102 protein-coding genes (2 of these 102 only partly in view) are annotated in these 114,484 nt (G+C 65.4%); 51 read left to right on the forward strand and 51 right to left on the reverse strand.

Annotated elements, in window-relative coordinates; all coding sequences use genetic code 11:
• Positions 1–1,268, forward strand: the 3' portion of a protein-coding gene (gene dinG, locus B5X73_RS03700; protein ID WP_079520620.1) for an ATP-dependent DNA helicase DinG. Its footprint begins 829 nt before the window's first position; the window shows 1,268 of its 2,097 coding nt (coding positions 830–2,097); its start codon lies off the left edge, out of view; its stop codon occupies positions 1,266–1,268.
• Positions 1,265–1,801, forward strand: coding sequence for a HutD/Ves family protein (locus B5X73_RS03705; RefSeq protein ID WP_079520621.1), 537 nt, complete (start codon positions 1,265–1,267; stop codon positions 1,799–1,801). The genes dinG and B5X73_RS03705 overlap by 4 nt, the downstream gene beginning before the upstream one ends.
• 14 nt (positions 1,802–1,815) lie before the next feature.
• Here the strand turns inward: B5X73_RS03705 and B5X73_RS03710 are convergent, their stop codons facing one another.
• On the reverse strand, positions 1,816–2,193 hold the full coding sequence (locus B5X73_RS03710) for a hypothetical protein (protein ID WP_043692006.1): 378 nt from the start codon (positions 2,191–2,193) through the stop codon (positions 1,816–1,818).
• 168 nt (positions 2,194–2,361) lie between these two features.
• On the opposite strand from B5X73_RS03710, the gene B5X73_RS03715 reads away from it, so the two are divergent.
• The 3 genes from B5X73_RS03715 to B5X73_RS03725 are packed head-to-tail and all read left to right on the forward strand — an operon-like array spanning position 2,362 to position 3,577.
• Positions 2,362–2,865, forward strand: a complete 504-nt coding sequence (locus tag B5X73_RS03715; RefSeq protein WP_254857225.1) for a lipocalin family protein — start codon at positions 2,362–2,364, stop codon at positions 2,863–2,865.
• A 5-nt stretch (positions 2,866–2,870) separates the two neighbouring features.
• Positions 2,871–3,269 (forward strand): YchJ family protein, encoded by a 399-nt coding sequence (locus B5X73_RS03720; RefSeq protein ID WP_079520623.1) that lies wholly within the window; start codon positions 2,871–2,873, stop codon positions 3,267–3,269.
• Positions 3,266–3,577, forward strand: a complete 312-nt coding sequence (locus B5X73_RS03725) for a WYL domain-containing protein (protein ID WP_079520624.1) — start codon at positions 3,266–3,268, stop codon at positions 3,575–3,577. The genes B5X73_RS03720 and B5X73_RS03725 overlap by 4 nt, the downstream gene beginning before the upstream one ends.
• Positions 3,578–3,674: 97 nt before the next feature.
• Here the strand turns inward: B5X73_RS03725 and B5X73_RS03730 are convergent, their stop codons facing one another.
• The 4 genes from B5X73_RS03730 to gltB all read right to left on the reverse strand — a co-directional run bounded on the left by B5X73_RS03730 (position 3,675) and on the right by gltB (position 11,582).
• Positions 3,675–4,469 carry an SDR family NAD(P)-dependent oxidoreductase gene (locus B5X73_RS03730; protein ID WP_079520625.1) on the reverse strand — a complete coding sequence of 265 codons (795 nt, stop codon included), beginning with the start codon at positions 4,467–4,469 and terminating at the stop codon, positions 3,675–3,677.
• A gap of 202 nt (positions 4,470–4,671) precedes the next feature.
• Entirely contained in the window at positions 4,672–5,523 is an 852-nt protein-coding gene (locus B5X73_RS03735; protein ID WP_079520626.1) for an NRDE family protein, read from the reverse strand.
• A 156-nt stretch (positions 5,524–5,679) separates the two neighbouring features.
• A complete protein-coding gene (locus B5X73_RS03740) occupies positions 5,680–7,116 on the reverse strand; it encodes a glutamate synthase subunit beta (protein WP_079520627.1) in 1,437 nt (478 codons plus the stop codon).
• Positions 7,113–11,582 carry a glutamate synthase large subunit gene (gltB, locus tag B5X73_RS03745; RefSeq protein ID WP_079520628.1) on the reverse strand — a complete coding sequence of 1,490 codons (4,470 nt, stop codon included), beginning with the start codon at positions 11,580–11,582 and terminating at the stop codon, positions 7,113–7,115. The genes B5X73_RS03740 and gltB overlap by 4 nt, the downstream gene beginning before the upstream one ends.
• A gap of 290 nt (positions 11,583–11,872) precedes the next feature.
• Between gltB and B5X73_RS03750 the strand changes: the two genes are divergently transcribed.
• Together B5X73_RS03750 and B5X73_RS03755 are read left to right on the forward strand one after the other, a co-directional pair.
• Positions 11,873–13,063 (forward strand): murein hydrolase activator EnvC family protein, encoded by a 1,191-nt coding sequence (locus B5X73_RS03750; protein ID WP_036116306.1) that lies wholly within the window; start codon positions 11,873–11,875, stop codon positions 13,061–13,063.
• Positions 13,064–13,077: 14 nt separating this feature from the next.
• Positions 13,078–14,436 carry a S41 family peptidase gene (locus B5X73_RS03755; protein ID WP_079520629.1) on the forward strand — a complete coding sequence of 453 codons (1,359 nt, stop codon included), beginning with the start codon at positions 13,078–13,080 and terminating at the stop codon, positions 14,434–14,436.
• Positions 14,437–14,448: 12 nt separating this feature from the next.
• On the opposite strand, the gene B5X73_RS03760 is transcribed toward B5X73_RS03755, so the two are convergent.
• From B5X73_RS03760 to B5X73_RS03780, 5 genes are all read right to left on the reverse strand, one after another.
• Entirely contained in the window at positions 14,449–15,081 is a 633-nt protein-coding gene (locus B5X73_RS03760) for a hypothetical protein (protein ID WP_079520630.1), read from the reverse strand.
• A gap of 4 nt (positions 15,082–15,085) precedes the next feature.
• Complete coding sequence (tatC, locus tag B5X73_RS03765; protein WP_079520631.1) at positions 15,086–15,847, reverse strand: twin-arginine translocase subunit TatC; 762 nt, start codon at positions 15,845–15,847, stop codon at positions 15,086–15,088.
• Complete coding sequence (gene tatB / locus B5X73_RS03770; protein WP_079520632.1) at positions 15,834–16,280, reverse strand: Sec-independent protein translocase protein TatB; 447 nt, start codon at positions 16,278–16,280, stop codon at positions 15,834–15,836. The genes tatC and tatB overlap by 14 nt, the downstream gene beginning before the upstream one ends.
• 13 nt (positions 16,281–16,293) lie before the next feature.
• A complete protein-coding gene (tatA, locus tag B5X73_RS03775) occupies positions 16,294–16,539 on the reverse strand; it encodes a twin-arginine translocase TatA/TatE family subunit (protein ID WP_036116312.1) in 246 nt (81 codons plus the stop codon).
• Positions 16,540–16,615: 76 nt separating this feature from the next.
• On the reverse strand, positions 16,616–17,305 hold the full coding sequence (locus tag B5X73_RS03780; RefSeq protein WP_036116315.1) for a lipid-binding SYLF domain-containing protein: 690 nt from the start codon (positions 17,303–17,305) through the stop codon (positions 16,616–16,618).
• 110 nt (positions 17,306–17,415) lie between these two features.
• Between B5X73_RS03780 and hemH the strand changes: the two genes are divergently transcribed.
• Both hemH and B5X73_RS03790 read left to right on the forward strand, forming a co-directional pair.
• Positions 17,416–18,537, forward strand: coding sequence for a ferrochelatase (gene hemH, locus B5X73_RS03785; RefSeq protein WP_079520633.1), 1,122 nt, complete (start codon positions 17,416–17,418; stop codon positions 18,535–18,537).
• Complete coding sequence (locus B5X73_RS03790; protein ID WP_079520634.1) at positions 18,530–19,366, forward strand: alpha/beta fold hydrolase; 837 nt, start codon at positions 18,530–18,532, stop codon at positions 19,364–19,366. The genes hemH and B5X73_RS03790 overlap by 8 nt, the downstream gene beginning before the upstream one ends.
• A gap of 63 nt (positions 19,367–19,429) precedes the next feature.
• Here B5X73_RS03790 and cyoE read toward each other — a convergent pair whose 3' ends face one another.
• The 4 genes from cyoE to B5X73_RS03810 are packed head-to-tail and all read right to left on the reverse strand — an operon-like array spanning position 19,430 to position 22,789.
• A complete protein-coding gene (gene cyoE, locus B5X73_RS03795; protein ID WP_079520635.1) occupies positions 19,430–20,347 on the reverse strand; it encodes a heme o synthase in 918 nt (305 codons plus the stop codon).
• Positions 20,344–21,495: a COX15/CtaA family protein gene (locus B5X73_RS03800; RefSeq protein WP_079520636.1), complete on the reverse strand. Its 1,152-nt coding sequence runs from the start codon at positions 21,493–21,495 to the stop codon at positions 20,344–20,346. The genes cyoE and B5X73_RS03800 overlap by 4 nt, the downstream gene beginning before the upstream one ends.
• Positions 21,495–22,061: a hypothetical protein gene (locus B5X73_RS03805; protein ID WP_079520637.1), complete on the reverse strand. Its 567-nt coding sequence runs from the start codon at positions 22,059–22,061 to the stop codon at positions 21,495–21,497. Before B5X73_RS03805 ends, B5X73_RS03800 begins: the two co-directional genes overlap by 1 nt.
• A complete protein-coding gene (locus B5X73_RS03810; protein WP_036116334.1) occupies positions 22,058–22,789 on the reverse strand; it encodes an SURF1 family protein in 732 nt (243 codons plus the stop codon). The genes B5X73_RS03805 and B5X73_RS03810 overlap by 4 nt, the downstream gene beginning before the upstream one ends.
• 41 nt (positions 22,790–22,830) lie before the next feature.
• Here B5X73_RS03810 and B5X73_RS03815 point away from each other — a divergent pair, with 41 nt between their 5' ends.
• Together B5X73_RS03815 and B5X73_RS03820 are read left to right on the forward strand one after the other, a co-directional pair.
• A complete protein-coding gene (locus B5X73_RS03815) occupies positions 22,831–23,067 on the forward strand; it encodes a twin transmembrane helix small protein (protein WP_036116337.1) in 237 nt (78 codons plus the stop codon).
• A gap of 72 nt (positions 23,068–23,139) precedes the next feature.
• Positions 23,140–23,532: a hypothetical protein gene (locus B5X73_RS03820; RefSeq protein ID WP_079520638.1), complete on the forward strand. Its 393-nt coding sequence runs from the start codon at positions 23,140–23,142 to the stop codon at positions 23,530–23,532.
• Positions 23,533–23,543: 11 nt separating this feature from the next.
• On the opposite strand, the gene B5X73_RS03825 is transcribed toward B5X73_RS03820, so the two are convergent.
• A complete protein-coding gene (locus tag B5X73_RS03825) occupies positions 23,544–23,828 on the reverse strand; it encodes a helix-turn-helix domain-containing protein (protein ID WP_079520639.1) in 285 nt (94 codons plus the stop codon).
• Positions 23,812–24,165: a type II toxin-antitoxin system RelE/ParE family toxin gene (locus B5X73_RS03830; RefSeq protein WP_254857215.1), complete on the reverse strand. Its 354-nt coding sequence runs from the start codon at positions 24,163–24,165 to the stop codon at positions 23,812–23,814. The genes B5X73_RS03825 and B5X73_RS03830 overlap by 17 nt, the downstream gene beginning before the upstream one ends.
• A 375-nt stretch (positions 24,166–24,540) precedes the next feature.
• On the opposite strand from B5X73_RS03830, the gene ilvA reads away from it, so the two are divergent.
• Complete coding sequence (ilvA, locus tag B5X73_RS03835; protein ID WP_079520640.1) at positions 24,541–26,124, forward strand: threonine ammonia-lyase, biosynthetic; 1,584 nt, start codon at positions 24,541–24,543, stop codon at positions 26,122–26,124.
• Between the two features lie 53 nt (positions 26,125–26,177).
• On the opposite strand, the gene B5X73_RS03840 is transcribed toward ilvA, so the two are convergent.
• The 7 genes from B5X73_RS03840 to B5X73_RS03865 form a co-directional block, all read right to left on the reverse strand.
• The gene (locus B5X73_RS03840; RefSeq protein WP_079520641.1) at positions 26,178–27,662 is read right to left on the reverse strand and encodes a trypsin-like peptidase domain-containing protein; all 1,485 of its coding nucleotides are present in this window, start codon (positions 27,660–27,662) and stop codon (positions 26,178–26,180) included.
• 125 nt (positions 27,663–27,787) lie between these two features.
• Positions 27,788–28,282 carry a DUF4760 domain-containing protein gene (locus B5X73_RS03845; protein WP_176167710.1) on the reverse strand — a complete coding sequence of 165 codons (495 nt, stop codon included), beginning with the start codon at positions 28,280–28,282 and terminating at the stop codon, positions 27,788–27,790.
• A 184-nt stretch (positions 28,283–28,466) separates the two neighbouring features.
• On the reverse strand, positions 28,467–29,360 hold the full coding sequence (locus tag B5X73_RS03850) for a cytochrome c oxidase subunit 3 (protein ID WP_036116344.1): 894 nt from the start codon (positions 29,358–29,360) through the stop codon (positions 28,467–28,469).
• 34 nt (positions 29,361–29,394) lie between these two features.
• Entirely contained in the window at positions 29,395–29,520 is a 126-nt protein-coding gene (locus tag B5X73_RS21485) for a hypothetical protein (protein ID WP_255349729.1), read from the reverse strand.
• A gap of 3 nt (positions 29,521–29,523) precedes the next feature.
• The gene (ctaD, locus tag B5X73_RS03855) at positions 29,524–31,137 is read right to left on the reverse strand and encodes a cytochrome c oxidase subunit I (RefSeq protein ID WP_036116347.1); all 1,614 of its coding nucleotides are present in this window, start codon (positions 31,135–31,137) and stop codon (positions 29,524–29,526) included.
• A gap of 32 nt (positions 31,138–31,169) precedes the next feature.
• Positions 31,170–32,069 (reverse strand): cytochrome c oxidase subunit II, encoded by a 900-nt coding sequence (coxB, locus tag B5X73_RS03860; RefSeq protein WP_079520643.1) that lies wholly within the window; start codon positions 32,067–32,069, stop codon positions 31,170–31,172.
• A gap of 20 nt (positions 32,070–32,089) precedes the next feature.
• Entirely contained in the window at positions 32,090–32,572 is a 483-nt protein-coding gene (locus tag B5X73_RS03865; RefSeq protein ID WP_176167711.1) for a DUF2244 domain-containing protein, read from the reverse strand.
• A 133-nt stretch (positions 32,573–32,705) separates the two neighbouring features.
• Between B5X73_RS03865 and putA the strand changes: the two genes are divergently transcribed.
• The 4 genes from putA (at position 32,706) to B5X73_RS03885 (ending at position 37,722) form a co-directional block, all read left to right on the forward strand.
• Positions 32,706–35,891, forward strand: a complete 3,186-nt coding sequence (gene putA, locus B5X73_RS03870; RefSeq protein ID WP_079520644.1) for a bifunctional proline dehydrogenase/L-glutamate gamma-semialdehyde dehydrogenase PutA — start codon at positions 32,706–32,708, stop codon at positions 35,889–35,891.
• Positions 35,892–36,106: 215 nt separating this feature from the next.
• Positions 36,107–36,529, forward strand: coding sequence for a DUF2599 domain-containing protein (locus B5X73_RS03875; RefSeq protein WP_079520645.1), 423 nt, complete (start codon positions 36,107–36,109; stop codon positions 36,527–36,529).
• Positions 36,530–36,535: 6 nt separating this feature from the next.
• Positions 36,536–37,009 (forward strand): DUF2599 domain-containing protein, encoded by a 474-nt coding sequence (locus B5X73_RS03880; protein ID WP_079520646.1) that lies wholly within the window; start codon positions 36,536–36,538, stop codon positions 37,007–37,009.
• A 113-nt stretch (positions 37,010–37,122) separates the two neighbouring features.
• Positions 37,123–37,722, forward strand: coding sequence for a hypothetical protein (locus B5X73_RS03885; protein WP_079520647.1), 600 nt, complete (start codon positions 37,123–37,125; stop codon positions 37,720–37,722).
• 59 nt (positions 37,723–37,781) lie between these two features.
• Here the strand turns inward: B5X73_RS03885 and dcp are convergent, their stop codons facing one another.
• From dcp to bioD, 3 genes are all read right to left on the reverse strand, one after another.
• Positions 37,782–39,968, reverse strand: a complete 2,187-nt coding sequence (gene dcp, locus B5X73_RS03890) for a peptidyl-dipeptidase Dcp (protein ID WP_079520648.1) — start codon at positions 39,966–39,968, stop codon at positions 37,782–37,784.
• A gap of 90 nt (positions 39,969–40,058) precedes the next feature.
• Positions 40,059–40,394, reverse strand: coding sequence for a hypothetical protein (locus B5X73_RS03895; RefSeq protein ID WP_036116358.1), 336 nt, complete (start codon positions 40,392–40,394; stop codon positions 40,059–40,061).
• Positions 40,395–40,430: 36 nt separating this feature from the next.
• The gene (gene bioD / locus B5X73_RS03900) at positions 40,431–41,102 is read right to left on the reverse strand and encodes a dethiobiotin synthase (protein WP_079520649.1); all 672 of its coding nucleotides are present in this window, start codon (positions 41,100–41,102) and stop codon (positions 40,431–40,433) included.
• A 79-nt stretch (positions 41,103–41,181) separates the two neighbouring features.
• Here bioD and B5X73_RS03905 point away from each other — a divergent pair, with 79 nt between their 5' ends.
• Entirely contained in the window at positions 41,182–41,670 is a 489-nt protein-coding gene (locus tag B5X73_RS03905; protein ID WP_043691946.1) for a GAF domain-containing protein, read from the forward strand.
• 61 nt (positions 41,671–41,731) lie between these two features.
• Here the strand turns inward: B5X73_RS03905 and yihA are convergent, their stop codons facing one another.
• A complete protein-coding gene (gene yihA, locus B5X73_RS03910) occupies positions 41,732–42,376 on the reverse strand; it encodes a ribosome biogenesis GTP-binding protein YihA/YsxC (protein WP_036116362.1) in 645 nt (214 codons plus the stop codon).
• A gap of 330 nt (positions 42,377–42,706) precedes the next feature.
• Here yihA and B5X73_RS03915 point away from each other — a divergent pair, with 330 nt between their 5' ends.
• The 5 genes from B5X73_RS03915 to B5X73_RS03935 all read left to right on the forward strand — a co-directional run bounded on the left by B5X73_RS03915 (position 42,707) and on the right by B5X73_RS03935 (position 46,257).
• Positions 42,707–43,348: a c-type cytochrome gene (locus B5X73_RS03915; RefSeq protein WP_254857226.1), complete on the forward strand. Its 642-nt coding sequence runs from the start codon at positions 42,707–42,709 to the stop codon at positions 43,346–43,348.
• Between the two features lie 81 nt (positions 43,349–43,429).
• A complete protein-coding gene (locus B5X73_RS03920) occupies positions 43,430–44,293 on the forward strand; it encodes a thiol:disulfide interchange protein DsbA/DsbL (RefSeq protein WP_254857216.1) in 864 nt (287 codons plus the stop codon).
• A gap of 30 nt (positions 44,294–44,323) precedes the next feature.
• Positions 44,324–44,971 carry a thiol:disulfide interchange protein DsbA/DsbL gene (locus tag B5X73_RS03925; protein ID WP_036116366.1) on the forward strand — a complete coding sequence of 216 codons (648 nt, stop codon included), beginning with the start codon at positions 44,324–44,326 and terminating at the stop codon, positions 44,969–44,971.
• A gap of 86 nt (positions 44,972–45,057) precedes the next feature.
• A complete protein-coding gene (locus tag B5X73_RS03930) occupies positions 45,058–45,867 on the forward strand; it encodes an endonuclease/exonuclease/phosphatase family protein (RefSeq protein WP_079520652.1) in 810 nt (269 codons plus the stop codon).
• A gap of 12 nt (positions 45,868–45,879) precedes the next feature.
• A complete protein-coding gene (locus B5X73_RS03935; RefSeq protein WP_079520653.1) occupies positions 45,880–46,257 on the forward strand; it encodes a hypothetical protein in 378 nt (125 codons plus the stop codon).
• Here the strand turns inward: B5X73_RS03935 and B5X73_RS03940 are convergent, their stop codons facing one another.
• Positions 46,258–47,892 carry a glycoside hydrolase family 17 protein gene (locus B5X73_RS03940; RefSeq protein ID WP_079520654.1) on the reverse strand — a complete coding sequence of 545 codons (1,635 nt, stop codon included), beginning with the start codon at positions 47,890–47,892 and terminating at the stop codon, positions 46,258–46,260. It abuts the gene before it with no gap.
• Between the two features lie 152 nt (positions 47,893–48,044).
• Here B5X73_RS03940 and B5X73_RS03945 point away from each other — a divergent pair, with 152 nt between their 5' ends.
• From B5X73_RS03945 to B5X73_RS03955, 3 genes are read left to right on the forward strand one after another with little or no spacing between them, the layout of a single operon-like run.
• Entirely contained in the window at positions 48,045–50,147 is a 2,103-nt protein-coding gene (locus tag B5X73_RS03945; protein ID WP_079520655.1) for a transglycosylase SLT domain-containing protein, read from the forward strand.
• Positions 50,148–50,187: 40 nt separating this feature from the next.
• Positions 50,188–51,129 (forward strand): complex I NDUFA9 subunit family protein, encoded by a 942-nt coding sequence (locus B5X73_RS03950; protein WP_043691935.1) that lies wholly within the window; start codon positions 50,188–50,190, stop codon positions 51,127–51,129.
• Positions 51,130–51,137: 8 nt separating this feature from the next.
• Positions 51,138–52,361 (forward strand): multifunctional CCA addition/repair protein, encoded by a 1,224-nt coding sequence (locus B5X73_RS03955; protein ID WP_079520656.1) that lies wholly within the window; start codon positions 51,138–51,140, stop codon positions 52,359–52,361.
• Here the strand turns inward: B5X73_RS03955 and B5X73_RS03960 are convergent.
• Together B5X73_RS03960 and B5X73_RS03965 are read right to left on the reverse strand one after the other, a co-directional pair.
• Positions 52,358–53,551: a class I SAM-dependent methyltransferase gene (locus B5X73_RS03960; protein ID WP_079520657.1), complete on the reverse strand. Its 1,194-nt coding sequence runs from the start codon at positions 53,549–53,551 to the stop codon at positions 52,358–52,360. The two genes, B5X73_RS03955 and B5X73_RS03960, sit on opposite strands and share 4 nt — an antisense overlap.
• A gap of 81 nt (positions 53,552–53,632) precedes the next feature.
• Positions 53,633–55,744 (reverse strand): TonB-dependent receptor, encoded by a 2,112-nt coding sequence (locus B5X73_RS03965; protein ID WP_079520658.1) that lies wholly within the window; start codon positions 55,742–55,744, stop codon positions 53,633–53,635.
• A gap of 292 nt (positions 55,745–56,036) precedes the next feature.
• On the opposite strand from B5X73_RS03965, the gene B5X73_RS21250 reads away from it, so the two are divergent.
• Positions 56,037–57,044 carry a hypothetical protein gene (locus B5X73_RS21250; protein ID WP_254857217.1) on the forward strand — a complete coding sequence of 336 codons (1,008 nt, stop codon included), beginning with the start codon at positions 56,037–56,039 and terminating at the stop codon, positions 57,042–57,044.
• A gap of 52 nt (positions 57,045–57,096) precedes the next feature.
• The gene (locus B5X73_RS03975) at positions 57,097–57,834 is read left to right on the forward strand and encodes a pteridine reductase (protein ID WP_079520659.1); all 738 of its coding nucleotides are present in this window, start codon (positions 57,097–57,099) and stop codon (positions 57,832–57,834) included.
• 133 nt (positions 57,835–57,967) lie between these two features.
• Here B5X73_RS03975 and B5X73_RS03980 read toward each other — a convergent pair whose 3' ends face one another.
• The 5 genes from B5X73_RS03980 to tsaD all read right to left on the reverse strand — a co-directional run bounded on the left by B5X73_RS03980 (position 57,968) and on the right by tsaD (position 62,201).
• The gene (locus B5X73_RS03980) at positions 57,968–58,822 is read right to left on the reverse strand and encodes a DUF6159 family protein (protein WP_079520660.1); all 855 of its coding nucleotides are present in this window, start codon (positions 58,820–58,822) and stop codon (positions 57,968–57,970) included.
• A gap of 107 nt (positions 58,823–58,929) precedes the next feature.
• Positions 58,930–59,430 (reverse strand): 2-amino-4-hydroxy-6-hydroxymethyldihydropteridine diphosphokinase, encoded by a 501-nt coding sequence (folK, locus tag B5X73_RS03985; protein ID WP_079520661.1) that lies wholly within the window; start codon positions 59,428–59,430, stop codon positions 58,930–58,932.
• Between the two features lies 1 nt (position 59,431).
• Complete coding sequence (locus B5X73_RS03990) at positions 59,432–60,685, reverse strand: mechanosensitive ion channel family protein (protein WP_156108808.1); 1,254 nt, start codon at positions 60,683–60,685, stop codon at positions 59,432–59,434.
• A 26-nt stretch (positions 60,686–60,711) separates the two neighbouring features.
• Complete coding sequence (gene folB / locus B5X73_RS03995) at positions 60,712–61,071, reverse strand: dihydroneopterin aldolase (RefSeq protein ID WP_036116385.1); 360 nt, start codon at positions 61,069–61,071, stop codon at positions 60,712–60,714.
• A 107-nt stretch (positions 61,072–61,178) separates the two neighbouring features.
• Complete coding sequence (gene tsaD / locus B5X73_RS04000) at positions 61,179–62,201, reverse strand: tRNA (adenosine(37)-N6)-threonylcarbamoyltransferase complex transferase subunit TsaD (RefSeq protein WP_079520740.1); 1,023 nt, start codon at positions 62,199–62,201, stop codon at positions 61,179–61,181.
• An 83-nt stretch (positions 62,202–62,284) separates the two neighbouring features.
• Between tsaD and rpsU the strand changes: the two genes are divergently transcribed.
• The 6 genes from rpsU to B5X73_RS04030 all read left to right on the forward strand — a co-directional run bounded on the left by rpsU (position 62,285) and on the right by B5X73_RS04030 (position 73,689).
• Positions 62,285–62,500, forward strand: a complete 216-nt coding sequence (gene rpsU, locus B5X73_RS04005; RefSeq protein WP_029213735.1) for a 30S ribosomal protein S21 — start codon at positions 62,285–62,287, stop codon at positions 62,498–62,500.
• Between the two features lie 135 nt (positions 62,501–62,635).
• Positions 62,636–63,079 (forward strand): GatB/YqeY domain-containing protein, encoded by a 444-nt coding sequence (locus B5X73_RS04010; RefSeq protein ID WP_079520662.1) that lies wholly within the window; start codon positions 62,636–62,638, stop codon positions 63,077–63,079.
• 174 nt (positions 63,080–63,253) lie between these two features.
• A complete protein-coding gene (locus B5X73_RS04015) occupies positions 63,254–63,427 on the forward strand; it encodes a DUF1328 domain-containing protein (protein ID WP_036116391.1) in 174 nt (57 codons plus the stop codon).
• 61 nt (positions 63,428–63,488) lie between these two features.
• Positions 63,489–65,231: a DNA primase gene (gene dnaG / locus B5X73_RS04020; RefSeq protein WP_079520663.1), complete on the forward strand. Its 1,743-nt coding sequence runs from the start codon at positions 63,489–63,491 to the stop codon at positions 65,229–65,231.
• A gap of 91 nt (positions 65,232–65,322) precedes the next feature.
• Positions 65,323–65,937: a DedA family protein gene (locus B5X73_RS04025; RefSeq protein WP_079520664.1), complete on the forward strand. Its 615-nt coding sequence runs from the start codon at positions 65,323–65,325 to the stop codon at positions 65,935–65,937.
• A gap of 120 nt (positions 65,938–66,057) precedes the next feature.
• Positions 66,058–73,689, forward strand: a complete 7,632-nt coding sequence (locus tag B5X73_RS04030) for a Tc toxin subunit A-related protein (protein ID WP_079520665.1) — start codon at positions 66,058–66,060, stop codon at positions 73,687–73,689.
• Positions 73,690–73,741: 52 nt separating this feature from the next.
• Here B5X73_RS04030 and B5X73_RS04035 read toward each other — a convergent pair whose 3' ends face one another.
• Complete coding sequence (locus B5X73_RS04035) at positions 73,742–74,617, reverse strand: LysR substrate-binding domain-containing protein (protein ID WP_176167703.1); 876 nt, start codon at positions 74,615–74,617, stop codon at positions 73,742–73,744.
• 105 nt (positions 74,618–74,722) lie between these two features.
• On the opposite strand from B5X73_RS04035, the gene B5X73_RS04040 reads away from it, so the two are divergent.
• From B5X73_RS04040 to B5X73_RS04080, 9 genes are all read left to right on the forward strand, one after another.
• Positions 74,723–75,727 (forward strand): 2-dehydro-3-deoxygalactonokinase, encoded by a 1,005-nt coding sequence (locus tag B5X73_RS04040; protein WP_079520666.1) that lies wholly within the window; start codon positions 74,723–74,725, stop codon positions 75,725–75,727.
• A gap of 16 nt (positions 75,728–75,743) precedes the next feature.
• Positions 75,744–76,736, forward strand: coding sequence for an arabinose ABC transporter substrate-binding protein (locus tag B5X73_RS04045; RefSeq protein WP_079520667.1), 993 nt, complete (start codon positions 75,744–75,746; stop codon positions 76,734–76,736).
• A gap of 2 nt (positions 76,737–76,738) precedes the next feature.
• A complete protein-coding gene (araG, locus tag B5X73_RS04050) occupies positions 76,739–78,271 on the forward strand; it encodes an L-arabinose ABC transporter ATP-binding protein AraG (protein ID WP_079520741.1) in 1,533 nt (510 codons plus the stop codon).
• Positions 78,268–79,269 carry an L-arabinose ABC transporter permease AraH gene (araH, locus tag B5X73_RS04055; protein ID WP_079520668.1) on the forward strand — a complete coding sequence of 334 codons (1,002 nt, stop codon included), beginning with the start codon at positions 78,268–78,270 and terminating at the stop codon, positions 79,267–79,269. Before araG ends, araH begins: the two co-directional genes overlap by 4 nt.
• Positions 79,269–80,162 (forward strand): SMP-30/gluconolactonase/LRE family protein, encoded by an 894-nt coding sequence (locus tag B5X73_RS04060; RefSeq protein WP_079520669.1) that lies wholly within the window; start codon positions 79,269–79,271, stop codon positions 80,160–80,162. Before araH ends, B5X73_RS04060 begins: the two co-directional genes overlap by 1 nt.
• Positions 80,159–80,968, forward strand: coding sequence for an SDR family oxidoreductase (locus B5X73_RS04065; RefSeq protein ID WP_254857218.1), 810 nt, complete (start codon positions 80,159–80,161; stop codon positions 80,966–80,968). Before B5X73_RS04060 ends, B5X73_RS04065 begins: the two co-directional genes overlap by 4 nt.
• A gap of 5 nt (positions 80,969–80,973) precedes the next feature.
• Complete coding sequence (locus B5X73_RS04070; RefSeq protein WP_079520671.1) at positions 80,974–81,585, forward strand: 2-dehydro-3-deoxy-6-phosphogalactonate aldolase; 612 nt, start codon at positions 80,974–80,976, stop codon at positions 81,583–81,585.
• Between the two features lie 2 nt (positions 81,586–81,587).
• Positions 81,588–82,739 (forward strand): galactonate dehydratase, encoded by a 1,152-nt coding sequence (gene dgoD, locus B5X73_RS04075; RefSeq protein WP_036116413.1) that lies wholly within the window; start codon positions 81,588–81,590, stop codon positions 82,737–82,739.
• 71 nt (positions 82,740–82,810) lie between these two features.
• Positions 82,811–83,917 (forward strand): ATP-binding protein, encoded by a 1,107-nt coding sequence (locus B5X73_RS04080; protein ID WP_079520672.1) that lies wholly within the window; start codon positions 82,811–82,813, stop codon positions 83,915–83,917.
• Positions 83,918–83,953: 36 nt separating this feature from the next.
• Here B5X73_RS04080 and B5X73_RS04085 read toward each other — a convergent pair whose 3' ends face one another.
• Complete coding sequence (locus tag B5X73_RS04085; protein WP_079520673.1) at positions 83,954–84,502, reverse strand: rRNA large subunit pseudouridine synthase E; 549 nt, start codon at positions 84,500–84,502, stop codon at positions 83,954–83,956.
• Position 84,503: 1 nt separating this feature from the next.
• Positions 84,504–85,352, reverse strand: a complete 849-nt coding sequence (locus B5X73_RS04090) for a class I SAM-dependent methyltransferase (RefSeq protein ID WP_079520674.1) — start codon at positions 85,350–85,352, stop codon at positions 84,504–84,506.
• A gap of 172 nt (positions 85,353–85,524) precedes the next feature.
• On the opposite strand from B5X73_RS04090, the gene B5X73_RS04095 reads away from it, so the two are divergent.
• A complete protein-coding gene (locus tag B5X73_RS04095; RefSeq protein WP_079520675.1) occupies positions 85,525–87,636 on the forward strand; it encodes a TonB-dependent receptor family protein in 2,112 nt (703 codons plus the stop codon).
• Between the two features lie 12 nt (positions 87,637–87,648).
• Here B5X73_RS04095 and B5X73_RS04100 read toward each other — a convergent pair whose 3' ends face one another.
• From B5X73_RS04100 to B5X73_RS04120, 5 genes are read right to left on the reverse strand one after another with little or no spacing between them, the layout of a single operon-like run.
• A complete protein-coding gene (locus tag B5X73_RS04100) occupies positions 87,649–88,824 on the reverse strand; it encodes an ABC transporter permease (protein WP_036116420.1) in 1,176 nt (391 codons plus the stop codon).
• Positions 88,821–89,555, reverse strand: a complete 735-nt coding sequence (locus B5X73_RS04105; RefSeq protein WP_079520676.1) for an ABC transporter ATP-binding protein — start codon at positions 89,553–89,555, stop codon at positions 88,821–88,823. The genes B5X73_RS04100 and B5X73_RS04105 overlap by 4 nt, the downstream gene beginning before the upstream one ends.
• Positions 89,552–91,111, reverse strand: a complete 1,560-nt coding sequence (locus B5X73_RS04110) for an alpha/beta hydrolase (protein WP_079520677.1) — start codon at positions 91,109–91,111, stop codon at positions 89,552–89,554. The genes B5X73_RS04105 and B5X73_RS04110 overlap by 4 nt, the downstream gene beginning before the upstream one ends.
• A gap of 4 nt (positions 91,112–91,115) precedes the next feature.
• A complete protein-coding gene (locus tag B5X73_RS04115) occupies positions 91,116–91,310 on the reverse strand; it encodes a helix-turn-helix transcriptional regulator (RefSeq protein WP_036116425.1) in 195 nt (64 codons plus the stop codon).
• Positions 91,307–91,711, reverse strand: coding sequence for a hypothetical protein (locus B5X73_RS04120; protein ID WP_079520742.1), 405 nt, complete (start codon positions 91,709–91,711; stop codon positions 91,307–91,309). The genes B5X73_RS04115 and B5X73_RS04120 overlap by 4 nt, the downstream gene beginning before the upstream one ends.
• A gap of 299 nt (positions 91,712–92,010) precedes the next feature.
• On the opposite strand from B5X73_RS04120, the gene B5X73_RS04125 reads away from it, so the two are divergent.
• From B5X73_RS04125 to B5X73_RS04140, 4 genes are read left to right on the forward strand one after another with little or no spacing between them, the layout of a single operon-like run.
• Positions 92,011–92,517 (forward strand): Csu type fimbrial protein, encoded by a 507-nt coding sequence (locus tag B5X73_RS04125; protein WP_079520678.1) that lies wholly within the window; start codon positions 92,011–92,013, stop codon positions 92,515–92,517.
• Positions 92,518–92,519: 2 nt separating this feature from the next.
• Positions 92,520–93,248 (forward strand): fimbrial biogenesis chaperone, encoded by a 729-nt coding sequence (locus B5X73_RS04130; RefSeq protein ID WP_079520679.1) that lies wholly within the window; start codon positions 92,520–92,522, stop codon positions 93,246–93,248.
• A gap of 1 nt (position 93,249) precedes the next feature.
• Entirely contained in the window at positions 93,250–95,559 is a 2,310-nt protein-coding gene (locus B5X73_RS04135) for a fimbria/pilus outer membrane usher protein (RefSeq protein ID WP_079520680.1), read from the forward strand.
• Positions 95,556–96,575, forward strand: a complete 1,020-nt coding sequence (locus B5X73_RS04140) for a Csu type fimbrial protein (RefSeq protein ID WP_079520681.1) — start codon at positions 95,556–95,558, stop codon at positions 96,573–96,575. The genes B5X73_RS04135 and B5X73_RS04140 overlap by 4 nt, the downstream gene beginning before the upstream one ends.
• 12 nt (positions 96,576–96,587) lie before the next feature.
• Here B5X73_RS04140 and B5X73_RS04145 read toward each other — a convergent pair whose 3' ends face one another.
• Both B5X73_RS04145 and rsgA read right to left on the reverse strand, forming a co-directional pair.
• Positions 96,588–99,110: an autotransporter outer membrane beta-barrel domain-containing protein gene (locus B5X73_RS04145; protein WP_079520682.1), complete on the reverse strand. Its 2,523-nt coding sequence runs from the start codon at positions 99,108–99,110 to the stop codon at positions 96,588–96,590.
• An 89-nt stretch (positions 99,111–99,199) separates the two neighbouring features.
• On the reverse strand, positions 99,200–100,255 hold the full coding sequence (rsgA, locus tag B5X73_RS04150) for a ribosome small subunit-dependent GTPase A (RefSeq protein ID WP_079520683.1): 1,056 nt from the start codon (positions 100,253–100,255) through the stop codon (positions 99,200–99,202).
• A gap of 118 nt (positions 100,256–100,373) precedes the next feature.
• Between rsgA and B5X73_RS04155 the strand changes: the two genes are divergently transcribed.
• From B5X73_RS04155 to grxD, 4 genes are all read left to right on the forward strand, one after another.
• On the forward strand, positions 100,374–101,618 hold the full coding sequence (locus B5X73_RS04155; protein ID WP_079520684.1) for an aminotransferase class I/II-fold pyridoxal phosphate-dependent enzyme: 1,245 nt from the start codon (positions 100,374–100,376) through the stop codon (positions 101,616–101,618).
• A gap of 3 nt (positions 101,619–101,621) precedes the next feature.
• Positions 101,622–102,236 carry an SGNH/GDSL hydrolase family protein gene (locus tag B5X73_RS04160; protein WP_079520685.1) on the forward strand — a complete coding sequence of 205 codons (615 nt, stop codon included), beginning with the start codon at positions 101,622–101,624 and terminating at the stop codon, positions 102,234–102,236.
• Positions 102,237–102,403: 167 nt separating this feature from the next.
• Positions 102,404–103,273, forward strand: a complete 870-nt coding sequence (locus B5X73_RS04165; RefSeq protein ID WP_079520686.1) for a UDP-2,3-diacylglucosamine diphosphatase — start codon at positions 102,404–102,406, stop codon at positions 103,271–103,273.
• A gap of 70 nt (positions 103,274–103,343) precedes the next feature.
• Positions 103,344–104,267 (forward strand): Grx4 family monothiol glutaredoxin, encoded by a 924-nt coding sequence (gene grxD / locus B5X73_RS04170; RefSeq protein WP_079520687.1) that lies wholly within the window; start codon positions 103,344–103,346, stop codon positions 104,265–104,267.
• Positions 104,268–104,389: 122 nt separating this feature from the next.
• Here grxD and B5X73_RS04175 read toward each other — a convergent pair whose 3' ends face one another.
• The 6 genes from B5X73_RS04175 to B5X73_RS04200 form a co-directional block, all read right to left on the reverse strand.
• Complete coding sequence (locus tag B5X73_RS04175; protein WP_176167713.1) at positions 104,390–110,032, reverse strand: autotransporter-associated beta strand repeat-containing protein; 5,643 nt, start codon at positions 110,030–110,032, stop codon at positions 104,390–104,392.
• Positions 110,033–110,428: 396 nt separating this feature from the next.
• Positions 110,429–111,145: an adenosylcobinamide-GDP ribazoletransferase gene (locus B5X73_RS04180; protein ID WP_176167714.1), complete on the reverse strand. Its 717-nt coding sequence runs from the start codon at positions 111,143–111,145 to the stop codon at positions 110,429–110,431.
• Positions 111,145–111,684, reverse strand: a complete 540-nt coding sequence (locus B5X73_RS04185) for a histidine phosphatase family protein (protein ID WP_079520689.1) — start codon at positions 111,682–111,684, stop codon at positions 111,145–111,147. The genes B5X73_RS04180 and B5X73_RS04185 overlap by 1 nt, the downstream gene beginning before the upstream one ends.
• The gene (gene cobT, locus B5X73_RS04190; protein ID WP_079520690.1) at positions 111,681–112,724 is read right to left on the reverse strand and encodes a nicotinate-nucleotide--dimethylbenzimidazole phosphoribosyltransferase; all 1,044 of its coding nucleotides are present in this window, start codon (positions 112,722–112,724) and stop codon (positions 111,681–111,683) included. Before cobT ends, B5X73_RS04185 begins: the two co-directional genes overlap by 4 nt.
• Complete coding sequence (gene cobU / locus B5X73_RS04195; protein WP_079520691.1) at positions 112,721–113,242, reverse strand: bifunctional adenosylcobinamide kinase/adenosylcobinamide-phosphate guanylyltransferase; 522 nt, start codon at positions 113,240–113,242, stop codon at positions 112,721–112,723. The genes cobT and cobU overlap by 4 nt, the downstream gene beginning before the upstream one ends.
• Positions 113,230–114,484, reverse strand: the 3' portion of a protein-coding gene (locus B5X73_RS04200; RefSeq protein WP_079520692.1) for a cobyric acid synthase. It continues 218 nt past the right edge of the window; only the last 1,255 of its 1,473 coding nucleotides appear in the window; its start codon lies beyond the right edge, outside the window; its stop codon occupies positions 113,230–113,232. Before B5X73_RS04200 ends, cobU begins: the two co-directional genes overlap by 13 nt.

Raw genomic sequence — 114,484 nt, forward strand, 5'->3', positions numbered from 1 at the left:
CCACGGCCGTGCGTCGCATCGGTCGTCTGCAGAACCAGATTCACGGCGCCTATTCGCTCACCGACAAGGAGAGCATCGGCAACCTCACGCTGGAAGCCGGCGACGAGAAGATGGTGGCCATGTCCAACGCACTCGAAGAAATCGAGCGCGAGATCCGCATGACGTGGACGCCGTCGTCCAACGAAACCGAGCCCGTCTTCCGCGCGTCGCTGGGCCAGCTTCCGGAAAACTGGAAGATGCATGCCGAGCATCTGCACCTGATCACGCGGGACATCCAGCGCTGGCTGCGCACCGTGCGCCGCACCGTCGTCGAGATGGAAGCGGGCGGCCCCACGCAGGAAGCGCTGTCGCGCGAGCTGGGCATCGCGCTCGAACGCCTCGAGCGCCAGGTGAAGACCTGGTATGCCTGGTCGACCGAGGATCGCGAGAACGGTCCGCCGCTGGCGCGCTGGGTCACGATGACGCCGGAGCAGCAGCTGGTCTGTCATGCATCCGCGGTTTCCGCGGGTGGCCTGTTGCGTAACGTGCTGTGGGACAACGCGTCGGCGGTGGTCATGACCTCGGCGACGTTGAGCGCGGGCGGAAATTTCCGGGGGTTTGCGGACTCCGTCGGACTGCCCAATGAGGCCGTCACGCTGAGCCTTCCATCGCCATTCGATCTCGAGAATCAGGCGACGTTGAGTGTGCCGAGCATGCGCACCTTGCCGGACGACCGCGAAGGCCACGCTCGGGAAATCTCCGAGTGGCTGGCGAAAAACCTGGACTGGGACGCGGGCAACCTCGTGCTGTTCACCTCGCGAGCCAAGCTCGACCGTGTGCTGCAGACCCTGCCGATCGAGTTCGTGCGCAAGGTGCGCGCGCAGGGTTCGTTGTCCAAGCAGCAGCTCATTACCGAACATCGCGAAGACATCGAAGCCGGCAAGGGCAGCACGCTGTTCGGCCTCGCCTCGTTCGGCGAGGGCCTCGATCTGCCCGGCAAGCTGTGCGAGACCGTGGTCGTGACGCAGCTTCCGTTTGCCGTGCCGACCGATCCGGTAGGCGCGACCTATGCGGAGTGGCTGGAGTCGCGCGGACGCAATCCGTTTATCGAGGTGAGCGTGCCGGACGCGACGCGTATTCTCACGCAGTACTGCGGCCGGCTGATTCGTACCGAAACGGATACGGGGCGCATCGTGCTGCTCGACCGTCGCGTGATCACCAAGCGCTACGGCACCGGCATGTTGCGCGCGCTGCCGCCATTCGCACGCGATATCGAGCGCGTGGCATGAGCATCGTCCGCTTCGACGCATTGAAAGCCGTGCCGTGGAAGAACGGCCTCGGCATCACGCGTGAGATCGTGGTCGAGCCGCCGGGCGCGACGATGGATGATTTTCTGTGGCGTGTGAGCATCGCCGACGTGGATACGGCCTCGCCGTTCTCGGTGTTCGCAGGCATCGATCGCACGATCGTTCTCCTCGAAGGCGATGGATTCACGATGACCCTCGACTGTGAGCGTCAGCATGCGTTGACGACGGCCTGCGAGCCGTTTGCGTTTGCGGGTGAGGCACGGGTGGACGTGCGGCTTGCCGGCGGCGCGACGCGTGATTTCAATCTCATGGTGCGGCGCGGCCAAGCCTCGGGACGGATCGATGTCGTGCGCGGGCCCGTTACGATGGACGGCTCGAACATCGCGTTGCTGCATGTCGCGCGCGGCGAGGCAACCATCGACGGCGAAGCCTGCGCTCAGGGCGACACCGCTATCGCTCCGCGGTCGGTGACGCTGCGCGATAACGCGACCGCCCTTCTGATCCGAATCGCCTGACCCGACCGGTTCGATCAGGCGACGTGGTCGACCGCCGGATCTTCCGGCGCCTGGGGCTCTTCCCGCTTCCACAGGTCGACGGACGTGAGCTGAAAGGCCACCGGAGGCACGGCGGCCTGCCAGTCCCCGATGCCGGGGAACGCCTTCCCGAGGTCGCGGACCAGTTCGGTGAATCCCCGGTCGTTCTCGGACACGGCCAGTGGCGAAACGCCTTCCGCGTGGAAATACAGGAAAACCGTTTCGAACGAGCCGTCGTCGCGATTGCCCGCCTCGACGCGCGTCACCTGCTCCAGTGCCAGTTCCGTGGCGTGGAAACGCGCCGGGCAATGCACGATGACCTGCGCCTCGCGGTCCAGGTGCACCGTGCCGCGCGCGCCGAATCGGTCGCGCAAGCGCCGGAGCAGGGGCCTTCGGGCAGGGGGTGATCGGTGATCCATGGCGCGACGTTACCCAGCGTCGATCGCAAATTCAAACGGGGTTCACCCCCGATACGCATCGTAGGGGGTCGCCCCAACGGAATCTCCGCCATGCGCTCTGCCCTCACGGCCCTTCTCCTGTCCATGGCCTCGACCGGTGCCCTCGCAAGCACGCCGGTCACGGCCGTCTCCGATCTCGACCTGCAGCGCTATGCCGGAACGTGGCACGAGATCGCCCGCCTGCCCATGTGGTTCCAACGGAAGTGCGAGAAGGACGTTACCGCGCATTACACCCCGAACCCCGACGGCACGGTCGCCGTGCGCAACTCCTGCGTCACGGCGGAGGGGAAGACCATCGCCAGCGACGGCGTGGCCCGTCGTCCGGAACCTTACGCACGGGGCAAACTGCAGGTGCGCTTCGCGCCAGCCTGGCTGTCGTGGGTGCCCCTGGTCTGGGCGGATTACTGGGTGATCGCGCTGGACGATGATTATCGCTGGGCGATGGTGGGGCAGCCGGGGCGCAAGTACCTGTGGATTCTGTCCCGGGAGCCTACGCTGGACCGGAAAACGTTCGAGGCCCTGAAGGCGCAGGCGGTGGCGATGGGCTACGATCTCGCGCCTCTGATCATGTCCGGAAAGGTCGAGTAACCCGAATGAGCAGCGCAAGCCCCGCTACCTGCCCCTGCGGGCTCGATACGCCCTACGTCGCATGCTGCGGCCGATGGCATGGCGGTGTGCCCGCGCCTACGGCCGAAGCGCTGATGCGCTCGCGCTATACGGCTTACGTCTTCGGACTCGAGGACTACCTGCTCGCGACCTGGCATGTATCGACGCGTCCTGCGGCACTTGGACTCGCGAGCCAGTCTCCCAGGCCCACGTGGCTGGGTCTGACTGTGAAGCGGCACGAGAATCCCTCGCCCGATACGGCGATCGTCGCCTTCGTCGCACGCCTGCGCATGGGCGGTGGCAGTGCGGAACGGATGCACGAGACGAGCCGTTTCGTACGCGAAGACGGGCACTGGTTTTACGTGGACGGCGATCTGGGCGCATGACGTCCGATTCCGGCGCGATCGTTTGTCGTGCCATTCGTGAGCGGCGCTTGCTCGTGGTCGGATACGGCGGTGCGCAGCGTGTCGTGCAGCCCCATGTGTATGGCGACGACCATTCCGGTGACCGGCTGCTCAGCGCTTATCAGGTCAGCGGCGGCAGCGCTTCCGGTGCATCGCAGGGGTGGAAGACGCTCCGGATGGACCGGGTGGAATCGATCGCTTTATCCGACGAGCGGTTTCACGGTGCGCGGTCGGATTTTCAGCGCGATGATGGGGCGTTTCTGAGAATCGTCTGTCAGCTGACCGACTGAGGCGGCGTGTTCTCACCAGTGGGCTGGCTCCGACCAGGTGCCGGTTTCGGTGGGAGCCAACCCTGTCGGCGATGGGCTGCGACAGCAGCCCGCCCGATCAGATGATGGACCGCGTCACGCCACCATCGACACGAATCGCAGCACCGGTCGTACCCGACGCCTGCTCGGACGCGAGGTAAACCGACGCGTTGGCGACTTCCTCAACGCTCAGCAGGCGCTTGATCAGCGACGTCGGACGATGCGTCTGGATGAAGTCCTTCTCGACCGCCTCCATCGTCGTCCCCTGATCCTTCGCGATCTTACCGAAGAACTCGCTCACACCTTCGGACAAGGTCGGACCCGGGAGGATCGCGTTGACGGTGACGCCCGTGCCCGAGAGCACTTCAGCCAGACCACGCGACACGCCGAGCTGCGCCGTCTTGGTCACGCCGTAATGGACCATCTCAGCCGGTACCTGGACGCCCGACTCACTGGAGATGAACTGCACGCGACCCCAGCCGCGCTCGGCCATCCCCCTGGCGTAGTGACGCGACAGACGCACGCCGGAGTTCACGTTCACTTCGAAGAAGCGGCTCCACTCGGCGTCGTCGATGGCGAAGAAGTCCTTCGGCTCGAAGATGCCGAGGTTGTTCACCAGGATGTCGGTCTCGGGGACGGCCTTGATCAGGGCGGCGGCATCTTCGGCCGTGCCGAGGTCGGCGGCTACGCCCGTGACGGTCGCATTCGGCGCGGCCTTCTTTACGGCGGCGATCGCTTCGTCGACGCGACCCTGGGTGCGGCCGGTGATGACAACGCTGGCGCCGGCGACGGCGAGGCCGGTCGCGATGGCCAGGCCGATGCCCGCGGTGGAACCGGTGACGATGGCGCTGCGCTTGCTGAGGTCGATGTTCATGGGGCGGCTCCGGATGGATGAGGGGTAGACCTCCATCATCGTCGGGGCGGTGTGGGACGGGATCAATCGCTGACCGGAGGAAAGACTTTCGCGCTGGGGCCAAGAAAGGGGCGTGATGGGGTGCCCGCTGGCGCGGGAATCGCCAGCAGGGCTGGCTCCTACAGGGGCATCGCAAGACTCGGCGTTTGGACCGGCGTCCGGGTTAAACGGCCGGATCGGCGGTGAGGCGGGTTTCGCCCTGGGGGACGCCGTTGGGGCCGAAGCGGCGTTCGGCGATCGTGGTGCGGCCGTCGTGATCGACCAGGATGACCGTGCTGGCACGGGTGCCGTAGGTTTCGCCGACGATGAAGGCGCTGGAGAGAAAGCGCTCCCGTTCGATACCGATGCCGGTGTCGGGGAGCACGTCATCGGGCCAGCGACCCTGATCGGAGAGCATGGCGAAGAGCGACTCCAGTGTGCCTTCCGCAGTCGCAGTGGCGCCAACGACCTTGGCTGCACGGCGGGTGTTGGCTTCAGCGTTTGCGTTGGGCGCGAGGTCGTGGCCAGCGCCATGGTTCAGCCAATCGGAAAGGCGACCCACAAGTGCACGTGTCTTCGGCCAGGGCGCATTGAAGTCCGCGTTACTCAGACCGTGCACGCCGCCTTCGACCGGCTGCGCGCGGGCAACGGGATGATTGCCCAGGTAATACGCGTCGTCGCGATCGAAGGTCAGCAGATTGAAGGGCCGGTAGTCCCGCGCGCTGGCCATGAGTTCGATCGCGTGCGTCCGCGCCGGCAACGTGGAGCCGAGGTAGTCCGCGACCAGCAGGCCACGGGAGAGGCCGCTGTGGTCGGCGGTCATGTCCCGGACGTTGGTGATGACGCTGACCCTGCCATCGGGAGCGACGCCGGCCCAGGTTCCCCCGGCTTCGAGATCACGACCGGCGAGGATCTGCGGTGCCTCATCCCACGCGGCGAGCGGCGCGGTGGGACGGGCGTGAAATTCATCGCGGTTGGCGACGAGCACGAGGCGCCAGCGCGGATGGGCGCGCCAGGCGAAGGCGATCAGGCACATGAGGGGGTCGGAGCCTGGGGAAGCATTGCGGCTATTGTGCGCCCTCGAGCCGTCCTGTGGACACCGGCCTGGCGGGAGCCGACGCCCCGCTGGGAGCAACCGGGCTGGCTCCCGCCAGAACACGGTGGCACCGGTTCACCGGTGCCACCGGCACGCTTACGCCGCGACGGTGACCTCGGCTTTCTTCGCGGCGAGCATGCGTGCGATGGAGGCGGCGGCTTCGCGACCGTCGTAGACGGCACGCACCACAAGATCCGCACCGCGCACGTTGTCGCCGCCGGCGAAGACGCGCGGGTTGCTGGTCTGCAGCGGCAGGCGGCCTTCGCCACCGGCCACGATGCGACCGCTGCGATCGCGCTCGATGCCGAACGTGTCGCACCAGTCGGGCGGACTCGCCTGAAAGCCGAAGGCCTGGATGACGACGTCGGCGCGCAGATCGGTTTCGCTGCCCGGTACGTTCTGCGGACGCGGACGGCCGTCGTCGCCTTCGACCAGCTGGGTCTCGACGACACGAACGGCTTTCACACGGCCATCTTCACCGACCAGGGCCGTCGGCTGACGCTGAAACAGGAAGCGGACGCCCTCTTCGCGGGAGTAACCGACTTCGCGACGCGAGCCCGGCATGCTGGGCTCGTCGCGACGATAGACGCAGGTGACCGACGCGGCACCGAGACGAATCGCCGTGCGGTTGCAGTCCATGCCGGTGTCACCGCCGCCGAGCACGACGACGTGCTTGCCGGCGAGATCGTATTCGGCGGCCGGCTCTTCTTCGCGCAAGAGACGGTCGGTGTTGGCGATGAGGAACGGGAGCGCGTCGTGCACACCCACCAGATCGCGACCGTCGAGCCGGCCGTCGACATAGGTGTATGCGCCGGTACCGACAAACACGGCGTCGTAATCCGCCAGCAACTCGTCGAACGCGATGTCGCGACCGATCTCGATGCCGAGGCGGAAGGTCACGCCCATGCCTTCGAGCACCATGCGGCGCGTGCGCACGACGGACTTGTCGAGCTTGAACGGCGGAATGCCGAAGGTCAGCAGACCACCGATCTCCTGATACTTGTCGAACACATCGGCGGCGATACCCGCGCGACGCAGGCGATCCGCGCAGGCCAGACCAGCGGGACCCGCGCCGACGATGGCGACGCGCGCACCGGTTTCCTTCACACGCGACAGATCGGGGCGCCAGCCCTGACGAATCGCTTCGTCCGTCGCCCAGCGTTCGACGCTGCCGATGGTGACGGCACCGAAGTCACCCTGCTCGAGGGTGCATGCACCTTCGCAGAGACGATCCTGCGGACAGACGCGACCGCAGATCTCCGGCAAGGGGTTGGTCTCGTGCATCAGCGTCGCCGCTTCGAACAGCCGGCCATCCTGGACCAGCTTCAGCCAGTTCGGGATGTAGTTGTGCACCGGGCAGGCGTGCTCGCAATACGGGTTACCGCAGTCGATACAACGCTCCGACTGCGACGCGGCTTCCGACGACGCGAAGTCGCCGGAAATCTCGCCGTAGCCGAGCACGCGCACCGCCACCGGCACCGTGCGCGGCGTCTGGCGGGGGATTTCGAGAAAGCGGAAGTCCTTCGAACTCATGCCGCGCTCCGCAGTTCTTCGGCCAGCGCGTCGAGACTCGCGGCCTTGGGTTTCACCAGCCAGAAGCGCTGCAGCAGGCCACGGAAATCGCCGAGTACCTTGCGACCCCAGGCGGAGTCGGTGAGTTCGGCGTGGCGGGCGATCAGCTGGCGCAGATGCTGCATGTAATGTTCCATGCCTTCGTGAGAGATGCGCACGATGTCGACGAGTTCGTGGTTGTAGCAATCGACGAAATTGCGCTCCATGTCCAGCACGTAGGCGAAACCGCCGGTCATGCCGGCGCCGAAGTTCAGTCCGGTGCGTCCCAGCACGGCGACGACGCCACCGGTCATGTACTCGCAGCAATGGTCGCCCGCGCCTTCGACGACGGCCAATGCGCCGGAATTGCGCACCGCGAAGCGTTCGCCGGCCTGACCCGCGGCGAACAGTTCGCCACCGGTCGCGCCGTACAGACAGGTATTGCCGATGATCGAGGCGTCCTGGCTGGCGAACGGCGAATCGGCCGGCGGACGAATGACCAGACGGCCACCTGCCATCCCCTTACCGACGCCGTCGTTGGCCTCGCCGATCAGATCGATGTTGACGCCGGCGGCGTTCCACGCACCGAGACTCTGCCCTGCCGCGCCGAGCAGATGCAGGTTCACCGGTTTGCCGGCCATGCCCATATCGCCCCAGCGACGGGCGACGTCACCGGACAGCCGCGCACCGATGGCGCGATCCGTGTTGGCGATCGGGTAGGTAAACGTGCCGCCCAGGCCATCCTTCACCGCTTCTCGCGTTTCCGCCGCGATGCGACTGGCGAGCGCCGCGGGGTCGCGCATCGGGTTACGCGCGAAGGTGCAGGCGAAGTCGACCTTCTCACCCATGCCGTCTTCGCTGATGAGCGGCGACAGATCGAGGCGTTCCTGCACCGGCGTCACGCCGTCACGCTGCTCGAGGCGACCGCTCTGGCCGATGAGTTCGGCGATGGAGCGGACACCCAGTTGCGCGAGATGCTGGCGCACGTCCTCCGCGATGAAGCGGAAGTAGTTCATCACCATGTCGGGCAGCCCGAGGAAGTGCTTCTGCCGCAGGATCGGGTGCTGCGTGGCGACGCCCGTCGCGCAATTGTTCAGATGGCAGATACGCAGGTACTTGCAGCCGAGCGCGACCATCGGACCGGTGCCGAAGCCGAAGCTTTCGGCGCCAAGCATCGCCGCCTTGATGACATCGAGACCGGTCTTCAGACCACCGTCGGTCTGCAGGCGCACGCGACCGCGCAGGTCGTTGAGGCGAAGCGTCTGCTGCGTCTCCGCCAGACCCAGCTCCCACGGGGTACCCGCGTACTTGATCGAGGTGAGCGGACTGGCACCGGTACCGCCGTCGTGGCCGGAAACCGTGATCAGATCCGCGCCCGCCTTGACCACACCGGCGGCCACAGTGCCGACGCCCGCGTGCGAGACGAGCTTCACCGAGATCAGCGCCTGCGGATTCACTTCCTTGAGGTCGTGGATCAGCTGGGCGAGGTCTTCGATGGAATAGATGTCGTGATGGGGCGGCGGCGAGATCAGACCGATACCCGGCTTCGCGTAACGAAGACGAGCGATGGTCGCGTCGACCTTGTGACCCGGCAGCTGACCGCCCTCACCCGGCTTGGCGCCTTGGGCGATCTTGATCTGCAGCACTTCGGCGTTGACCAGATACGTCGGTGTGACGCCGAAACGACCCGAGGCCACCTGCTTGATCTTGGACGCACGGTCGGTGCCGTAGCGCGCGGGATCTTCACCGCCCTCACCCGAGTTGCTGCGGGCGCCGAGTCGGTTCATCGCGATAGCGAGCGCCTCGTGCGCTTCGGGCGACAGCGCACCGAGCGACATGCCGGCGGAGTCGAAACGCTTGAGGATGTCCTCGACCGGTTCGACGTCGTCCAGCGGAATGGGCGTGGTCGCGCGTGGCACGAGCAGATCGCGCAGTGCGGACGGCGGACGCGTGTCGACGTAACGCGCGTATTTGGCGTAGTCGGCGTAGTCGCCCGTACGTACCGCCACCTGGAGGCTGGCGATGACGTCCGGGTTGTACATGTGGAACTCGCCACCGTGCACGTACTTGAACAGGCCACCGGCACGCAGCGCGTGCGCTTCGTCCCAGGCTTCGGCAGCGAGCAGACGCTGCTCCTGCTCGAGGTCGGCGAAGGTGGACCCGCCGATACGCGACGGCGTGCCCGGGAAACAGGCGGCGACGACTTCCGGCGCCAGACCGACGATCTCGAACAGCTGCGCACCGCGATAACCCGCCACCGTGGAGATACCCATCTTCGACAGGATCTTCAGCAGGCCCTTGCGGATGCCGCGACGGTAGTTGCGGCCGATCTCGCGCGGAGCGCCTTCGCCGTTGCGGATGTGCCCGCTGCGGCCCATGTCGAACAGACTCTGGTAGGCCAGCCACGGGTAGATCGCGGTGGCGCCGAAACCGAGCAGACACGCGAAGTGATGCGGATCGCGCGGCGTCGCCGTCTCGACCATGATGTTGCACTGACAGCGCAGGCCCTTGTCGACCAGACGCGCATGCACGGCACCGGTGGCCAGCAGCGAATGAATCGGCAACAGATCGCGGCGCGGATAGCGGTCGCTGAGGAACACGATACGCACGCCCGCGCGCACGGCTTTCTCGACGTCGTCGCAGATACGCAGGAGCGCCTGCTCGAGCGTTTCGTCCGCGCCGTACATGAGGTCGAAACGTGGCGTGTCCGCATAGTCCTCATTCGCCAGGATCTGACGCAGCTTGCGCTGCGAAAGGATCGGCGAGTTGAGCAGGATCTGCTTCGCGTTCTCCGGGCCGAGATCGAAGATGTTGCGTTCCTGGCCTATCTGGGTAACCAGCGACATCACCAGGCGCTCGCGCAGCGGATCGATCGGCGGATTCGTCACCTGGGCGAAGCCCTGGCGGAAGCGATCGAACAGCGGACGGATCTGTCGCGACAGCACGGCCATCGGCGTGTCGTCACCCATCGAGCCCGTGGCTTCCGCCTCGGTTTCGGCCAGCACCTTCAGCACCGACTCGCACTCTTCGCGCGACAGGCCGTAGAGCTTCTGGTAGCGGCGCAGTTCGTCGGCGGGCAGCGGTTCCGCCGCCAGGCTCGGATCGATCAGGTCGGACTCGAGATAGGTCACGCCGTCGCGCAGCCAGTCACGGAACGGTGCCCGCTGGCGGTTGATCGCGTCGATGTCGGCGTCACGCAGCAGACGGTGCTCGCGAAAGTCCACGGCGATCATCTCGCCGGGCGCAAGACGACCCTTGGCGACTATACGCGACGACGGGACGTCCCACAGACCGGCCTCGGACGCCACGATCAGATGATTGTCGTCGGACAACGCCCAGCGCGCGGGACGCAGGCCGTTACGGTCCAGGGTGCAGGCGGCGTAACGGCCGTCGCACATCACCAAACCGGCGGGGCCATCCCACGGCTCGCTATGCAGCGCGTAATACTCGTAGAACGCGGCGAGATCTTCGTCGATGTCTTCGCGCGCGGCGTAAGCCGGCGGCACGAGCACGCGCATGGCGGTGAGCAGATCCATGCCGCCCATGAGCAGCACTTCGAGCGCGTTGTCGAGACTTTCCGAATCCGAGCCGCTCTGGCGCACCAGCGGACCGATGTCGGAGAGATCGACGAGCTCGGAACGCATGACGGCCGTGCGGGCCTGCATCCAGCGACGGTTGGCACGAATGGTGTTGATCTCGCCGTTGTGCGCGAGCAGGCGGAACGGCTGGGCGAGGCGCCACTGCGGCGACGTGTTGGTCGAGAAACGCTGGTGGAAGACCACCGCGTCGGCGACCAGCGCCGGGTGCGCGAGGTCCGGATAGACCTGACGAAGACGACCGGGGGCCGCCATCGCCTTGTAGCCCACGACCTCGCCCGAGAGCGAGACCACATAGAACTGCTTGTCGTCGACCAGCTGCAGCTCGGTGCGGCGACGCGCACGGAACAGTGCGGCTTCGAATTTCGCCGGCGAAAGGTCGCCCGGCGCGTCGACGAAGATCTGTCGCACGCGTGGCATCGAAGACGACGCCAGCGGACCGCAGGCATCCGTGTCGACAGCGACGTCGCGCCAGCCGGCGACGGAAAGATTCACGGCGGCCAGCTCGGCCTCGAGCACACGAGCGCCGGTGTCGTCGCCGTTCGGGTCGAGGAAGACCACGCCTGCGGCAAAGTGGGTGGCGAGCGTTACGCCCGCTTCGCCGGCGAGCGCGCGCAGCCATTCGACAGGACGGCGAATGAGCACACCGCAGCCGTCGCCGCTTATACCGTCGGCGTTGACGCCACCACGGTGGGAAAGTTTCGCGAGCGCGTCGAATGCGGTGTCGACCAGCTTCGCGCTGGCGTGACCGTCGATCTGCGCGACGATACCGAAGCCGCAGCTGTCGTGTTCGAACGCCTCGTCATAGAGGCGCGGAATGCCTTGCTTCACCATCCGCCTCCTGGTGGCCATTGGTTTTGCTGGGGTGACGCAGACGTGGCCCCGCGACCTGGAACGGCCGACTCTTCACGTATACGCAGGAAACTAGCGGCCCACTTTAGTCACATTTGTCGCGGCGCGTCAAAGCGTTCGGACGTCCAAACGGAAAGCCAACGGAAATCTTACGGAAGGGAACGAAAGACCAGTCGGGGAAAATGAGGCATGGGGCGGGTTGCGGGGCATACCAGGCCGTACGGCGAGGCGACCCCGAATCGCCGGCAGGGCTGACTCCTACCGGGCCCGGATAGGTAATAATCGACCCTATGCGCCCAACTTTCCGTCTGCCACTCGCCCTGACCCTCGCCATCGCCACGCTTACGCCCCTCCTGCCCGCCCACGCGGCGCAGGATGGCAAGACGCGGTCCCAGCAGGACGAGGCACGGCAAAAGCTCGAAGGTGTCCGCAAGGACATCGACAACCTGACGAAAGAGCAGCGCGAGACCGCCAACGCCCGTGACAGCGCCAACGCCGCGCTGGCGAAACAGGCCGAGCAGGTATCCGCCGCCGCTAGGGCGGTGCGCGAGACGGATGGCGACCTCCAGCAGCGCCAGCACGACCTGGAGCAGCTGAACGCGCAGCGGGCACAGATGGAAGCGGGCCTCTCGAAGCAGAAGGACGCCCTCGGCGACCTGCTCCGCGCGACTTATACGCTCGGACGCGGCTCGGATCTGCAGCTCCTGCTCGGCGACGAAGACGTCAACCGGATCTCGCGCGCCCTGGCCTACTCGAAATATTTTCAGGACAACCGGGTCGAGAAGATCCGCGGCCTGCTTGCGGATCTTTCCCGCCTGCAGGAGGTCGAAGCCGCCATCACCGCTGAACAGCAGAAGCTCGAGGCGACGCGGGCGGAGCGCGAGTCGCGCGCCGCGGAACTGGAAAAGCAGCGCGCCAGCCAGGCGAAACTGGTGGCCGAGGCGGACTCGAAATACAAGGACCAGGCCCAGCGTATGGCCGCGCTGAAACAGAACGAGCAGGACATGAACTCACTGGTCGGCCGCCTGCAGAAGGTGATCGACGACGCGGCGAAGGCCGAGGCGGCCCGGGCGGCCGTCGAGGCGGCGCCTGCGCCCAAGGGCACGCCCGCAGCGGCACCGGTGGGCAACATGCGCGGCAACCTGCCCTGGCCGGCCAACGGTCCGGTGCACGCGTTCGGCAGCGGCGTCATCATCGTCGCGCCGCGCGGCAGCGAGGTGAAAGCGGTCGCGCGCGGCCGCGTGGTCTTCGCCAACTTCCTGCGTGGCTACGGCATGATGATCATCGTGAACCACGGCAACGGATTCATGAGCATGTACGGCAATAATGAGACGCTGCTGCACGGCGTGGGCGACACGGTGGAGGCCGGCCAGGCGGTCGGCACCGCCGCCGCACCCGCCGGCGACAACGGCGCGTACTTCGAGCTGCGCCAGGGTGGCAAACCCATCGACGCGCGTGGCTGGTTGAGCAAGAAGCATTGACCCCGGAGACAGGCATGCGTCAGCACCCCCTTCGCCTCGCCCTCGCACTGGCTCTCGCCGGTGCGATCGCGGTTCCCACCGTCCAGGCGCAACAGGCGAAGCCCGCGCTGAAGCAGCCCGACGCCCCCGCCGCATCGTCGACCACGGCGGCGAAGGTCGCCACTCAGGCCGACGACGCCGTCGATCTGGACGACATTCGCAATTTCACGCGGGTGTACCAGATCGTTCGGCAGGCCTACGTCGAGAAGCTCGACAACAAGACGATCATGAAAGCCGCCATCAGCGGCATGCTCCAGAACCTCGATCCGCACAGCGAATACCTCGACAAGGAAGGCCTCGACGAACTCGATGAGGACACCACGGGCCAGTACGGCGGTCTGGGCATCGAAGTCCTGCAGGTCGAAGGCGCACTGAAGATCGTGTCGCCCATCGACGACACCCCCGCGTCGCGTGCTGGCATCAAGCCGGGCGACACCATCCTCAAGGTCGACGGCATGGTCGTCGACAGCCAGAACATCGACGACGCGTTCAAGAAACTGCGAGGCGATCCCGGCAGCAAGGTCACGCTCACCATCCTGCACGAGAAATCCGACAAGCCGATCGACATGCCGCTGGTGCGCGAGCGCATCGCAGTCACCAGCGTCAAGCTGCGTCAGCTCGACCCCGGCTACGTCTACATCCGTCTCAGCCAGTTCCAGGAAGACACGTCGACCGACCTCGACAAGAAGCTCTCGGACTGGATCACGAAGAACGGCGCGCCCCGGGGCGCCGTGCTCGACCTGCGCTCCAATCCGGGCGGTCTGCTGACCACGGCCGTCGGCGTCGCCGACACCTTCCTGGACTCGGGCACCATCGTCACGACCAAGGGCCGGTTGCCGGACGCCAACCTGCACTTCGATGCCCACCCGGGCGATCTGCTCAAGGGCGCACCGATGGTCATCCTCACGGACAACGGCACGGCTTCCGCCGCCGAGATCGTGTCCGGTGCACTGAAGGACAACCACCGCGCACTCATCATGGGTCGTCGCACCTTCGGCAAGGGCGTGGTGCAGACCGTGTTGCCGCTGGATCAGGACCACGCGGTGAAGATCACCACCGCACGCTACTACACCCCCAACGGCACCTCGATCCAGGCCGAAGGCATCAAGCCGGACATCGCGCTGGCCGACCTCTCCGTGAACAAGAGCGACACGCCGCCCGCGCTTATCGGCTCGGAAGCCGACCTGCCCAATCATCTGGTGAACGAGAAAGCGTCGTCGGACGACAAGAACGCCAACGACGACGACGGCAAGCTCGCGATCGAAGACTATCCGCTGTCGCAGGCGCTCAACGTGCTGAAGGGTTTATCGCTGGGCCGTAACGTATCGAAGTAAGCGCCCCGACGCTTACCAGAACTTCCACCACGGACGCGCGGCGCGGGCCTTGACCATCTCACGCCGCAGCTTCCGTGGGAGCTGCGGAGTGGCGCCCGGCGCCAGGGTTTCTTTCGCCGTCCAGCCGGTGAACACCAGCTTGCCGTAAGCGCTGGCGGGAAGGTCCACGTCGAAGGTGGTCACGCTCTGCGCCAGCTCGGGCGGCAGCGAATAAAAATGGTCGACATCGTCGCCTTCGGCATCGGAGGCATCCTGCAATGCTTCGATACGGGCGTGGATGGCATCGAACGCCGGCGGTGGTTCGCCATGCGAGACGATGTGACGGACGTCGTCGCCCTCCCCGTCGTGCTCGACATGCCATGTGCGCAGGCCATCGACGTAGCACGTGGCGGCGCTGACCATCACGTGCTCCTCCTGTTCGCAGGTGATCACCGTGCAGCCACGCGAAAGCGGGCGCAGCGATTCCTCCGCGATCAGGGGCGAGGCGAACCGCGTGACGACGACAAACCAGCCGGACGGCAGTTCGATGGCGTAGCCTCGACGCGGCTCGGTCGTGGTCTGCTCATTGCGGACCAGGTCGAGAGCGGCGAGGACGGCATCGCCATCCTTGCCTTTGACCGCCAGCCAACCGACCGAAACGCCCATCGGCTCACGCCTGCTCGGGCGGTGGTTTCAGAAGAAACTTCACGGCCAGCAAACCGAGCTCGTACAGGATGCACATCGGCACGGCCAGCATCACCATCGAGAGCAGATCCGGCGGCGTGATGAAGGCGGCGATGGCGAACGCGCCCACGACGGCGTAACCGCGCCCCTTGCTGAGCTTTTCGGCGTCGACGATGCCGACGGCGGCAAGGATCACGACCGCGACCGGCACTTCGAAGCACAGGCCGAAGGCGAAGAACATCAGCATGACGAAGTCGAGGTAATGCGTGATGTCCGTCATCATCGCCACGCCGTCGGGCGTCACGGCATTGAGAAACTTGAACGCCGCCGGCAGCACGATGAAATAGGCGAAGGCGCAGCCCGAATAGAACAGCACCAGCGATGCCACCAGCAACGGGCGCGCCAGGCGCTTCTCGTGCTTGTAGAGGCCCGGGCTGACGAAGGCCCAGAGCTGGTACAGGATCATCGGCATGCTGATGAACAGCGCGCAGAAGAAGGCCAGCTTCAACGGAGTGACGAACGGGCTGGCGACTTCCGTGGCGATCAGATGCGCGCCCTGCGGCATGCGCTCGACCAGCGGTTTGGCCAGTTCCGCATACAGGTGGTTGGCGACGGGCATCAGCGCCAGCAACACCACGAGCAACACCACGATGGCGCGGAGCAGGCGGGAACGGAGTTCGATCAGGTGGGAAAACAGACCCTCTTCGACCACGTCGTCGCCGGACGGATCGGAGTCAGCTGCGCTCATGCGGTTCGTTCCTGGGCGGCGGGGTGTCGCCGTGGGCCAGCGGCAGCATGTCGCGCGCCGGGTCGGGCTCACGACCCTCGACACGAGCTACCGGGGTATCGGAAAAGGTGTCGCGCACACGGTCGCCGGTCTGGCGGGCATCGTCCGCGGCGGCACGGAAGTCTTCACGGACGCTGCTGCCAGCGGCGCGGATGTCGTCACGCACGCTGTCATGCGTGGCACGCGCGTTTTCGGCGGTCTCGCGCAGCGTGCGCTTGATCTCTTCGGCCTGAATCTCGCGCTCCACCTCGGACTTGACGCTGTCCCAGCCGTTGCGCATGCGCCGCAACAGGGCGCCTGCCGTGCGCGCGGCGTGCGGAAGGCGCTCGGGGCCGAGCACGATGAGCGCCACCACCGCGAGCAGCAGCAATTTACCGAAGCTGATCTCGATCATGGCGCCGCCGGGATCACGGAGCGCGGTCGCGCGGCTCGGTGGTTTCGCTGTGAACCGGCGGGACCTGCGTGCTCACGGGCGGATCGGCACGCAGTTTCTCTTCACGCTCGCGCGCCGCGCGGGCCTCTTCGTCGCCGTCCAGACCCTTCTTGAAGTCGCGCATGGCGCCGCCCAGGTCCGAGCCGATGTTGCGCAGCTTCTTCGTACCGAAGATCAGCACGACGACGAGCAGCAGGAGGACGATATGGGTAATGCTCATGAAAAACCTCGCGGGCCCGTTCGGTCCGGGCCGTGGGACGGTCCGGCGCCCCTTGGGGCACCGGGTGGGACGACACTCAGCGGTTAGTGTACTCCTCAAGTTTATCCCTGAATTCCACTACCTCGCTTGGAACATTCGTCACACCGCCTTCAAAAATGCGACGGGCCGTGATTCCGGGGCCGTAAATCTGCTCGTTGGAGTCGTCGTCGATGCTGAAATGGGTGCCATCGAGCGCGATGCCGGCAAACAGGCCCTTGGCGCGCGAGTAGGTGTAGATCTCGGCTTTCATCTGGCCATCGGTGGCGGCCGTGGCGGAGCGGCCGACCGGGCCGGCCGCCGCGGAGGCGTTGGCGCCCATGGTGAACTTGCCGTCGATGATGCTCTGTACGCCACGATCGGTGCGGAACACGAGGATCACGTCGGCGGACTGGATGCCGACCTGGAAGCCGACGCCCGCACCGGCCATCGAGATGAAGTTGGGGTTCGACCAGGTGCCGTCACGCGTCTTGATCGAGATCAGGCCTTCGCCCTTGGAGCCGGAGAAGACGAAGCCACCCTTGACCATGGCCGGCAGCACCGCGATGGCCTTGGCGTTCTTGAGCAGGTCGGCCGGCAGCGATTTGTCGGGCGCGTCGTCGATCATCTCGGACAACACACGGACCGCGTTCCGGGCCTGTTCTCTCGGCGGGTCGGCGGCCTGGACGGCCAGCGAGGGCAGCAGGGCGAGAAGGCCGAGGGCGAGCAGGCGAAGCGGGCGTGGGGACATCGGGTGGCTCCTATCGATACGCGGGGTGGCAGCGGCTGCGGCATTGAGAGCGAGCCTCGTCGCGCCGCCCTATGGCAGACTGCAACGATTCCCGCGAGCGCCGGACTCCGATGCCAGGTACGCCAAACTATACCGGCCTTGCCGGTCATTCCCACGACACCCTGCCCCAGGCGGGTGTGCTGCTGGTTAATCTCGGTACACCTGAGGCGCCCACCGCGGCCGCCGTACGGCCGTACCTCGCCGAGTTCCTGGGTGACCCGCGCGTCATCGAGTACCCGCGCCTGCTGTGGAAAGCCATTCTCCACGGCGTCATTCTCCGCGTCCGTCCCAAGCGCTCCGCCCACGCGTATGCCCGTATCTGGACCGCGGAAGGCTCGCCCCTGCGAACAGGCAGCGAGGCGCTGGCCGCGTCCCTGCAGGCCGAACTCGGGCGCCGTCGCAACGGACCGATCCGCGTCGCCTTGGCCATGCGCTACGGGCGGCCCAGCGTGGCGGCGACGGTTGCCCAGTTGCAGCGTGAAGGGGTGCGGCGGTTGCTCGTTCTGCCGCTCTACCCCCAGTACTCGGCCACCTCGACCGGCAGCGTGTTCGACGCGGTGGCCGACACGGTGAAGGGTCTGCGCTGGCCACCGGAACTGCGCCAGATCAACGACTACCACGACGATCCCGCCTATATCGCCGCGCTCGCCGCCAGCGTGCGCGACCACTGGGGGCGCAACGGCCGGGGCGAAAAGCTGCTGATGAGTTTTCACGGCATTCCCGAGCGCTACGTGCGCAACGGCGATCCGTACTTCTGCCAGTGCCACGCCACCGCTCGCCTGCTCCGCGAAGCGCTGGGCGTCACCGCGGACGAGGCGCCGATGAGCTTTCAGTCACGCGTGGGCCGTGAACGCTGGTTGCACCCGTACACCGACGAGATGGTCAGGCAGTTCGGCGCACAGGGCGTCAAGCGCATCGACACGATCAGTCCGGGCTTTGCCGTCGATTGCCTCGAAACCCTCGAAGAGATCGCCATGCAGAACGCGGAATTCTTCCGCGAGGCCGGCGGCGAGACGCTCAGCTACATCCCCTGTCTCAACGCCCGTCCGGACCACGTGGGCGCCATCGCGGACCTGGTGCTGCGCCACACTCAGGGATGGCCCGAGTTCGCGGCAGATTACGACCCGGCCGCGGCGGCCATGCGCCTCGCCGCCGCGCGCGAACGTGCGCGTAAGGCACGCGCCGATGCGTGAGTTGCGCATCGCCATACCAGGCATGGAGCTCGCCGGACTGAGCTGGGGCGAACCCGACGCCGCGCCGCTGGTGCTGATCCATGGCTGGCTCGACAACGCCGCGAGCTTCGCTCTGCTCGCACCCCGGCTTGCCGACCGGTTCCACGTGATCGCGCTGGACCTTCCTGGCCACGGTCACTCGGACCATCTGCCCGAGAGCACGATCTACACGCATCAGGATTACACGCGGGCCGTGCTCGCCGCCGTCGACTCGCTCGCGCTGCCGCGCTTTCATCTGCTGGGTCATTCTCTGGGTGCCGGTGTGGCGACGATGGTGGCCATCGCGGCGCCGGAGCGCATTCGCGCACTGTCTCTGATCGAAGGCCTGGGGCCGCTCGGAGACGACGGATCGCGCACGCTGGACCGGTTTCGCGAAGCGATGGTGTCGACGGCTGGCGGCGCCCGGCCCTTGCGCGTCTTTCCGTCGATCGACGATGCGGCTCGTGCCCGCGCACTGGCCAGCGGCCTCGATGCGACGCTGGCACGACACATCGTGGAACGCGGCCTGCGCGAAGTCGACGGTGGATACAGCTGGCGCAGCGATGCGCGCCTGTCGCGGCCCACGGCCCTCCGCCTCGCGGAGACGCAGATCATGTCGTTGCTGCTGGGGCTCGCTGCACCGACGTCGTTGTTGCTCGCCAGGCCGTCGCCGCCTTATCTCGAGCCCGAGGCATTGCAGGTACGGATCGATTGCGTCGACGATATCCGGGTGAAGCACATGGATGGAGGGCATCATCTGCACCTCGAACACCCGAAGGCCGTGGCTGACTGGGTGCATGGCGCGCTGTAAGCAGGCAGGGAAAGTCACATACCCGCCAACGTGTGACGGCCCGACGGCGCCACGCGACCCGGTTTAAACCACCGGTTCCATCCGGAAGCCCGGCTGCACGACCGGGTCGACCAGCCAGTGATCCGCGAGCAAGAAGGCGAACAACACCATCAGGTACACGATGGAGTAGTTGAACATCTTCATCGCGAACATCTCGTCCGGCGGATTGAACATGCGTGCGGCGTACCAGAGGAAACCGAGCCCGAGGACCACCGCGCCGAACAGGTAGATCAGTCCGCTCATCCCCGTGAAGAACGGCAGCATGGTCACGACGAACAGCAGGATCGTGTAGAACAGGATGTGCCAGCGCGTGAACACCACGCCGTGCGTCACCGGCAACATGGGCACCTGGGCCCGCGAGTAATCGTCGACGCGGAAGATCGCCAGCGCCCAGAAATGCGGCGGCGTCCACACGAAGATGATCAGCAAAAGCTGCAGCGCGAACGGATGCAGCTCGCCGGTCACCGCGGTCCAGCCGAGCATCGGCGGCGCGGCGCCGGCAAGGCCGCCGATGACGATATTCTGCGGCGTCGCACGCTTCAGGTAGGCGGTATAGATCACCGCATAACCGATCAGCGAGAAGAACGTCAGCACCGCGGTCAGCCTGTTGACCAGGAAGACCAGCACCAGCATCGAGACGATGCCCAGCGTCATCGCGAAGACGAACACCTGCATCGGCGTCAGCTGGCCGGTCGCCAGCGGACGATGCGAGGTACGCGCCATGATCTTGTCGATGCGCTGGTCGATCAGGTGATTGAACGCCGCGGCGGAAGCCGAGGCCAGCCAGATGCCGAGCGTGCCGAAGATCGCCGCATGCCACGTCGGCAGTACACGCTGACCGTCGGCGTCGACGGCGAGGAACATGCCGATGACCGCGCAGAACACCAGCATCGCGACGACGCGTGGCTTGGTCAGCTCGAAATATTGACCGATGATGCTCACGGGGACTCCGTCGTGGCGGGCAGCCGCTGCGTGCCCGCCAGGGCGGCAAGCAGCGTGAACAGGAGCAGCGCGGCGACACCATTGTGCGCCGTGGCGACGGGCAACGGCAGGCCGAGGTGCACATTGCCGATGCCGAGCAGCACCTGCGCGATCAGCACCACCGCCACGGCGATACCGATCCTGCGCAGGCCGGCGCGCGCCAGCTTGTGCGACAACCAGCCCAGGTAGACGAAGGTCACCAGCGCACCGATGCGGTGGGCGATCTGGATCGCGCTACGTGCGGCCATGTCCAGCACGCCGCCCTCGTAGTTGACGCCGATGCCGCGCCAGAGCACGAAAGCCTGCGGGAAGTCCGTCTGCGGCCACCACTGCCCGAGGCACTGCGGAAAATCCGTGCCACAAGCGAGCGCCGCGTAATTGGAACTGGTCCAGCCGCCGAGCGCGATCTGGCAGACGAGCACGACGATGCCGATGGCGACCGGCGCGCGAAGTGCCGCGAACCGGTCGTCCGGTGTGCCGACACGCCACCAGCGCAGGGCTGCCCATGCGAGAAGGGCGAATGTCGCCAGTCCGCCGAGCAGATGCCCCATCACGACGATGGGCTTGAGCAGCAAGGTCACCGTCCACATGCCGAGCATGGCCTGGAAGATGATCACGGCAAGCGCGGCCACGCCGACGCGCCAGGCACCGGCTCGGTCGAGCATCGCCGCGGCGATCAGCGGCAGCGCGATGGCCAGCGCGGACAGGAACGACGACACCACGTATTCGCCGCGCATGTACATCACGACACCCACCGTCGCGAACACCGCCGCCACGAGCACCGCGGCCACCGCCATGCGTCGGCGCCAGGCCGACATCAGGGCGATGGCGAGGACCATCACACCGAGGCTGCCGGCGAGGAAGCGGTGTACCTGCTCACGCCACGCCTTGTGCGTTTCGTACGGACGATCGGGGAAGGCTTCGTTCGCGCGGGCGATGTCCTGAGCGTGGCCCGGCCACGTGGCCTTGCCATAGCAGGTCGGCCAGTCGGGACACGACAGCCCCGCGTTGGACAGACGCACGAAGGCACCGAACATCACGATGCAGAAAGCGAACAGCGCAGCCAGCAAGGCCAGCGTGCGCAGGGTTTTGAGAGCTCGGGGCGACATCAGCGGATCACCTTCTGCAGATCCTTGCGCAGGCCGCTCGGGTCGAAACCGGCGGGATACCAGGACAACGCGGTGGCATTGGATTCAACCAGCACGGCGGCGACCGTGTCGGGCTGGGTGGGACGGAATTCTTCGAAGGCCTTCGCCGCGTCGGTACCGACCTTCCAGTCGGGCATGACGGCGTCCGCGCCCTGCGCGGTCGGCGGCGTGCCGATATAAAGAAGGCGCAGGCGATCGGCGTTGCGGTTGAGCACGATGCGCGCGTTACGCATGAGCGCCAGCGTCTCGAGGCAGTGTGCGGCGCAATCCGGCCCCGGCAACGCGACCAGGGTCAGACGCGGCTCGCTGTCACGCCATGCCCAGGCCGTGCCGGCGACGTCCACGCGGACATCGGCCATGCTGCGCTGCGGCACGATGGGACGACCGTTGCCTTTGCCTTCCGGCTGCCAGCCACTCAGCGTCAGCAGGCCCGCCGCGATAATGGGCGCGAGGAAGACCAGCATGATCAAGACGAGCTTGAACCGGCCACTGCCGGGTTTACGTGGGGGGACGTTCGGATCGGTCATGAATGCTCGGGCCGTTTCGGGCGTCGCTTGCGATGCAGGAGGACGAAGATCACCACAGCCGCCAGGGCGAAGGTGAACCATTGGAAGGCGTAGGCGCGATGGCGCGCCGGCGGCATGAAGCCGGGCGTCCATTCACGGATGTAGATGCTGGCCGGGTCGGGATCCAGAAGGAGTACGCGAGGATACAGGGAGCGCCCGATGTCGTTACCGATCTCCCTGAGATCGACGTAGACCATGGTCTTCTCCGCGCCGTGCTGCTCCGGGAGACGGTCGCCACCCAGGCGCACACCGACACCCGGCGCCGGTACGTAGAGCCCCCGCACGGTGGTGACGCCCACCGGAAGCGGCGGCAGCCGGGGGTTGGCGCCCGCTTCCTTCGGCAGGAAACCGAGGTCGACGAGGAGGTACGGATCGCGCCCATGCGGCGAAAACGGCGCATAGACGTGCACGCCGACCTGACCGGAGTGGGTCTGGTCGTCGAGCAGGTAGTAGTGGTCGGGCAGGTAAACGCCACGTACCGAAAGCCTCGGGTATCGATCGAGGGGAGGATTATCGGCGATGGAACCGAACTCCTCGACGCTTGCTGCGGCCGATGCGGCGTACCGCCGCAGCAATTCATCCTTCTCGTCCGCGCGATCCAGCTGCCATATGCCCAGGCGTACGAAAGCCAGCACGCCCACCAGCGTGAGTGCGACAGCGAACCACGTCGGACGGCGCAGGAAAGTCATGCAAGACGCCCCGTGCCCAACGCTATACTCGGATTGTCGATATGGCGCGGAGCCGTCACGTGGAAACCATCTACAAATATGCGCTGGTGATTTTGCTGCTCGTGGTGTTGTTCAACCTCGGGCAGGCGCTGTTCTTCATGATGACCGACAAGGGCCAGAGCAAGCGCACCGTCTGGGCACTCACCCGCCGTATCGGACTCTCACTGCTGCTCATCGCCATGGTGGCGCTGGGCATCTTCATGGGCTGGCTGCACCCCCACGGGGTCGGTCAATTCTAACGCTTGGGGCCGGGGGGCCAAGGCGCGGTGCGGCAATCGGTGCCGTGAAGGACTGACTGGGGCGGAAAGGACGTGGAACAAGAGAATCGGACGCCGTTACCGGCGGGGCTCTATCTGGCGCTGATCGCCGTCATCTGGCTGGCGGTCACCGTACTCGGCACGTCGTTGATAGCACTGGTCGGGGCGCCGCCCCAGGCTGCGGCCTTGCGCGCCCTTCTTGCCCAGGCACCTCCAGCGCTCATCGCGATCTGGGCTTCCACTCTCATTCTGGCAACCGGCGCCCTCTGGGCACGCGGACGACATCCCCGTATGTGCGCCGCTCTTGCGGCACTGTTTCTCGCGGCATACGCGATCCTTGCGCCGATGATCTACCAGGCGCGGCCACTGGGCTTCTGGGTCGCCTGTGGAGCCCTGGCGCTTATCGCCGTGGGTGCGCTTCAACTGGCGCGAGTCGTAAAGCGCTGACCAGAGCCACCTCAGGCCAACGCGGCGAGGACATGGCGGGGATCCTTGCGAATGGCCCGAAGGAGGGCCCGGGCGGGGCCGGTAGGGGCACGTCTTCCCTGCTCCCAATTACGCAGCGTACCCACGTCGACATCGAGAAGCAGCGCGAACTTTGACTGCGATAAGCCCGTCGTTTCACGTAGCGCTTTAATCGCGCCGGGATCGACTTCAAACACGCGTGAAGCCTGCTTCTCGCCACGAACAATGCCATCCATTTCCTGGACGCTTTCCAGGAGGTCTTCAAAGAACTTGGTCATAACTCCGCTTCCAGTTATCCATGATGGTGGCAAGAACCTTTCGCTGATCGGACGTCAGGTTTTGCTGCTCGTTCTTCGAAAATATCAACAACATCGCGATCTGTGATTGCGCTACGAAGTAATAATAAATAACTCGGGCTCCGGCACTCTTTCCCCGGCAGCCCATGGCGACACGTATCTTTCTGAGACCACCCGTGCCTTCCATCACATCGCCCGCTTCCGGGTAAGCCGCGAGATACACCTGTAGACGTCCGTAGTTCGCGTCGTCGAGCAATTCCGTAACACGCCTCGTGAAGGCCCGCGTCTCCACGAAGATCACTTCGTGATAGTGCGCCATTGACTCACATACGTCAATGGCGCACCCCTCGATATTTGCTTTCTCATCAGAACACCTCCCTGACGCGGTGGATTCGCCGCATCTGAGAGGGTCGCGTGATGCACAAACCATGTTCAGTGGCCCTCGCCCAAACGATGCGGAGAGCCAGTGCCGCCCGACGTGCCGTCTCCGGCTGGCATGCGCTGGTTGACACCCCGCTCGTTCAGTAAGAGGATCGGACCATGAACCGCCTCGCCGCCCTCATTACGCTGATTAGCATCGCCGTCTCATCGATGGTGGGTTGAATCACGCGCGACAGGTGACCGACAACCCGCCCTCCGAGGCGGGTTTTTCGTATCCGCCTCCGGGAAAACGAACGCACCGGAGACGCACGCCATGTCCCTCCCCGCTTCACGTCACGCCACTCGGGACGAACCCGTACGCGATGCCGCCGACTACCTGAGGCGCATCCTCAACGCCCGCGTGTACGACGTGGCCCAGCGGACGGAACTGCAGCATGCGACGGTGCTGTCCGAGCAACTGGGGCATCACGTCCTGCTGAAGCGTGAAGACACTCAACCCGTCTCGTCGTTCAAGCTCCGTGGCGCCTACAACCGGATCCGCAACCTGTCCGCCGACGTACTGGCACGCGGCATCATCACGGCGTCAGCGGGAAACCACGCGCAAGGTGTCGCCTGGTCCGCCGCGAAACTTGGTATCCCGGCGGTCATCGTCGTACCTGAAACCGCACCCCTCGTTAAGGTCAATGCGACACGGCGATTCGGTGGGCCCACGGTGGAAGTCATCAAGGCGGGCGATTCGTATAACGATGCGTTCGCCCACGCGATGGCGCTGCAGCGAGAACGCGGCATGACGTTCATCCCAGCCTTCGACGACCCCGACGTTATCGCAGGACAAGGCACCGTAGCGATGGAGATACTGAGCCAGCACCACGGGCATATCGACGCCATCTTCGTGCCCATCGGAGGGGGCAGTCTCGCTGCAGGAGTCGCGACCTATGTAAAAGCACTCCGCCCGGATATCCGCGTGATCGGCGTGCAGACGCGTGACTCGTGCGCCATGGCGCAATCGATCCAGGCAGGGCGACGGATCGAACTCACCGAGGTCGGGCTTTTTTCCGACGGCACGGCGGTGAAGCTGGTGGGGCAGGAAACGTTCCGACTGTGCAGCCAGTACCTCGACGAGGTGATGCTGGTCGACACCGACGAGGTATGCCTTGCGATCAAGGATATCTATCAGGACACGCGACGTTTCGTTGAGCCGGCGGGAGCGCTCGCCGTCGCGGCTGCGCGTCGCTACGCGACCCAGGCCACCAACTCGGGAGCGGTCGACCACCCGCTCACCCTTTGTGCCATCGTCTCCGGCGCCAATCTCAATATCGACCGCATTCGCTTCATCGCCGAGCGCGCCGCGGTTGGCGAATCGCGCGAAGCCTTGTTCGCGGTGAGCATTCCCGAGGAGCGCGGCAGCTTCCTGCACTTCTGCGAGCTCGTAGGCGAGCGCAACGTGACGGAATTCAACTACCGTCTCGGCACCGATGAAAACGCAAGGATCTTCGTCGGCCTCCAGGTAGACGACCCGGTAGACGAAGCGTCGCTTACAACCGTCTTCGAGGCAGCGGGATTCGCCGTCGTCAATCTTGGCAACGATGAGCTATCGACGCAGCACATCAGGCATATGGTGGGCGGACGCTCGACAGCCGCACAGGGCGAACGATTGTTTCGCTTCGAGTTCCCCGAACGACCGGGCGCGTTGATGCGCTTCCTCCGTTCGATGTCGCCGAGCTGGAATATCAGCCTGTTCCATTACCGCAACCAGGGTGCCGATTACAGCTCGACGCTGGTCGGCATCCAGGCGGAAGCGACGGACGAGGACGCGCTCACGCGGTTCCTCAACCGGCTGGGCTATCCGTATCGCGAAGAGACCAGCAATCCCGCCTACCGACTGTTTCTGAGATAAACGAGGGAAGCAGGAGCGCGCGAGCGCTCCTGTGAAACAACGGCACGTGCGGATCAATGAGCCTTTGACACGACCAGGTCGATCGATCCCATCGGCGAGAGGTTCCCCGCTTCGTCCGAGCCTTTCGCACACACGCGTAACGGGCCTTTGGCCTTGGGCAGACTGATGAACGACGAAGACAGCGTGCGGTACTTCGCATCGTCAGCGCATTCGGTGGAGTCGAGGCGCCCCACCTTCACGATCGGCGGCGCGACGTAAGGGCTACGGATCTCCACAATCCATGCAGCATCCGTTTCATCGCGAACGGCGGGTACCGGTACCGCGGTAGGCGCCGTATCGTCGATCACCCGAAGCATGACGCTCGCATGCTCCGGCGCCTGCCAGTCGTTATCGATGCCCAGCTGTCCGATGACGCACATGGCGTACACGCCTTCGGACGGTCCGACCGGCAGACGGTCCAGCGGCTGCTCGCGGGCATACATCGGAGCGCTGTAACCCTCGGGGCTGGCGCAATCGACCGTCGCGGCATCACCGTGCTTGTAGCGGACCCAACGGGTATCGTCATTCACCAGCACGCCCCACCGCGCGGGTACGAGATCCCCCTCTTCGTCGATCTGGCTGCGCGTGTACTCACCGACGGTGCGATCGAGCTTCACACCGTTACCCGCGTCGAGGGCACTGGCGTCCCAGCCGCCATCGGCACGAAGTGCCGAGAGCAGCGGCGCCGCAATGCTCTGGTAGCTCGCGCCGACGCGCGACACCGGCTGCCGCCCGGTGAGTTCGCACGGGCGGTCGAAACCGCATCCGTCAAAGCGCGGATCGACCTTCGTACCGAGCACGCCGACAATATCCGACGTGCCGTGGCGCAGCACCGGGGAGCCCGACGAACCACCCGATACACCGGCGCAATCGGTCGCCGATTCACGCAGGAAGAAGCGTTCGCCCTCGAAGAGGCGGACAGGCTCACTGGCCTGACAGGTTGCGAGGCGAAGGAAGCGGTCATCTTCCGGCACGCCAGTCACAGGTACCTGAACCAGGTCCACGGGGAGCGCCCCGACAATCGCTGGCGCAGTCGGGATCAACGGAGCGACACCGAGTGCCGACAGATCGGCATATGAGACGTCCAGGCGGAGCACGGCGATGTCCATGCCCTTGGTGGTCGCGTAAAGAATTCGCTCGACTCCAATCGGTCGATGGACCGGCTGGGCATCCTGAAAATAAGCGGGCGTAAAGCGGTAACCCGATGGCACCACCTCGTCGATCATGACCTGATTGGGAATGAGTTCAGGGCCGAGCACGCAGTGCCCGGACGTCAGCAGCAGCGCGGGTCGATGACCGTCCGGGCTGGCGGACCCCGCGACGAGCGAGCCGGTACAGGTTCTTCCGTCGAGCAGATCGAGCTGACCGACAGCGCGGAAGCGCGGTTCGCTGGACGAAGGAAGCAGGTTTGCGTCGCTTGCTAATGCACCGACGGCGTAGCCCATCGACAGGAGCAAGAGCGATGCACGCGACAAACGAGCGGATACTCTCCGATTCATAAGCACTCTCCATGTGTTTGCGTTTTTCAACGGCCTTCACTGCGAAGGCCGATGCCGACTTTAGCAACGCCGTTGGAGAGGAAACATGTCAGAAAGCCCGGTAGATCTGTAGGCGTAAGCCGAAGTCAGCCCCGTTCCGACAACGGCGACTTCTTCCAGCGTCCGTGGAGCCACTCGTACTCTTGCAGCACCGTCGGGGAAAACCGCTCGCGGAGTTTATTGACGAGCGGTTTAGCCCGCTCCCAGGACGTAACAACAGCCGAGTACCAAGTCTTCTTCAGCATCTCTTCGTCGTAAATTCCGGCCTGAATGCCGATACTCACCGCCTCGAAATGATTGAGGAAGTACCGAATGCATACAGCTTCTTCCGACTCGATATTTTCCGGCGAGGCGAGGCAAGCCACATTTCTGTCGTTCGCGTCGACGAAATACTCCAGCTTCCTGGCGCCATTCTGGAGGATGACATCGTTCCGACTCGCAAATAGAAGATCCGCGCTTTGCTTTTTCCGCGCGATGCTGCGCGCGGTGAGAACCGACGCAACGGCAACACCGACGCCGCTGGCAACCAGAAGATTCCTAAAGAGGCCAGAATCGACGGTATCGAAAATCCACTGAAACACTAAGCTTTCCTTCGCATTTCTTGTCCCTGAAAACAAACTACCCGCCAAGGGGCGGGTAGTTCGGTGTGGCTCACAGGCCGCCAGCGGTGTCATTCATGACTGTCTCCTTTGATGGCAAGACCAGTCTAGCTTGTGCTCAGATCATCCGTCCGTAGGAAAAATCTGAATTTCAAACAGAAAAAACTCAAAGCACGTAAACAAACAAGAACAGCGCCAGCCACACCACGTCGACGAAATGCCAGTACCAGGCCACCGCTTCAAACCCGAAGTGATCGTCCTTCGTGAAGTGTCCCTTCGCGCAGCGCAGCCAGATGATGGCCAGCATGATCGTGCCCAGCGTCACGTGCATGCCGTGGAATCCGGTGAGCATGAAGAACGTCGCGCCGTACACGCCGCTGCCCAGCGTCAGGTTGAAGTGCTCGTACGCCTCGGCGTACTCGTGCGCCTGGAACCAGAGGAACAGGCAACCCAGCAGCACGGTGGCGCCGAGGCCGATCAGCAGCGCCGTGCGATGACCCGCCTTGAGCGCGTGGTGCGCAATGGTGATGGTCACGCCGGACGACAGCAGGATCAGCGTATTGAGCAGCGGCAGGCCCCACGCGGCGATGGTCTGGAACGAGCCACCGATCTTCTGCGGACCGCCGCCGCCGTTGGCGCCCCACGAGGCTTCATAGCCCTGCCAGACGAACTGGTGGGTGAGCACGCCGTGGCCTTCGCCGCCCAGCCAGGGCACCGAGAAGATACGGGCGTAGAACAGCGCACCGAAGAAGGCGCCGAAGAACATCACCTCGGAAAAGATGAACCACATCATCCCCATGCGGAACGAGCGATCCACCTGGCCGTTGTAGCTGCCTGCCATGGACTCGCGGATGACCGAGCGGAACCAGCCGAAGAACATGCCCAGGATCATCACGATCCCGATCCAGAACAGCGGTTTGCCGAACGTGCTGCCCTCACCCGGTTGCGAGTTCAGCCAGTGCGCGGCACCGAACACCGTGACGAACATCGAGACCGCGGCCACGATCGGCCAGTAGCTCTTGCTCGGTACATAGTAGACGTCGTGTTGCTGGTGACCCATGGTGGTTTCCCGTGGATATCGCGTGTTTGGCCGGTCAGACCCGGAGCATCTGAACGATCGAGAGCAGGAACACCGCGACCGCGAAACCGCCCGCGATCATGGCCGTCCTGCGGGCGCGTTTGCGACGCGCCTCCGTCCCGGTGTCCGTCATGCCCTGCATCGATCAGTGATCCGTGTTGCCGTGGGCGAGCTCGTCGTCATGGATGACCGGCGGCACGTCGAACGTATGGAACGGCGCGGGTGAAGGCACCGTCCACTCCAGACCCTTGGCGCCTTCCCAGGAACGGTCGGCGGCTTTCTTCTTCGAGAAGAACACGCAATGCACGACCACGCCGAGGAAGATCAGCTGCGACGCGCCGAACCAGAAGCCGCCGATCGAGCTGATCATGTTGAAGTTCGCGAAGGCCACGTTGTAGTCGGGGATACGGCGCGGCATGCCGGCCAGACCGAGGAAGTGCTGCGGGAAGAACAGCACGTTGACCGAGATGACGCTGGACCAGAAATGGATCTTGCCCCAGGTCTCGCTGTACATGTTGCCCGACCACTTCGGCATCCAGTAATAAGCCGCGGCCATGATCGAGAACGCCGCGCCGGTCACCAGCACGTAGTGGAAATGGGCGACCACGAAGTACGTGTCGTGGTACTGGAAGTCGGCCGGGGCCAGCGCGAGCATCAGGCCCGAAAAGCCGCCGATGGTGAACAGGATGACGAAGGCGATCGAGAACAGCATCGGCGTCTCGAAGGTCATCGAACCGCCCCACATCGTCGAGACCCAGTTGAAGACCTTCACGCCCGTGGGCACCGCGATCAGCATGGTCGCGTACATGAAGAAGATCTCCGCGCCCATCGGCAGGCCCACGGCGAACATGTGGTGCGCCCAGACGATGAACGAGAGGAAGGCGATGGAAGCGATGGCGAACACCATCGCGCGGTAGCCGAAGATCGGCTTGCGGGCGAAGGTGGGGATGATCTCCGAGATGATCCCGAACGCCGGCAGGATCATGATGTAGACCTCGGGATGCCCAAAGAACCAGAAGATGTGCTGGAAGAGCACCGGGTCGCCGCCGCCGGCGGCATTGAAGAAGTTGGTATGGAAGTACTTGTCGGTCAGCAGCATGGTGACCGCGCCGGCCAGTACCGGCATCACCGCGATCAGCAGGAATGCCGTGATCAGCCAGCTCCACACGAACACCGGCATTTTCAGCAGGTCCATGCCCGGCGCGCGCATGTTGAGGATGGTGGCGATGATGTTGATCGCGCCCATGATCGAACTGATGCCCATCAGGTGGACCGCGAAGATGGTGTACGCGATGGACTCGCCCTGCAGCGACAGCGGCGGGTACATGGTCCAGCCGCCGGCCGGGCCACCGCCCGGCATGAACAGCGTCGACAGCAGCAGGATGAAGGCGAACGGCATGATCCAGAACGACAGGTTGTTCATGCGCGGCAAGGCCATGTCCGGCGCGCCGACCATGAGCGGAATCATCCAGTTGGCCAGGCCGACGAACGACGGCATGATGGCGCCGAAGATCATCACCAGCGCGTGCATCGTCGTCATTTCATTGAAGAAATACGGCTGCACCAGCTGCATGCCCGGCTTGAACAACTCCGCGCGGATGACCATCGCGAAGGCGCCGCCGATGAAGAACATCGTCAGCGAGAAGATCAGGTAAAGCGTGCCGATGTCCTTGTGGTTCGTGGACATCACCCAGCGCTGGAAGAACCCCTTCGGGGCCCCGTGGTGATCGTGGTGGTCGTGGGTGGCTGCGTGGGCCATAACCTTGAACCTCTGCCGGATACTTGAGCGGGTTAACCCTGGGGGACCGGGGCGGGGGCGTTCTGGGCGGTCGCGGCAGCCTTCTGCAGCCTGGAACCGTCTTCCTGCGTCGCCAGCCACTGTTCGAATTCGGCCTTGGGCACGGCCTTGACCACGATCGGCATGAAGCCGTGATCCTGGCCGCAGAGCTCGGCGCACTGGCCGCGGTAGACGCCCGGCTCCTTGATCTTGGTCCAGGCCGCGTTGGCGATGCCCGGGATGGCGTCCATCTTCCAGCCGAGCGCGGGCACCCACCAGGAGTGGATGACGTCGCCGCCGACGATGATGAAACGGATCTTGGTACCGACAGGGACGACCAGGGGCTTGTCCACGTCGAGCAGATAGGTCTGGTAGCCGTCGACCTGGATCTTGCCCGGGTCGAGGTTGGAATGAAGCTGGCGGGTACGGTCGGAGGACTCTTCGAGCTTGGAGATGAAGCCGACCTTGTCGACCCCCTTGCCCTTGTAGTCGACGTAGTCGTAGCGCCACTTCCACTGGTAGCCGGTGATCTTGATGGTCATCTCGGCGTTCGTGGTGTCGGCGAACGAGGTCAGACCGCCCGTGGCCAGATGGGCCAGGAAGATCAGGATGATGACGGGTATGACCGTCCAGACGATCTCGAGTCTGGTGCTGTGCGACCACTTCTCGGCGACCGCGCCCCGCGACTTACGGAAGCGGAACATCGCCACGAACATGGCACCGAAGACGATGACGCCGATGACCACGCAGACCCACAGGGCCACCATGTGCATCGCGTAGGGCGACCATTCGCTGACACCCTTGGTCATGTTCAGCTGGTTGGGTTCCGGGTTGGCCCATGCCGCCCCGCCGAACAGGGCGAGGGCAACCGCCACCCACGCCGCTTTCCATCGTCCGATGCCGCCAGATGTCATGTCTTGCACCTTTAGTGAACCTACCTGCGCGTCTGGCCTGAGACTTCGGACAGCAGCACCATGAGTTTCCTGGACGCCTCGACCCTTTCCTCTTCCCCAAGGAACGCGCCGATTTCGAGCTGATTGCCGTGTGACCTGAGCAACAGACGCTGACGCCCGTCCCCCGATGCCAACCCTACCCGTACCCAGTACGTCTGGAAACGGACGATCCGACGACCCGGCACGGCACGCACCTCCAGCGTGTCGGGCCCCACCACGATCCGCTCGCCCCGGCCGCCGGCCCGCCAGGCCGCGCCAAGGGCGAACCCCACGACGAAAGCCTCCGCCAGGGCGAACACGGGAGCGAAAACATTCCCCTGCCACGCACCGAGCGACGCCGTCGCCAGGGCCATCGCCGCGAGACCCACGATCAGTCGACGCAGACCGCGCCTGTCCAGCGCACGGTTGGGCCGGAGCCACAACACGCGCGGCTGACCCGCGGCGGTCGGTCGAAGCACGATCATGCGAATCCCGCGTGCCTTGAACGGACCGATGATAGGGCGGCGGTCAGAATGCGGCAAGGTTGGGAAGCGGCGTGATGCCGCAGGGCAGGCCATCCCGCAAAGCAACACACATGCAGGCCCTGCGTCCCATACAATGCGCGGTCTCCCCCGTCCCGACCCACCCCAAGTGAACCCACAGATCCTCCGTCCCGAACTCCCCACCGGCGCCGAGCCGGCACGCGCGCGTATCACGTCCGCCTGGTTGCGCGACGAAACCGAGGCCGTGAACGACCTGCTCGCCCAGGCCACACTGCCCCCGACCGAGCGGGAGCACGTCATCGACGTGGCCGCCGGCCTGGTGACCCGGGTTCGCGCCCGCGCCAAGGACCAGAGCGCCGTCGAATCCTTCATGCGCCAGTACGACCTGTCCTCGGAAGAGGGGGTTCTGCTGATGTGCGTGGCCGAAGCGCTGCTGCGCATCCCCGACAAGGCCACGGCGGACAAGCTCATCCGCGACAAGCTGGGCGATGCGGACTGGAAGAAGCACCTGGGCCAGAGCGAGTCGGTATTCGTCAACGCCTCGACCTGGGGCCTGATGCTCACCGGCCACCTGGTCAACCTGGCGGAAGAAACCCGCCACGACTTCACCTCCGCGCTGCGCCGCCTGGTCGGCCGCGCCGGTGAACCGGTGGTGCGCCTCGCCGTGCGTCAGGCCATGCGGATCATGGGCCACCAGTTCGTGATGGGTCGCACCATCAAGGAAGCGCTGGACCGTTCCGCCGAAAAAGAGCACGCGGTCTACCGCTATTCGTACGACATGCTCGGCGAGTCGGCGCTGACCCAGGCCACGGCTGAGCGTTACCAGCAGGATTACCGTGACGCGATCAACGCGCTCGGTGGCCGTGGTCCGTTCACCAGCAACCTCGAAGCGCCGTCGATCTCGGTCAAGCTGTCGGCGCTGCATCCGCGCTACGAAGTGGCCAACCGCGCCCGCGCACGCGCCGAACTCGGCGCCAAGCTCCTCGAACTCTCGCAGCTGGCCTTCAGGAACGGCATCGCGCTGTCCGTCGACGCCGAAGAAACCGATCGCCTCGAGCTCTCGCTCGACATCATCGGCGACGTCTTCGAGCATCCGTCACTGCAGGGCTGGAACGGCCTGGGCATCGTCATCCAGGCGTACCAGAAACGCGCGCCGTTCGTGATCGACTGGGTGACCGAGAAGGCTCGTACCACCGGTCGCCGCTGGTTCGTACGCCTGGTCAAGGGCGCTTACTGGGACGCCGAGATCAAGCGTTCGCAGGAAAACGGCCTGTCGGGCTACCCGGTGTATACGCGCAAGCCGAACACAGACGTCTCGTACCTGGCCTGCGCGCATCGTCTGTTCGCCGCCGGCAGCGACGCGGTCTATCCGCAGTTCGCCACGCACAACGCGCACACCATCGCCGCGATCCACCACATCGCCAGGGGCCGTCCGTACGAAAACCAGCGCCTGCACGGCATGGGCGCGGACCTCTACGCGGAAGTGATCGGCAAGGACAAGCTCAACGTGCCCTGCCGCGTGTACGCGCCGGTGGGCAGCCACGAAGACCTGCTGCCTTACCTGGTCCGCCGCCTGCTCGAGAACGGCGCCAACACCAGCTTCGTCAACCGCGTGGTCGACGAAAGCGTGCCGGTGCGCGACCTAGTCGCCGACCCGTGCGAAACGGTGCGCGCCTTCACCTCCATTCCCCACCCCCGCATTCCCCTGCCGGTCAATCTCTACGGCGAACTTCGGAAGAACTCCATGGGCATGAACTTCGCTAACGACAATGAGCTCAACGAGCTCGCCGACGCCGTCAACCGCCACAGCGGTCCGTGGACGGCCGCGCCGCTGGTCGCCGGTGGCGCCGCCGCCGGTACGAAGACCGAAGTGACGGATCCGTCCGACCGTCGCCGCATCGTCGGCACGGTCGAGAACGCCGATCCGGCACTGGTCGACAAGGCGCTCGCCGCCGGTGTGAAGGCGCAGCCGGGCTGGGACCGCCTACCGGCCGCGAGCCGCGCCGCGATCCTCGAGCACGCCGCCGAGCAGCTCGAGCACAACCGCGCGGAGTTCATCGCGCTGTGCGTGCGCGAAGCCGGCAAGAGCCTGCCCGATGCCATCGCCGAGATCCGCGAAGCCGCCGACTTCCTGCGTTACTACGCCACGATGGCGCGTCGCCTGTTCGGCCAGCCCGAGCAGCTGCCGGGCCCCACCGGTGAGAGCAACCAGCTGTTCCTCAATGGCCGCGGCGTGTTCGTCTGCATCAGCCCCTGGAACTTCCCGCTGGCGATCTTCCTCGGTCAGGTGGCCGCCGCGCTCGCCGCCGGTAACGCGGTCGTCGCCAAGCCCGCCGAGCAGACCTCGCTGATCGGCTACGCCGCCGTGAAGCTGCTGCACGCCGCGGGCGTGCCGGCCGACGTGCTGCAGTACCTGCCGGGCGACGGTGCCACGGTCGGTGCCGCCCTCACCCGCGACCCGCGCGTCGCCGGCGTCGCCTTCACCGGCTCGACCGACACCGCCTGGGCGATCAACCGTGCGCTGGCCGCGCGTAATGCGCCGATCGCCGCGCTGATCGCCGAGACCGGCGGCCAGAACGCGATGATCGCCGACTCGTCCGCGCTGCCCGAGCAGATCGTCAAGGACGTCATCAACTCGGCGTTCCAGTCGGCCGGCCAGCGCTGCTCCGCCGCGCGCGTACTGTTCGTGCAGGAAGACATCGCCGACAAGGTGATCGACATGCTCGCCGGTGCCATGGCCGAGCTGAAGGTCGGCAACCCCGGGCTGCTCTCGACCGACGTCGGCCCGGTCATCGACGAAGATGCGCGCCAGATCCTCGTCGAGCACGCCGCGCGCATGGATCGCGAAGCGAAGAAGATCGGCGAAGTCGCCCTGCCGGAAGCCACGACGCACGGCACGTTCTTCGCGCCGCGCGCCTACGAGATCCCGTCGCTGGACGTGCTCACGCGCGAAGTGTTCGGCCCGGTGCTGCACGTCATCCGCTGGAAGGGCGCCGACCTGGAGAAGGTCGTCGACCAGATCAACGCGACGGGCTTCGGCCTGACGCTGGGTATCCACAGCCGCATCGACGACACCATCGATTACATCTCCAGCCACGCGCGCGTCGGCAACTGCTACGTCAACCGTAACCAGATCGGTGCGGTGGTCGGCGTGCAGCCGTTCGGCGGCGAAGGCCTGTCCGGCACCGGCCCCAAGGCGGGTGGCCCGCACTACCTGCTGCGCTTTGCCGGCGAGCGGACGCTCACGGTCAACACCACCGCCGCCGGTGGCAATGCGTCGTTGCTGACGATCGGCGAGTAATCGCCGGCCTGCGTCAGCGCTGGCCATTCGAAGCCGCGCCCCTGCGAGGGCGCGGCTTTTTTTCTGCGCGCAATTCCGGCAACTCGCCGGCAACTCTTTTGGGGGACGGTGGAAGATCAAATGCCCGGCCCGTTGCAGCCCGGACACGCCAGTCCTAGGCTGAAGCATGTCAGGACACGACGTCGCTGACCCATCGTGCCGCGAGGGAACCACCGATGAACCACAGGATGTGGGCGCGTATCGTCGTTGTGCTGATGCTGGCGTGGTCCGTTGCAAGCCACGCGGCACCCGGGCGCGCGAAGAGCGAGCTTTGTCCGGCGCCTTTCATTTCGGACGGGCAGTGGAGCGTGGGGCCTTATGGACCCATCCTGACACTGCACACGACTCTCTGCGGACGTCTGGCGGATGGCTACGATCTGGCCTCCGTGTATGTCGAGGTGGTCAAGCGCTTCAGCGGCAATCCGCTCTGGTACAACCCGCAAGGACTGCGCGACCAGGTTCGCTGCCACTTCGCGCTCTTTCGTCAGGATGTCACGTTCGAGATCGAGCCCAGCCTGCCTTACGTCGGCGAAGCCCGGACCATAACGTCGCGGTGTAAACCGAAAGTCGCCGACCCCGATCCGCCGGCAAAGAGCTGAACCGACATGAAGACGAGAACGTGCCATCTCACCGCCTTCATCACGCTCGCCTGCGGTGTGGTGACCGCCTGCGCTTCCACACCGGACCCGCGGGACACAACGTCATCGCCTGCCGTCAAGGCTCCGCCCTCCGACTGCCCGCCCCCTTTTGTCGAGAAGGGCGAGTGGACCATCGACGAATACGGCCCGATCCTGCATATCACACCGACGGCGTGTGGGCGCCAGGCGCGAGACCGGGATCCGACGTATGTCGACGTTTTCGACGACGAAGTCATCAGCAAGTTTTCGGGAAACCCTCTCTGGGATATGGGGCATAACACCAGGGGCTTGCTCGACCAGCTGGAGTGTCACGTCCGGCTCTATCCCGACAAGCCGACCTACAACATCGAACCGACGCGGCCCTATGTAGGGCGCAGGAAGACCGAGCAGGAGCAATGCAACCCGTCGGTGTACGATCCCGATCCCGCGCCCAAAACCTGATCCGCCGCGCTACGCCTCACGGCATATTGCGCAGTGCCACGGCGTGATGCAAGAGTTGCCATACTTCGCGTCGGCCGGTACCCGACGTCCATCCCCCAGAGGAGGACAGCGACATGACGTCGCCCGGTACCGATTGCCTGATCCAGCAAGACCGCGGCCATGCCCGCACGATCACCATGCGGGCGCCCTCACCAAAGGGACACCTGACGCCGCTGCAACACATACGCTCGCACAAGGAACTCATACATCTGAGCTTGCCGCAGGGCAACGAACAAGCCAGTGAGCGTCAGGTGCTGTCGTTTGCCCATCTCGATGAAGGACAGTTGCCGGCTGATGTGCCATTTCGCCTCCCGGGAGCCTGGATACTTCCTGTCGAAAAGGACGCCTTGATCGGCGTTCTCGAAGACGACGACGAAAGTCGCGTCGTGTTGACGGCACGACGAGGGTCGAAGAACGAGTGCCTCGTATTGTTCGATGCCAGTTACCGGAAGGTATGCGTCAGCGTCCTGCAGCCGCCGTCGACCCATGAAGCGACCATCACGTTTCTGCGTCATACGACGTTCGCGCGTCTGTACGCGGCGCACTATGAAAAGAGCGGCAATGGGTGCATCGAACGGATGGACAAGCTCGCTGCCCAGAATCTGCACGAGATCCAGGGCATCGTCTGGCGCGGCATGGCCATGGGCATCGAGCGAATCGAACTGATCCCGTGAGGCACTCAAACGAAGACGGCCTCCTTGCGGAGGCCGTCGATCAGGCATTTTAAAAATGCTTATTTGAGACCGCGATCCTTCAGCATCGGCTCGATGCTCGGCTCCTTGCCGCGGAAGTCACGGTAGAGCTTGCCGAGTTCTTCCGTGTTGCCCTTCGACAGGATCTTGTCGCGGAAGATCTGGCCGTTTTCGCGGGTCAGGCCGCCGTGCTCCTTGAACCACTCGAAGGCATCCGAGTCGAGCATCTGCGTCCACAGGTACGCGTAGTAACCGGCGGCATAACCGTTACCCCAGATATGCTGGAAGTAGCTGGAGCGGTAACGCGGCGGCACCTGCGCCAGCGTAAAGCCGGCCTTTTTCAGCGCATCGGCTTCGAACTGGTCGACGTCCTGCTTCTTGTCGCTGGCCGGCAGCATGTGCCACTGCATGTCGAGCAGCGCCGCCGAGATCAGCTCGCTCATCGCGTAGCCCTGATTGAAGCTCGAGGCCTTCTTGATCTTTTCGACCAGCTCGGCAGGCATGGGCGCGCCGGTCTGGTAGTGCTTGGCGTAGTTGGCGAAAACCTTCGGGTCGGACGCCCACTGCTCGTTGAACTGCGACGGGAACTCGACGAAGTCGCGCGCGGTGTTCGCGCCCGAAAGCGACGGGTACTGCGAGTCGGCGAACATGCCGTGCAGCGCGTGACCGAACTCGTGGAACATGGTGGTGACGTCGTCGAACGAGATCAGCGCCGGCTGGCCCGGGGCGGGCTTGCTGAAGTTGGCGACGTTATAGACCACCGGCTTGTTGCCGAACAGCTTCGACTGGTCGACGAGATTGCTCATCCACGCGCCGCCGTTCTTGTTGTCGCGCTTGAAGTAATCGACGTAGAACAGCGCCATCGAGGTGCCGTCCTTGTCGAACACCTCGAACACGCGCATGTCCGGCTGCCAGGTCGGGATGTCCTTGCGCTCTTTGAACGTGATCCCGTAGAGCTGGTTGGCGGCGTAGAACACGCCGTTCTGCAGCACGTTGTCGAGTTCGAAATACGGCTTGACCTGCGACTCGTCGAGATCGTACTTGGCCTTGCGGACCTTCTCGGCGTAATGGTCCCAGTCCCATGCCTGGACCTGGAAGCCACCCTTTTCCTTGTCGATCACATCCTGGATGTCCTTCGACTCGCTCTTCGCGCGGGCGACCGCCGCAGGCACCAGGCGCTCCATGAACTTCTCGGCGGCCTCGGGCGTCTTCGCCATCTGGTCGTCGAGTTTCCATGCGGCGTAATTGGGGAAACCGAGCAGTTTGGCGCGTTCGGCGCGCAACTGAGCGATGCGCGTGATGGTCTCGCGCGTGTCGTTGGCGTCGCCGTGCTCAGCGCGCTCCCACGAGGCCTTGAACAGCTTCTCACGAGTGGCGCGATCGTTCAGGGCCTGCAGGGCGGGCTGCTGCGTGGTGTTCTGCAGCGCGACCACGTACTTGCCGTCGAGCTTGCGATCTTTGGCGGCATCGGCGGCGGCGGCGATGTCGCCGTCGGACATGCCATCGAGTGCTTTCTTGTCATCGACCACCAGCGCGCCAGCCTTGGTATCGGCGAGCAGCATGTTGGTGAATTTGGTGCTGAGGGTCGACTCTTCCTTATTGAGCTCTTTCAGCCTGGTCTTGTCGGCTTCGGAGAGCTTCGCGCCTTCATGCACGAAGTCCTTGTAAGTGACCTCGAGCAGACGTGCCGATTCCGGATCGAGCTTGAGCGAATCGCGCTTCTCGTAGAGCGCCTCGACGCGCTTGAACAGCTTGTCGTTGAGGTAGATGGCATCGCTGTGCGCGGCAAGTTTGGGCGACTCTTCTTCGTCGACCTTCTGCAGCGTGTCGTTCGTGTTCGCGCCGGTGAGCGCGCTGAAGACACTCTGCGCGCGCTTGAGCAGCACGCCGGACTTCTCCATCGCGACGATGGTGTTGTCGAAGGTCGGCTCGTCGGCCGAATTGGCGATCGCCTCGATCTCGGCGATCTGCTGCTTCATGCCTTCTTCGATGGCCGGCTGGAAGTCGCCGTCGACGATCTTGTCGAAGGGCGGCGCCTGGAACGGCAGCGTGCTGGCGACCAGCAGCGGGTTTTCGTGCGCGGCCGGGGCGGCGGCGGTCGTAGCCGCGTGGGCGGGGGCCGTGCCGGCGGGTGCCGGGGCGGTGGCCTTATCGGCGTCGTTCGACGACGAGCAGGCGGCGGTAAGGGCGATCGAAGTGGCGATCACGAGGCTACGGACCTTCAGCATGGGTGGGTTGTCCCCTGGCGGTGAGCAAAGCGCCGACTCTAGCGGCGTAAGCCCGGCGGGGACAACCGCCATCAGTCAGGGCAAGAGTTTTCACCGGGTGTCGCGCAGCTCCCAGCTGGAGCCGATGAGAAGATTCAGACGATGTTTGACGATCCGCATCGGCAGCGACGTCGTCAGCTGAATGTCGGTGCGGTCGTTGGACAGCTCACCTTTTGCCGAAGCGGTGCCGTCGGTCACGCCCAGGCTGGGATCGACCTCATCCGGTTCGGGCTGCCTGGCGCGCCAGCGCTGGAACAAGCCATCGCCGCGCATGGCGTCGGCGATGTCCGTGGCGAGCTTGTCCGGGCCGATGCCCTCGAACGAAAGCTCCGGGTCCGGACCTTTCGCCCGGCTCATGTCTTTGATCGAAAGAAAGTACGTGGTCATGACGTCCTAGTTACGTCCGCGCGCGTGAAGCCGCCGTCAGCCCAGCGGGGAGAGATCGAGAAACATGGCCGCATCGGGTGGGGCCACGCGGTAAGGCAGCACGCCAAGACAGGGGGCGGCCAGGCTCGCATGGAGCGTTGCGATGTTCTCTTCCAGCAGCGGCATCGTCGGCTCGATGATGTTGGCGATCCAGCCGGCGAAGCGACAGCCGTCGGCCTCGATCGCCCGTGCGGTGAGACGGGCATGACTGATGCAGCCGAGGCGGACACCGACCACCATCACGACCGGCAGGTCCCAGCGACGGGGAATGTCCTCAGCCGAGATGCCGTCCCCCAGTGGCACCAGCCAGCCGCCGACGCCTTCGACCACCACACGCTCGTAGTCGGCGGCCAGGGACTGAAAGGCCGCGTCCAGCGGCGGCCAGGTGACGGGTCGTCCGCTGCGCAGCGCAGCCAGATGAGGGGCCACGGCCTCCTCGTAGGCGAGCGGGTTGACCAGCGCATACGGGGGCGGGGGCGCGCTGGCGCCGATCAGATCGAGCGCGTCCTGATTACGCAGGCCCTCCTGGCTTCGCGCCGAGCCGCTGGCCACCGGCTTCATGCCGGCGACGCGCTCGCCCGCCTGACGAAAGGCATGAACCAGAGTCTGGGCTCCGTGCGTCTTGCCGATGCCGGTGTCGGTACCGGCGACGAAGAGGTGTCGCGACATGCTGTGACGGCCTTGCGGGGACAGGGTCGTGGCACCATACACGTCTTCTTCCGATCACGAATCCCCTGGATATATCGCCATGTTTGAAGCCAAGGCGCTCGCCACCGACGACAAGGCCACCCTCTACGCCGAGCTGCTGCAGCAGGCGAAGGGGCTGATGCACGGCGAGACGAATACGATCGCCAATGCCGCCAACTTTGCCGCACTGATCTACGACGCCGTACCCGATCTCAACTGGGCCGGGTTCTACCTGTTCGATGGCACCGAGCTGGTCGTCGGCCCGTTCCAGGGCAAGCCTGCCTGCATCCGCATCGCGCTGGGTCGCGGCGTGTGCGGGACGGCCGCGCAGACGCGGCAAACCCAGGTCATCCGTGACGTGCACGACTTCGACGGCCACATCGCCTGCGATGCCGCATCGAATTCGGAGATCGTAGTGCCGCTGGTCAAGGCCGACGGCAGCCTGTTCGGCGTGTGGGACGTGGATAGCCCGTCGGTGGCGCGCTTCGATGACGAGGATCGTCGCGGGATGGAGGCGCTGTGCGAGGCTTTTATGGCCACCGTCGCCTGATACCTTGATCGCGCGCGGGGCGCGCTCCTACCTGGAGGAGCGCGCCCCGCGCGCGATGTTTTTATAGTTCGTGCGGTCGCGGCGTAGCCAGCAACTCCATCACCCGCGCCCGCGCTTCCTCGATACCGGTCTTGGCCAGCGACGAGAACATCTGCACGGTCCCCGGCACGTTGTTCTTGCGGAAATCCTTGCGCAGGGTTTCCAGAGCGGCTGACGCCTGCCCGCGCGACAGCTTGTCGGCCTTGGTCATCAGCACGTGGCACGGCAGGTCGGTGGCCGCGCAGAACTCGATCATGGTGCGGTCGAAGTCCTTCAGCTCATGGCGAATGTCCACGATCAGCACGATGCCGCGCAGGCTCCGGCGCATCTTCAGGTAGGCGTCGATCTCGCCACGCCAGTGCTTGCGCATGGCTTCGGGCACCTTGGCGTAGCCGTATCCGGGAAGGTCGACCAGGCGCGCGTCCACCGGCGACTCGCCCTCGATCTTCAGTGGCGCCAGGTCGAACACCACCATCAGCTGCGTGCGCCCCGGCGTCTTCGACGTGCGGGCCAGGCCGTTGTGCCCGGTCAGCGCGTTGAGGGCGCTCGATTTGCCGGCGTTCGAGCGACCGGCGAACGCCACTTCGGCGCCCTGGTCATAGGGCAGCTGGGTGATTTCATTCGCGGCCAGGACAAAGCGGGCGCTGTTGAGGGGGTTCGAAGACATGTTCGGCGGGCCGGAGAGCGTATACGACAGTCCGGCAGTGTATGCGATAGCGCGCGGAGCCGCGCGCCGCACCGGTTTGACCGGGCTCTCTCCCGCCCCCCATAATCTTTTGATCGCGGCGCGCTGGGGAGTTCGCCCGACTCGGAAGCATCCCTCCTGGAGATAGCTATGAAGTTTCGGCACGCCGCCGCTGCCATTACCGCGATGCTCGTCATGAATCTCGCCACGGCTCAGACCGCGGCACCCGCCAGGGCAGGCACCGCCCCGGCGGCGGCAGGCACCGCCGCGACACCGGGCGCGAATCCGGCGACCGATCCAGCGACACCGGGGATGCCGAAAACCGAAACCAGCGTCGCGCCCGTCGGCGGCACTACCGCCGCGCTCAAGCCCGGTGACGCCACCGCCGGTCAGGGCAAGGCCGCTGCCTGCGGCGCCTGCCACGGCCTCGACGGCAACTCCACCGATCCGCAGTACCCGCGTCTGGCCGGACAAAGCGAGCAGTACATCGCCGCGCAGCTCGCCGACTTCAAGTCGGGCAAACGCTCCAATCCGATCATGGCGGGCTTCGCCGCGCCACTGAGCGAACAGGACATGCACGACATCGGTGCCTACTTCGCCACCAAGGCGTCGCTGCCGGGCGTGGCCGATCAGGCCTATGTCGATCAGGGCCAGAAGCTCTATCGCCAGGGCGATGTCGATCGCGGCATTCCCGCCTGCATGGCCTGCCATGGGCCGGACGGCGGCGGCAATCCGGGCGCACGCTACCCGCAGCTGACCAGTCAGCACGCGAAGTACGTTGAGTCGCGGCTCAAGGCCTGGCACGAGGGCGGCACGCCCAACGACGACCCGCACACGAAGATCATGGTGACCATCGCGCAGAAGCTCGACGACAAGGATATCGCCGCCGTCGCCAGCTATATCGAGGGTCTGCACACGAACGAGGCGACGCAGGCCGCACCCGCGACGCCCTGATGGCGTTAAAGTTGGAAGATCGAACGGGCCCCTTCGGGCCCGTTCTCGTTTAAGAAGGTAAGAAAAGGAACCCTGATGCGTATGCGCCTTCCCCTCCTCTGCGCCGCCCTGATCGGCCTCGCGGCCTGCAGCTCCGGCAACAACGATGCGGCCACCGCGCCGCCACCCGCCGCCGCTTCCACCGCCGCGCCGGCTCCGGCCGCCGCGCCGGCCGCACCGTCCACCGCCAGCGCGCCAGCCGCCACGGATGCCGCCGCTTCGGCCGCCCCGGTCGCCGCGCCCAGCGACGCCGACGACAAGCGCCCGCCGGCCAAGCCCTTCGTCGACGACGGCAAGTGGGTCGAAGGTAAGCACTACTTCCGCATCGATCCGTCGCAGCCCACCAGCACCCCGGGCAAGATCGAAGTGACCGAGGTGTTCTCGTACGGCTGCCCGGCCTGCTTCCAGTTCCACGGCATCGTCGACCAGCTGGTCAAGGACCTGCCGCGCGGCACGGTCATGACCTTCACGCCCGCCTCGTTCCGCCCGGATGAGAACTGGCCGCTGCTGCAGCGCGCCTATCTCACCGCGCAGGCCTTCGGCGTCGACAAGCAGAGCCACGACGCCATGTTCGACGCCGTCTTCAAGAGCGGCGAGCTGGGCATCATGGATCAGCAGACCAACAAGCCGAAGCCGCAGTCGGCATGGCCGACCATCGACGACGTCGCAAAGTTTTACGCGAAGTACGGCGTCAAGCCGGAAGAGTTCGTGGCCACGGCCAACTCCTTCACGATCAACACCAAGATGAAGCGGGCGGATGAACTGATCCGCGCCTACGAGGTCGATAGCACGCCGACCATCGTAGTGAACGGCAAGTACCGCTTCACGGCGATCACGGCCGGTGGCTATCCCCAGGCGATAGAGCTCGCACAATGGCTCATCAGCAAGGAAGCCGCGGGTAAGTAACCGCGTTCTCGACCCCTCACGGAGATATCCATGTTCAAGCGTCTCTCGCTCCTTTTCGTCGGCCTCGCGCTCACCGCCGCGTGCAGCGCCAAGCCGGCCGAAGGTGCGCCCCCCTATACCGAAGGCCAGCAGTACGTGGCCACCACCACCCCGCAGCGCCTCGATCCGAAGGACGGCAAGGTGGAAGTGGTCGAGGTGTTCTCGTACGGCTGCATTCATTGCGCCCATTACGAGCCGTACGCGGAGACCCTGCAGAAGAAGTTGCCCAAGGGCGTGACGTTCCGCGTCATTCCGGCGGCATTCAACGATGCATGGCTGCCGTACGCGCAGGCTTACTACGCGGCCAAACAGCTTGGCGTGGCCGAGAAGGCCCATGCGGCACTGTTCAAGGCGATCCATACCGACCACTACCCGATCGCCACGATCGACGAGCTGGCCGACTGGTACGCGAAGAACTACGGTGTCGACAAAGCCAGGTTCCTGCAGCTGGCGACCAAGGACGATGCCATCCGTCAGCGGATCCTCGCCGACGGCAAGCTGATTCAGAACTGGGGCATCGACGGCACGCCCACGGTCGTGGTCGACGGCAAGTACCGCAGCGCGCAGATCAAGGACTTCGACGAGCTCAACGGCGTCGTCAGTTACCTGGTCGACAAGGAACTGAAGGGCGGCAAGTAAGCCCTGACGATCGCCTGCCCTCCGTTCACACGACGGAGGGCATTCTCTGGCGTTATCGCCAGACGAGACCCGACAAAGCCCCTCACATGACCCGCTTCACGCCGCCACCCATTCTCGCTCCGGAGCGCACCCTGCGCCTTCTGAGCTGCAACATCCTCGCTGGCGCGAGCGTCCAGCGGTACACGGACTACGTCACGCGCAGCGTGAACGCCGTCCTTCCGGGCCGCTCGAAACTGGCAAACCTGGACTCGCTCGCCGAGCTCCTTCACGAATTCGATGTGGTCGGTTTGCAGGAAGCCGATGCCGGCAGCCTGCGCTCCGGCTTCCTCAACCAGACCCGTTACATCGCGGAAGCCGCCGGCATGCCCTTCTGGAGCCATCAGCCGAACCGGCCGATGGCACGCGTCGCGCATTCCGCCAACGGCCTGCTCAGCCGCATCGAGCCCACCGAAGTCATCGACTATCCGCTGCCCGGCCGCATCAAGGGCCGGGGCGCGCTGTTCGTGCGTTTCGGCACGGGGGCCGATGCTCTGGTGGTGGTCATCGCCCACCTGTCTCTGGGCGCCGCGGCACGCATGGGACAGCTGGGTTTCATCGCGGAATTGCTCGCGCCCTATCCGCATGCGGTACTGATGGGCGACCTCAACACCGAGCCCACCTCACCCGAGATGCAGCGCCTGTTCGAGAAGACCGCCCTGCAGATGCCGACGATCAGCACACCGACGTTTCCCAGCTGGAAACCGCGCCGTGCGCTCGACCACATCCTCACGTCGGCCGACATCAAGCTCGAGCGCACGTGGACCTTGCCGCGGGCGTTCTCCGATCATCTGCCGCTCGCCGCCGAAATTCGCCTGCCGCTCGCGCTAGCCGAAGCCGCTGGCGCCGCAACCCCCTGAGGTAAGTCGTCCATGAAATCGAGCCTGCGCGCCGCCCTGCCCTGGGCCGTCATCGTTATCGTCGCGTTCGCCGCCACGGTGCTGCGTTACGGCTTCATCGAGCCGGCCGATGCGGCGCATGCCTGCGACGGCGCGGGCGGTCCGTGGTGGTGCGGCACGCGCAACCTCATCGTGCAGGGCTTCCTGACCTACGCCTACGGATACGCGGCGGTGCTGATGGCGCTGGTGGCCCTGTTCTGGCGTAGCACCGTGTCGGCGGTGCTGGCGGCATCGCTGGGCGTGATCGCGCTGCAGCTGTATTGCTACGAGGGCGGCGCGGTGGCGCTGCTGATCGGCTCGCTGCGACTGGTACGTGCGCAGTTCGGTGGGGCGGAGCCCGCGGAGGCCTGACTAAAGCCGCCGCGCCCGCCGCCAGGCCGTCAGCACCGGCCACGCCAGCGCCAGATTGAGCAGCAGCCAACCCCAGGAGACCGCGTTGACACCGGTTTCCTCGACGACGACCGCGATACCCAGCAGCGGAATCCACACCGCCATCAAGCGCTCCTCGACCAGCGGCATCAGACTGTCCTCGCGCGTGCGCAGCAGCCCCAGCAGGAAGAACCCGATGCAAGGCAGCGCGAACAGGCCGATCGGGAAATCGCGATAGCGACCGTTGAAGACCTGCAGAATCCCGTACAGGGTCAGTACGAACATCCAGAAGAAGCGCTGCGGCGTAAACGCGTCCGACCACGCGATACCCAGGCGACGGCGCTCGACCGGACGCGGTGCGACCGCCGCCAGATCGATCGGCGATGCCAGACGCGCGGCGATCGCACGCGCCAGCGAGAGCGCCGTCGCCAGTGCGACGACTCCGATGATGATGCCGGTAGCCCATTCGACGTTGTCACGCGCGGCGAAGGACAGGAGCCGCGCGTGCGCCGCCAACGCCGTGCCCGAGGCAAAACCGGCGAGCGCCAGCGACACCCAGCCCGACGCGCCGTGCCAGCGACGGCGAATGGCGCCCGCAAGCAGGAACAGCAGCGCACCGACGCCGCCGATGCCGAGTGCCCAGGTCCAGCGCGGCTCTTCGACGATCGGGCCCTGCATGGCGAACTTCGGCTTCGCATCCACGTCGAAGATGCCCCAGTAGCCGCCGACCGTGCCTTCCAGGTCGCGCTTCCACGGCTGATCGAAGGCCTCGATCACGTTGTAGGGCATGTCGACCGTGGCGGCGTAGTTGAGGAACTCGCGCATGTAGCGTGCCTCGTTGACCAGGCTCGCACTCGCGTGCCGGCGCGTACGGCCCTGGCTGGGCCAGCCCGTCTCACCGATCATGATCTGCTTGCCCGGGAACTCGCCCTTCATCTTCTGGTAGACGTCGGCCACATGGCGCACGGCGTCTTCCGGAGCGACGGGCTCGTCTTCCCAGTAGGGGAGAATGTGAATCGTGAGGTAGTCCGTGACCTTGGCCAGTGCCGGGTGCTTCTGCCAGAACTCCCACACGTCAGCGTAGGTGACTGGTACGTCAGTCGCTTCGTTGACGCGGGCGATGTAGGCCGCGAGCGCCTTTTCCGACAACTCGCCCCGGAGAAGCACCTCGTTACCGACGACGATGCCCCGCAGACTGTCGTGATCCCGACGCGCGGCCTCGATGCCCAGCTTGATCTCGCGCTCGTTGGCGACGGGGTCGCGCCCCAGCCAGATGCCCATCAACACCTTCATGTGGTATCGGCCGGCGATGTCAGGCACGGCGCCCAGTCCCTGCCCCATGGAATACGTGCGCACGCAGTCGAAACGCGTGGACAGCGCCTTAAGGTCGGCATCGATCCGCTCGGGCGGGATAAACGCGTTGAGGTCGAACGGCGTCTCGCCCTTGAGCCGGAAGGGCGCGTAGGACACGCAGGCGATCTTCGCCGTCGGCGAATCCGGCAGGGCGATCGGGCGGCCCAGCACAAACCAGTAGCCAGCGCCGAAGACGGCGGCGGCAACGAGCACGAGCCATGCGAGCGGTCGCGCGAATCGCGCGTAAGGAAGATGGGGCGGCATGCCGTTCCAGTTCGAGAGCGTAAAGGGGGAAGCCGGACAAGCTTAACGGGCCGGGCCCGCGAGGGCGATTGCCGCTGCATTGGCTGCGTTCATCAAGCCTGCGCACACGCTTCCCTTACAATGATGCGGTACGTACACGTGAAGGAATCCCGATGGTCTCCGCCCCGGCAACGCGACGCGCCGCCCGCTCCATTCGCCTCCTGGCCGGCCTCGCCTTTGCCGCCTGCGGCCTCGCCGGTAGCCTCCGGGCCTCGGCGGAAGGTTCCGACACGGAGCGCACGCGCTTCCGCCAGGCCTACGCAACGGCCCAGCAGGGCGGCGATGCATGGCGCGCCCAGGCCACCGGACTCGAACACTACGTGCTTTTCCCGTACCTGGAAGCCGCGTCGCTGGAGCATGATCTGCGGACGCTCGATCGCGCCCGCGTCGATGCCTACCTCGCCGCCAACCCCGGCCTCATCCCTGCCGCCGACCTGCGCCGCGACTTCCTCAACGAGCTGGCGCGCCGTAAGGACTGGGTGACTTTCACCGCGATGTACCAGCCCGGTCTCGGGGACGGACTGAGTTGTTTCGCCCTGCAGGCCAAGCTGTCGCGCGGCCAGCCGCTCGTCTTCGAGACCGACCTGGCCGACCTGTGGAAGAAGGCCAGCCTGCCGAACGCATGCGATCCGGTGCTGAGCGCCGCGCATGACCAGGGCCTGCTGACGCCCGATCGCCTGTGGACGCGGATCCAGACCGCCGCCGATGCGGGCAAGGGCGGCACGGTGGCCGGACTCGCCGCCTGGCTTCCGCCCGAAGATGCCGCTGCGGGCCAGCGCATCGCGCAGGCCCTCAACGACCCGACCAGTGCGCTGCGTGACGCGGCCACCTGGCCGGATACGCAGCGCCATCGTCAGGCCGTGACGCTCGCCCTGCAGCGCATGGCCCGCAAGCAGTCGACCGTGGCCGACAGCGCATGGACCTCGCTGGCGCCGCGCTTCTCACTGAGCGAGCAGCAGAAGGGCGCCGTTCTCAACGCCCTCGCCCTCTTCCACGCGACCGATTTCGACGAGTCGGCGCTCGATCGCCTGGTCGCGCTGCCGCCGGGTGCGCAGACCGACGCGACGCGCGAGTGGCGCGTGCGCGTCGCATTGGCCCGACAGGACTGGCCGGCGGCACTCGCCGCCATCGACGCGCTCGCGCCTGCGCAGAAAGACGACGGCGAATGGCGTTATTTCCGTGCGCTGGTGCTCGCAAAGCTCGGACGCCAGGGCGAGGCGAAGGCCATTTACCAGAACGTTGCACAGGAGGCGACGTACTTCGGTTTCCTGGCCGCCGACCGGATCGATGCCTCGTACGCCATCTGCCCCGCGACGATGGCCACCGATGAGCGTCGTGAGGCCGCGTTGTTGACGGAACCCGGCGTCGACCGCGCTTTCGAGCTCTATGCGGTCGGCCTCCAGAAGTACGCGCGCCGTGAATGGACGGCCGCGCTGGCAGGGCGGGACGCCGATACCCAACGGCTCGCCGCCGACCTCGCCTTCCGCAAAGGCTGGTACGACCGTGGCGTCTTCGGGCTGTCGTCGGGCGAGGCCCTGCGCTTGTACGAACAGCGCTTCCCGCTGGCACGCCAGGATGGTGTGGTCGAACAGGCCAGCCAGGCTGGCATCGAAGCACCCTGGGCCTACGCCATCATCCGCGCCGAGAGCGCATGGATGACGGACGCCCGTTCCGGCGCCGACGCGCGAGGGCTGATGCAGCTGTTGCCGGGCACCGCGTCTCTCGTCGCCAGGCGTAACGGGCTTGCGTGGAGCGGCGGCGACAGCCTCTACGAACCGACGACCAACATCATTCTCGGCACGCGTTATCTCTCGCAGATGGCCGCCCGCTACAACGGGGCGCCCTGGCTGGCGAGCGCCGCCTACAACGCCGGGCCGAACAAGGTCGACCAGTGGGTGAGCGCCCGTGGCTCGCTGGACCCCGATCTCTTCGTCGCGAGCATCCCCTACAAGGAGACGCGCGAATATGTCGCACGCGTGATGGCCTTCGCCGTGATCTACGATTGGCGGCTGACGGGTAATGCGCTGCCGATCGGGTCGCGCATGACACGGATCGGCAGCACGTATGCCCTGCCTTCCCCTGGCGCCGTACGTAGACCGGTCTCCTGTCCGGCGCCTTTGGTCGCCAGACCCGCACCACCCACGGCGCCGGCTGTCACCCAGCCGGCGCCCGCCGAGGCGACTTCCGCTCCGGCCCCACAGGAACCCCAGAGCTGATTCGCTTGGCGTCGGGCGCCAAGCGGCCTAGGCTGAACTCATGAACGCTCAACGCATTGTCATCCTCGGCGGCACCGGCTTTGTCGGCGGCACGCTCGTACCCCGGCTTGCCGCCGACGGACACTCGCTTCTGTTGCTGTCACGCAACCGGGAAAACCGCCGGCACAGCGCGGTGGGTCGGCAGGTCACCACGGTCAGCGCCGATGTCTACGATCCCGCCGTCCTGCGCAGGCACATCGCGGGAGCGGATGCCGTCATCAACCTGGTGGGCATCCTCAGCGAAAGCGGTCGTCAGACCTTCCAGCGGGCGCACGTCGAGCTGACCCGCCTGATCATCGAGGCCTGTCAGGCCACGGGTGTCCATCGTCTGCATCAGATGAGTTCACTCAAGGCCGGCCAGGGGCTGTCCAGATACCTGCGTTCGCGCGGTGAGGCGGAGGCCCTGGTCAAGGCGTCGACGCTCGACTGGACCATCTACCAGCCCAGCACGATTTTCGGCCCGGGCGACGGACTCGTCACACGCTTCGACAAGCTGCTGCGCGTCGCGCCCGTGATGCCGTTGCCGCGCCCGCAGGCGAAGATGGCGCCCGTCTACGTAGGCGATGTGGCGGAAGCCATCGCCCGCTCGGTCGCCAACCCGGCGATCGGCGCCTTGCGCACGTTCGAACTGTACGGGCCCGAGACCTTGACGCTGATCGACATCGTGCGTGCCATTCGCGATGCGCGCGGCCGCCGTCGTGTCGTCATCCCCATGCCTGACAGCCTCGGCCGCCTGCAGGCGGAGTTCGCGCAGTTCGTGCCGGGCAAGCCGTTCACGCCGGATAATTTTCTCTCGCTGCGTACGGATTCCGTCGGCAAGGTCGACGGCCTCGCGCAGCTCGGCATCGCGCCCCAGTCCTTTTCCGCCTGGTTGCCGCGTCTGCTCGGCCAGCCCGTTCGTCAGCGCCGCCTGGATGAAGCGCGCACCAAACGTCGGCCCTGAACGATCTTATGGATATCTACCTCGTCGGCGGCGCCGTCCGCGATCAGCTGCTGGGCCGTCCGGTCGTGGATCGCGACTGGGTGGTCGTCGGTGCCACGCCCGAAGCCATGCTCGCCGCTGGCTATAAGGCCGTCGGCAAGGACTTCCCCGTTTTCCTGCACGGAGAGACGAAAGAGGAATACGCCCTCGCTCGTACCGAGCGAAAGACGGGTCGCGGATATCACGGGTTCGCGTTTCACGCCGATCCGTCCGTCACGGTGGAGCAGGACCTCGAGCGCCGCGACCTGACCATCAACGCCATCGCCCAGCACGAGGACGGCACGCTGGTGGACCCGTTCGGTGGCGTAGGCGACATCGAGACACGTACGTTGCGTCATGTATCGGATGCCTTCGCCGAAGATCCGGTCCGCCTGCTGCGCGTCGCGCGCTTCGCCGCACGTTACGCTCCGCTGGGCTTCACCGTAGCGGAGGACACCATGGCGCTGATGCGACGCATGGTCGACGACGGTGAAATCGACCATCTCGTTCCCGAGCGCGTATGGGCCGAGACCCGCAAGGCACTCGCCGAACCGGCGCCGTCGGTCTTCGTGCGTATGCTTCGCGAGAGCGGCGCGTTGCACGTGCTGTTCCCGGAAGTGGACGCGCTGTACGGCGTACCGCAACGTCCCGAATACCACCCGGAAGTCGACACGGGCATCCACATCGAAATGGTGCTGGATGCCGCCGCCGCGCTCGCGCCCGGCGACGCTCTCGTCGGCTTCTGCGCCCTCACTCACGACCTCGGCAAGGCGCTGACACCGGCGGACGTCCTGCCTCGCCACATCATGCATGAGCAGCGCGGCATCGAGCCCGTGCGCGAGATCTCCGCGCGACTCAAAGTGCCCGCGGAATACGCCTTCATGGCGGAGATGGTCTGCAAACACCACCTCAACGCACACATGGCGCTCGAGCTGAAGCCGACCACGATTCTGCGCCTGCTCGAAGCACTCGGCGCGCTACGCCGACCGGAACGTCTCGAGACCTTCCTCCTTGCCTGCATGGCCGACAAGCGCGGCCGCGGCGGCAACACTGATGCTCCCTACCCGCAAGCCGATTTCCTGCGCGCCTGTCGCCAGGCCGCCTCGGACGTTACCTCACAACCCTTCGTCGAAAAAGGCCTGCAAGGCCCGGCGATCGGCGAGGCCATGAAAAAAGCCCAGGCATCGGCCATCGCGTCGGTGCTTAAGCCTTAAAGCCGAGCCCCCTGATCCGCCGCCAACACCGCTTCCGGCAATGCCGCCGGATCCACGCCCTTGGCGAACATCATCACCTGAAACCGCTCCCCCATCTGATCGGGCAGGGTCAGCTTCTTCACTTCCTGCGACAGACGAAAGCGCGCCGCCTCATCGCTGAGCCGCAGATAATCGTCCTCGAAGAACTCCTGCATCCCCGCCGCGATCAGAAACTGCGCCTGAGGAAGATACGCGGCGACACCGAACCCGGCGTTATTTCCCGCCTCCGCAAGCGCCGTGAAGTCGACCGACGCCGTCAGATCCTGCAGCCCCGGAAGAAAAAACGCATCGCCATGCGCACGATGCCGATAAAACGCACGCAGCGTCCCGTCGGTGCGCTCAGGCAGGTAGTACTCACTGCGGGTGTAGCCGTAGTCGGCGAACACCATCGCGCCACGGCGCAACGTGCCCGCCACCGCCTGCATCCAGTACGGCAGCTGCGGAAGAATCTCCGTCCGGTAACCCGCGTCGAATTCGCGTCCGAGGTCACGCTCCACGTGACGGACGGCGCCGCCGACAAGCGCATCCGCCGGACGATCGCTGCGCATGAAGCGGCCATCGCCGTCGAGGATCACGTATTCCTCGTAGATTTCTCCGTCGCGCGCGGTAAACCGCGTCGTCGGCAGCGCATCGATCACCTCGTTGGCGAAGATCACGCCGTCCCACTCCTCCTCGAGCGGACCGTCGAGCCATACGGCACGTGCCGCAAGCCCCGCGGGAAGGTTCGCATGCAGTCGTTCGCGCTGACGCTCACGCAGGTCGGCGCTGGGTTCCAGGATCATGAAGCGGCGTGGCACGACACCCGCTGCCTCGAGCGCCAGCAGGGCCGCCTCGGCGAACGCGCCGCTGCCACCACCGATCTCGAGAAAATTCGCCTCGGGGCCGAGCGACGCCAGCACCGGCTCGAACGCGCGCACGACGCAACGGGCGAACAAGGTCCCCAGTTCCGGTGCGGTGACGAAGTCGCCGTCCGCGCCGAACTTGGTCTTGCCGGCGCTGTAATAACCGAGGCCAGGGGCGTAAAGGCAGCGCTCCATGAAACGAGAGAACGGCATCGGCCCGTGGGCCGCGATCTCCTCGCGCAGGAGGCTGATCAGATGCTCGGAATGAGCGCGCTCGTCGGCGCTGGGTTCGGGAAGCCGGGTATTCATGCCTTCAGGATAATCGAAGGCATGCTCCCGTTGCAGGGGAGCGCTTCCCGGGGATGCGAAGCCCCCGGGAAGCGCCCGGACTCAGAAGTCCTGCTGTAGCGACAGGAACACGCCGCGCCGCGGACCGAATTGCGGCGCACCGACGCCGATGCCGGAACCGTCACGGAGTTCGTACGTGCGATCCAGCGCATTGACCAGAGCCAGCTGCGTGTGGGTAGCACCGAGGCTAGTGAGGTTGAAGTCGTGCGCCACGCTCAGGTTGAGCTGAAAGTACGACGGCATCGTGTCGCCGTTGGGCACGAGGCCGTCGCGGCGCAGGCCGGAACCGAACAGGTAGTCCGCACCGATGCGCGTGCTGTCGGCGAACGCGTAGCTGATGCCGCCCGACGAGGTGTACTTCTGGTCGTGATCCAGGTGGATGAAGTGGTCCTGGATGTAGGCGAGATCGTCCGGATCGAAGTTGTACTGACCCGTGATGATGCGCTTGCCGACGGAACGGTTGTACGCGAAGTTGAAGTACGCGGTCAGTGCGCCGCCGTTGTAGTTCAGGGTGAACTCGTCGCCCTTGACCTTGCCCTGGTCGTAGTTGAAGGTCGAGTAGACCACGGCGGCGCCGAACTGGCCTTCGTCCTGGATGCGCGCGACGTGACGCAGATAGCTGTCGATGCCGACGGTCCACTGGTCACCCAGCTTCTGCGAGATGCCCACGTCGTAATAGCTGCTGCGCTCGGCCAGCGGCGTGTCGTTACCGTCGTCCGGCAGCGCGTTGGTCGTGCCGTTGAACTTGGCGATGGAGGTCGGGCTGATCGACTCGCTGGCCGGCGGCGTGAAGTAACGCGAGTAACCGGCGTGGATCGTCGTGCCGTCGGTCGGCTGATAGACGACACCGAGGCGCGGGCTCAGCTGGCTTTCCGGCTTGAACGCATCGTAGCGATCCGCGCGCGCACCGTAGTTCACCGTCCACTTGTCGCCGATGCTCCACTCGTCCTGCAGGTACAGGGCATAGGTGCGGGCCAGGATGCGGCTGCTGTCGAGGATGTTCATCGGCGTGGTCGACGTCTGATTGCCGTCGGCACCGGCCGGGAACACCAGCGCATTATTGCTCGACGTCGCGCGTTCGAACTCACCGTAAACGCCGTAACGCAGCGTGTGGTTGTCGCCCAACGGCGTGGAGAAGTCCGCCTGCAGCGTGGTCGCGCGGTTGGCGCGGTGGACGTCCGATGCGACGCCGTTGAACATCAGGTCGCCGATGTCGTCCGGCGTGAAGTTCAGACCGCTGTAACGTTCGCCCGCCGAGACCTGGTAGGCGGTGTTACCCATCTTGCCCTGCAGGCTGAGGATGCCGAAGCGCGTCTTCTCCGACTGACGCTCGTTGAGCTGTGCCGAGTCGAAGTCCGTCACGTCGAGATAACCGAACTGCGGCGACTGGCCGGGATTGTTCGGGATCTCGAAACGGTTGTTGGTCGCGCCGAACATGAAGCTGAGGCGCGTGTCGTTGTTGATCAGGTACGAAATGTCGCCGAACGCCTTCACCTGGTTGGTGTGGTCGTGGACGGCCTTGCGGCTGGAGGTCGGGTTTTCGATACCGACGTCGTTCTCGAGGTAGTTGGCGGTGAGGAAGAAGCTCCAGTCGTCCTTCTTGCCGAACAGCGTGGCATTCGGGTTGAGCGTGCCGAACTGGCCGCCGGTGATACCGACACTGCCGCCGATGCCGTCCTTCGCGGTGCGGGTGGTGATGTCCACGATGGCCGCGGTGCGCTCGCCGTACTGCGCGGGCAGCGCGCCGGTGAGCAGCTTCACGCTGTCGATCATGCGGGCATCCAGCGTCTGGCCAAAACCGCCGATGCTCTCGGGGATCAGCACGCCGTTGATGCGGTACTGCAGGTTGGCGTGGTCGCCACGCACATGCAGCTGGCCGTAGGAATCCTGCACCACGCCCGGCGCCTGAAGGACGACCTGGTTCAGCGGCGTCGAATCACCCAGCGGCAGCGCCTGGATCGTCTGGCGATCCATGACGTACTGGCTGCTGCCGGTGTCGGGCGAAAGGCTGTTACGCGCCGCGTCGAGCTGCGCGCTGACATCCACTTCGCCCAGATTCGTGGTTTTTTGCGGCGGAGCCGGGTCGTCGGTCGCGAAGGCCGGAGCGGCGGACAAGGCAAGGGCGATGCAGAGTGCAAGGCGAACGGGGGTCATCAGGGACTCTTCTTGGCAATGTTATAACGTAACTACCTGCGGCCGCAGGAAGGGGGAATTGGGCGAGGCGACTATGAGGTCTGCACCTTTCGAGCCGCTTTCATCCTTGAGATTTACCTCAAAGCATACACCCGCCCGCTGCACCGCAACATGCGGCCCATCGTCCCGCCCCGATCAAACCCGGCTCCTTGTAGGAGCCAGCCCTGCTGGCGACCCACCCCGCCTCAAGGCTTCATGACCGACTCACGCTCCCACCCCCACCATTACTTCCATCGAACCCCAGGGAGCCCCCATGGCGAAGAAAGACGCCACCTCCACCTCGAAAGAAATCATCGCCGTCGTCGCCGACCGCGCCGAAAGCCCCGTCGCGAAAGCCATTCTCGAGTTCGTCAGCCGCATCCCCGACAGCGACGTCCCCCGTGCCGCAAAGGGCACCGTCGAGGACGAGTGCCGCCGCCTCTCCAGCGCAGCGGCGAACAAGGCAGGCCTGACAGCCGGCTCCCTCGCCCTGCCGCCGGGCCCCCTCGGCTGGCTGACCGTTCTCCCCGAACTCGTCGCCATCTGGCGCATCCAGGGCCAGCTGGTCAGCGACATCGCCGCCGCTTATGGCAAAACGGCGAAGCTCGGTCAGGAACAAATGCTCTGGTGCCTGTTCCGCCACACCGCCGCGCAGGCCTTCCGTGACATCGCCATCCGTGTCGGCGACCGCCTCGTCTTCCGTACGGCCGCCACCAGCGTTCTCCAGCGTCTCGCCGGTCGCATCGGCGTCAGCGTTTCGAAGCGCGCCGTAGGCAAAGGCATCTCCCGCTGGCTGCCCATCGTCGGTGCACTTGGCGTCGGCGCCTACGCCTACTACGACACCGGCCAGGTCGCCAAAACCGCGATGGAACTGTTCAGCGGCGAAATCCACATCGAAGGCGACGACACCCCGGACGGCAGCGGCAGCAAGAAGTCCTCGCGCAACAAGCCGAAAGGCGAGCCAGCGCCACACACCTCGGGCGCCGCCGGCCCGGTGGCAGCCAGCTCCGCTGGCGAAACCCCGCCTGGCCCCACCGCCAGGCGAGCCGCAGCCTCTGCAGGAGCCGGCCCTGCTGGCGATGCGCCCAAAGGGCACTCCCGCAAGGCAGCGACAAAAAAAAGGGCCACCCCCAAACGCGCCACCGACAAGAAATCCGCCGCCCGCAAAGCCACCCCCACCAGGGTCGCCAAGGCATCCACCAGGAAAGCGACAAAGAAAACCGCCGCCCGCCGCGCGCCCGCAAAGAAACCAGCTGCCCGCAAAATCAAACCCGCGACGTGACGACAGCGCCCGTTTACGGCAAGCTCCCCACCGATAGAACAGGGAGTCGCACGTGAACAAGCAACCGGTCGTCCTCGTCACCGGAGGCGCACGCCGCGTCGGCGCCGCCATCGTGCGTCACCTGCACGCGTCAGGCTGCGACGTCGCTATTCACTATCGTCAATCGGCAGACGAAGCCAAAGCTCTGTCGCAGGAGCTCAACGCTGCGCGCCCTGAGAGCGCCGCCATCTTCGCCGGCGCTTTGGAAGACGACGCCACACCCGACACACTCATCGCGGCCGTCACCGACCGCTTCGGTCGACTCGACGGACTGGTCAACAACGCGTCCGCGTTCTACCCGACACCGATCGGCGCTACCACCGCCGCGCACTGGAACGACCTGTTCGCCGCCAACGCGCGCGCACCGTTTTTCCTCGCACAGGCAGCGACGCCCGCCCTTCGTAAAGCGCGCGGATCGATCGTCAACATCGTCGACATTTACGCCGAACGTCCGCTCGCCGGACACGCGGTGTACTCGATGGCGAAGGCGGCGCTAGCGATGCTCACGCAAGCGCTGGCCAGGGACCTCGCGCCCGATGTCCGCGTCAACGCCGTCGCACCCGGCGCCATTCTCTGGCCCGAGTCCGGCAAGCCCGAAGAAGCCGCCGATGCGCTCATCGCCAAAACACCGCTCGGCCGCAAAGGCGAGCCCGCCGACGTCGCCGAAGCCGTGCGCTGGCTGCTGATGGACGCGCACTACACCACCGGCCAGGTCATCCGCGTCGACGGCGGCCGCGCACTCAACATCTGATTCGCGGTAACGCAAGGGCTACGTGATAGCACCGGCAGGGTCCGCTCCCACCGGCATCGGTTGGCTTCCAGCATCTACAAATGAAGAAGGCCCCGAACGTGGTCGGGGCCTTCCTCGTCATCACAGCGGTGCCTTAGTTCTTCTGACGAAACGCCGATTCCAGCAGAGCGCGGTCGAAGCCCTGACCCGGGTCGCCTTCCGTCGCGAAGCGATACAACGCAGCGGAGTACACGCCGTGCATCGCCGCCTGGAACAGGCTCAGCGCGACGAGGCTGACGACCGCCGCAACGCCGACCGTGATCATCAACGCCACCGAATGCGTCGCGACGGCACCGAAGAACAAGACGGCGCTGGCGAAGATCAGGCAGAAGGTGAGGATGCCACCGGCGAGGCCGATGCCAGCGTTGCCGATCAGGTTCTCGCCCCAGGTTTCCTTCAGCAGCGAGGTGCTGCGCTTCACTGCGTCCACCGGGCCGATGTCCTGCGCGGCGAGCACCGGCACGACGAGGAAGGTGGCGACCGTCCAGCCGAAGCCGAGGATACCGGCGACGATGCGGCCGACGAAGCCGAGACGTTCCTGCAGCGCACGCAGGATCATGCCGACCGTGGCGGCGATCAGGGCATATCCGATGATGTTCGGCAGCTTGCCCATCGCGGCACGGAGGCCGTCACCGAGCGTCGGGTTGCCACCGTTGAGACGGATCATGGCGGCGGAGGCGAGCGCGACGTTGAAGAAGATCACGACGCCATACTGCACGAAGTAAAACGCGAAGCTGACCAGCATAAAGAGCGGCGAGACGTGATGGCGCTGGCCTTCGAGATCGACCTGATTCGATCCGATCATGGCGATCACCGGCCAGGCGAAGGTCGCGATGACCAGAAGCGAGGCGAGACCGGCCAGGAGTGGAAAGAGCATCAGCTCCTTGTCCTGGCGGAGGATCGTGGCGCTGGACTTCATCAGCGCCCAGCTGCGTGCGAACTTACCCATATCCTTTCCTTAGAACCCCTTGGTGGAACGCGTTGTATCACCTTGGCTGGCCAGCCGCCACCGTAGGCTGTCTGTCACGGGACAGGACGTCCGGACCGACGGCTTTCTCAGGCAACGGCGACCGTGCAGGCCTCGTCGACCACCAGCGGCTCACTCTCCGCCGGAAAGGCAGCCCAGAGTTCGCCCAGCGTCCGTCCATCCACAGGGTGGCGCACGTCCGGCGCGATATCCGCCAGCGGTTTAAGCACAAACGCATGCCGAAGCTCGCCCCGTGGCAGCTCCAGGTGCCCCTTCCCGCTCAGGACCAGATCGTCATAAAGGACGATATCGACATCCAGCGTCCGGTCGGCGTAACGCTCGCCGCCCCGGACCCGTCCATGCCGATCTTCAAGCGCGTGCAGCCAGTCATTGAGCGCTTCCGGCCCCAGGTCGCTGTCCAGCGCCACCGCGAGGTTGAGGAAGTCCGGCCCGTCAAAACCGACAGCGGCACTGCGGTACACCGGCGAGACATCCAGCGCACCGAAGCGCGCCCGCAACTCGGCGACCGCCGCACCCAGCCAGCGCGCAGCGTCGATGTTGGAACCGAGACTCAGATACGCGCGGCCCATGTCAGTCCTCCGCCGCGACCGGCGTCACCACGGCGGCCGACCGCATGGACGCGAAGCCCTCGCGCAGATCCCCACCCGACGGCTGCTGGAACGGCCGCAGCCCGAACTCGGGAAGGATCGCAATCAGATGATCGAAGATATCCGCCTGGATGCGCTCGTAGTCGAGCCACACCACCGTATTGGTGAACGCGTAAATCTCCAGCGGGATGCCCAGGGCACCCGGATCGCGCATACGCACCATGCGGGTCATCTTGTCGTGCACATCGGGATGCGCCTTGAGGTATGCATCCGCGTAAGCACGGAACGCCCCGATGTTGGTCTGGCGACGGCGATTGACCGGCAGTTTGCCGGCGTCACCCAGCGCTTCGTTCCAGCGACGGATGTCTTCGCGCTTGCGCTCGAGATAGGCGGTCAGCAGATGCATCCTGCCGAAACGCTCGAGCTCTTCGTCCTCGAGAAACCGCACACCCGCGGCATCGATGAACAGCTCGCGCTTGATCCGCCGGCCACCGGAATCCTGCATGCCGCGCCAGTTCTGAAACGACTCGGCGATCAGCCGCCACGTCGGCACCGTCACGATGGTGCGATCGAAATTGCGCACCTTGACCGTATGCAGCGTGATGTCGATAACGTCGCCGTCGACACCGGCGGACGTCATCGTGATCCAGTCGCCGACGCGCAGCATGTCGTTGGTGCTGAGCTGGATCCCGGCGACGAAGCCGAGAATCGTATCCTTGAAAACCAGCAGCAATACCGCCGACATCGCGCCGATGCCGGACAGCAGCAGGCCGATGCTCTGATGGGTGAGTTTGGTGATCACCAAAACGAGGGCGACGATCCACAGCGCCAGCTGGAGCAGCTGCACCACGCCTTTGATCGAACGCTTACCTGCGGGCGTAGCGCTGTACAGCGATTCGAATGCGATCAGTGCGCGACCCAGCGACGCGATGACGCAGACGATCATCCAGCAGACCGCAAGGTTGCGGATGAAGGCACCCATGTCGTCGTCGGCGATCGAGAGGAACATCCCGATGCCGTAATAGACGACGATGGCCGGTAGCATGCGCGCCAGCCAGCGGAACGCGCCGTACTCATAGAGCGCGTCGTCCCAGCGCCAGGCGGTATGACGGGTGGCGACACGTACGACGCGATGCAGGAACACGCGGCCAAGCAGGCCAACCAGCCAGGCCACGACGAACAGGCCTGCGACGAAAGCCACCCGCTTCAGCTCGGGCGACGCGACAAAATCTTCCATGACGGTCAATGTTTTCTCGAAGTGGATCATTCCGGTCGGGTGCCACGCTCGATGCGGACACCCACGGCCTTCGCCCCGCGTACGGCACCGGGCTTGGACAGCTTCAGGCGAACCCACGACACGCCGAACTCCTCACGGACGATCTCGGCGCAGCGCTCGGCCAGTGTCTCGACCAGGCCGAAGCTGGACGACTCCACATACGTCTGCAGGCGTTTGGAAATCGACTTGTAGTTCAGCGTCTCGTTGATGTCGTCACTGGCGGCCGGCTTGCGGTTGTCGAAAGCCATTTCGAGGTCGAACGACAGCGTCTGCCGGATCCGGCGCTCCCAGTCGTAGATGCCGATGACCGCGTCGATGCGCAGGTCTTCGATGAAGACGATATCCATGAGGGGTTCTGGTGGTGCGAAGGGGCGTACAGGGTCGGCGACCGGGGCGATTTGTGCAACATACGCCCCGGGGGCGATCGCGCGCGGGGCGCGCTCCTACATGAGCCTTAGGCGGCTGGAAGGGTTTCGAGACTCCACCGCGGGTGCACCTGAATCGTGCGGTCCTGCTGCTGACCTGCCGCGAGGCGAATCGCTCCTGCCAGAGCGATCATCGCGCCGTTGTCGGTGCAGAACGCCAGCCTTGGGAAATACACCCGGAAACCGTCTTTCGCACCGGCTTCGGCCAGCTGCTCGCGCAGACGCTTGTTGGCGCCGACGCCGCCCGCGATCACCAGCCGTCTGGCACCGCTGGCCTCGAGCGCCCGGCGACACTTGATCGCCAGGGTGTCGACGATGGCTTCTTCAAAGGCCCGCGCGATATCGGCACGGGTCTGATCCGTCTTGTCCGAGGCCTGCCAGGCCAGCAGGACCTGGGTCTTAAGGCCGGAGAAACTGAAATCGAGCCCCGGGCGGTCGGTCATCGGCCGGGAGAAGCGGAAACGCCCCGGCGTGCCCTGCTCCGCCAGCCTGGCCAGCGCGGGACCGCCGGGGTACGGCAGACCCATCATCTTGGCGGTCTTGTCGAAGGCCTCACCCGCCGCGTCATCCAGCGTGTCGCCAAGAATCCGGTACTCGCCGATGGCCTTCACCTCGACCAGCATCGAGTGGCCGCCGGAGACCAGGAGCGCCACAAAGGGCGGTTCCGGCGGGTCATCCTCCAGCAAAGGCGCCAGCAGGTGACCTTCCATATGGTGAACACCGATGGCCGGCACGCCGAGCGCCCAGGCCATGGCGCGGGCCGCCGACGCGCCCACCAGCAGGGCACCCACAAGGCCGGGACCCGCCGTGTAGGCCACGCCACCGAGATCCGACGGTGTCAGACCCGCGTCCTTAAGTGCTTCTCGCACAAGGGGAAGTAGCTTACGGACATGGTCGCGACTGGCCAGCTCGGGCACTACGCCGCCGTACTCGGCGTGCAGGGCGATCTGGCTGAACAAGGCATGGGAAAGCAGGCCGCGGCCCGGCTTCTCCGGGTCCCAGCGCAGCAGGGCGACGCCCGTTTCGTCACAGGACGTTTCCACACCTAACACGGGCTTTGAATTTTTCGAATCGATCACGTTATAATCCACGGCTCACCCGGGTAGACGGGTCAGTTTAAACAAGTGGAGTTTCCATGCCGAGCGTTAAAGTCCGCGAGAACGAGCCGTTTGAGCTTGCCCTTCGCCGCTTCAAGCGTACGTGCGAGAAGGCTGGCGTCCTGGCCGAAACGCGCAAGCGCGAATTTTACGAAAAGCCCACCCAGGAGCGTAAGCGTAAGCGCGCTGCTGCCGTGAAGCGTCACCTCCGCCGTCTGTCTCGCGACACGACGCGCCGGACCCGCATGTACTGATTGCCTCCCCGGCCTCACGGTCGGGTGTTGGATCCGCGGCTGGCGCGTTCGCCCGCTGCCGCCGCAATCAGGCGGAAAACCGAGCCGGCTTCGCCGAAAGGTGGAGCCGGCTTTTCGTCGTCCCGGAGAAATGCCATGAGTCTGAAAGCCAAGATCACCGAAGACATGAAGGCCGCCATGAAGGGCGGCGAGAAAGACCGTCTGGCAGTTATCCGCCTGATGCAGTCCGAGATCAAGCGACGCGAAGTCGACGAGCGGATCGAGCTGGACGATAACCAGGTCCTGGCCGTCCTCGAAAAGATGCAGAAGCAGCGCCGCGACTCGATCGAGCAGTTCGACAAGGCGGGTCGTACCGACCTGTCGACCATCGAGCGCTATGAGATGAGCGTCATCGAGGGTTACCTCCCGGCCAAGCTCACCGACGCCGAGCTGGACGACGTGATCACCGCCGCGATAGCCGAGACGGGTGCGACGACCGCCCGGGATATGGGCAAGGTCGTGGCGCTGGTGAAGGAAAAGGCCGCCGGGCGTGCCGATATGGGCGCGGTGGCCGGTAAGGTTAAGGCCAGACTCGCCTGAGCCAGTACTTGTAGGAGCGCGCCCCGCGCGCGACCCGAGCCCGACGCGGAGTGGGCTTCGCGCGCAGGCGCGCTCCTACATGCCTCGCCGTTTCACGGCGAGCCTACACATTTGTGAGCATGCTCCGCACCGCGGCTGGCAGGACGTTCCTCCGGCGCTCGACGGAGAGATCCCATGCTCAAATACGCCATTATTTTCGGCCTCATCGCCCTGGTCACCGGCGCCCTCGGCTTCAGCCGGATTTCGGGCATCGCCGGCACGATCGCCAAGGTCTGCTTCGCCATCTTCCTGATCCTGTTCGTGATCGCGATCCTGGCGGTCATCGGCGTCTTCCACCTGGCGTTCTGATCGCCCGATAAGGGAATGCGGACTCCATACGGAAGCGGATGCGTGGCATCCTAGGCGACTGATGCGTGGCCGTATTCCCGACAGCTTTATCGATGAACTGCTGACCCGCGTCGACATCGTCGACGTGATCGAGCGGCGCGTCCCGCTGAAGAAGGCGGGGCGCGAATGGACGGCGTGCTGCCCGTTTCACAACGAGCGATCGCCGTCGTTCTACGTCAGCCCGCAGAAGCAGTTTTTCCACTGCTTCGGCTGCGGCGCCCACGGCAGCGCGATCAAGTTCATCATGGACTACGACCGGCTCGAGTTTCCCGACGCGATCGAGGAACTCGCCCAGTCCGCCGGCCTGAAAGTGCCCTACGAGGGCGGCCGTGACGATAAGCCACGGGAAGACCGCAGCGACCTCTACACCCTCCTCGACGAAGCGGCCAGCTTCTACCAGCGCGAGCTGGGCAGCAGCCCCGAGGCGAAGGCCTACGTCGACGGCCGAGGACTGGACGAGGAGATCGTCAAACGCTTTCGCATCGGCTGGGCGCCCGCTGGCTTCGACGGCGTGATGAAGGCGCTGGGCACGAATGACCGTCGGCGCCAGCTGCTCAACGAAGCGGGGATGGTCGCCAGCAACGAGCGCGGCAACAGATACGACCGGTTCCGCGAGCGGGTCATGTTCCCCATCCTGGATCGCCGCGGTCGGGTCATCGCCTTCGGCGGCCGCGTGCTGTCGTCCGAGCAGAGCCCCAAGTACCTCAATTCGCCGGAGACCGCCCTGTTTCACAAGGGCAAGGAACTGTTCGCGCTGTGGCAGGTGAAACAGGCGCACCAGCAGGTCACCCGGATCATGGTGGTCGAGGGCTACATGGACGTCATCGCCCTGCATCAGGCCGGCCTGCCCATCGCCGTCGCCACGCTGGGCACCGCGACCACGCCGGACCACGCGGAAGTCCTGTTCCGTGCCGCCCCCGACGTCTATTTCTGCTTCGACGGTGACCGTGCCGGTAAGGCCGCCGCGTGGCGAGCGCTCGAATCGGTGCTGCCGCGCATGCGCGACGGCCGCCAGGCCCACTTCCTGTTCCTGCCCGACGGGGAGGACCCGGACACCCTGGTCCGCAAGGAAGGCAAGGAAGGCTTCGAGAAGCGCATGAAGGACTCCATGCCGATGTCGGAGTACTTCTTTGAGGAACTGGCCCGGGACGTGGACGTGACCCGCCTCGACGGCCGCGCCCGCCTGGCCGAGCGGGCCCGCCCGCTGATCGCCAAGCTGCCCGATGGCGCCTTCCGCGATCTCATGGGCCAGGAGCTGGAGCGCCGCACCGGCGCCCGTGCCGTACTGGAGCCTGAGCCGCCGGCCCCGCGCCAGGACGCCAACCGCCCCACCAACGTCCAGCGCAGCCTGGTCCGCAGCGCGATCACCCTGCTGCTCGCCCAGCCCGATCTGGCGGCCGAGGTGGAGCCGCCCTACCCGTTTCTCCGCCTCGACCGGCCTGGCGTCGCGCTGCTGGCCGAGTTGCTCGATGTGGCCCGCGCGCGTCCCGGCATCCGCCCGGCCGTGCTGGTCGAGTACTTCATGGAGCTTCCGGAGTACGCCTCGCTGCAGAAGCTGATGTCGGCCGAGGTCATCGGCGAGCCGGAGATGCAGCGTGTGGAGTTCCACGACGCGCTGATTCAGATGGAGCGCCAGGCGACGACACAACGCCGCGAGTATCTGATCTCCCGGGTTCGCGAAGGCGTGCTGGACGACACCGAGAAGGCGGAACTGCGCGTTCTCCTGGCGGCCCGCGCCGCGCCGGCCCGCACGGCGGGCGAATGATGCGGCGCACCGCTCTCATAACACGATCCATGGGATCATCCCCGCCTCGTTCCTCGAAGGGACCGGCCCCAGCCGGCTTTACGCGCCACTGATGGATCTACTCAACGACCTCGTCGATTTTTTCGGAAGGAATGGCTACGCCGCCGTTTTCTTCGCGCTGATGCTTTGTGGCGCGGGTATCCCGCTGCCCGAGGACATCACTCTCGTGGCCGGCGGCATCATCACCGGGCTCGGCTACGGCGACGTCCACACCATGGTGGGCGTCGGCATGGCGGGCGTGCTGTTCGGCGACTCCACGATGTTCCTGCTCGGCCGGCATTTCGGCGGCCGGATCATGAGCTGGCGTGTCGTTGCCCGCCTGCTCACCCCCGAGCGCTATGCGAAAGTGCAGGAGAAGTTCGAGAAGTACGGCAACCGCATGATGTTCGTGGCCCGCTTCCTGCCGGGTATGCGTACCGCGGTGTTCATCACCGCCGGTGCCACTCATCGCGTGGGCTTCTTCCGCTTTCTGCTGCTCGATGGCCTTGCCGCCGCCATCAGCGTGCCGATCTGGGTCTACCTGGGTTACTTCGGCGCGCATAACCACGAATGGCTGTCGATGTGGATTCGTCGCGGGCAGACGGGGATTTACCTGGCCATTGCCGCGGCCTTGATCGGCCTGGGCGTCATCTGGTGGCGAAAGCACAAATCGGCCGACGAGCGCTAAGCCTCCGTAGTGATTCGCGGCGGGTCACCTACAACAAACGGTCTATATCACTGCCTGAATGCAACTGCTAGCGTCCTGATACGCGACGTTCCGTCGCCTTAACCAAGGGAAGGATCCCTGATGAGCAGCGACAGCGACGTCACGAATGCTCAATCCGCCACCATCGACGCGGCTACGTACAGCGCACTCTTCGCCGAGAATGCGAATCTGCTGACGGTGGCAGGAGCCGTCGACGACGAGACGGGCCCGGTGGCTTATCTCAGCGACTTGTTCACGTTGAGCAGCCGGCTCGAAGAGGGCGCCGCCCCCGAAAAAGCCTGCCTGCTCGCGATGCGACGACCAGACCTCCCCGACCTCGCTCTCGATAGCGCGGCGCTCCGTCGGGAATATTCCACGCTCGATCTCGTTAACGAGCTGCTGGAGAAGCGCATTGTCCTGTGCACCGGCAGCTCCACGAGCGTCCAGGAGCGCATGGTCAGTGCCACGACACCCATCGGGCTCCCCTATGACGCGCCATGGAATCGCGTACTCAGCATCCTCCACCTGCGCGGCATCCCGCTATGGCGGGCAGTGCGCCATTCGGATCCGGAGTTCCCGGCATTCGTCGCCACGGAGAAACCCAGTAAAGGCTTGCGCGACGCAGTGACAATGGGCTGCGGCTTCTCTCCAGCCGTGCGCAAGATGTTGATCGGGCCAGCCGTGACGACGGATGCGTCCGCGGCAGCGTTGTTCAGCAAAAAAGCTGGCGCCACCGTTGGCGAACTGAGCGCGGTGAAGACGCTCATGGAAGCCGCGGGACTGAAACGTCGTGATGTACGCCATCTTCTGGCCGTAGACGGCGTTGCCAAGGAAGCCGATGCAGCCACCGCTGTGTCTCTCGCCCGATACGCTCCCGACGGCACGGGCAAGCCGTCCAGCAAAGCGTATGGGGCTGCGTTTATCAATGCAGGCGCCGGCCCCCTATGGATACAACAGCGTGCCGGATCCGCCGACGCCATGGATACGGAAATCGCCGGACTAACAGCGAAGCACATGGATCGCATGCAGCGCCTGCTGCAGGTCCGCACGCGCCTCAACGTTTCGTACGCCGAAGCCGATCTGCTGCTTCGCAGCGCGCTCGCTGCAGAGAAGGCAGCGGCGGATAGCTTACCGACCGAGCAGACGCTACGCGCGCTAGGCCTCTACGGCCATCTGAAAGCCAGCACAGAGATCACCCCGGACGGGTTCGCCGCGCTTATCGGGAACCTCCCCGTCTATGCAGTCGGTCGTACGCCTGCGCTGCTCGACAGCCTGATCAAGGTAACCAACAAGCCGTTCACGGCAGACGACACCGCCGCGTTCGCCACCGCACTGCGCATCGATACCACGTTGCTGGAACAACTGTTGCAACGTGTCGAAGCGGTGCAGAAAACAAGGGCGTGCACGCTGCCAGTGATCTCCGCCTGCTACCGCCTGACGTCGCTACCGCGTCTGCTCGGCCTTAGCATCGAAGAAGGGCTCGCCATGTTGGACCTGCTCGAGCGGCAGACCAACGGTTACAACGCCCAGATCGCGGGTAACCCGTTTATAACCAGCTCGCTGGATGCTTTCGACATCCTCGATGTCATACCGGCCCTCTGGAACGCGGCCGACTGGGCCCGGCAGCACCATCTTTCGTTTATTAAGCTCGAGCCGCTCTGTGACGACACGGCGCCGACCACCGCCACCAACGCCTGGTTGGCGGCTCTTGCCGATGCTGCCCAATCGCTGTCGACCAGTCGGCTGGATACGCTGACGATCAAGAAGCTCATGCGAGACACCGAGGTCGACTACGACCTCGGTGGAAAAGCGTGGAGCGAGGTCCTGAACGAGTTCGTGGACAACAACGGACTGATCCTTCCCGTCGCACAGGCCATGCAGAGTCCAGCCCTGCGTATCAAGCTGTCCGGGCTTCTGACGAAGCTGAAAAAGCGTGACACCGTATCGCCCGTCGAGGACTACGTGTCAAAACTCGGCAATGCGATCGCCGATACCGCCGCGTCTCAGAACGAGGTCGCGAGTCAATTGCTGCGCACGGCATTCGCACTTGACGTCGCCCAGGCCCCGGCCGTCCTGACCTGGGCCGGCGTCAGCGGTTACCAGTTGCTCGGCGACGCCATGATGGCTCTAAACAACCGCGTCGATGGTGCCGCGGACGCAAGCACATTCTCCAGCGACATGACGCAGCGCTGGCATCGGGTTCACCGTATCGCTTCGGTGGTCCGCATGTTCGGTCTCAGCGGCACGTGTCTCGATGGCCTCGTCGCTCATCCGGAATGGTTCAACCTGCGGAGCTCTGACGGCAAGCCGACACATTCGATCAGGCTTGACATGCTCTATCGTTTAAGCCGCTACCGGGACTGGGTGGGAATGCTTGCAACTGGCTTCGACGAGCCAGATGCATTGGCGTACCTGAAGCGCACCCATGAAAAGGAGCCGCCTGCCATTGACGAAGCGGCAGCGAACCTGGCCAGACTGCTTGGCGCCACCCCCACGGAGATCCGCGAGCTCACCAGGAGCATCGGAAAAAAGGCCGTTGCCGGCATCGCGGGAGACGTGGCGGACATCGACTATGTCATGCGTTTGCTGACCTTGCAGCGGGAGCTGGGAATTTCGGTCGCTACGCTGAAGGATCTCAATGACATGAAAGGGACGCCGGACGCGCCGCAGGTCGAGCGCGTGGCTGCGGGCCTGAGTACCACCCTGGACGCCTCCCAGCGTACCGTGCTGGATGGCACGCTCGCGGAAGCCTGGCGCGACGCACTCTGCACGTGGCTTTTGCATTTCGGAAGCTCGCAGCCCGTACCACTGCCGGAGATGGTGCGCCGTGTCGACCTGTCCGCCTACCTGCTCATCGACGTCGAAGTGGGAAGCGAGCCTCGTACGACGCGTGTCGCCGCCGCCATCGCCAGCCTGCAGCAGTACATCCATCGCGTGTATGCGCGCCTGGAGGATGGCTATGCATGGCAGGAACACTTCGTCAGCGAACGCAAGGCGTGGCGCGCCTGGCGCAGCCAGTTCGGCTCATGGCAGACCTATAACACGATGAAGCGCCAGCCATCGGGCTTTCTCGATCCATCCCGCCGGAGCAGCAAATCAAGCCTGTTCGAGGCTTTTGAAAAACTCGTGGGGCAGGGTAAGTTCGCTGCCGACGAGATTCAGACCGCTATGCTGACTTACCTGGCCGGCTTCGAGCGCGTCAGCAATATCCAGCCGCTATCCGCGTATCACGACGGGGTGGATCCTCAGAACGACACGTTTCACTTCATCGGCCGATCAAACGTGGAGCCGGCGGAGTATTACTGGCGCACAATGGACATGTCGATACGGGACACCCGCGGCGCACCCAGCATGCTGGCCTGGGGAGAATGGCAGAAGATCACGCTGCCCGCCACGGGCGTCATCGTGCAGACACCTCTCAACAAGGAAACGAGCGCCAACTTCGGCAACGACCCGCGAACCTCGATCGATGCGGTTCGCCCGGTCGTCATTGCAGGGCGCCGATACGTCGTGTGGCTGGAGCGTGACGGCACCGCCGCGAACTTCGACAACAAGACAAGCGACGTCTATGTCTTCCGGCTGTGTTACGCCTACCTGCAGACCGATGGTCAATGGAGCACGGCCAACGAGCTTATTCGGCTCGACGGCACCGATCCGGCGGGTCGGCCTGAACGGTGCGGTGGCCAACCTGACAAGACCCTGATGAAAACGCTGAGTTACCAACCCCGCATTGTCGTGATGGTGGACGAAAGCGGCCCACGTACGGACGATCCCTGGCTGGTCGCTCTACTGGTCACACGCGATACCGACGTGTCCTGGAAGAAGAAAAAGGCCACTTACGCGCGCAACAACGATTACTATATCGCCGCAAAGGATCTTCTTCTCGTCGAAACGCGGGAGATCGATACAGACGACCCGGTCGGACGCCCACGCGAGGCAAAGCTCGTCGACCAGTGGAGCAGGATGTTCGACGACCCCAGGGTCATTCAGCATCGATATGTGGGAGCTACCACCATCATACGCGACGAGTTAGCTGGCGAAAGCCAGAACGTCATTGCGGATGAAAAGTTAAATCGGACGTTGACGAAACTTGAAGATGAATGGAGGGCAGAAGCCGAAGCGATTGCGAGCACGGATAAAAAGGATAAAGAAGCTCTTCTTGAGAGTTATATCAAAGGTCCTGTCTCAGAACCTCTTCACATTCCTTTTATCAAATTAGATCCCGCGGCGAACGGGGATCGGATACGTGTCTCGTACGGGATAGAAGGGAACATGGCGTTACCGTCTTTACCTAGCGATATGCCGTCTACCGACAGCTACGATACCAACCTCTGGCTCTCACCGTCGAAGCCTGGCTACCTCCAGCTGAGAAGATACAGCAGAGCACCCGGCAAAACGGCCGAATTGACTTTCTCGGACGGATCGAGCCGCTCACTTTCCTTCGCAAAGTGGTCCGGTAACTTTGGTTACTATTCTTACCAGGAAGCAAAAAGCTTGCTGGGCTCGGTAAGTGTCTATAACCGGGACTTCCGGTATTCGATGGGGCGGTGGGAGTGGAACTTTCCAACCTCCGGGATTGCTTTGGCTGACACGCTCGTTCGCGTTACCGATAGTAAGGGTGCGGAACTTGCACAATTCGTATGTAAGGCTGGTGACAGTCTCGCCGCGTTGACGAGTGAATTCTTCGTGGAGCGAAGCAAGCTCAACGATCCATTCGAAATCACGGTGACGCTCAGCCGCCTGAAGCCCGAGTCGGAACCATATGCCACGCGAACTGCGCGCCTGGCGATTGTCGACCTGCTGGCGGACGAGCTTCAACCCGACGATGGTGTGCCGTCGGTCGTCATGCGATGCAATGCGTCCCGCATGCATAGCCTGGACTTCACCGAGGCGAATCGTAAGGCGCAAGGAGGGAGCACGCTGCCACCGACAGCGATTCCCCTCAGCACCCTTTTCGGCAAGCGCCTCGTTGCCTTAGCCACACACTCCGTTCAGCGCGTGCTCGCCTGGAGCACGCAAACGATGGAAGAGCCTGGCGCGACCAGCGATGCCTCGTCGTCGCCTATCGACTTCGGTGGTTGCAACGGCGTGTATTTCTGGGAGCTCTTCTTCCACGTCCCATGGCTGGTCGCATGGCGTCTTCGCGAAACAAGGCAATTCCGTCTCGCTGAGGAATGGTGTACGAGGCACCTGTTCGATCCGCAGCGCGGTTTGCCTGATGGCGGTAATGGTATGTCGAGGTACTGGAATGCCGTGCCGCTCACCCTCAAGGGCGGTGCGCTCGCCAGCCAGACCTATGTGCAGGATCCGGACGCATTGGCCGACTTTAACTTCGACCACTATCGCCGCGCGACGTTCCTTTTCCTCGTCGAGCTATGGCTCGCCGAAGGCGACAGTTTCTACCGACAAATGACGCGCGACGCACTGGTGGAAGCGTGGCTGTGTTACGAGAAGGCAATGCGTCTTATCGGTCGGCTACCGGAACCGTTAGCCCCGGAGCGGTGGCAGGTAACCGAACTGAAGTCGCTGTCGATGGAAGCCCTGCATGCCTCGCCAGACCGGCGGATCACGCAGGCTCACCGGAATCTCGTACGTCGCATGGACAACCTACGCCATGGCTTGACCCTCGACGGCAAACCCGGGTTACTTCCCCTGTACGCGGGCGAGACCTCACTCAATTACCTGCTCAATCCGCGCACGGGCTCATCGAGCCAGGGCAGACCATCCCGGACGCTGACCGCGCCGGGCTACCGATATGGCGAGATCATGCCCAAGGCCCGGGAGGCGGCGGCTTGGTTGACGGAGATGGGCCAGCAACTGTTCCACGTGTATGAGGCGGAGTTCGACGCCGACCTGGCGGTCATGCAGCAGAAGAACCTTATCGATCTTCACCGCTTCACCATCAATCTTCAGAACAACGGGCTCACGTCCGCACGAGCCGAGCGACTAAAGCTTGAGCGCGGTCGTGACCTTCTCCTCGAGCGCAAGAAGCATTTCGAACAGTTGGTGGACAATGGCCTTTACCACAACGAGGCCGCTGGCTTCGTGCTCGGCACGACGGCCGGTTTCTTGCGCACCCAGGCTGGGGTGTTCGGCAGCGTCGAGAAAGGGAGCGAAGTCTATCCGACCATCTTCGGGGTGGCCTCAGGGGGTGCTAAGCCAGGAGCCATCGCCGGCGCAGTGAGCCAGGCCGTGAAATACGCGGCCGACATGATGGACGTGGCGGCGCAGGCGGCTTTCAAAGAGGCCGAGTTCGCTCGCCGCACGGCGGAATGGAAATTTGAGATTGCGACCGCCAAGGCCGAGTTGTCGGTCTGCGACAGCGAGATAGCGGTGCAGGACCTTGCGGTGGCGGCGGCGGGTCTTGCGCTGGAGGAAGCCCAGACCAAGCTGCGCCTCATGGATGAGGAATACGTATTCATGACGACTGGCTTCGCCATCGGGCCGACCTATCATTGGATGATTTCCCAACTGACATCGATTTATTCGATGGCATATGACGCGGTCTTCGCACTGTGCCTGGATGCGGAGGCTGCTTACCAACGCGACACGGGCGATTTCACCAGCGAGTTTGTCAGTTCCGCAGCGTGGTCCGACAAGTGGAAAGGCATGCTGGCCGGCGAATCGTTTCAACGCGACCTGTTGATGATCGACTCCGCTTACCTTCGCAAAAACGAGCGGCGGATACTGATGGAGCGAGATATATCGCTTGCGGGGCTGAAGGGTGGCGATGACGTGACGGCGCTGCGCCAGGGACTGTCCGGCAGGGGCTTCGTGTTCTCGCTGCCGTCGCTGTTGTTCGATCAGGATTATCCGGGACATTACCTGCGCCAGATCCAGCATGTTTCGGTCACGCTCGTCCTGAATGGCGTGGACGCCGTCGATCCCACGTGCCACGTACCCGCTTTACTCACACAGATCAGCAGCACCATTCTTACTGAGGCGGACACGAAGGCACTCGAACGCCTCTACAAACCCGAGACCGGCACACACGAGGCGCTACGCACCTCTGTGCGGGCCAATCAGCAGACCGCGGTGTCGACACGGACCTCCGACGCGCTGACGGCGGAAGGTGAGAGCGTGCTGGCCTCGCTGCTCTTTGACGATTGCCGGCTACTGCCCTTCGAAGGCACGGGCGCCATCTCAACATGGCGACTGGAGCTGCCCGGCATCAAGACCGGGTGGGAGACGGTGCTGGGCAAAGGCGCCTCGCGACTCACCGACGTCATTTTCCGCGTCAAGTACACAGCTCGTGATGGGGGAGCCGCATTCGCGGCCGCAGCCAGCGCCCTTGCGAACACCCCCGGCAGCAAGGTTCTGGGCCGGTCTCCGCTGGCCAGCCCGGTGGCGACATATCAGGAGAATCCAGCCGAGATCGACCCAGCGATAGCGGTGGCTTTCTTTAAGAACTTCTACGAGATCATCGTTGGCACCACGAAGTTCGGTCCCCAGGCCAAGGCTGCCAGTGTTGCCGCTTACTACCGAAAATCCATGCCGGATGCCATTGCGAACGATACGACGCTGGCCATCCTCGGCTCGTTAACGTCGCGCGTTACCGGGCAATACGCCATCTTCGATATCGTCCTGGCCATGGTAAGCGAGGACGGGAAGTTGCTGGACGAAGCTTCGACCGATACCAGGGAAGGGGTATACGACCGCGTTGTCGTGGACATCTCCGGTGCGGAGTGGAAAATCACCGAGCACGCTCGTTCGAATCATCCCCTTGACGAATGACCCGAAGCCGATCGCGAACACTGGCGGTACCACGTCACGGCGTGGATACCGCTCATGTCCCGACCGACACTTCGGAGAACAACCAGTCGCGAAAGACCATCGTCTCCTCGCGCGACGCCGCATCGCGCGACACCGCCAGGTAATACGTGTGCTGCAATGGCAGCTCGATCCGGAACGGCTCGACCAGTCGCCCGGCGGCGAGGTCATATGCGACCAGCAGTTCCTGCGCCAGCGCCACGCCCTGCCCCTCGATCGCCGCCTGCAGCATCATCGTGCCGTCACCAAAGCCCATGTCGCGCGCGATGGCTCCGGGCTCGATCCCCGCGCGCTCGAACCACTGATCCCAGCTCGCCGCGGCCGCCGAGCGGCGATTGGACCGCTCATGCAACAGCATCTGGTCGAGCAGCGAGGCAGGCTCCCCGACACGAGCCGCCACAGCGGGCGAACACACCGGCGTGTAGCCGCTGCTCGCCAGGATGACCTGCTCGAGACCCTCGCCCAGCCGATCGTCGATCGCGAGGTCCCAGCCACCCTCCTCGGCACCCTCCGTCACGACCTCGACAGCGATCCCGGGATGCCTTCCGAAAAATCGGAACAACCTCGGCACCAGCCATTTCGTACCGAACGTGGGCGGCACCGAGACCCTCAACGAGGCCGGACGCTCCCCCATCACCTGGTCCGTGGCATGTTGCAGCGCACGAAACGCGTCACGAACGCGGGGAAAATAATTCTCACCGGCCGCCGTCAGCGACAGCCGATTGTTGCTCCGCACAAATAACGGCGTACCGAGATACGACTCCAGCAATTTGACCTGGGCGCTCACCGCGGCCGCCGTCAGAGAGAGTTCTTCACCGGCCTTGGTGAAGCTCAAATGCTGCGCTGCAAGTTCGAAGACGCGCACGGCATTGAGGGGTAGGGAGCGCTTCATTGCGAAGTCATCAAATTTTTTTTGGGGAAGACCCCGACAAATTCTAGTTTGCCTGCCTCGTTCGCGAACGCCAAGAATCCGTGGCGCTCTTCCCACGGACACTCGATGAACATCCTCACCATCGACACAGGCACGACCAACACGCGAGTCACCGTCTGGCAGGACGGCAAGGTCGTTGGACACGGTGCCCGGCAGGTCGGCGTACGCGACACCGCCATTACCGGCAATACGCGCAAGCTGGAGGAAGGCGTCCGCGAGACCATCGCCGAAGCTCTCGCCAACGCGAAGCTCGAAGCCGGCGACATCGGCCGCGTACTCGCCTCAGGCATGATCACCTCCAATGTCGGGCTCTGCGAGATTCCGCACGTACCGGCACCGGCGAGCATCGACGACCTGGCAAAGGCCATGCGCGAGTCGCTGCTCGAAAACGTATGGCACGCGCCGATCTGGTTCGTGCCGGGTGTGCGTAACGCCGTCGACCACATCGGCCTGCACAACTGCGAGGCGATGGACATGATGCGCGGCGAGGAGACCGAATCCTTCGCGCTGGTCGAACGTCTGGGCCTCGACGAACCCACGGTCATCGTGCTGCCGGGCTCGCACTCGAAGTTCGTCAGTATCGACAAGAACGGGCGCATCGACGGCTGCGTCACGACGCTGGCCGGTGAGCTGCTGCACGTGATCTCGCACGACACGATTCTGGCCGGCTCGCTGAAGGAAGGCTTCGCCAAACGCATCGATCCCGAAATGCTGCTGGCGGGTGCCGCTTCGGCGAACAAGATCGGCCTGGGCCGTGCGTGCTTCAGCGTGCGTATCCTCGATCAGTTCGCGGTGTACGACGCCAACGCGCGCGCCAACTTCCTGCTGGGCGCGGTGCTGGGTTCCGACCTGCTCACCCTCAAGAATTCCAGCGCGATCCGGATGAGTCCGGGTACGCGCTTTGTCGTCAGTGGCAAGCCGATCCTGCGCGAAGCGATCGCGCGACTGGTCGAAGGCGACGACTTTTTCTCCGGCACCGTGACGGTGCTGGGCGACGACGACCAACGCGACCTAGCGGGAGCCGGCGCGATCGCCGTGGCCCGTCGCCGTGGGCTGGTCGACCATGAGTAATCCGAGGAGGGAACGCATGAAAACGAAAATCGCACTGGGCCTACGTGTCCTGGCTGTCGCACTCGCTATCGGCTCGGCACCGGCATTCGCCGCCGACGAGCCGGTCAAGATCGGTTTCGTGGTGAAACAGCCCGAGGAGCCCTGGTTCCAGGACGAGTGGAAGTACGCCGAACAGGCCGCCAAGGAAAAAGGCTTCACCCTGGTCAAGATCGCCGCGCCCGATGGCGGGCAGGTGCTCACCGCCATCGACAACCTGAAGTCCCAGCATGCGCAGGGCTTCGTCATCTGTACGCCGGACGTCAAGCTCGGGCCGTCGATCGTCGCCAAGGCCAGGATCGACAAGCTCAAGCTGATGACCGTCGACGATCGCCTCGTCGACGGTTCGGGCAAGCCGATCGAATCCGTGCCGCACATGGGCATCTCGGCGACCAAGATCGGTGAGCAGGTCGGTCAGGCGATCTCCGACGAGATGAAGAAGCGTGGCTGGAAGCCGGAAGAGACCGGCGCGCTGCGTATTTCGTACGACCAGCTGCCGACCGCCAAGGACCGTACGGACGGCGCGATCGCCGCGCTCATCGCCGCGGGTTTCCCGAAGGCCAACGTGATCAACGCGCCGCAAGCCAAGACCGATACGGAGAACGCGTTCAACGCCGCCAACATCGCCATCACGCAGAACCCGAAGTTCAAGCACTGGGTCGCGTTCGGCCTGAACGACGAAGCCGTTCTCGGTGCCGTACGTGCCGCCGAAGGTCGTAACTTCCGTGCCGACAACATGATCGGCGTGGGTATCGGCGGCAGCAAGTCGGCACTCAACGAGTTCGCCAAGGCCCAGCCGACCGGCTTCTTCGGCAGTGTACTGATCAGCCCGAAGCGTCATGGCTATGAGACCTCGGTGAACATGTACGAATGGATCAAGAACGACAAGGCCCCGCCGCCGCTCACGCTGACCACCGGCAAGCTGGTCACGCGCGCCAACGTGACGGAAGTTCGCAAGGAAATGGGTCTCTGATGATGAGCGACACGCCACGCCTGGAATTTCGCCACATCGGGAAAACGTTCCCGGGCGTGCGCGCGCTCGGCGACGTGGGTTTCGCCGTGCGTGCCGGCACCGTTCACGGACTACTCGGCGAGAACGGTGCCGGCAAGTCGACGATGATGAAAATTCTCGGCGGCGAGTACATTCCCGACGAGGGTGAGGTAGCGATCGACGGTCAGGTCATGCATTTCCGCAAGGCCGCCGACGCTATCGACGCCGGTGTCGCCGTGATCCACCAGGAACTCCAGTACGTCCCGGAGCTCTCGGTCATGGAGAACCTGCTGCTCGGTCGGCTGCCCACGCGTTTCGGGCTGGTCGACCGGCGCAAGGCGCTGGCCTGGACGCGTGAGCGCCTCGACGCACTCGGTGTCGACCTCGACCCGCGTGCGAAGCTGAAACAGCTGTCGATCGGTCAGCGGCAGATGGTCGAGATCGTCAAGGCGATCCTTCGCGATGCGAAGATCCTCGCCCTCGACGAGCCCACCAGCTCGCTGTCGCACCGCGAGACCGAGGTGCTGTTCCGCCTGGTCAACGACCTGCGTGCGCAGGGCAAGGCCATGATCTACATCTCGCATCGCCTCGATGAGATTTTCGAGCTTTGCGATGCCGCCACGATCTTCCGCGACGGCCGCAAGGTCGCCGACTTCGACACGCTCGAAGGCGTCACCCGCGACCAGCTCGTGCAGCGCATGGTGGGTCGCGAGATCAGCGATATCTTCGGTTATCGCCCCCGTGCGCACGGCAAGGTGCGTCTCGACGTCAAGGCCGTCACCGGCCGTGCCGTGCAGCTGCCCGTGAGCTTCGAGGTGAAGGCCGGCGAGATCGTCGGTTTCTTCGGTCTGGTCGGCGCGGGTCGCAGTGAGGTGATGCGCGTGATTTACGGTGCGGATCGCCGCACCGCCGGGGAAGTCGCGGTGGACGGGCGTGCGGTGAAGCCATCGCACGTGCGCGACGCCATTCGTCACGGCCTGGTGTTCTGCCCCGAGGACCGCAAGGAAGACGGCATCATCGGCGTGCGCTCGGTGTCGGAAAACATCAACATCAGCGCGCGACGCAACCATCTCACGGCGGGCCTGTTCGTCAACGACCGCAATGAGGCGCGCACCGCCGACACCTTCATCGATCGCCTGCGCATCCGTACGCCGCATCGTCGGCAGGAGATTCGTCTGCTCTCGGGCGGCAATCAGCAGAAAGCCGTGCTGTCGCGCTGGCTGGCCGAGAAAGACCTCCGCGTACTCATCGTCGACGAACCCACCCGCGGTATCGACGTCGGCGCCAAGAACGAAATCTACAACGTGCTTTACGAACTGGCCGACCGTGGCGTCGCCGTGGTGATGATCTCGAGCGAACTTCCCGAAGTGCTCGGCGTCTCCGACCGCGTCGTCACCATGTGCCGCGGCCGCATCACCGCACAGTTCGACCGCGCCCAGGCGAATGAGGAGAACGTCCTCGCCGCCGCGCTCAATGAAGGCGCCAGCGCCATTCCGACGAGGACCGTTTCACCATGACCGAACCCAACGCCGCCGCCATCGGCGCGACGCGCGAGACACGCGACGACCGCCGCCGCGCCCTGCTCTGGCAGGCCATCGACGACTACAGCCTGATCGGTATCTTCATCGTGCTGTTCGGGGTGCTGAGCGTCACCGTGCAGTACTTCTTCTCGTGGGACAACATCGTCGGCCTGGCCTTGTCCGTCTCACAGATCGGCATGGTCGCCTGCACCATGATGTTCTGCCTGGCCTCGCGGGACTTCGATCTTTCGGTCGGTTCCACCGTGGCTTTCGCCGGCGTGTTCTGCGCCATCGTCTCCAACGCCACCGGCAGCGTCACGCTGGGTATCGGCGCGAGCCTGCTGGCCGGTGCGTTCATCGGCTTCATCAACGGCGCGGTCATCGCCAAGCTGAAGATCAACGCGCTGATCACGACGCTGGCGACGATGGAGATCGTCCGCGGTCTGGCCTTCATCTCGTCTTCGGGCCAGGCGGTCGGCGTCACCAGCGAGGCGTTCTTCACCCTGGGCAGCGCGGAGCTGTTCGGTCTGCCGGTGCCGGTGTGGGTCACGCTGGGCTGCTTCGTCCTCTTCGGTGTACTGCTCAACAAGACGATCTACGGCCGCAATACGCTGGCCATCGGTGGCAATCCCGATGCCGCGCGTCTTGCCGGTGTGCCGGTGGACCGCGTGCGGATCCTGATCTTCCTGATTCAGGGCCTGGTCGCCGCACTGGCCGGCATCATCCTCGCTTCGCGCATGACCAGCGGTCAGCCCAATGCGGGTGAGGGCTTCGAGCTCAACGTGATCTCGGCCTGCGTGCTGGGCGGCGTGTCGCTCATGGGCGGCCGGGCAAGCATCAGCGGCGTGCTCGTTGGCGTTCTCATCATGGGAACTGTGCAGAATGCGATGAGTCTGATGAACATCGACGCCTTCTACCAGTATCTGGTCCGCGGCACGATCCTCCTGATCGCCGTCCTCGTGGACCAGCTCAAGAACCGCAGGCAAACCCGCTGATGACCGATTCGTTCAAACCCTTGTCCCCGCAGCGTCAGGCCCATGGCGAGGGCGTGATCTGGGACGACCTGATGGGACTGGTCCGCTGGACCGACATCTCCGCGTCAACGATCTACGACTACGACCCTGCGACGGGCGTGGTGCGCGAGCACGTGCTCCCCGCCCGCGTCTGTTGCTTCGCCCTGACCCATGAGCCGGGCGTACTGCTGCTGGCACTGGAGAAGCAGCTGGCCCGCTTCGATACGCGCGACGGCAAGCTGCACGTACTCGAGGACATCGAGGCGGATATCGCTGGCACCCGCGCCAACGACGGTCGCTGCGACCGGGGTGGCAACTTCATCTTCGGCACGCTCAACGAGCGCGGCCCCGAGCAGATCGCCTCGTTCTGGCGTTACACGCCGGCGGGCGGGCTCAGCCGCCTGTCGCTGCCCAAGGCCGCCATCACCAACAGCATCTGTTTCAGCCCCGACGGCGAAACGATGTATTTCACCGATTCGCCGACGGCACGGATCATGGCCTGCGACTATGACGACAGCACGGGTGAGGTCGACCGTATCCGTGGGTTCGCCGAGCTCGGCGCCGGTCACGAGCCGGACGGCTCGACCATCGATGCGGAAGGCTATCTGTGGAATGCGCAGTGGGCGGCGTCCCGCGTGGTGCGCTACGCACCCGACGGTCGAGTGGATGCCACCATCGACCTGCCCGCACGCCAGCCCAGCTGCGTGAGCTTCGCCGGTGCCGAGCTGGACCGGATGGTGATCACGTCCGCGTACAAGGGTCTCGACGAGGCCGTACTGAAGGACGAGCCGCTCAACGGTGCGATCTTCATCGGCACGCCCCCGCGCGGTCGCGGTCTTCCCGAAGCCCGCTACGGGCACAAGGTCATCACGTGAGCGCTGTCATGACCGCGGACCCGCGCACGACGCCGCTTCCCCGCCTGTCTGGGAAGGTCGCCATCGTGACAGGTGCGACGCAGGGCATCGGTGCGGCGACGGCGAGGTTGTTCGCGGCGCATGGGGCGAAGGTCGTGCTCAATGTGCTCGAGGACAACGCGCAGGCACGTGAGACGCTGGCATCGCTGAACACCGACGACGCCATGCTGTTTCAGGCCGATATCACCGACGGGGAGGCCATCACGCGCATGGTGGCCGCCGCGACGGAGCGCTTCGGCGCGCCCGACGTACTGATCAACAACGCGGGTATCAACGTCTTCAACGAGCCGCTGTCGCTCACCGATGACGAGTGGGCCCGCTGCTTCGAGGTGGACCTGAAAGGCGCGTGGAACTGTGCCAGGGCCGTTCTGCCGGGCATGCTGTCGCTTGGTCGCGGCAGCATCGTCAACATCGCCTCGGTGCATGGGCACAAGATCATTCCGCACTGCTTCCCCTACCCCGTCGCCAAGCATGGCCTCATCGGCCTGACCAAGGCACTCGGTATCGAGTACGCGCCGCACAACATCAGGGTCAACTCGATCTCGCCCGGCCTGGTCCTCACCGCGATCGCGGAAGCCGGCTTTGCCGCCGCCGCCGATCCGGTGGCCGAGCGCCGCAAGCAGACCGATATCCTGCCCAATAAGCGCATCGGCGAACCGCTGGAGATCGCCTATACGGCGCTGTTCCTCGCTTCCGATGAGGCCCGCTACATCAATGCCGCCGACATCCGCATCGACGGCGGTCGTTCGCAGCTTTACCACGAGTAATCGTCATGGCCTGGCCTACCGCTCTTCCCCTTATCGCGATCCTGCGCGGCATCACTCCCGACGAGGTCGTCGACCATGTCGAGGCGCTGATCGAAGCCGGTTTCGATGCGATCGAGATTCCGCTCAATTCCCCGGACTGGCGACGCAGCATCCCGCTGGCCGTCCAGGCGGCCGGCAAGCGTGCCCTGGTGGGCGCGGGGACCGTGCTGTCGCCCGAGCTGGCATCCGAAGTGGCCGATCTGGGCGGCCATCTGATGGTCACGCCCAACACGGATCCGGCGACCATCCGCAAGGCGCGCGAACGCAACCTCTACACGGCGATCGGTTTCATGACGCCGAGCGAGGCGTTCGCAGCCCTCGCCGCCGGAGCGCAGTCGCTGAAGCTGTTCCCGGCGACCAACCTCGGACCGTCGTACATCAAGGCGATTCGTGCCGTGCTGCCACCCGATGTGCCGCTGCTGGCGGTGGGTGGGGTCACACCCGATAATCTCGGACAGTTCCTTGACGCCGGTTGCATCGGCGCGGGTCTGGGCGGCGACCTGTATAAACCAGGACAGCCCGTCTCCCGCACGCGCGACCAGGCGGCCGCCTTCGTCAAAGCCTATCGTTCGGTCTGAGCATGAAAGTCACCAAGATCACCACCTATCGCGTTCCGCCTCGCTGGATGTTCCTCAAGATGGAGACCGACGAAGGCGTCGTCGGCTGGGGCGAGCCCGTGGTGGAAGGCCGCGCGCGCACCGTCGAGGCCGCCGTGCAGGAGCTGTCCGAATTCGTCATCGGACAGGATCCCGCGCGCATCAACGACATCTGGCAGGCGATGTATCGCGGCGGCTTCTACCGCGGCGGCGCCGTCTTCATGAGCGCCATCGCCGGCATCGACCAGGCGCTCTGGGACATCAAGGGCAAGGTGCTCGATGCCCCGGTCTACGAACTGCTCGGTGGGCGCGTGCGCGATCGCATGAAGACCTATTGCTGGGTCGGCGGCGATCGTCCGGCGGACGTCATCGCGCAGATTCGTGAACGCCTGACCCATGGATTCGACACGTTCAAGATGAACGGTTGCGAAGAAATGGCGATCATCGACTCGAGCAAGGCGGTGGATGCCGCGGTCGCCCGTGTCGCCGAGATTCGCGAGGCCTTCGGTAACACTATCGAGTTCGGTCTCGATTTCCACGGTCGCGTCTCCGCGCCGATGGCCAAGGTGCTGGTGAAGGAACTGGAGCCGTTCCGCCCCCTCTTCATCGAAGAGCCGGTGCTGGCCGAACTTGCCGAGTACTACCCGCGCATCGCCGAACAGACGTCCATTCCGCTAGCGGCGGGTGAGCGCATGTACTCGCGCTACGAGTTCAAGCATGTGCTCGAGCGCGGCGGCATTTCAATCCTGCAGCCCGATCTGTCGCACGCGGGCGGGATCACCGAGTGCGTGAAGATCGCCGCCATGGCCGAGGCCTATGACGTGGCGCTCGCCCCGCACTGCCCGCTGGGCCCGATCGCCCTGGCCGCGTGCCTGCACGTGGACTTCGTCAGCTGGAACGCCACGCTGCAGGAACAGAGCATGGGCATCCACTACAACAAGGGTGGCGAGGTGCTCGACTACGTCCGCAACAAGGATGCGCTGAAGCTGGACGACGGCGGTTACGCGCAGCCGTTCACCGGTCCGGGTCTGGGTATCGACGTGGACGAGGAGCGGATCATCGAACGCAGCCGCGAGGCCGCGGAGTGGCGGAATCCGCTGTGGCGGCATAAGGATGGGTCGGTCGCCGAATGGTAAGCCATTGCGCGAATTGACGTTTCTGAGATTATCCATAATTATTCAAGTTTGAATAATTATGGATAACTGGTATGGGCCTGTCGTTCGAACTGCCGTACTTCCCCCGGAAAGGACTCGTTGAGGACGTCCTTCAGATCCTGACCAGCGGACTGAAGCAAGGGGTGACGCTGTTTGCCCCTCGACGGCAGGGTAAGACTTCCTTCGTCCGGCACGAGCTCATCCCGGCTGCTCATGAGCTCGGCTGGAAGACGCTGTATATCGATCTCTGGAGGCGAAGAGGCGAGCCGGAACTTGCGCTCGTCGAGGGCTTGGAGGCTTTCCTCGAGGCAAGACGCAGCGGCTGGAAGCGACGTCTACGTTTCAGGCAGCTTCGCGCCAAGGCGAGCGCCGGCGCCGCCGAAGTCGAATCGACACTCGAGCCCGTGAGTTTCACGCCCGATGCCGTTCTGGAGAACAGGCTCGACTTCGCCCTGTCCGCGCTCGCGGAGAAAGACGTCACCCTCCTCGTGCTCGACGAGGTCCAGGCGCTGGCCGGAGCAAAGCGCGAAGACTTCGTCGCGGCACTACGGACGGTCATCCAGAAACTGCAAGGGCGACTACTGGTGTTTTACACGGGATCCTCCCGCGAGGGTTTGAACCATATGTTCCGCCAGCAAAGAGCGCCACTGTTCGCGTCTGCGATGCCCGTACAGCTGCCCGACCTTGGCGACGACTTCATCGAAGACCGAATGGTTTTTCTCGCGGAACGTACCCGTGCCCGGATCGACGAGGCATCGCTCAGAAACGCGTTCGAACGCCTCGGCCGGACGCCCGAGTTCCTCAACGAAGTGATCCTGCACCTGTTGATCGCGGGCAACGGCAATATCGATGCCGCGATGGCGAAGTGGATGCAGTCGCACACGGAGACGGGTGCGGGCGCGCTGCTCGAAGAATTGCGACCACTCGAACTCGCCTTGATGAACATGCTGGCGCAACCCGGTCACCCATCGGTATACAGCACCGAATCCGTCGCCTGGCTGAGCCGCTGGCCTGACATCGACGCGAGCCTGACGACTGCGAAGATCCAGGCTGCGCTCAAGCGACTGACCAGAATGGAACTCGTCGCACCCACGGGCAGGCAAGGTGACTATGAAATCGAAGACCGTGCCGTGCTGCTACACCTCCGCGCAGGCACGTGAACGTAAGGCCGAAGATGTCGCGCGCGGGGCGCGCTCCTACCTGGAAGAACGCGGCTCGATGACCCGGACCTCGCCCAGGCCTAGCCCGTCCAGGCGATAGTCACCGATCGCTTCGCGGATAAGCCGCAAGGTGGGGAGGCCTACCGCCGCCGTCATCCGCCGCACCTGACGATTACGCCCTTCGCGCAGCACGATCCGCAACCATCCGTCCGGCACGGTCTTGCGAAAACGCACCGGCGGATCGCGCGGCCACAGCCACTCCGGCTCGTCGATCGCCTCGGCCCCCGCCGGTAGCGTCGGCCCGTCGTTAAGCATCACACCGCGACGCAGGCGCTCGAGGGCTTCCTCGGAGAGCACACCCTCGACCTGCACGACATACGTCTTCGGCTGCTTGTGCTTCGGGTCGGCCAGGCGATGCTGCAACTTACCGTCATCGGTCAAAAGCAGCAAGCCTTCGCTGTCGTGGTCCAGTCGCCCCGCTGCGTAGACTCCCTTCTGCGGCACGAAGTCGGCCAGCGTGCGCCGGCCGGCTTCGTCGGTGAACTGACAGAGCACCCCATAGGGTTTGTTGAGCGCGACCAGCACCTTACTTCGCGGAAGCGGGCTTCACGAAGCGCAGCGTCATGCGATCGGACTCGCCGATCGCCGCCCACTTCGCCTTGTCCGTCTCGCCCATGTCGTAGGTCGGCGGCAGCGTCCAGACGCCCTTGGGATGGTTGTGGTCATCCTTCGGATTGGCGTTGATCTCGCTCTGCGCGTCCAGCTTGAAGCCGGCGTCGGTGGCGAGCTTGATCACGTAGTCGGTCGGCAGGTAGCCGGAGTTGACCACGTCGTCGAGCTTCTTGCCCGCGTCGGCGCGATGGTCTTCCACGCCGAGCACGCCGCCGGGCTTAAGTACCGTGAAGAACGACTTGAACATCGCCTCGGCGCTGCCATCGGCGGCCCAGTTATGCACATTGCGGAAGGTCAGCACCATGTCGGCCGATCCCGGTGCGCCCAGCACGGGGGCCTTGTGGTTGAACTCAACGATCTTTGCCGTGCCGTACTGTGCCGGGGCGAACGAGAACTTCTTCTGCATCGAGGCCACGCCCTTGGAGCCGGTCTCGATCGCGCCGATGTAGTGGCCGCTGTCGTGCAGGTACGGCGCCAGGATCTCGGTGAACCAGCCACCCGACGGCCAGATTTCGATCACGGTCATGTCCGGACGGATACCGAAGAACGTCAGCATCTGCTTCGGATGACGGTAGACGTCGCGCGCCTTGTTCTCCGGCGAACGCCAGCTGCCGGCGATCGCCTTGTCGAGCTGGGCCGAGCTGAGCTGACCGGCGCTGGCCGGCGGCGTGGTCTGGGCAGGCTGGTCGACGTCGGCGGCCAGCGCGGTGTGCGAGAGGGCCAGACCGAGCAGTCCAGCGCAGGCGAATGCGAGCTTCTTCATGGCGACACCGGGTGTTTGTGGGAATGTGGCCGGGAAGGCTAGCACGGCGATCCGGCCCTGCCACCTGCCTTTCCGTTCGTCTGCGGCGGACCGGTGAAAGCGCGAAAACATCCGTGCCGTTACACTGGGCGCCTTCTGCATTGCAGCATTTGTTCCGCAGGGATCCTCACACATGCGCTCTTTCCCCCTTCGCCCGCTCGCCGCTGGCGTACTCCTCGCGCTGGCCGGCAACGCCGCCGCACAGGAAGCCACGCTGGCACCGGTCGTGGTCACGGCCACCCGTACCGCCCAGTCTCCCTACGATATTCCGGCGGCGATCGACGTGGTGACGACGCCTCCCGATGGCTCGCTGGACGTGAATCTCTCGGAGCGCGTGCAATCCATTCCCGGCATTATCGCCCGTGACCGCCAGAACTACGCGCAGGACGCCCAGGTGTCGATTCGCGGCTTCGGCGCGCGTTCCACCTTCGGCATCCGCGGCATTCGCCTGTACACCGACGGCATTCCGGCGACCATGCCGGACGGCCAGGGCCAGGTGTCGCACTTCAACCTCGATTCCTCCGACCGGATCGAAGTCTTGCGCGGGCCGTTCTCGGCCCTCTACGGCAATGCGTCGGGCGGCGTCGTGCAGATCTTCACCGCCGACGGTACCGAGACCCCGGAGCTGCGCTTCGGTGTGGCCGGCGGCAGCAACGGCAACTTCCGCAGCTCGGTCAACGCGCGCGGCACCGAAGGCCCGGTGGACTACAACATCGACTTCAGCCATTTCCGCACCAGCGGCTATCGCGATCACAGCGCCGCGCGCCGCGAGTCCGGCAACGCGAAGATCGGCTGGAAGATCGACGACGACAGCAAGCTGACGCTGGTCGTGAACACCGTCGACGTGCCGGATGCGCAGGATCCGCTCGGTCTGACCCGGGCCCAGGTGAAAGCCGACCCGCAGCAGGTCGCCTCGGTCGCGGAGACGTACAACACGCGCAAGTCGACCGATCAGCAGCAGGCCGGTCTGATCTGGGACCAGCGCATCGACAGCGCGAACAGCCTGCGCGTCATGGGCTATTACGGCCAGCGCAGCGTCACCCAGTACCTGTCGATTCCCAAGGCGACGCAGGCGGCTCAGCCAGGCAACTCCGGCGGCGTCGTCGACCTGGATAACGAATACGGCGGCGGCGACGCGCGGTGGACCTGGAGCGACACGCTGGCCGGCCGGCCCTTCGAGGTCGCCGGTGGCATCAGCTACGACAACCAGGAACAGCATCGCCAGGGTTACAACAACTACATCGGCAATTCCCTCGGCGTACAGGGCGCGAAACGTCGCGACGAGATCGACCGCGTGTTCGACTTCGACCAGTACGCACAGGCCACGTGGCGTGTCGCCGAGGACTGGAGTCTGATGGGCGGCCTGCGCCACAGCGAGGTGCGCTTCCGCTCGACGGATCGATACATCGCCGCGGGGAACCCGGATGACAGCGGCACGACGAAGTACAGCGCGACCACGCCGGCTTTCGGTGTGATGTGGCGTGCGGCGCCGTGGGCACATGTGTACGCGAACTGGGGTCGCGGCTTCGAGACGCCGACCTTCTCCGAGCTCGGTTATCGCGCCGATGGCGGTGCGGGTCTCGCCTTCGACCTGAAGCCCTCGCGCTCGCACAACGGCGAAGTCGGCATCAAGCTTCAGCCGTCCGACCACACCGAAGCCGGCCTCGCCGTGTTCCGTGCGGACAGCGACGACGAGCTGGCCGTGGCGACCAACCTGGGGGGTCGCACGACCTACCAGAACATCGCGCGTTCGCGCCGTCAGGGGCTGGAAGCATCCTTCCGCACCGAGCTCGCCCCGAACCTCGACTTCGTCGCGTCGTACACGCGCCTTCAGGCGACCTTCCGTACGCCGTTTCTCACCTGCGTGTCGACCGGTTGCTCCACGCCGGATACGCCGGTGGCCGCGGGGACGCGCATTCCCGGCGTGCCACGCTCGAACGGTTATGCCGCGCTTAAGTACGGTGCCGAGCGTGGCTGGCAGGTCGGGCTGGATATGAATGCCATGGTCTCGACCTCGGTGAACGACCTGGGGACCGAGTCGGCCGCGGGATACGCGCTGTTCGGTCTGTCCGGCGGGTACATCGTCGATGACGGCCCGTGGCGGATCAACACGTTTGCGCGGGTGGACAACCTCGCCGACCGGCATGTGGTCGGCTCGGTGATCGTCAATGACGGCAACGGGCGGTATTACGAGCCGGCGCCGGGACGGACGTTCCTGGTGGGCGTGGACTTGCGCTGGCGGTAAGGCAGGAGCGAGTCAGCCCGAAATCGCCAGCCGCTCCGACCGGTACAACATCGCCGCGGCCCACACGGCCACGAGCGCCGCGGCAAACCCACCGGCAAGGCAGGTACCGATCTGCCACGCCGGCATGCCGTCGCCACGCAGCAACTGCACGATCCCCAGGTTCTGCCCCAGCAAAGGCACCGCATACATCCACGGTTCCGCGCGCACCGGAATCACCGACAAAAGCACGCTGGGCAGAATCGGGATCATCATCAGGATCGACAGGTACGTCTGCGCTTCGCGGTAGCTTTTGGCCATCGCCGACACCAGCGACTGCAGCGCGGCCATCAGCACGATCAGCGGCAGCATGATCAGCGCCACCTGCGCACCGAAGCGAGGCCCCAGATCGAGCGCGATGCCCAGCTTCTCCGTCGGAATGAAGAAGGGCGCGGTCATGAACGCGGCGATCGTCAGGAACAGGCTGACCAGCGAGAACGTGCTGATCGCGGCGAGCTTGCCGGCGAGGATCTTCCAGCGCGCGACGGGGTTCACGAACAACGGTTCCAGCGACTGCCGCTCACGCTCGCCGGCCGTCAGGTCGATGGCGAGGTACATGCCACCGAGAAACACCGTGAGCGTGAAGAAGTAAGGCAGGAACGAAAACATCAGCGCCGAACGCGACTGCGAAGTCGCCTGGTCGCGCTCCGCGACCTGCACCGGCCACGCCGTGGTCGGTGAAAGCCCGCGCGCGATCAGACGCATCGCGCCCTCACGACGTCCGTAGCTCTCGACCACGCTGCGCACACGCATCACGGGCGTCGATGCATCGCGTCGCGAGGAGTCGTAGATCAGCTCGACCTGGACGCTCTGGCCTTTGTTCCATGCCCTGGCGTAATCCGGCCCGATACGGATGACGACATCGGCACGCTGTTCACGGACGGCGTTCTCCGGATCGCTCATGCCGGGATCGGCGTTGATGCCCGCACCTTTCAGTGCCGCCATGAGGTTGGGTGCCAGCTCGGCGCCGATCACCGGCACTTCGATGTTGCGGTCCGCTTTGGCCAGTTCCCGGTTCACCATGACGTTCATCAGCATGATGAAGATCACCGGCCCCAGCAGCGGGCCGGTGATCAGCGCACTGACCAGCGTCCGGCGATCGCGGAGGTTCTCGCGAACTTCCTTCCAGTAAACGGCGGAGAAGGCGCTCATGCGGCAAGCCCCTCGTCGGTACCGATGATTTTCACGAAGGCCTCCTCAAGGCTGGTCTCGCCCGTCTGCTCCAGCAGCGCGGCCGGTGTTTCGTCGGCGACCACGCGACCGTGCGCGATCACCACGATGCGATCGCACAGCGCGGCCACCTCCTGCATGATGTGGCTGGAAAAAAGCACGCAGCGGCCCTCATCGCGCAACTGCCGCATGAAACGCCGCATGGCGCGGGTCGCCATGACGTCGAGGCCATTGGTGGGCTCGTCGAGCAGTACGTTACGGGGATCGTGAACCAGTGCCCGGGCGATGGCGGTCTTCACGCGCTGGCCCTGCGAAAAACCTTCGGTGCGACGATGGGCGATGTCACGCATCTCCAGCGCATCGATCAGCGCTTCGCGGCGGCGTGCCAGAAGCTCCGGCGCCATGCCTTGCAGACGGCCAAAGTAATCGATGTTCTCCGAAGCGGTCAGTCGCTTGTAAAGACCCCGGGCATCCGGGAGCACACCGAGCCGGCGACGCACCGCCAGCGCGTCATCGTAGGCATTCACGCCGTCGACCAGCACCTCGCCGGCGTCGGGTTTCATCAGGGTGTACAGCATGCGCAGTGTGGTCGTCTTGCCTGCCCCGTTCGGACCGAGCAGGCCCGTGATCTCGCCGTCGCGCGCGGTGAAGCTCACACCGTTGACGGCATGCACGTCGCCGAACGACTTCCGCAGGTTCTTCACCTCGATCATGGCGTCGCTCCGTTGAATCCGACAAAGACCGGCAGCGGCTGCAACCGATCGAGGCAACCGACGTCGAGCGTCTTCGCGCTGGCGTCGTCGACGAAGTGGTCGAGCACGCGTGGCATGCAACCGCGCGCGATCACGTTATGGCCCTGCCCTTTCAGCACGACGTGGCGACCGTTGGGAAGTCCCTTGAGCACCTCGTCACCGTAGCGCGGCGGCGTCACGGGATCGAACTCGCCCGACATCAGCAGCGTGGGAACGTCGCTCCTGAGCGGTTCGTGAAAGTCGGCCGGGCGATGCCCATGCGGCCACACCGAACACGCCGCACGGAATGCCTCAATCATCGTTTCACCGAGAATCGTGTCCTTGTCCTGCGGACGTGACGTCAGCAGGTCGCCGTCCTCGCTGCAGATCACGGAATACTGCATACCGCCGTCCATGGTGTCGCCGAGATCGCCGGTGAGCAGCTTGGCCTGACCGAGCAGCGGACCGACATCGCCGCGCGCGGCGGCGTCGATGGACAGCGGCAGCAACGCCGCCGTCTCCGGCGAGTAGGCGAACATACGAACCACCGTAGCCAGGGCGTGCTCGCTGAGTACGCGCTTTACCGACGCGTAGTTCTGCGGGTCGCGGAAGCTCACGGTATGCGGGTTGGCGCGCAGCGCATCGCGCAGCTGGAACAGCGTCTGATAAGGGTCGCTGAAACGGGCACGGCAGGCGTCGTCCGCTTCGCAGCGGGCGAACTGCGCTTTCAGCGCCGCGTCGAGATTCACCGCGAAGTCTTCGCCGAGCACCAGCGCGTTAGGCGCCACGCCATCGAGGACCAGGGTGCGCAGACCGTCGGGGTGCCGCATGGCGTACTGCTGGGCCACACGCGTGCCATACGACACGCCGATCAGGTCGAACTTCGGCGCCCCCAGCGCGTGCCTGACGTCCTCGAGATCGGCGACGGCGTCGGTCGTCGTGTAGAAACGTACGTCCGCGTCCTGCGACAGCTGGTCGAGGCAGTGCTGGGTTTCCTTGCGCACCGCGGCTGCGTCGAAGCCGTGAGGTTCGTCGTCACTGGCGGGCACACCCGGTTCGTCGTCGCGACAGCTCAGCGGATGCGAGCCGCCGGTACCGCGCTGGTCGAGCAGGAGCAGGTTGCGATGCGCGAGCAGCGGCGCCATGGCCGGTGCGATCGCCGGGTAGCTCTCGGCGGCCGACTGGCCCGGGCCACCCGCGATGAAGGCGAGCATGTCGTCGGCGGGCACCTGGGCGCTGCTGCGAACGACGGCCAGGCGCAACGTGATCTTGCGCCCCTGAGGCCGCGAGCGGTCCTCGGGAACCTGATAGGGCGCGCACCAGGCGGCGGTCGAGAGGCCCGAATGCGGTTGCGCCAGTTCGCACGGCGTGAGCTCGACCGAGCCCAGATGCCAGACGCGCGGCGGCGCGGGACGGGTCGCCGCCGGCGTCGCCGCGTGAGCCCCGTCCTCGGACGCGGACGGCTTGACGAAGTGTCGGCCGGAGAGCACGGCGGCAAGGATCGCAACGATGATGGCGATGCGTGGCGGTCGTTTCATGCCGTCATTCCTCGGGAACGAAGATGGATTCGATGGACAGGTCGAACAGGCGGGCGATCTTGAACGCCAGCGGCAGGCTCGGGTCGTATTTGCCCGTCTCGACGGCGTTCACGGTCTGACGCGACACGTCGAGGCGGTCGCCGAGGTCGGCCTGCGACCAGCCCAGCGCGGTACGGAGTTCTCGGACGCGGTTATTCATCGTGCGCGGTGGTAGTACAGCCTGAACGCACACTTGGCCATGCCGAAGACGAACATCATCACCGGCATGACCCAGATGGCGACGGCCTCGGCGGGCGGCGCGGCCAGCACTTTGGCGTTGAGCAACATGCCGAAGGTAAAGAAGCCGAAGCTGCCGATGCCGCCCGCGACCGCGAGGGCTTCAAGATCGATCCGGCGCTCGAACTCGTCCTGGTCGCGGATCACCCGGACCATGGCCCGGATGACGAAGGCGACGGGGATGGTGGGCAGCAAGGTCACGACGGTGCGCGCCACGGTGCCTTCGAGCGTTTTCAGCCAGCTGACCGACAGGAGGATCAGCAGCACGTAGGCGAACATTGCCGGAAAGAACTCACGCAGATAACGCTTGTGCACGGCACGCATGGCCATTCCCCGTCTCCCCGGTCGTGTCAGGTCGAAACGTGACGTGCAACGCCATCACGAATCGTTCGGCAGCAAAAAGATGTAAAGCACCCTTGACATGCATCGTGATCCCTCCGGAGCGCCATGTCAAGCAGCCTTGACATAATGGTGAGCACATTCGGCATCGCTAAGTCGTTCCGGCACGGCGCGACGTCATCCACTCCCGTGACGTCCTACCTTCCCCGATCCTTGCTTCCGACGGAGACACAGCTCAGCGACGCGCCGGCAATACGACGCATCGAACCTCACAGGAGAGCATCATGTCCTTCCGCTCGATCGCCGCCACCGCCTCCCTGCTCGCCGCCTCCGTCGCCGCTACCTCCGCCCAGGCCGCCACCGCGACCACGACCTTCAACGTCCGTATCACCATCACCGCCGCCTGCGACATCAGCACGACGGCACCGACGGACGTCAACTTCGGCACCGCGCCGTCGACCGCCACGAACGTCGAGAACCAGGGCGCGCTCAACGTGAACTGCACGCCCAGCGCGCCGTACACCATCGCGCTCGACAACGGGCAGAACGGTACCGATGCCAACACGCGCAAGATGAGCAGCGGCACCGCACAGGTGCCGTACCAGCTCTATCGCGCCGCGACGCGCACCGCCGCCGACGTCTGGGGGAGCACCACCGGCACCGGCGGTAACGTGTATGCGGCCACCGGCAGCGGCACCGTGCAGGCCGTCCCCGTCTACGGCCGTGTGCCTAACACCAATTTCCCGGCGGGCAGCTACGCCGACGTCATCACCGCCACGATCACGTACTGACGGTGTGCCCGTGGCCGCTCCGCTGGGCGCTGGCCGTCGCGCTGGCCGCCGCGGCCCTCGCCTCGCACGCGAGCGGCCTGCAGGTCTCACCTATCGGCCTGCGGCTGGTCGCCTCGGCGTCGGCCGAAGCCATGTGGCTGACCAATACGGGCGCCGATCCGGTCCATGCCCAGGTACGCGTCTTTCGCTGGACGCAGGTGGATGGCAAGGATGTGCTCGAGCCATCGCGCGATCTCGTGGTGAGCCCGCCGATGGTGACGATCGCACCGGGCGACCGACAGCTGGTGCGCGTCATCCGTCGGGTGGCGCCGCCCACCGATGGGACGGAGACCGCGTACCGGGTGCTCGTCGACGAATTGCCGGTGGATGCGGGCGACACGCCCGGGCTGAAGTTCGTCCTGCGCTATTCGGTGCCGGTCTTCGTCGCGCCCACGGGCGATCCCTCGATGAAGGCGACGCTGCAGGCCACCTGGGAGAACACGGCGGAAGGTCCCCGACTGCGCGTGACCAACACGGGAAATGGCCACGCGCAGATCGCCGACGTGACATGGCAGGGCGCCAACGGCCAACGAACGACACTCCTGCCGGGGCTGGTCGGGTACGCGCTCCCCGGCGCGACGATGAGCTGGCAACTGCCGGACAACGCACGGCACGCGGGTGGTGCCGTGCGCGCAAGGATCAACGGTGAGCCGGCCGAATCGACCCTGGTGGTGGACGCGGACGGCCGCTAGCATGCTCGCCTTCGACGCCGCTGCCGCGCATGCCGTGGAGCGAGGAACCGAGCCCGCACCGCCACCGGCGACGGTCACGCCGCGCGTGCGCGTCGCGGGCGAGGACCTCTATCTCGAAGTGGTGCTCAACGGCACGCGAACCGAAAAGCTGGTGCACTTCACCCGTCACGGTGAAGCGCTGTGCGCACTGGCGCCGGATCTTCGGGGCCTCGGCTTCGTTCTGTCGCCGGGCGAAGACGAGCGCTGCCTGCCCGACCTTCCCGGCGTGCGCTACACCTACGACGTCGCACAGCAACGCGTGAACATCGACGTGCCGACCGGTCAGCTCAATTTGCCGACACAGATCCTCAACGCCCCGGAGCACACCGGTACCCGGGCATCGAGCGGCACGGGCATACTGATCAACTACGACATCTACGCGGCTCACGGCGGTGGTCTCAGCAATGTCAGCGGCCTGGCGGAACTGCGTGCTTTCAGTGACGGACTTGGCGTACTGAGCAACACGTCGCTGACGCGTCGCTATCAGACCCCCGCCGATGGCTGGCAAGGCGATACGGTGCGACTCGACACGCAATGGCGACTGTCGTTCCCCGACCGCGCACAGACGTTGGCTGTCGGCGACACCTTCACCGGGTATCTTTCGTGGTCACGCGCCACGCGCATCGGAGGCATCGCCTATGGCACTGACTTCGCGCTGCAGCCTTACCGCGTCACCACGCCGCTGCCGCAGTTCTTCGGCCAGGCCGCCGCACCCTCGTCCGTTGAGCTCTATATCGACGGCTTCCGCCAGTATTCGGGCAAGGTCCCCGCCGGCCCTTTCCAGCTCACGGCCGTGCCCGGTGTGGATCAGGCGGGTCAGGCCCAGGTCGTGCTCACCGACGCGCTCGGTCGCAGCAGTACGGTCACCTTTCCGTTTTATGCCGCGCGTCAGCTGCTTCGTGCCGGCCTCGACGACTGGTCGGTCGAACTCGGCACCGTTCGCGAGGCATACGGCATCGACTCCTTCTCGTATGGTGACGCGCCCGTGGGTAGTGCGACGTGGCGGCGCGGCATCACCGACCGGCTCACACTCGAAGCGCATACCGAGGGCGGCGACGGACGAGGCACCGCAGGCGCGGGCATGGTGTGGAACCCGGTCGGGGCCTTCGTCGTGAACGGGTCGTACGCGCGATCGCGCGATGCCGGCGCCCAGTACGGCGGTGGCTTCGCATGGAACGGGCGCTACATCAACGCATCCGTGGACACCCTGCGCAGCAACTCGCGCTATAACGACATCGCCAGCGGCTACGGCTCGCCCCCGCCCCGCGCCAGCGACCGCGCGCTGATCGGCTTCAACGTGCGCGAGTCGAGCTTCGGCGCCAACTATGTGCGCCTGCGCTATGGCGGACAGCCGGCAACGCGCTATGCGGGGCTGTTCGCGCTGCGTAACTTCGGTCGCGGGATCTCGGTGAACGTCAGTTACAACCAGAACCTGGATCTGGCATCGGACCGAAGCTTCTTTCTCGGCATGACGATGTCGCTCGACGCGCGCACGACATGGAGCGCGTCCGCGCAGCGCGACCGCGAACAGACCTTCGGCATCGTCGATGCGAGCCGTCCGATCGACGGCGACGGCGGTTTCGGCTGGCATGTTCAGGGACGGACCGGCGATACCGGCGGCGGACTGGGCGAGGTCGGCTGGCTCGGCAACAGTGGACAACTCACGGTCGGTGCGAGCGACTTCGGCAGCACGTCGTATGCGTATGCCGACGCGAGCGGAGCGGTCGTGCTCATGGGTGGGCATGCCTTCGCCGCGCGACGCATCGACGACGCGTTCGCGCTGGTCACGACGGAAGGAACCCCGGACATTCCGGTACTCCTCGAAAACCGGCGCACCGGCGTCACCGACAGCAGCGGACTGTTGCTCGTGTCACGACTGAACGCATACCAGGACAACCGGCTGGCGATCGACCCGATCGACCTGCCCGCGGATGAGCGTGTACAGCGGGTCGAGACCATCGTCGCACCGTCCGATCGCGCCGGCGTCGTGGTGCGTTTTCCCGTGAAGCGCGTACGTGCGGCGTCGGCGATCCTCGTCGATGCCGGCGGCCAGCCGCTGCCCGTCGGCGCTAGCGTCGCGACGGGTGATGCGGCTCCCGCCATGGTCGGCTATGACGGCCTGGTGTACCTCGACAACCTGCAGGGGGGCGATACGCCGCTGAATGTGACGCTGCCCGGAGGGACACACTGCAAGACGACGCTGACGTACCCGGCACATGCGCGCGACCTGCCGGAACTCGGCCCGCTGATCTGCCGCACGGTAACGCCATGAAGTGGTTCGTCCTCATACTCCTGACCATCGCGGCAATGGCCGCCGCGCCACGCGTCGAGGCCACAACCACCTGCAGCATCACCAGCATTACCAATCTGGCCTTCGGCACGGTGGATCCGACCGGCACCGTCGTCAACACGCAGGCGACCGTGAACTACAGTTGCAGCTACTCGGGCGTGCTCGGTGGCCTGTACGGCAGCTACATCTCGGCATGCGTCAGCCTCGCACCGGACGACCTGGGAAATTTTGCTCCACGAACCCTGCTCAACACCGGTAATACCGACCGCATGCAGTACCAGGCGTACAAGGACGGGAGTTACAGCACGATCTGGGGGCGTGTGAACAATGCGACGTATACGCCGCAAACGTTCACCCGAAACTTCGGCTTGCTGTCCAACAACGTGACCATCACCGGCAGCCTCACGATCTACGGTCAGGTACCGGCGCTGCAGAGCGGCCTTTCGCCTGGCAACTACAGCGGCACGCTTGCCGGGTCGCTCACAGGCACGTCGATCACCTGGAGCTACAACGAAGTTCTTCTGACGCTCGGTACCTTCCCTGCGTCATGCACCAGCGGCGGAACCGTAGCGGCACAGACGGTGGCCGGTCCGGCACTGACCGCCACCGCAAACGTGGCCGCCAAGTGCACCGTCGGCACGGCGACCGAACTCAACTTCGGCAGCGTTTCCGGCCTGCTTCGTGTCAATACCGACCAGACCTCGCTGGTACGCGCGACCTGCACCCATCGGGCGGCGTACCAGATCGGTCTGGACAACGGAAAGAATGCGTCGGGAACGACGAGGCGCATGACCGATGGGACGCATTTCGTTACGTACCAGCTGTTCACCGACCCAGGACGGACGACGCGGTGGGGCAACACGCTCAACACCGATACCGCCGCGGGAACCGGTTCCGGGTCCGAGCAGACGCTCACTGTCTACGGTCGCGTACCCATACAGCCCGCACAACCGGCAGGTTCGTACAGCGACATCGTGACGGTGACCGTGACGTATTGAGATCGCGTGGCATCAGAACGCTATCGCGGCACCCAGGCGTACACCGAAGGAGGAGTCGCCCCGGCCGCCGATCCTGACTTGCCGGTTGATGTCGCCGGAAAGCGTGATGGCCCGGCGAAATGCCAACGTGGTACCCGCCGCCACGTGGAGCGCCCGGCCGCCATGTCCCGTTGCGAAGCGGACGCCCGACAAGGCCAGCGCCGCACCGGTGTCCCGTGTCGCTTCGATACGACCGTCAAGAAACGCGGACCACGCACTCACCCGCTGCCCCTGCACCGGAAAGAGACGCGTAGCTCGCGCTCCGACACGCGCCGTCATACGTTCCGGACGCCCGGGCTGCAGGATGATGCCGTCGCGGTCGGTGACCTTGCCGAAGCGAAGACGCTGCCAGAGCACTGATATTCCCGGCTCGACGACGACGTTCCGTGGCGCCGCCCAGCGGAAGCCCGCGGACAACGATGCATCGCTGCTGTTCACCCGCAACCGGGCGAGCGTCTCGCCGCGTCGCGGCGTTCGCACGGCGACCCGGTAATGCGTAAAAGCGTAGGCCGCGCCGATACGCCATCCGTCATCGCCGCTGGACGTGTGGGTGATCGCCAGGCCGCGACCCTGCGCCCGGGCGTCGCTCGCGCCGTCGACGGCACGAGGGGTGACCTGCGTGCTTCCGAGACTCGCGGACACACCCGAGCGCATATGCCACGTCCCGGCATCGAACGACGCGAGATCGCCACCTACCTGCAGGCCGCGGTCGCGGCGGATGCTGTCGAAGCCAAAGCGCGTGAAACCGAGCGAATTGCGATAGCTGGCGTTCCCGCCGAAGCTGCGTGCGCGGAATGTCGGCCCGCCGTCGTTGGCGAAAGTGTCGGCTCCCGCGGCATCGATGGCGACCCGGCCGTAGCCGAATAAGGCCCCGGCAAGCACCAGATAGGAAGGCACCTGCGGCGCCAGTGCGTCGCGGGCAGGCATGGCCGGCGAGGTCGAATCCGCCGCGCGCCCGAGCACGTCACGCCAACGCCCCTGCGAATCGATCCTGGTGCTCTGCAGGCGGTAGTCCCAGAAGCCGGATCCGTTCTCCGCGACGAGTCGCTGCGATGCATCCGACTCGCCGGGGCCGTATGCGTTCAGACCGTAACGCCATGGTCCCGCCACCACGTAGTCGCCGGCGAGACGGAACGATGTGTCGCTGGCCGAACCGTTGACCTGCACGAGACTGATACCGCCAGAGCTACCCGGCGCGGTGCCGGCACCGCCACCCTCCACGGCCGCGACCTCGAGCCGTGTCGTTCCGTCGACGTTGCCGTCGATCAGTAGCCGGTCCGTACCCTGCCGCGAGAGGGCGCCGCCGGCATCCAGGCGCGTACGCAGACGGATGGCGGCGTCCCCGCCCTGGCTGTCGAGGTGGCTCACGCGTAGCGTCGAAAAGGCGCCCGTGCCCTCCGGGAAAGACACGCGGGCGGAACCTGCGAGCGTCAGCCGTCCGAGAACGCTGTCCCCTGTCAGGGACCAATGGCCATCATCGATGGTCAGAGCGCTGGCACCGCGCGCACGCCCCAGCCACCGGGATCGCGCAAGACTGACATCCAGCGATCCCGTGCCTGCCCGATGCAGATCGCCGCGCAGTTCGCTGTCCTCGGCGTTGAGCACGAGCGAAGCATCGCCGCCGACGATGTCGCCCACCGAGCGTGAGCCCCCCAGCAGATCGACCTGCAACGTGCCTGCGCCGGGAACGCGCGTGGTGATCGCACCTCCGTTGCCACGCAACTCCGCCGCGGTGAGGATCGCGCGCCCCGAGGTACCGGAAAGCGCCCAGGCGTGTTCGCCCTCGGCAACGATATGGCTGCGCGATGTGCTGAACCCCGAGGCCTCACCATCGATTACGACGGCGCCGACATTCGCATGTCGGGCAATGACCGAGCTGTCGCTCAGGCTGATCCGCGCGCCGTCGCGGACGGCGATGGCTTGCGCGCGACCCGGCGCGGATGCCGCACCCCGGTGCTCTATGTCGGCAAGCCCGACGATGGCGGCGTCCGTCCCCTGTGCGACCAGCGCCGTGCTGTCCCGTCCGTCGATACTCAGGTGCGCGCGGTTCATCAGGATCGCCGCACCTGACCGCGCGGTGATGCCGATGCTGTTCGCGCCGAGCGTGGTGAACTGCACCCCGGCGAACACGGCACGCGAGGCGCCCTGTACCTGCACGCCCACCGACCGGTCACCGCGGGTGATGAGCGATCCGGCGGACATCGACGCCTCGCTGCCGTCGAACGCTAACACGCCGTAGGCATAGCCTGCCGGATTGCCGCTCGTGCGGTTCTCGATCGAAACGTCCGTGGCGTCGAACGAGCCGCGCGACTCCACGGTGACGACACGCCCGGTCGCCAGGCCGCTTACCGAGATGCGGTCCCCGGGCTCGAGCGTGAGTGCCGTGCCTTTCTCGACGAGGATGCCGTAAGGAAACTCGGTAGCCGACGCGGACGCGGCAAAAACACCGCACAAGGCAGCCGCTACTGCGCGGCGCCGGTAACAATGGACGACCATGAAGACTTCCTCGCTCTCGTAGGGAGGAAGTCAACTTATTCAGCAGGTGGATGCCTGTATGTCGGGAGCGCGCGCGACGAAAGTAAGTGTTAGTCGTCGCCGCGTCGCCACTCGCCGCGTTTCGGTTTACCGGCGGGGCGCGGACCCGCCTTGCGCTTCAGGCGTGCTTCGAGGGTCGCCGCCTGCTCTTCGCGCTCGTCGTGCAGCTTGAGAAAATTGCGCCAGCGTTGCGGCGACAGCTCACCGGAAGCGAGCGCGGCCTGGATCGCGCAACCCGGTTCGTTGCTGTGTCCGCAGTCGGCAAAGCGGCACTGCGCGGAAAGCGCTTCGATGTCGGCGAACAGGTCGAGGTTTTCCTCGCCGGTCAGCTTCAGTTCGCGCATGCCGGGCGTATCGATCAGGCAACCGCCGCTGGGCAGGCTGAGCAGCGCACGGTGCGTCGTGGTGTGCCGGCCGCGGCTGTCGTGCGAGCGTACCGCGCCCGTGGCCATGCGTTCTTCGCCCAGCAAGGTGTTGGTGAGCGTCGACTTGCCCGCTCCCGACGAGCCGACGAGGACCGCGCTGGAGCCCGGCCCGAGATAGGACGCAAGCAAGGCCACCGTCGCGGGATCCTTCGCGTTGATCGCATGCACCGCCGCTTCCGCGGGCAGGCGCGCGGCGAGAGCGGCGACCGCTCCCTCGACGTCCACGTCGGTATCCGCCTTGCTGAGCAGGACGACCGGACGCGCCCCGGAACCCTCGACCAGGGTCAGGTAGCGCTCGATGCGCGACGGGTTGAAGTCGCCGTCGAGGCCGGTGATGACGAGGACGTAGTCGATGTTGGTCGCGATGATCTGCCGCTCGTATCGCTCGCCCGCGGCGGCACGGGTCAGGACGGAACGGCGCGGCAGCACCTCCTCGATCACCGGGTGGTTGGCGTGGTCGAGGAAGACGAAGTCGCCGACCGCCGGGCGAAGCGACGGGTCCAGCCCCCTTTTCAGGAACTGACCGGCAGGCTGCGCGTTGAAGGCCGAGGAGCCGTCGTGCAGCTCGTAACCGGCGCGATGCTGGGCCACGACGCGGGCAAGGCGGCGGGAATCGTCGGGCAAGGCGGGGTCGCGCCAGCCGATATGGCGCAGGCGCGCCAGGTCCGGGGTGTCGGTCATGGGCGGGATTATGCCCGCTTATCGCCCGAAATCCGCCTCGCGACGCCGCCGCGACGCTGTTAGGATCGGGTGACGACGGCGGGAAACGGCCCGCCGTACTCACCGGAAGTCGTCAGAAGTGTCCTCGATCAAGCCCAGCGCGCACCTGGCGGAAGTGCGCTATGAAATCCGCGGCGCCCTCACCCGGCGAGCCCGCGACATGGAAGCGGCCGGCCAGCCGATCATCAAACTGAACATCGGTAACCCGGGCCGCTATGGTTTTTCCACGCCGCCGCACCTGCGTGAAGCCATCGGCGCCCATCTGACCGACAGCGAGGCCTACGGGCACGAGCAGGGTCTGGAGGAAGCCCGCGAGGCCATCGTGGCCCAGCAGAAAGCGCGTGGTTCGTTCGGCGTGGACGTGGAGCGCGTGTTCATCGGCAACGGCGTCAGCGAACTCATCGACATCTCCCTGCGCGCACTCCTGCAGCCGGGCGACGAGGTGCTCCTGCCCAGCCCGGATTACCCGCTGTGGAGCGCCGCCACGATCCTCAACGACGGCAGCCCCCGCTACTACCGCTGCCTGGCCGAGAACGCGCACCTGCCCGACCCGGAAGAGATCGAGGCCCTGATCGGACCGCGCACGCGCGCCCTGGTCCTGATCAATCCGAACAATCCCACCGGCGCCGTGTATCCCGGGGCCTTGCTCGAGCGCATTGTCGACGTCGCCCGCCGCCATGGCCTGCTGTTGCTGTGCGACGAGATCTACGACGAAATCCTTTACGACGACACGCCCTTCCAGCCGCTGGCGGCCGTGGCCGGCGATCACCCCTGCGTCAGCTTCGGCGGTCTGTCGAAAGTGCACCGTGCCTGCGGCTACCGGGTCGGCTGGATGAGCCTGTCAGGCGACCCGAAGCGCACCGCGGAATACCGCGACGCGTTGCAGCTGCTGGCCGCGCTACGCCTTTGCGCGAACGTCACCGCGCAGTGGGCCGTGCGTCCCGCGCTGCTCGACAAGCCGACCATCGGTGAACTCACCGCGCCGGGCGGCCGCCTGCACCGCGCGCGTCAGGTGGTGCTCGACAGCGTCGCCGCCAGCCCGTTCCTGGATGTCGTGGCACCGGGCGGAGCGATCTACGCGTTTCCGCAGATCCGCGCCGACGCCATCGCGCATTTCGACGACACGGCGTTCGCGCTGTGCCTGCTCGAGCAGGAAAGCGTGCTGGTCGTACCCGGCACCAGCTTCAATCTTTCCGCCAGCCGGCACCTGCGTCTCACGCTGCTGCCCGAGCCGACGCAGTTGCAGGAGGTGTTCGTACGGATGAACCGCGTGCTGGAGCGGATGGCCGAGGAAGCCGCACCGGTCGCGAGCGCGGTCGCCTGAGCCGTGGCGGAAGCGAGCTTCCTCGCCCTCGGCGATTCGTACACGATCGGCGAGGGCGTGCCCGAAGAAGGTCGCTGGCCGGTGCAGCTGGTTGCCCGGCTGCGCGAGCATGGTGTGGCCGTGGCTGCGCCATACGTCGTCGCCACTACCGGCTGGACGACGGACGAGCTGTCGTCGGCGATGGATGTCGCCGGACTGCACGGCAAGTACGGGCTGGTGACCCTGCTGATCGGGGTCAACAACCAGTACCGCGGGCGCTCGTCGGTCGAATATCGCGAGCAGTTTCTCGCTCTGCTCGAACGCGCGGGCAAGCTCGCCGGCGACTCGCGCCGCGTGGTGGTCGTGTCGATTCCCGACTGGGGCGTGACGGCGTTTGCCGAGGGACGGGATCGCGTGGCGATCGGGCGTGAGATCGATGCGTTCAATGCCATTGCGCATGACGAAACGCATCGGGCGCACGCACGCTGGGTGGATGTGACGACCGCTTCGCGCGAAGCCGGCGCGAAGCCAGACATGCTCGTGGATGATGGCCTTCATCCTTCCGCCAGGCAGTATGGAATGTGGGTGGAGCGGATTCTTCCGCAGGCACTCGCGGCCGTTCGCGAACTGCCAGGCTGATCGTCGCCAGGCCCCTGCCAACCGGCCACCGCAACCCGGAGGGAAACTGCCCGCCGCGATGCATGCCCCGGATGCCCATCCGCAACACACCTGCAACACCCACGCCATGCCCCGGTTACGTCCCGCCCCGAGACTGATCTCCCGGGACAACCCCGGAAATCGCCGCCATGGCCAAGTTCACGTGTCGCGCCGCCTTCATTTCCGACGTGCACCTCGGTACGCCGGACTGCAAGGCTGCCTATCTTCTCGATTTCCTGAAGAGCCTCGACTGCGAGCGCCTCTACCTCGTCGGCGACATCGTCGACCTGGAAGCGCTGGCCAAACGCCACTGGTGGCACCCGGACCATAGCGCGGTGATCGCCGAGCTGATCGCGATGGCGGCACGAGGCATCCAGGTGACCTACCTTCCTGGCAACCACGACTACCAGATGCGCGGCCTCGCCGGCTCGACCATCGCCGGGATCCGGGTGGAACTGGATGCGGTGCACGAGGGTGCGGATGGCCGGCGCTACCGCGTCAGCCATGGCGACGAGTACGACCCCGAGCACATCGGTCGCAAGTGGATCAACTGGCTGGGCGACACCCTGCACCGCTTCATCTGCTGGGCCAACCGCCGCGTGCATGCGGTGCGCAAGCGGCTGGAACTGCCCTACATGCCGCTGTCGATCATCCTCAAGTCACACGTCGGCGCCGCACTGGCCTATATCCGCGACTACGAACAACGCGTCGCCACCGATGCCCGCGAGCGCGGATTCGACGGGCATATCTGCGGGCACATCCACTTCGGCCACATCCGTCCGCTGGAAGGCGTGCTCTACATGAACGACGGCGACTGGGTCGAGCACTGCACCGCCCTGGTCGAGGACTTCAGCGGCGCGATGGAGCTGATTCACTGGACCGAGCGCCGCACGCCGCTGGGTCGCGCCAGCCGTGAGACGGTACTGCCCTCGCCCGAAGCCGTTCTGGGGTTCGCTCCGCTCGCCGATTGCCGGGCCAATCTGGCGGAGTTGCGGGCGGAAACGTCACTAGCAGGTTGAAAGTCACGAGAACGGGCCCATGTGCGAGGGATGCCGGTAAAATGGCCCCTTTCCTATCCGCGGTGACCCCATGGCCCTCGATACACCCACTCGCGAGCGCATCGAATCCCTCCTTTCCGAGCACGAGGTCGTGCTGTTCATGAAGGGAACGCGCCAGCAGCCGATGTGCGGTTTCTCCGCCGCGGCGACCAACACGCTCAACGACATCATCCCGACCTACCACACCGTCAACGTGCTGGAAGACCCGGAAATCCGCGAGGGCATCAAGGAGTACGGCCAGTGGCCGACGATCCCGCAGCTCTACGTCAAGGGTGAGCTGGTCGGCGGTTCGGACATCATCCGCCAGATGTACACCAGCGGCGAGCTCTACACGCTGTTCGGTGCCAGCGCGCCGGATCGTACCCCGCCGGAAATCACCATCACCGAGAAGGCTGCCGAAGCCATTCGCGGTGGCATGGCCAATGCCCAGGGCCAGGCCCTGCATCTGGAAATCGGCCCGGACCACAGCGCCGGCTTCCAGCTGGCGCCGGCGGGCGACCACGACATCGTCGTCGTCGCCAGCGGTATCGAAGTGCACTTCGATCCGGGCAGTGCCCAGCGGGCCAAGGGCATCGTGATCGACTGGGTCAGCACCGTTCAGGGCGAAGGCCTCAGCCTCAAGTTCCCGGGTGCGGTCGAGATCACGTCGATCACCGTGCATCAGCTGAAAGACAAGCTCGCCGCGGGCGAGGTCATCCTCGTCGACGTGCGCCCGGCGCACGGTCGTGCCATGGCGGCCCCGCTGGCCGGCGCGCGCATTCTGGAAGACGAGGGCTACGAAGCCTTCGCCGCCCTGCCCAAGGACACGGCCATCGCCTTCATCTGCCACCACGGCATTTCCAGCCAGGCGGCGGCCGAGCGTCTGGCGGCGCACGGCTTCACCCACCTGTTCAATGTGGAAGGCGGCATGGATGCATGGGCTCGCGAGATCGACCCGACGGTTCCGCGTTACTGATCGCGTTCGACAGCGAAGAAAAAGGCGCCCCTCTCGCGAGGGGCGCCTTTTTTCTTTACGTACCTGCCGCAGCGAGCTTTTTACACTCGCTGCGAGCGGGCTTTTTCCCCGGATGCGTCGCCTCAGAAGGCGACGCGCACACCGGCAGTCACACCGTATGCCGTCCGGCCCGAACCCTGTTCGGCGGTGAGGCCGCCGTAGAGGTACGTGTTGCGGGCAAGGCGCATCGTGCCGTTCGCGTTGAACTGCACGAAACCGCGACCCGCATCCGGTGCCTTGGTTTCGAACTGTTCGCCGGCGAGCTGGGCGCGTACCGTCGGATCGAGCAGCTTGCCCGAATCCACGCCACCGGCGACACCGACGCGCCAGGTCAGCTCGGAGGCGAGCGGATCGTTCGCGTTCGAGCCGGCGGTCACGCCCACCAGGGCACGGGTGCCGGTCACGGACAGCTTGTCCAGCGACAGCGCCGCCGGCGACGTGCCCGTCTCGTTCACCGCATCACGTTCCACCTTCTGCCAGATCACACCGGCATACGGCTCGATGCGCAGGCCACCGGCATTCATCGGAAGGCGCGCCGTGAGGCTGGCCATCGTGTCATGACCATCCGCGCGCGTCTCGAGCGAACCATTGCCGAACGGATCCATGCGACGGCTCGACCAGTCGTCCGAACCGTAGGACACGACACCGTCGACGATGACGGCACCGGCCTTCTGCTGGGCGTAGATCAGGCCGGCGTTGCCGCGGATGGTTCCCTGGCCGCCGGTGGCGATGATGTTGCTCTCGCCATGCGACGCGCCCACACCGATGACCGTGGTGTCGTTCGTGAAGACGTCTACGCCCGCGGTGACGTGGCTGGTGCTGGCGTTGTAGCCGGAACCCTGGTTGTCGGCGACAAAGCGCTGGCCGTCCTGGGTCACGTTTGCCCAGACCTTGTTGGCCGGATTGGTCGTGTCGGTGCCCAGGTGATCGAAGGCATCGCGGTTGAGCGCCAGACCCATGCCGCGTGCGGCGGCCGCCTGGTCGGCGTGCACTTCACCGGCCATCGCCTTGACGGTGTCGGCGATGCGACCGGTATCGAGCGCACCGATGGCGTTGACGACAGCGGTATAGGCCGCGCCGTTGCCGGCGATCTGCGCATCCACCGCGCGGTCCAGCGCACCGGCCAGCGCCAGCGTATTGCGCGTGGTACCCGTGCCGAGGAACTCGCTGTACGCCTTCGGCACGACGCGCAGGTCGATGCTGTTGCTGTTGGCGAGGTTGTAGAAGGCCAGGAAGCGCGTGTTCGCGGGCAGGCCGACGCTCGGCTGGTCGAGGCTGCTGAAGCGTCCGACGATACCGCCTTCGGCGGTGACGATACGGTAGGTATCGCCCAGCGTCGGCGTGAAGGTATTGCTCGCGTCACCGGTGATGCCGCGAAGCAGCGGTGCCAGCGTGCCATTGGCGATGAACTGATGACCCGCGCCTACCACGAGCAAACGGGAGTAGTTGCCTGCGCCCGTGCCGGTTCCCTTGCCATCGATGTCAGCTTCGAAGGTGCTGCCCGCATTCATCGTCACCGTACCGTTGACGGTCAGCGTACCCGGCGAGTTACCCGGTGCCAGGCGGCCTGTCACGTTGACGGGACCGTTGATGACACCGACGCCACGCAGCGTGCCGATCGCGTCGACATTGACGAAGCTGCTGTTGAGCGTGCCGTTCGCGCGGAGGGTACCGTTCTGCACGCAGGTACCCTGGTCGAGCGACGCCTTGCCGGTGAGGCTCAGTGCACCGGCGCCGCTCTTGATGAAGCAACCCGAGGCGCCACTGGTATTGATGTCGCCCGACAGCACGGTAGTGGTGCCGGCGGAGACATTCACGCCTGAGTTGCCGCTGACCAGGACCGTCTGACCCGTACCGAGGGTCGCATAGGTCTGCAGCGTGCCACCTTGCAGGATGATGTCGCCGGTGCCGAGCGACGAACCGCTGTCGATGCGGATGATACCGCCGTTAACCAGTGTGCCGCCCGTGAAGCTGTTGTTGCCGCTGACGATCAGCGTGCCGCCACCGAGCTTGGTCAGCGTGCCGTTGCCCGAGATGCTGCCCGTCTGGCTGAGCGTAGCCCCGGTGTCCGTGGTGATCGAGCCGCCGCCGTTGTCGATGACGATATTGCGCGCGGTGGTGATGCTCGAGGTCACCGTCAGGTTGCCGCCGTTGAGCGTGACGGCATTGGCGGCATCACCCAGGTTGGCATCGCTGGCAATGCTCAGCGTGCCGCCGTTGATCACGGTCCCGCCGGTATAGGTGTTGTTGCCCGAGAGCACCAGCGTGCCTTCGTTGACGGTCGTGCCGCCGGTATGCGACGCGACGCCGGTGATCGAGAGCGTACCTTCGCCGTTCTTGACCAGTCCGCCGTTGCCGACAACCGCGCCTGCGGCGGTGAACGAGGTGCCGGCGTCGCTGACGACAGTGGCATTGCCGGCGAGGTTGAGCGTGCGCTGGGTGACGATGTTACCGGTGGTGTGCAGCGAGCCGCCGTTGAAGGTCAGGCCGGATGTCGATGCGCCGAGGTTGGTGTCGGACGCGATCTGCAGCGTGCCGGCGTCGATCGTGGTCGCACCCGTGTACGTGTTGTCGCCGCTGAGAATCAGGGTGCCGTCGCCCTTCTTCGTGACGCCACCGTTACCGGAAACCGTACCCGATGTCGCGAAGCTCGCACCGGCATCCGTCGCGATGACCGCGTCGGCATTCACCGTGACGGCGCGCGCACTGCTTACGTCGCCGGTGGCGTGCAGCGTGCCGCCGTTGAAGACCAGGGCGTCCGACGTATTGCCGAGGTTCGCGTCGCTGCCGACCTGCAGCGTGCCGCCGTTGAGCGTGGTGCCGCCGGTGTAGCTGTTGTTGCCCGTCAGAACCAGCGTACCGTCGTTGATCGTGGTACCGCCGGTGTGCGACGCCGTGCCATCGATCTCGAGCGTGCCGCTGCCGTTCTTCACCAGACCGCCGTTGCCGCCGACGTTGCCCGTCGTGGCAAACGTGGCGCCCTGGTCGATGGCGAATGCACCGCCGTTCACCGTGACGTTGCGGGCCGAAGCGACATCGCCCGTCGCCTGCAGCGTGCCGCCGGCGAGCGTGATGGCGCCGGTTACGGCACCGAGCGCCGCGTCGTTACCGATCCGCACCGTGCCGCCGTTCACGGAGGTACCGCCGGTGTACGTGTTGGCGCCCCCGAGGACCAGGGTACCCGTGCCGGATGCCACCAGACCGCCCTGGCCCTGCACCGTGCCGTTGAGCGCTACCGTCTTCCCGCCGTCGACGACGAGGTCGGCATCGGAACCGGCGGTCGTATCGACCGTGCGCGCCGTCGTGGTATCGCCGGTCACGTGCAACTGGCCGCCCTGGAAGACGACATGGTTGGCGGCGTCACCGAGGTTGGCGTCGCTGGCGATCTGAAGCGTGCCGTCGTTGAGGGTGTTGGCACCCTCGTAAGTGTTGTTGCCCGACAGGACCAGCGTGCCGTCGTTGACCGTCACGCCACCGCCCTGGCTGAGCGTGCCGGACATCGCGAGCGTGCCTTCGCCATTCTTGATCAAGGCTCCGGCACCGTTGACGGTACCCGAGGTGCTGAAGGTGGTTCCTGCGTCGACATCGACGCCGCCCGCACCGCCCGTTGTGACGTCGCGCGTGCTGGTGATGTCGGCGGTCGAGTGCAGGGTGCCGCCGAACAGGCCGATGGCGCCGCCCGCTGCGCCGAGATTGGCGTCGGAAGAGATCTGCAGGACGCCACCGTTGATCGCGGTGCCGCCGGTGTAGGTATTCGTTCCGGCAAGCACGATCGTGCCGGCGCCCTGCGTGTTCAACGTACCGCTGCCGGACACGACGCCCGTCGATGTGAGCGTGGTGCCCGTGCTGGCACCGAGGCTGCTACCCGCGCTGCCGACGGTCACGTCGCGCGCCGTGGCGAAGCTTCCGGTCGCGATCAGCGCGCCGCCGTCGAGATCGACCTGGTTCGCGGACGCGCCGAGGTTGTTATCGCGAGACACGAGGACGGTCGCACCGGTGTTGATGGTCGTGTCGCCGGTATAGGTATTGGTGCCGCTCAGGGAAAGCACGCCACCGTTCGCGGTCACGCCGCCGGCCTGAGACGCGACGCCGTCGACGATCAGGGTGCCGCCGCCGTTCTTGATCAGGCCACCGGTACCGCTGACGCTTCCGGTCGAGGTCAGCTGCTGACCGCCGTCCACCGCGATGGCGCCACCGGCCACGTGGATGTCGCGTGCCGTGCTACCCGTGCCGGTCGCTTCGAGCGTACCGCCGTTGAGGGTCAGGCTGCCCGCCGCGTCGCCAAGGTTGGCGTCGCTGGCGAAAGCGAGCGTGCCGTCGTTGACCGTGGTACCACCGGTGTAGGTGTTGCTGCCGGTCAGGACCTGCGTGTTGCTGCCATTCTTGATCAGGCCGCCGGTACCGGAAAGCACGCCGCCGTACGTGGTGGACGCGCCGTTGCCGCTGAGGGTCAGGGTCGTGCCTTCGAGATCGATACCGCCGTCGCCAGCAAGGCCTGCGACCGTCTGCGTGGCGTTGTTCATCGTCACGGCGGAGCCGGTGTCGACGTTCAGTATCCCGGTGCCGAGGTTCCCGCTGCTGGCGACGACCAGGTCGCCTCCGGCGACATGGGTGCCGCCGGTATAGGTATTCGTGCCGGACAGCGTGAGCGTGCCCCTGCCCGTCTTGGTCAGCGAACCGGTGCCCGAGATGCTGTTCGAGACATCGGTATCGTAGGTCTGCAGGTCGAACGTGCCGCCGTTGGCGCCAAGCGTGACGTTGCGCCCGCTGTTGAGGTCGAAGTCCGCACCCCACTGCAGGCTGCCGCCATTGAACTTGAGATCGTTGCTCGTATCGCCCAGGGCCGCATCGGACAGCACGTTGATCGCGCCACCGTTGAGGTCGATCTCGCCGACGGACGTGTTGTCGCCGCGCAGATTGAGCGTACCTTCACCCTGCTTGATGAGCGCACCGCGGCCATCCATCTCGCCGGTGAGCGTGAGGTTGTGGCCGTTGGTGTCGAACGTGCCGTTGTTGTTCGTGATGCTGACGATCTGGCTCATGGTGCCGTCGGCGGTGTTCTTCACCGTGCCGCCGTCCATGATCAACGGATCGATCGCATAGGTCTGGTCGACGACCTGGCCGGCCACCACGTGCGGTGCCGTGCTGAGGTCGGCATTGATGATCGTGATCGTGCTCGACAGGATCACGTTGTCGATCGGTGCCCAGACCTGGGTCGGGTTGGCGATGGGGATATAGGTGAAGGTGTAGGTACCGTGCACCAGGTTATTGAAGGTCACGCCCTGCCAGTTCGCGATGACCTGATTTGGCGTACCGATGAGCTTGGTGCCGTCCGAGAAGAAGTTCGTGTCGCCGTCGACCAGGCCGGCCGGCTTGGTGCCGGTCAGGATGTTGAACGAGACGGTCTGGTCGAAGCCGGCGGTGGAGGTGAGGTGGAGCGAACCCTCCGTGTACGTCGCTTCGTCGGACTGATGGTACGTGCCGTAATAGAACGACAGCGAGTTGTTGCCCGAATTCGTGTAGCCGATGGACGTCGTATGCGCGAAAGCGCCGGTCGTCCCGGCCAGGGCGAGCAGCACACCAGCCGCCAGACGGCCCGTGGTGGTGGCGATCGCGGAGCCGCCGCCGGTGGAGCGTGCGCCCTTGGCGCGCGAGCGGCAAAGTTCAGAGGCGACCACGAACTGATTAAGTGCGCGATTCCATACGATGCGAAAAACTCTGTTCAAAACGGCGATCTCCTGAATTTTGGGTGCGACAGGCCGTCGCGGTTCCTTGGAACGGCGCTGGATAAAGACGGTTGGATGCCAATGCGGCGGCTTCCCCTGTACGGGCAAGGGTCACAGCAAAGTCTGTGCCAACGCCGATGAGATGCAATTTCGGCAAGACGTGAAGAAAATGTGGCGACACATAACAGAAATGTGAATCCGTGCACAGTTTCCATGTGTGACGACGTGTAGTGCCTCATCGCGGCACGATCTGTCGCGCTGCGTCACCCGTCCGGCCAGCCACACGACATGCGCAAGCTCGCCCCACCAGAACGAGCGGACCCGGTCGATGCAGATTCGATGATTACCGGAGCGATCTGGCTTGAGCGGATGCCGGGTGCATCGTCGACCGTGGTGTCAGCGCGTCGCCACGAGCGCGAGTACGGTCGCCGCTTCCACCATCTCCACCATCGCGCCGGCGGTATCGCCGGTGAAGCCGCCAAGGCGAACCACGCACGCGCGCCGCCAGCACGCACCGACGACGAGGCCGACGCCGATTGCGATGGCGCCCCGCGCGCCGAAGCAGGCGGCAACGGCCAGCGCGATGAACAATGACGCCCGGCAAGCGGTGGCCGAGGCGCCGCGCAAGGCATCGCCCATCCCGCCCTTGCGAACATACGGCGTGGTGAGAAACAGGCCGACCAGCGCCGCGCGCCCCAGCAGGGGCGGCAGCACCAGTAACAAGGGATCGGCCAGCGAGGCCAGCGCCGAGAATTTGAGCAACAGGACGAGCGCCAGAGCGACGATGGCCGCCGGCCCGCTGCGCGGATCCTTCATGATCGTCAGGGTGCGTTCGCGATCGCCCATCCCGCCGATCCACGCGTCGGCGCTGTCGGCAAGGCCGTCCAGATGCAGGGCACCGGTGAGCGCGACCCAGAGCAGAAGCACGAGGGCGGCTCCCGGTAGCGTCGCCCATCGCTGCGCCACGAGGGCCAGCGCACTGAGCGCCAGACCGATCACCAGTCCGACAAAGGGGTACCACTTCAGCGAAGCGGCCTGTTCGCGCTCGTCCATCGCCACGCGGGGCATCGGGATGCGCGTGAGGAAGGCGAACGCGGTCACGAGTCCGCGCACTACGGTGTCCAGGCGATGCGGTGCAGCGACGCGTGTGGAACGTCGATGCCCGCCATGTCACCGAAGCAGCGATGTTCAGCCACGCAACGCAGCAGGCGAATCGCACCGCCGTGGGTCACGACGAGCACGCGCGCATCGCTCGCCTCTACCGCGATGTCGTCGAGCGCCGCCGACAGTCGCTCGCGAAAGGCGTCGAATGTTTCCGCGCCCGGGGGCGGATGCATCACGGGGTCGGCCCAGAAGCGGCCGAGCGCATCGCCGTCCGTCTCCGCGATCGTCTCGACAGGCACGCCCTGCCAGTCGCCGAAGTGATATTCCACAAGCCGCGTATCGATGCGCAGCGGCAGACCGCGCCTTTCGGCCAGTTCGGTCGCGAAACGCGAGCAGCGCGCCATCGACGAGCAGACGATGCGGTCCCACTCATGACCCAGCACCGCATCGCGGAGTTGTTGCCAGCCCAGCTCGGTCAGCGGATCGTCCAGCTGCCCGCGATAGCTTCGCTGACCGGTGTCGCCATGGCGCAGCAGATCGATGCTCATGCCTCGGACACTCCGGCCTCGGCAAAGGTCGCCATCGAACCGTGCAGGGTGCAGGCCAGACGCAGCAGCGGGACGGCCAACGCGGCGCCGCTGGCTTCGCCCAGACGCAGCTGCAGGTCGAGCAACGGCTCGCCACCCAGCGCGGCAAGTACGCGCGCGTGGCCGCGCTCCTGTGAGCGATGCGCAAACATCAGCCATGGGCGCACATCCGGGCGCAACGCGACGGCCGCGAGCGCGGCCACGGAGGTGATGAAGCCATCGACGAGCACCGGCATGCCATGCTGAGCCGCGGCGATGAAGGCGCCGGTCAAGGCGGCGATTTCGAAACCGCCCAGACAGCGCAAGCATTCGAGCGGTGTGATGGCTGTCGCGTTGGCTCGCAGCGCGCGCTCGATCGTCGCGGCCTTGCGTGCGATGCCCGCCTGGTCGAGTCCGGTGCCGGCCCCCACGAGCACATCGGGCGATTCACCCAGCAAGGCGCAGGCAAGCGCGCTGGCGACCGCCGTATTGCCGATACCCATGTCACCGCCGATGAAGACCTGCGCATCGGCGGCGACCGCGCGCTCGACACTACGTACGCCAGTGATCAGCGCCGCGTCGAGCTGGGCATCCGTCATGGCCGGCCCCTCGGCGATATTGGCGGTCGACGGCGCGATGATTTCACGGCGTACGCCGGCGACGTCGCCCGGATCGTTGACCGTTCCGAGGCTGACGACATCGAGGGTGGCGTTGAGCGCCCTCGCCAGCACGGATATCGCGGCGCCGCCGAGCGCGAAGTTACGCAGCATCTCGCCGGTGACCACCTGCGGGAACGCGGAGACACCTTCGACCGCCACGCCATGGTCACCGGCGAACACCGCGATCCAGACCACGTCGACGCGAGGACGCTCACGCCCCTGCAGCGCGGCGAGTTGTACGGCGAGCGATTCCAGTCTACCCAACGAGCCAGGCGGCTTGGTCAGCGTCGCCTGGCGCAAGGTCGCCGCCTCGGCGGCGGCGGCATCGGGGACCCGTGCGGGTGTGGCGAGCCAGTGCTTCATGGCAGGGTTCCTTTCAAAGCGAGGGGCAGGCCGGCGGCGGTAAACAACACGCGATCGCAGCGCTGGGCCAGTGACTGGTGAAGCCGACCGGCTTCGTCGACAAACCGGCGGCTCAGCGCGCCCATGGGAGTGACACCCAGACCGACTTCATTGCTCACAAACAGAATGTCGCCCGGCAACGTCGCCACCGTGGCCAGCAGCGCCTCGTGCTCACTGCCGAAATGACGACCGTCGTCGATGCCCAGCAGATTGGACAGCCACAAGGTGAGGCAATCGACGAGTACGCAGCGATGCTCCGCCGCGTGCTCCCGAAGCACGCGGGCGAGCATCAGCGGCTCTTCCACGGAGGTCCACGACGCGGGCCGCCGTGCGCGGTGATGCGCGATGCGTTCGGCCATCTCCAGGTCGAGCGCCTGCGCGGTGGCCACGTACACCACCTCGCGGCCGGACGCGCTGGCCAACCGCTCCGCCAGCGCACTCTTGCCGGAGCGGGCTCCGCCCAGAATCAGGGTCTGCATGCATCGAGTCCAAAAAGTCGGGTGAGTACCGCCGTATTCATGTGCGCGTCTATCGTGTCGGCCAGACGGTCGATCGTCGCCTCGCGTAACGCGCCGAGGTCGAAGGGCGCCGGGCCATCGAGACCCGCGTGTCCCAGCCATGCGCGCAACGCATCCGGGTGATCGAACAGCCCGTGCAGGTAGGTACCGATGACGCGTCCATCGTCGGAGCGCGCGCCGTCGTCGCGCCCGTCGTCCAGCACGACGGCGGGACGCTTCATCCCCGCGCCGGTGCTTACACCGCAGTGAATCTCGTAACCGGTGACCATGGCATCGCCGTCCCCCACCCGACCGCTGACGATGCGCAGCTGTTTGGCGGGCGCCAGTGTCGTTTCGAGGTCGAGCAGGCCCAGCCCGCTGCTGGAACCCGCGGCCCCTTCGACGCCGAGCGGGTCGTGTACCGCGTGGCCGAGCATCTGCATGCCGCCGCAGATGCCGATGACGTGGCCGCCGTAACGGACGTGCCGGAGGATGGCCTGGTCCCAGCCCTGAGACCGCAGCCATGCCAGATCCGCGCGGGTGGACTTCGATCCGGGCAGGACGATCAGGTCGCATGCCGGAAAGCTCTCGCCCGGACCGACGAAGACACATGCCACATCGGGATGCAGGCGCAGCGCGTCCAGATCGGTGTGATTGCTGATCCGTGGAAGCGCGGGCACGGCCACACGCAGGCGCGCGTGCTCGCGACGCACCCGGTCCCGCGGCAAGGCGTCTTCGGCTTCCAGCACCATGCCGTGAAGATAGGGCAGGACGCCCAGTACCGGCTTGCCTGTTTCACGCTCCAGCCAGTCGAGACCGGGCTGGAGCAGCGCGGTATCGCCGCGAAAGCGATTGATGACGAAGCCCGCCACGCGGTTACGTTCGCTCTCCGACAGCAAAGCCAGCGTGCCGACGAGATGGGCGAAGACGCCGCCACGATCGATGTCGGCCACCAGAATGACAGGACAGTCGACCGCCTCGGCGTACCCCATATTGGCGATATCGCGATCGCGCAGGTTGATCTCGGCGGGGCTCCCGGCACCTTCGACGACGATCGCCGCATAGGCATCGGCGAGTCGCGCATGCGATGCGAGCACCGCGTCCATCGCGACACGTTTGTACGCGTGATAGCCGACGGCGTCCATGTTGCCGACGGGGTGTCCGTGGACGATCACCTGCGCACCGGTGTCGCTGTTCGGCTTGAGCAGGACGGGGTTGAAATCG

This window comes from Luteibacter sp. 22Crub2.1 (genome assembly GCF_900167995.1).
Lineage (GTDB): Bacteria > Pseudomonadota > Gammaproteobacteria > Xanthomonadales > Rhodanobacteraceae > Luteibacter > Luteibacter mycovicinus.

Coding starts and splice junctions, on each gene's coding strand:
- B5X73_RS04125 (WP_079520678.1), top strand. CDS start 92,011: ATGTCCTTCCGCTCGATCGCCGCCACCGCCTCCCTGCTCGCCGCCTCC.
- B5X73_RS03715 (WP_254857225.1), top strand. CDS start 2,362: ATGGCCTCGACCGGTGCCCTCGCAAGCACGCCGGTCACGGCCGTCTCC.
- dcp (WP_079520648.1), bottom strand. CDS start 39,968: ATGCTGAAGGTCCGTAGCCTCGTGATCGCCACTTCGATCGCCCTTACC.
- B5X73_RS03755 (WP_079520629.1), top strand. CDS start 13,078: ATGCGTCAGCACCCCCTTCGCCTCGCCCTCGCACTGGCTCTCGCCGGT.
- B5X73_RS04185 (WP_079520689.1), bottom strand. CDS start 111,684: ATGAGCATCGATCTGCTGCGCCATGGCGACACCGGTCAGCGAAGCTAT.
- grxD (WP_079520687.1), top strand. CDS start 103,344: ATGGCCCTCGATACACCCACTCGCGAGCGCATCGAATCCCTCCTTTCC.
- cobU (WP_079520691.1), bottom strand. CDS start 113,242: ATGCAGACCCTGATTCTGGGCGGAGCCCGCTCCGGCAAGAGTGCGCTG.
- hemH (WP_079520633.1), top strand. CDS start 17,416: ATGCCAGGTACGCCAAACTATACCGGCCTTGCCGGTCATTCCCACGAC.
- B5X73_RS03810 (WP_036116334.1), bottom strand. CDS start 22,789: ATGACTTTCCTGCGCCGTCCGACGTGGTTCGCTGTCGCACTCACGCTG.
- B5X73_RS03935 (WP_079520653.1), top strand. CDS start 45,880: ATGAAATCGAGCCTGCGCGCCGCCCTGCCCTGGGCCGTCATCGTTATC.
- B5X73_RS03960 (WP_079520657.1), bottom strand. CDS start 53,551: ATGAATACCCGGCTTCCCGAACCCAGCGCCGACGAGCGCGCTCATTCC.
- B5X73_RS04135 (WP_079520680.1), top strand. CDS start 93,250: ATGCTCGCCTTCGACGCCGCTGCCGCGCATGCCGTGGAGCGAGGAACC.
- B5X73_RS04060 (WP_079520669.1), top strand. CDS start 79,269: ATGACCGATTCGTTCAAACCCTTGTCCCCGCAGCGTCAGGCCCATGGC.
- B5X73_RS03730 (WP_079520625.1), bottom strand. CDS start 4,469: ATGAACATCGACCTCAGCAAGCGCAGCGCCATCGTCACCGGTTCCACC.
- B5X73_RS04110 (WP_079520677.1), bottom strand. CDS start 91,111: ATGAAACGACCGCCACGCATCGCCATCATCGTTGCGATCCTTGCCGCC.
- B5X73_RS03780 (WP_036116315.1), bottom strand. CDS start 17,305: ATGTCCCCACGCCCGCTTCGCCTGCTCGCCCTCGGCCTTCTCGCCCTG.
- rpsU (WP_029213735.1), top strand. CDS start 62,285: ATGCCGAGCGTTAAAGTCCGCGAGAACGAGCCGTTTGAGCTTGCCCTT.
- B5X73_RS04105 (WP_079520676.1), bottom strand. CDS start 89,555: ATGATCGAGGTGAAGAACCTGCGGAAGTCGTTCGGCGACGTGCATGCC.
- B5X73_RS04035 (WP_176167703.1), bottom strand. CDS start 74,617: ATGAAGCGCTCCCTACCCCTCAATGCCGTGCGCGTCTTCGAACTTGCA.
- B5X73_RS04140 (WP_079520681.1), top strand. CDS start 95,556: ATGAAGTGGTTCGTCCTCATACTCCTGACCATCGCGGCAATGGCCGCC.
- B5X73_RS03925 (WP_036116366.1), top strand. CDS start 44,324: ATGTTCAAGCGTCTCTCGCTCCTTTTCGTCGGCCTCGCGCTCACCGCC.
- araG (WP_079520741.1), top strand. CDS start 76,739: ATGAGCGACACGCCACGCCTGGAATTTCGCCACATCGGGAAAACGTTC.
- B5X73_RS04145 (WP_079520682.1), bottom strand. CDS start 99,110: ATGGTCGTCCATTGTTACCGGCGCCGCGCAGTAGCGGCTGCCTTGTGC.
- B5X73_RS03880 (WP_079520646.1), top strand. CDS start 36,536: ATGAAGACGAGAACGTGCCATCTCACCGCCTTCATCACGCTCGCCTGC.
- tatB (WP_079520632.1), bottom strand. CDS start 16,280: ATGATCGAGATCAGCTTCGGTAAATTGCTGCTGCTCGCGGTGGTGGCG.
- B5X73_RS03915 (WP_254857226.1), top strand. CDS start 42,707: ATGCCGAAAACCGAAACCAGCGTCGCGCCCGTCGGCGGCACTACCGCC.
- B5X73_RS04100 (WP_036116420.1), bottom strand. CDS start 88,824: ATGAGCGCCTTCTCCGCCGTTTACTGGAAGGAAGTTCGCGAGAACCTC.
- B5X73_RS03940 (WP_079520654.1), bottom strand. CDS start 47,892: ATGCCGCCCCATCTTCCTTACGCGCGATTCGCGCGACCGCTCGCATGG.
- B5X73_RS03990 (WP_156108808.1), bottom strand. CDS start 60,685: ATGGAAGATTTTGTCGCGTCGCCCGAGCTGAAGCGGGTGGCTTTCGTC.
- folB (WP_036116385.1), bottom strand. CDS start 61,071: ATGGATATCGTCTTCATCGAAGACCTGCGCATCGACGCGGTCATCGGC.
- B5X73_RS04095 (WP_079520675.1), top strand. CDS start 85,525: ATGCGCTCTTTCCCCCTTCGCCCGCTCGCCGCTGGCGTACTCCTCGCG.
- rsgA (WP_079520683.1), bottom strand. CDS start 100,255: ATGACCGACACCCCGGACCTGGCGCGCCTGCGCCATATCGGCTGGCGC.
- B5X73_RS04025 (WP_079520664.1), top strand. CDS start 65,323: ATGGATCTACTCAACGACCTCGTCGATTTTTTCGGAAGGAATGGCTAC.
- B5X73_RS04165 (WP_079520686.1), top strand. CDS start 102,404: ATGGCCAAGTTCACGTGTCGCGCCGCCTTCATTTCCGACGTGCACCTC.
- cobT (WP_079520690.1), bottom strand. CDS start 112,724: ATGAAGCACTGGCTCGCCACACCCGCACGGGTCCCCGATGCCGCCGCC.
- B5X73_RS03840 (WP_079520641.1), bottom strand. CDS start 27,662: ATGAATCGGAGAGTATCCGCTCGTTTGTCGCGTGCATCGCTCTTGCTC.
- yihA (WP_036116362.1), bottom strand. CDS start 42,376: ATGTCTTCGAACCCCCTCAACAGCGCCCGCTTTGTCCTGGCCGCGAAT.
- B5X73_RS03720 (WP_079520623.1), top strand. CDS start 2,871: ATGAGCAGCGCAAGCCCCGCTACCTGCCCCTGCGGGCTCGATACGCCC.
- B5X73_RS03750 (WP_036116306.1), top strand. CDS start 11,873: ATGCGCCCAACTTTCCGTCTGCCACTCGCCCTGACCCTCGCCATCGCC.
- bioD (WP_079520649.1), bottom strand. CDS start 41,102: ATGTCGCGACACCTCTTCGTCGCCGGTACCGACACCGGCATCGGCAAG.
- B5X73_RS04090 (WP_079520674.1), bottom strand. CDS start 85,352: ATGAAGAAGCTCGCATTCGCCTGCGCTGGACTGCTCGGTCTGGCCCTC.
- ctaD (WP_036116347.1), bottom strand. CDS start 31,137: ATGGCCCACGCAGCCACCCACGACCACCACGATCACCACGGGGCCCCG.
- dgoD (WP_036116413.1), top strand. CDS start 81,588: ATGAAAGTCACCAAGATCACCACCTATCGCGTTCCGCCTCGCTGGATG.
- B5X73_RS03830 (WP_254857215.1), bottom strand. CDS start 24,165: ATGGCGCACTATCACGAAGTGATCTTCGTGGAGACGCGGGCCTTCACG.
- putA (WP_079520644.1), top strand. CDS start 32,706: ATGCGCGGTCTCCCCCGTCCCGACCCACCCCAAGTGAACCCACAGATC.
- B5X73_RS03950 (WP_043691935.1), top strand. CDS start 50,188: ATGAACGCTCAACGCATTGTCATCCTCGGCGGCACCGGCTTTGTCGGC.
- B5X73_RS04045 (WP_079520667.1), top strand. CDS start 75,744: ATGAAAACGAAAATCGCACTGGGCCTACGTGTCCTGGCTGTCGCACTC.
- gltB (WP_079520628.1), bottom strand. CDS start 11,582: ATGGCCACCAGGAGGCGGATGGTGAAGCAAGGCATTCCGCGCCTCTAT.
- coxB (WP_079520643.1), bottom strand. CDS start 32,069: ATGACATCTGGCGGCATCGGACGATGGAAAGCGGCGTGGGTGGCGGTT.
- B5X73_RS03800 (WP_079520636.1), bottom strand. CDS start 21,495: ATGTCGCCCCGAGCTCTCAAAACCCTGCGCACGCTGGCCTTGCTGGCT.
- B5X73_RS04015 (WP_036116391.1), top strand. CDS start 63,254: ATGCTCAAATACGCCATTATTTTCGGCCTCATCGCCCTGGTCACCGGC.
- B5X73_RS03790 (WP_079520634.1), top strand. CDS start 18,530: ATGCGTGAGTTGCGCATCGCCATACCAGGCATGGAGCTCGCCGGACTG.
- B5X73_RS03815 (WP_036116337.1), top strand. CDS start 22,831: ATGGCGCGGAGCCGTCACGTGGAAACCATCTACAAATATGCGCTGGTG.
- tatA (WP_036116312.1), bottom strand. CDS start 16,539: ATGAGCATTACCCATATCGTCCTCCTGCTGCTCGTCGTCGTGCTGATC.
- B5X73_RS04080 (WP_079520672.1), top strand. CDS start 82,811: ATGGGCCTGTCGTTCGAACTGCCGTACTTCCCCCGGAAAGGACTCGTT.
- B5X73_RS03725 (WP_079520624.1), top strand. CDS start 3,266: ATGACGTCCGATTCCGGCGCGATCGTTTGTCGTGCCATTCGTGAGCGG.
- B5X73_RS03895 (WP_036116358.1), bottom strand. CDS start 40,394: ATGACCACGTACTTTCTTTCGATCAAAGACATGAGCCGGGCGAAAGGT.
- B5X73_RS03905 (WP_043691946.1), top strand. CDS start 41,182: ATGTTTGAAGCCAAGGCGCTCGCCACCGACGACAAGGCCACCCTCTAC.
- B5X73_RS04115 (WP_036116425.1), bottom strand. CDS start 91,310: ATGAATAACCGCGTCCGAGAACTCCGTACCGCGCTGGGCTGGTCGCAG.
- ilvA (WP_079520640.1), top strand. CDS start 24,541: ATGTCCCTCCCCGCTTCACGTCACGCCACTCGGGACGAACCCGTACGC.
- B5X73_RS03805 (WP_079520637.1), bottom strand. CDS start 22,061: ATGACCGATCCGAACGTCCCCCCACGTAAACCCGGCAGTGGCCGGTTC.
- dnaG (WP_079520663.1), top strand. CDS start 63,489: ATGCGTGGCCGTATTCCCGACAGCTTTATCGATGAACTGCTGACCCGC.
- folK (WP_079520661.1), bottom strand. CDS start 59,430: ATGGGCCGCGCGTATCTGAGTCTCGGTTCCAACATCGACGCTGCGCGC.
- B5X73_RS03705 (WP_079520621.1), top strand. CDS start 1,265: ATGAGCATCGTCCGCTTCGACGCATTGAAAGCCGTGCCGTGGAAGAAC.
- B5X73_RS04120 (WP_079520742.1), bottom strand. CDS start 91,711: ATGCGTGCCGTGCACAAGCGTTATCTGCGTGAGTTCTTTCCGGCAATG.
- B5X73_RS03760 (WP_079520630.1), bottom strand. CDS start 15,081: ATGGGCGTTTCGGTCGGTTGGCTGGCGGTCAAAGGCAAGGATGGCGAT.
- B5X73_RS21250 (WP_254857217.1), top strand. CDS start 56,037: ATGGCGAAGAAAGACGCCACCTCCACCTCGAAAGAAATCATCGCCGTC.
- B5X73_RS03865 (WP_176167711.1), bottom strand. CDS start 32,572: ATGATCGTGCTTCGACCGACCGCCGCGGGTCAGCCGCGCGTGTTGTGG.
- B5X73_RS03735 (WP_079520626.1), bottom strand. CDS start 5,523: ATGTGCCTGATCGCCTTCGCCTGGCGCGCCCATCCGCGCTGGCGCCTC.
- B5X73_RS04010 (WP_079520662.1), top strand. CDS start 62,636: ATGAGTCTGAAAGCCAAGATCACCGAAGACATGAAGGCCGCCATGAAG.
- B5X73_RS04030 (WP_079520665.1), top strand. CDS start 66,058: ATGAGCAGCGACAGCGACGTCACGAATGCTCAATCCGCCACCATCGAC.
- B5X73_RS04070 (WP_079520671.1), top strand. CDS start 80,974: ATGGCCTGGCCTACCGCTCTTCCCCTTATCGCGATCCTGCGCGGCATC.
- B5X73_RS21485 (WP_255349729.1), bottom strand. CDS start 29,520: ATGCAGGGCATGACGGACACCGGGACGGAGGCGCGTCGCAAACGCGCC.
- B5X73_RS04040 (WP_079520666.1), top strand. CDS start 74,723: ATGAACATCCTCACCATCGACACAGGCACGACCAACACGCGAGTCACC.
- B5X73_RS03965 (WP_079520658.1), bottom strand. CDS start 55,744: ATGACCCCCGTTCGCCTTGCACTCTGCATCGCCCTTGCCTTGTCCGCC.
- B5X73_RS03825 (WP_079520639.1), bottom strand. CDS start 23,828: ATGACCAAGTTCTTTGAAGACCTCCTGGAAAGCGTCCAGGAAATGGAT.
- B5X73_RS03945 (WP_079520655.1), top strand. CDS start 48,045: ATGGTCTCCGCCCCGGCAACGCGACGCGCCGCCCGCTCCATTCGCCTC.
- tatC (WP_079520631.1), bottom strand. CDS start 15,847: ATGAGCGCAGCTGACTCCGATCCGTCCGGCGACGACGTGGTCGAAGAG.
- B5X73_RS03850 (WP_036116344.1), bottom strand. CDS start 29,360: ATGGGTCACCAGCAACACGACGTCTACTATGTACCGAGCAAGAGCTAC.
- B5X73_RS03875 (WP_079520645.1), top strand. CDS start 36,107: ATGAACCACAGGATGTGGGCGCGTATCGTCGTTGTGCTGATGCTGGCG.
- B5X73_RS03930 (WP_079520652.1), top strand. CDS start 45,058: ATGACCCGCTTCACGCCGCCACCCATTCTCGCTCCGGAGCGCACCCTG.
- B5X73_RS03920 (WP_254857216.1), top strand. CDS start 43,430: ATGCGCCTTCCCCTCCTCTGCGCCGCCCTGATCGGCCTCGCGGCCTGC.
- B5X73_RS03955 (WP_079520656.1), top strand. CDS start 51,138: ATGGATATCTACCTCGTCGGCGGCGCCGTCCGCGATCAGCTGCTGGGC.
- B5X73_RS03740 (WP_079520627.1), bottom strand. CDS start 7,116: ATGAGTTCGAAGGACTTCCGCTTTCTCGAAATCCCCCGCCAGACGCCG.
- araH (WP_079520668.1), top strand. CDS start 78,268: ATGACCGAACCCAACGCCGCCGCCATCGGCGCGACGCGCGAGACACGC.
- B5X73_RS03885 (WP_079520647.1), top strand. CDS start 37,123: ATGACGTCGCCCGGTACCGATTGCCTGATCCAGCAAGACCGCGGCCAT.
- B5X73_RS03980 (WP_079520660.1), bottom strand. CDS start 58,822: ATGGGTAAGTTCGCACGCAGCTGGGCGCTGATGAAGTCCAGCGCCACG.